The organism is Aquimarina sp. AD1, from assembly GCF_003443695.1.
GTDB classification, from domain to species: Bacteria; Bacteroidota; Bacteroidia; order Flavobacteriales; family Flavobacteriaceae; genus Aquimarina; species Aquimarina latercula.
The window spans coordinates 1-115,343 of record NZ_CP031966.1 but is presented as its reverse complement, the minus strand read 5'-3'; the positions used below and the strand labels follow the sequence as shown (position 1 = coordinate 115,343).

The following is a 115,343-nucleotide window of genomic DNA, read 5'->3' as shown; positions in this document are numbered from 1 at the left end:
CACACATGCAAAAAAAAGAGTTCGAATTCAAAGCTTTCATTTTTCGAAAATATTACCAAGCCGTTTTGGTTTTCCTTACGGGAAGTTTTCTAATAATTGGATTACCTTGGTTTATTATAACTGAGCTACTTTTTACTAGTTTAGGAAAGGTATCACTATTTCCTACACTTATAATTTATACTATTATAATCACTCCGTTTACTTGGGTATTTTTTAAACTTCTATTTCATTTCTTTTATTTGAAAACGTATGCCTTAGTAGGAGATAAAATTCTTATTAAGAGAGGTCATAAAACAATACTAGAATTAGATAGTAAAAAAATAACTCAAACCATTATTCGCAAAAATGATAACACTTCTTTAAAAAATCGTTACCGAACAATTGAATTAATCTGGAGTAAAAAAAAGCGTTTAAAAATTGTTAGTAGGGATAAAAATCAGGAAGGTGTTTTTAATGATTTTATCGAATCATATTTATCTTTTTTTAATATAGATTCTAATTCTTTGAGTAAGCAATTAATAAATAAACAAGGAGATTATAAATTAATATATAATCATTAACTTTTTAGAATTCAACTAAAATGAGCAGTTATTTACCAGAAAAGACTTTTGTAGTTTGCACCATGCAAATGAGTCCAACCAAAGGACAATTACTAGCAGATCCAGATAGAAGAGATATAGACGTTCTTCATTCTAAAAAAGATGTTGCTCTCTTAACAGAAGTTGATTTAATCTTGATGAATGATTTTGGCTGTCAAAATAAATGGCAAGGACCCGCTGTAAAAGCTGGCTTCATTGCCGGTTTTTTTGCAGGATTAGCTATAGCTGCAGCAGTAGCTTTCAGTGTTTGTACATTTGGTGTAGGAGCTATAATTATTGGTGCTGCGGCAATAGCTGCAACTGCTTATACCTATGCTGCGGTCAAATCTAATAGCACAAAATGTACACCACAATTAAAAACTTGGGTCAATCCACATCCTACCGTATCTTTTAATAAGTCGGCAGCCGTTACACAAACCTCATTTATGACTTGTGGTGCCGGCGGAATGTTACAACCCTTTATTAGCCCATCTGCTGCAAATTCTGCTGCAAAGAGAATCGCTTGGTCGAATCGAGGAGAAGTTGGATTATCTGGTCTTATTTCTTTTATGTTTGGAACGTCTGTAGGTTACACTCTAGGAACTTCTGGTTTCATTGCTGCTGGCGCAGAAGCTGGAACAGGAATATTAGGAGCATATCTAGTTTATGCCCCTATTACTTATGGAGAGAAAAAAGGTATGCGTAATTGGTTTAAGAGCGATACAGGAGATACAACATACGATCGTTTGATAGCAAATCAGGAAAGTAATGAACAACCGGAATGGTTTGATTTTACATATGATACCGCTGACGATGATTACAATCCTACTGGGCTAAAGGATGCTTCAGGCAAAGCTTATGATCGTTCTGTAGAATTGTTTAGAATCAATCAAAATGATAGGTACATAGAACGTATGATGAATGTAGAAGGTACTCAAGCAGAACAAAGAGCAGCAAGAGAAGCAATTGCTAAAGAAATGTCAAAAACCAAATCTGGAGCAGAAGCCGTAAGAGAAATGCGAAGAAAAGGTAGTGGAGAAATTTTGCCAAGAACAAAAACGCAAACAAAAGGAAATAGAGCCACTTCAGCTCATAGAAGCAATGCCCGAACAGCGAGATCTCAGGCAATATGGGGAACTAAAAACAAAGGATATTCTAATGGAATAGCTTTTAATGGTGTTGCTTTAATGTTACCCTTATTGGTAACTCCTTTAGATGAATATACAATAAAAGCAGCAGCAGATTTTGCCGAGGAAGATATTGCCAATGGTAGTTCTATATCTTCAACCACTCATTAGATATGTAAATATTTAATTTGATGCCTATTTAATGTTTAGAAAAAACAATCTAAATTTACTTATAAAGATAGGATACGGTTGTAGTATTCTAATAGGAAGTTTATTATTAATACTTGTTCTTATATCCATTTTTTCTAACAGCCTTAACTTTAGCTTTAAACTGCTTTATCTTATAATACCCATGATATTATATATGATATACCTAAAGGCTATCGTCGAAAAACATTATATCAAATTGGTGAGTAAAGAAATCTCTAGTTGGCAAGAAATCTCCTTAAAAATAGATAAAGTAATAACCTCAGAAGTTCTTAAAAAGGTTTTTAACTATTATGGCATGGGTGCAAATGTTTATGAATACTATATCACTTTTTTCAACGAAGAACTTGCCAAACACATAACAATTAGCTCTATAGGCTACAAACCTACATATGACATCATATCCAATTGGAAAAACAGAATGATTACCGTTTTTATGAACACCGAAAATATACATAAGAAATATAATTATAATGAAAAGAAGAAAATAAGCAATGTAAAAATTTTCAGGTTCGTAAAAGACCGCCATAACTTAGAAACAACATATAAACAAAGTGTTCATGAGTTTGTTGCTAATAAAAGACAATTAGAAGGGCTTTTGATAATTTTTATACCGCTGTTTATAAGTTTTTTCTGTATTTATTTAATAATTCAATTATGAAAACTACACAATTACTTTTTTTAGGTTTGGCTTTTTTTATTATCAGTTGCTCAGAATCCATTACTACTACCGTAGCTAAGCAAGCTTGTCAATGTATTGAGAATGATACCGCTAAAGACACTAGAGTTTGTACTAATAAAGCTATTATTGATAACAAAGAGGTTTTAGAAAATGAGTATAAAGAACAAGGCATTTCTTTACTAAATGAAAACAATGAGGTAAATCCATTTTATTTTCAATTAATATACATGACAATGTTACAAAGTGAATGTCCTGAATTAACTACAGGTAAATAGATTGGAATGATAAATTAAAAATGTGACTTTGATTCTCATTTATTCTTTATTTGATAGAATTATTAATGATGCTGAATTAACCATTATAGAGGATATAGAACATAACATTCAGAGTATGTGTAAATATAGTGTAAGAAAGTTGTAGATTAAAAAAGGGATGCTAGTATTAGCTGTTTTATTGATCATATTTTTTATTAGCAAAGATTTATTGTTTATTGTTAAGCCATATAAAAAGCATTCAATTTCGTCACTTTTAAAGGATAAAATAATAAAAGACTCTCTTTCATATGAATTTACAACTGTAACAATTAATTCTGTAAGTGAAATATATGGATTTAAGAGTCAACCAAACAATGTAGTCTTTGGCGTAAAATATTTCAACGCAGATAAATCCTGTTGGGTTAAAACTTTAGTGGATGCACCTTATCTTTTATTTATAGGAACCAATAAAAAGGAAGGTGAAGTTATTGAAGTTCTTTATGATAAAAGTGCGGATTGTAATACTAATAAAAATGCTATTTACGTACCGAATCAAAAAGATACCAGAGAAGTAAAGTATATTAAATTGATAAAAATAGGTGTATTATCATTATTTATTATTTTTTTAATTCGAGATATTTTTTTTAAAGCAAAAAATAGAACAGAAAAATAGTACTATAACGCATTACCAATAGGTTATTTATCTAGAATATATTGAATGAAAAAAGATATTTAAAAAATTAGTAGTAGGGATAAAAATCAGGAAGGTATTTTTAGTGATTTTACCGAATAATATTTATCTTTTTTTGATATAGATTCTAATTCTTTAAGTAAGTAAATAAGGAGATTAATAAATTAATATATAATCATTGGTTTTTCAGAATTCAACTACAATGAGTAGTTATTTACCATAAAAGCAGCTGCAGATTTTGCCGAGGAAGATATATCAAACTTAGCTTACTCCTTAAAATAGGTTACAGTTATGGAGTTCTATTTGTTGGTTTATTACTAGTGCTATTATTAATTTCCATATTCTCAGATAGCTTTAACTTTAGTTTTAAACTCCTATACCTTATCATTCCAGTAATGGTATATCTAGTATCTATAAGAGTTTTTTGTTGAAAGATAGGAATAGCAATTGATCTTATAAATTTGTTAAGGAGCAGTAGTCAATGATACCTTTTACTTAAATTAGGCGATCAAATTAATACACATGAAGACAATTTTCACCTCAACACTCTTTTTATTTTCTATTATTTTAACTGCTCAAACCGATCAAAGAATATATGATATTATTGATGCTGTTTCTTCGGAAAGAATTGAAACAGATATAAAAAAATTAGCTGGATTTGGCACCAGACATACCTTAAGTGATACGATATCCGAAACTAGAGGAATTGGTGCTGCAAGAAGATGGATCAAATCAGAGTTTGATAATATCTCTAAAAGTTGTAACAATTGCTTAGAAGTATTTTATCAAAAAGATTTGGTAAAAAAAGGAGCTAACCAACGTATCGTTAAAGATGTGATGGTAGTCAATGTAGTAGCAATACAGCGTGGTACAAAATACCCTAATCGGTTTATTATGATGAGTGGTGATATCGATTCACGTATTACTGATCCTACTAATTTTACTGATGATGCTCCTGGAGCTAATGATAATGCAACTGGAATGGCCGGAGCTATAGAAGCCGCCAGAGTTTTATCCAAATATAAATTCGAAAATAGCATTATCTATGTTGGTTTATCTGGCGAAGAGCAAGGTCTCTTTGGAGGAAAAGGATTAGCAAACTTTGCAAAAACAAAAAATTGGGAAATCATTGGAGTAATGAACAATGATATGATTGGAAATATCAAAGGAGTAGATGGTGTTATCGACAATAGAACATTTAGGATTTTTTCAGAGCCTACGAATCTCACTGATGATCAAAAAACAGTAGAAAGAAGACGTTTTTATGGAGGTGAAGTAGATGGAATATCCCGTCAGTTAGCTCGGTATATTCATAAAACTACTAAAACATATATGCCAGAAATGAATCCTATGATGGTTTATCGTTTAGATCGTTTTGGTCGTGGTGGCCATCATCGTCCATTTAATGATGCTGGTTTTGCTGGAATCCGTATTATGGAAGCGCACGAAAATTATACGCAACAACATCAAGATATAAGAGAAGAAGACGGTATTAAATATGGAGATGTAGTTGAACATGTTAATTTTGAATATGCCGCAAAACTCACAGCTGTAAATGTAATTAATATGGCGAGTATCGGTTGGGCGCCTCCCGCTCCTACTGAAGTTAAAATCGGAGGGATTGTAGAACCATCAGTTAAATTTAGATGGAAAAAATCAGATGACCCTAATATCAAAGGATATAAAATTTACTGGAGAGATACTACTTCTCCTACTTGGGATCATAGCCGATTTGTTGGCAGTGTAGACAACTTTACGTTAAATGGTATTGTTATTGACAATTACTTTTTTGGTATATCTGCAGTAGGAAAAAATGGTCATGAAAGTCCAGTAGTATTTCCATCTGGGATATTTAGAAAATAAACTATTTCTAAGTATATTAACCTTGCTAATTTAACCACACAATTCATGAAAACCTTAAAGATTATAGCTGTTTTTGCACTTCTTTGTATAATTTCTTGCAAACAAGAATCTTTCAAAGAGAAAACATTCATATCCAATGATATTGCCTCATTATTCCCTTCTGAAACAAAAGGAAAGGTTATAATACATGAAAATTTTAAATCAGAACACGTAATCCCAAGAAATGTAGAAGTATTTCTTCCGGATGGATATGATGCTAATTCCAAAAAGAAATACAATGTATTATATATGCATGATGGACAAAATGTTTTTAACTCAAAAACATCATATACAGGCATTGATTGGGGTGTTGATGAAGCTGTTGATAGTTTGATTAAGATCTCAAAGATTAAAAACACGATCGTTGTTGCTCCTTGGAATACGGTAAAAAAACGGTTTTCTGAATATATGCCTAAAGCTCCTTCTGAAGCAACCAGTAGTGCAGAAGTGAAAGCTGCTTTAAAACAAAATACGGGTTTTGATGATTTGTATTCTGATCAATATCTGAAATTTTTAGTAGAAGAATTAAAGCCTTTTATCGACAAAACATATAATGTTTATACTAAGATGGAAAACACTAGTATAATGGGATCATCTATGGGAGGATTAATTTCATTGTATGCGATCTGCAAATATCCCGAAGTCTTTAGTGCAGCAGGATGTGTATCAACGCATTGGCCGGTTCCTGTTTTAGGAGAAGCATATATAAAAACCCTACCTTCTACCCTTCCAGATCCTACAACTCATAAAATATATTTTGATTTTGGAACAGAAACGTTAGATGCCCAATATGAACCCTATCAAAAACAGGTAGATCAAATGATGATAGATAAAGGATATACCAAAGGTGAAAATTGGATTACTAAAAAATTTGAAGGTGCTGCGCATGATGAAAGGAGTTGGAATAACAGAATACATATTCCACTAGAATTTTTATTACAATAAATTAAACAAAATGAATAAGTTTTTCTTTACGGTCTATATTGTTTGCGGACTATCACCAATATTCTCGCAAACCTCACTTTTTGATGAGCATCAAAAATTTACAAGACAAGATTCTTTAAGAGGTTCTATTACTCCAGAACGCGCTTGGTGGGACCTCACCTATTATCATTTGGACATATCAGTAAATCCTGATAAAAAATTAATAAAAGGAAAAAATACAATTCATTATAAAGTATTAAAAAATCATAATGTACTACAAGTGGATCTTCAACCACCATTAGTTATAGAAAAGGTAATACAAGATGGAAAAGAACTAAAAGTAACCTCTGAAGAGAATGCCCATTTCGTTACGCTTTCCAAAAAACAAATAAAAGGAAGCATCAATTCGATAGATGTTTATTACAGTGGTAATCCAAAGGAAGCCGTTCGTGCACCTTGGGATGGAGGAATTTCGTGGAAAAAAGACAGTAACGGAAAACACTTTGTTGCTTCCTCTTGTCAAGGATTAGGAGCGAGTGTCTGGTGGCCTAATAAAGATCACATGTATGATGAAGTAGATAGTATGTTAGTAAGTGTTACCGTTCCAAAAGGGTTAATGAATGTGGGTAATGGAAGACTTCGTAAAGTAGAAGAGCGCACGCTCAATACTAAAACATTTCATTGGTTTGTGCAAAACCCTATCAATAATTACGGTGTAAATATCAATATTGGTGATTACGTACATTTTGGAGAACAATATGATGGAGAAAAAGGCAATCTTGACATGGATTACTACGTATTAAGGGATAATCTTGAAGATGCCAAAAAACAATTTAAAGATGCTCCAAAAATGATGAAATCTTTTGAGCATTGGTTTGGACCTTACCCTTTTTATGAAGATAGTTTTAAATTAGTAGAAGCTCCATATTTAGGTATGGAACATCAGAGTTCTGTAACCTACGGAAATAAGTACGTAAATGGCTACTTAGGCAATGATTTATCTGGTACTGGTTGGGGATTAAAATTTGATTTCATTATTATACACGAATCCGGTCATGAATGGTTTGCTAATAATATTACCTATAAAGATATCGCCGATATGTGGATTCATGAAAGTTTTACTGCGTATTCAGAAAACCTATTTTTGGATTATCACTATGGTAAACAAGCTTCTTCCGAATATGTAATAGGTACACGTCAAGGAATTAGAAATGATAAGCCAATTATTGGAAGATATCACGTAAATAACGAAGGATCTAGTGATATGTATTATAAAGGAGCTAATATGTTGCACACCTTACGTCAACTAATAGAAGATGATGAAAAATGGAGATCTATTTTAAGAGGATTAAATAAAGATTTTTACCATCAAACCGTTACTACGAAACAAATTGAAGATTATCTAAGTAAAAAAACCAATATTGACCTAACAGCTTTTTTTAATCAATATTTAAGAGATACAAGAATACCTACTTTAGAATATAGTTTTGACGATAATGGATTAAAATACAGATATATTGATATTGTTGAAGATTTTGATATGCCCGTACGTTTAAAAATAAACGGAAAAGATCAATGGGTACAGCCAAATACAAAGTGGCAAACGCTAAAAGTAAAAACAAATGAAATTGTAATCGATCCTAATTTTTATATAAATACCAAATCTATATAATGAAAATTTATTTTCCTCAATGGCAAGGATCTGGAACCGGTAAAAATATAGAAGATGGAGCCAAAGCCATCTTAGAGTATCTTAATGATCCAGAATTTGTTCATATCCCATTATCAAAAATAGCAGCTGGAAAAAATGGAGAAAGAAAACATCATATTAATAATTATGATGCAATCACAGATCAATTGACTTGTCTAAAAACACAAATTGACCAAACACAACCAAACACAATCAAAACCATTGGTGGGGATTGTGGATTAGAAATTGTTCCTGTCTCTTACCTTAATCAAAAATATCCTAATCTAGGTGTAATTTGGTTTGATGCACATGCCGATATAAATAAACCTTGTGACTCCCCTAGCTGTAACTTTCATGGTATGCCATTAAGAACATTATTAGGAGAAGGATCTGATCATATGAACCCTTTATTGTTCTCTACAATTAAAGCGTCGCAAATACATTATGTCGGCTTAAGAGATATTGATGATACAGAACAAAGTAGAATTGATAAGGGAGAAATTTATGCCCCAAAAAATATAAATATTACAAATTTGATCGAAACTTTACAATCAAAAAATATTACAAAACTATATATACACTTTGATTTTGATTGTCTAGAACCCAATGATTATAGTAAAACATATTATCAGGTAGCTGATGGTGTTACCATTTCAGAATCTGAAACTTGCATAAAAGCATTACAAGAAAATTTCACTATCGTTGGTAGTAGTGTTCTAGAATCAATTACCACAGATATTTCTGAATTACACCCTATTGAAAAAATTATTAATTTATTAATGAATACCTAAAAACTATGTCAGGAGGTAATTGGAAAGATATGCTATTAGCATCGCAAACAGGTGATCTAGAATTGGTGAAATACTACGTCAAAATAGGAGTTGATATTAATTACCAACATCCGGAAGCTATGACAACACCACTTATCGAAAGTCTTAGGTTTGGAAATCTTGACATTGCTAGGTTTTTATTAAAAAATAACGCAGATGTACATGCTAAAGAAGGGTTTAGTGGAGATACTGCATTGTCAGTAGCAACCGAAAAGCAAGATCAAAAGGCTATAAACTTATTACAACCTTATCTAAAGCCATAAATTAACACCTAAAAGTCAATTCTTAATAAATGACCGCATATATTATATCATTTATAGCTGCCATTATACTCGGGATGTCTAAATCTGGATTAAAAGGAATGGGAGTTCTTATTGTTACATTAATGGTATTAGTTCACGGAGCTAAAGCTTCAACCGGTATTGTGTTACCTCTTTTAATTTTTGCGGATATACTCGCTGTTATATATTATAATAGACACGCTCAATGGAAATACCTTATCAAATTTCTTCCTTGGATGATCGCTGGCGTATTGGTTGCTGTGTTTGTTGGAAAAGATCTTAGCGAAGATGTTTTTAAAAAAGGAATGGCAATTATCATAATCATAAGTGTTATTATTATGTTTCTTTGGGAACGTTATGAAAAGAAAAATATCCCAACCGCTATTTGGTTCGCTGGATCAACTGGTTTCTTAGCTGGATTTACTACAATGATTGGGAATTTGGCAGGTGCATTTGCGAACATATTTTTTCTTGCCATGCGCATTCCAAAAAATGAATTTATCGGAACCGCTGCGTGGTTATTCTTTATAATCAATTTAATCAAGTTACCTTTTCATATTTTTAGTTGGAAAACGATTACCTACCAATCAATATTTACTGATTTATATTTAATCCCAGGAGTTATACTAGGGTTTATAATTGGGCTAAAAGTGGTGAAACTTTTTAAAGATCATCAGTATCGAAAGTTTATTTTGATCATGACAGCTATCGGAGGAATCGTAATTCTATTTCGATAATTTAAATCCCATATCCATGTTATTTAAGATAACTTTCTCATATGTTTAAAGCCTTATGCATTACCTTTATAAGAAAAGGTTAGCTATGTTTACATTATTTAAGAAAAAATCAGAGAAAGAACAACTTCAAAAAAAGTACCGCTTGTTAATGGAAGAATCCTATAAGCTTTCCCACACGAATCGTAAGGCAAGTGATAACAAACAAGCTGAAGCCGAGGAAATTTTAAAACGAATAGAACAACTTTCTGAGTAATACAAACGTTTTAAAGCAAAAATGATCAGTCATATAACATCATATATATTTACTCTTTTAATGACATCTTCCTTACTTATTTTTGATTTTAATAAAAATAGCGATTTATCAAATTGGACCATAGTAAATGATGTCATTATGGGTGGTGTATCTAATAGTACTCTAGAAATTAATCCTGATGGAAATGCTGTTTTTTCTGGTACTGTTTCTTTAGAAAACAATGGTGGATTTTCATTGGTTCGGTATCGTTTTGAAACTTTAAAAGTACAAGGATATACTAAGGCCATAATCAGACTAAAAGGAGATCCAACTACATATCAGTTTAGAGCTAAAACTAATTCTAATGATCGATATTCTTACATAGCAATTTTTGAGACTACCGGTGAATGGCAAACTATTGAAATCTCATTATCCGAAATGTATCCGGCATTTAGAGGAAGAAAATTAGATCTTCCTAATTATCAAACTGAACAAATGCAAGAAGTTGCTTTTCTGATTGGCAACAAAAAAGAAGAAAAATTCGAACTAGTAATTGATATAATAGAATTAAAATAAACAACCACTAACTCTTCTATTCATTTCACTTTCAACAACTTCATCTGTAATGATATCACTTTTTATTCGACTAATTGAGAAAAAATATGAATAAAGGCTTTGGGATTCTTTTTTTTAACATTCTAGTATTTTTTAGCTGTTCTACAGATGACCAAATTCTATATGACCCAAATGCCGAAAGAAATCCTCCAGTAATTGCGCACAATGGTATTTTCGCTGACGCTGATTTATGTCAAGAAGCAAAGGATTTATATACTAGATTAATTTCTTCTACACAAAAAGGAATTGCTTTTGGAAGGCAAGAAGCTTTCGGAACAGGCAACAATTTTCCCATGCCTGATAAACTTGATAATGATTTTTTTGAAGTTGCTAATGATCATCCAGCGATTGCTGGTTTTGACTTAGAACTTATATCGCTTCAAAACACCTTAGTGATTGATAATTTTATAGAAAAATTTACTAATGCGGTAGTAGAGGCGCATGAAAATGGAAGTATTATCACCATGAGTTGGCACGCAGTAAATCCAAGCCATATCCAAGGTTTTGATCGAAGAGATACTGTAGTCCAAGACATGCTAGAAGGTGGAGAATTTAGAGACCTTTTTTTAGAGTCTTTAAGAAAAGCAGCTACTCTTTTTAAAAATTTAAAAGATTCAGAAGGAAAACCAATACCGGTATTATTTAGACCTTGGCATGAAATGAATGGTGATTTCTTTTATTGGGGCGAAGGCTTTAGAACTACACAAGAGTATATTCAACTATTTAGAGATACAGTTACCATTCTGTCAGAAGACTTAAACGTTCATAATTTGATTTATATATATTCTCCCAATTGGGTCTCAGACGCTTCAGAGTATATGAGAAACTATCCTGGTGATGCCTATGTAGATATGTTTGGTGTTGACGTATATGACTTTATGAATGGGAGATTTTTACAAAACTCACTAAATAATTTGCAAATAGTAGAAAGTATCGCAACTGACAAAAATCGTCTTTTTGCACTTACGGAAACCGGATTAACTAATATAACTCAAGATACTTGGTGGACAGAAAGTCTTTATAAAGCAATTCGCAGTAGCAGTATTTCGTATGCTATGGTATGGCGTAATGATACACCTTCCTTTTTTCACGTTCCTTTTTTAACGCACCCCTCAGTTAATAATTTTAGAGATTTTGTAGAAAAAGAGACCATTTTATTAAGTAGCGAAACCAAATAAAAAAATATCATTTTATATTGATTCTAAGAAGTTATGCTTTTAAATCTATTTCTTTTAAACTCTCCATTCTATTTCTTTCTAAGAAAGCATCAATAGTTTCGAAATGCTCAATTACTCTTTTATTTTTAAATTCAAACACCTTATTAGATAATCCTCTTAAAAAATCTCGATCATGCGATACCAATATCAATGTCCCATCAAAATTTAACAGTGCTTCCTTAAGAACATCTTTGGATCGTATATCTAAATGATTCGTTGGCTCATCTAAAATAAGAACATTTACAGGTTCTAAAAGTAATTTAACCATTGCCAATCTAGTTCTTTCTCCTCCAGAGAGTACATCCACCTTTTTATCAATATGATCGCCACTAAACATAAACTGACCTAATATATTCTTAATTTGTGTTCTTACATCTCCTTTTGCAACTTCATCGACAGTCTGAAAAACAGTAAGGTTTGGATCCAATAATGATGCCTGGTTTTGAGCAAAATATCCAACTTTAGCATTATGTCCTAGATCACACTGACCTTCAAAATCAATTTCTCCCATAATTGCTTTGATCATAGTAGATTTTCCTTCACCATTTCTACCTACGAAAGAAACTTTTTCTCCTCTCGCAATAGACATACTGGCATCTTTAAAAACTACATGATCATCATATTTCTTGGATAGTTCTTTAGCTATAACAGGATAGTCTCCAGAACGTGCAGATGGTGGAAATCTTAGTTTCAATGAAGAAGTGTCTATTTCATCTATTTCTATAATATCAAGTTTCTCCAGCATACGTTCTCTAGAATTTACCTGATTTGTTTTAGAATACGTTCCTTTAAACCTTTCTATAAATTGTTTTGTATCAGCTATAAATTTTTGTTGTTCCTGATATGCCTTTAATTGGTGAGAACGTCTTTCTTCTCTTAACTGAAGATAATGCGTATAATTAGCCTTATAATCATAGATTCTTCCCATAGTAACCTCTATTGTTCTATTGGTTATATTATCTATAAATGCCTTATCATGAGAAATCACAATAACTGCCTTCGCCTTATTGAGTAAGAAATCTTCTAACCATATCACAGATTCTATATCCACGTGATTCGTAGGTTCATCTAATAATATAAGATCTGGTTTTTGCAATAATATTTTAGCAAGCTCAATTCGCATTCTCCATCCGCCGCTAAATTCACTAGTTGGCCTTGTAAAATCTTCTCTCCTAAAACCTAGTCCTTGTAATGCCTTTTCTACTTCTGCATCATAATTTACCTCTTCTATTGCATAAAATTTTTCTCCAAGATCTGTAACTTTTTGGATGATTCCCATATATTCATCCGAATCATAATCTGTACGAGTTTCTAATTCTTTGTTCAATTGATCCATTTGATGCTGCATATCATGAATTTGACCAAACGCTTTAGACGCTTCTTCAAACACTGTACAATCATCATCTGTTAACAAATGCTGTGGTAAATAAGCTATCACAGCTTCTTTGGGACAACGTACATTTCCTCTGGTAGCTTTCTGTACACCTGCAATAATCTTCATCATAGTAGATTTACCTGCTCCATTTTTACCCATTAGGGCAATCTTATCATTTTCATTAATCACAAAAGAAACATTACTAAATAATGTCTCACCACTAAACTCTACAGCAATTCCATCAACAGAAATCATATTATCATATTTTTAAAGGTGCAAAACTATAAAAAAGCAGGTCACTACAAAGAAATTATATGAATATCAATTTCTACTACCTACTTTATCATTATTACAAATTGAAAAAAAAGATAGAACTATAGAAATCCATATAACCTTAATAATTAGGCATATTAATTAATATTAATGGAAATCTAACTATAAACCACCGGCCAACAAGGGAAAATAACCCTAAAAATATCGGGGTAACAACTACTCATAAATAGCTATTTACTCATTTTAAAACAACCACTTACATACTAATTTTGTTTTCAGAAAGACAATTCCGGAAGCCTTTCATTAATTAAATACTTTTAAAACCAATAATTATGAAAAAATCAATTTTTAAAACACTTGCCATTGCATGTACCTTTGGTATTGTGTTTGTAGCTTGTGAAAACAAAGAAGATGAGTTACAAGATGAACAATTACAGGAGTTACAGGAAACTCCTACCAAAAATGCTGCATACTTAGATGAATTAAGTGAAACTTCTTATGAGGTAGCAAAAATTCAAAAAGATGGGCACGAATATCATTTTATTGCATTAGGTGATAAAGATGAAATGATTGTAGCAGAGACATTATACGGAAATGCTTCTAAAAATGCTGAAGAAAGTCTGCATAGCATAGAACAATCTCCTTTTAATCTTTTTATTGCATTGACATCTAATTCTGTGTCCGTACCAGAACGCGTAGCAAAAACAGCGAAAGGTTTAGAATTAGAACAATCTGGTAGAAATATTGAAAAAAATGGTGCTTTATTAGAGATCAAAGATCCAAATTACGCAGAAGCTATAGACCAAAAAGCTTGCTATGATATAGGAGCTACTGATTTTAGAAATATTTATTGTGGTGGAGTTCCTGTTGTATCAACACCAACAGATATACGCTTCTGCGATAATGGATTATGGACTTCATTAACACGTAATTCTTATTATGGTGGTGATTGGAAAGAATTAGATGATACGTATACGCGTACTAACGTAGTTTGTGGGTTAACCAGATTACAATTTTATGCTTGGGAAAACACAGCTTCTTGGCCTTTTAGCGATTGGAAATGGGTATTAAAATATCAGGTAGACTTACCGAATGGATACTGGTATTACTATTACTATACTTCTACAAATACTGAGAGACAAGTAAAAAGAACACGACCAACTAGTAGTGGGTCTTTTAGAGCCTACACTAGATTCTATTAGACGAACATATTACACAAAATAGTGAGACCCATTATACATTTATGTTAATGTATAATGGGTCTTTTATTTCACTAAAATTAGTAACTTTCCGTTTAAAATTAAAACCCTACCAATCTCATGATTACCAAACCAGAACTATACTTTAAAAATGATCAAGAATGGCGTCGTTGGCTTCATGAAAATCATACAAGTTCTGAAGGAATATATTTGATTTTTTATAAAGTAGAAAGCAAACAACCAAGTATGCGTTGGGAAGAAGCTGTAAAAGTAGCACTCTGCTATGGATGGATTGATTCTACGGTAAAAAAACTCGATAATGAAAAAAGAAGACAGTATTTCTGTCCTAGAAAACCTAAAAGTGTTTGGAGTAAAGTAAACAAAACATATATCATGGAATTGATCAAAAACAATTTAATGCAGGATAGTGGTCTAAAATCTATTAGTATTGCAAAAGAAAATGGATCTTGGACAGCATTAGATAATGTAGAAAATGGAGTCATCCCAGAGGATTTACAAAAAGCATTTAATACTAATAAAATAGCATACACCAACTATTCTAACTTTGCCCGAAGTTATCGAAAAAGTTACCTTTACTGGCTAAATCAAGCCAAACGTCAAGAAACTAGAGATAAAAGGATTTTGGAAATTATCAAATTTTGTAAAGCTAATATCAAAACTAGAGATGGTGGTAGATAAACCAAATACTAAGAAATACCACTTTTGATCCCATGATTCCCTACATTCCATTAACAACACTTTAAGACATTTTGTTGTCTAATTCATTATTTTCGATTCAGATAAATCAAATACCATGCACAAACACATCATAACTACCCTATTCTTAGGGCTGTTTCTAATATTTAATACCCAAGCACAAAAAGACAAAAAAGAAGATAAATGGGATGTTTCTAATCCTAATGGTCAGTTTAATTATAAAGATCATAGTTTTACGACTGATGAGGGTACCTGGATGAATCTAGATGTAAGTCCCGACGGAAAAACTATTGTTTTTGACCTTATGGGAGATATTTATAGCATTCCTATAACGGGAGGAAAAGCCGAAACCTTACGTACAGGAATTCCTTTTGAAGTACAGCCTCGTTTTAGTCCAGATGGATCAAAAATATCTTTTACTAGTGATGCAGGTGGTGGAGATAATATTTGGACAATGAATTTGGATGGAAGCAATCCCAAGCAAATAACTAAAGAAAAATTCCGATTACTAAATAATGCCTATTGGATGCCAGATGGTAATTATATCGTTGCTAGAAAACACTTTACATCACAACGGTCTTTAGGAGCTGGAGAAATGTGGCAATATCATATTACGGGAGGATCTGGAGTACAACTAACGAAAAGAAAGAATGATCAACAAGACGTAAACGAACCTAGTATTTCATCTGATGGAAAATATATGTACTATAGTGAAGATGTTTATCCCGGCGGTTTTTTTCAATACAACAAGGATCCAAATAAACAGATTTATGTAATCAAACGATACGATTTTGAAACTGGAAAAACCACAAGAATAACTGGTGGTCCTGGAGGAGCTGCAAGACCACAAATTTCAAGAGATGGAAAAAAATTAGCATTTGTAAAACGAGTACGAACTAAGACAGTATTATATATCCATGATTTAGAAACTGGTGAAGAATGGCCCATTTATGATCAATTAAATAAAGATCAACAAGAAGCTTGGGCAATTTTTGGGGTTTACCCCAATTTTAGTTGGATGCCAAATAACCAAGAGATTATATTTTGGTCAGCAGGAAAAATTCATAAAATAAATGTGGAGAACTCTAATGTAACTAATATCCCTTTTACTGTAGATGCTACTCTAAAAATAGCCGAAACTGTACATTTTAATTCCCCAGTATCTCCAAAAGAATTTACCGCTAAAGTTATTCGTCATGCTGTTACCTCTCCTGATAAAAAAACATTAATATTTAGTGCTTTGGGGCATCTATGGAGTAAAAAATTACCTAAAGGAAAACCACAGCGATTAACAACGCAGAATACTGATTTTGAGTTCGAGCCAAGTTTTTCTCCTGATGGTAGAAACATAGTATTTGTAACCTGGAATGATGAAACATTAGGTGCTATTTGTAAAATTCCAATTACTGGAGGAACTCCTATAAAACTAACATCCGGAAAAGGTATCTACAGAACTCCTTCATATAACCCTTCTGGTAGTTTAATTACATATCGAAAAGAAGGAGGAAATAATGACCAAGGAAGAAGTTTTAGTAAAAAAACTGGTATTTATACCATGTCTTCTTCCGGAAGTAATTCGAAATTGGTTTTAAGAGAAGGAGAATATCCAACTTTTACGAAAGATGGAAAACGTATTTTCTATCAAACAGGAGGAACTTACTTTGGAAGTCTAACGAAAGAATTGAAATCAGTAGATCTTAATGGACAAGATAAAAAATCGCATATAAAATCAAAATACGCCAACCGATTAGTTCCGAGTCCTGATAATAAATGGATCGCATTTACGCATTTGCATAAAGCCTATATAGCTCCTCTAATTATTAATGGAAAAACAATTGACTTAGACAATAAATCAACCTTAGTACCCGTGTCACAAATTTCTAAAGACGCTGGTATCAACTTACATTGGTCTAAAGACAGTAAACAAATATTCTGGACACTAGGAGATGAATATTTTTCAAATAATATTAAAGATAGGTTTATCTTCTTACCAAACTCTCCAGAAAAAGTAGGAGAAATAACCAGCAATGGGACTCCTATTGGTTTAATTACAAAAACAGATGCTCCAACCGGAAAAATTGCCTTCACTAATGCACATATCATCACTATGGAAGGTGACAATGTAATTGAGGAAGGAACTATTATCATAAATGGAAATACGATAGAAAAGATTGGAAAAACAAGTAATATTAGCATTCCACAAAATGCAAAAGTATTCGACGTTAGAGGAAAAACAATTATGCCTGGTATCGTAGATGCACACGCACACGTTGGAGCATTTAGGTATGGATTAACGACGCAGAAGCATTGGCAACTATATGCTAATTTAGCTTTTGGGGTAACAACTGCTCATGACCCTTCTGCAAATACGGAAACTGTTTTCAGTATTTCGGAACTACTAAAAAGTGGAAAAATGGTGGGACCTAGACTCTACTCTACTGGTTTTATATTATATGGTGCGGACGGGGATTTTAAAGCAGTTGTAAATAATCTCGAAGATGCCAGATCTTCCATTCGTCGAACAAAAGCTTTTGGAGCTAAATCCGTAAAAAGTTATAATCAACCTAGAAGGGATCAGAGGCAGCAGGTTATGCAAGCCGCTCGTGAATTAGAAATTAATGTCGTTCCCGAAGGAGGTTCTACTTTTTACCACAATATGAGTATGATCATGGATGGACATACAGGTGTAGAGCATAATATACCAGTAGCGCCAGTTTATAAGGATGTATATGAATTATGGAAAACTAGTAAAACTGGATATACACCCACATTAATTGTAAACTACGGAGGAATGAATGGAGAATATTTCTTCTACCAAAAAGGTAATATTTGGGAAAATGAAAAATTATTAAAATACACACCAAGATCTATCGTAGATGCTAGATCTCGTCATAGAACAATGGTTCCCGATGAAGAATATGAAAATGGACATATTTTGGTTTCTAAAACTGCGACAAAATTGACCAATGAAGGTGTCAAAGTTAATTTAGGAGCTCACGGTCAATTACAAGGTCTTGGAGCTCATTGGGAACTATGGATGCTTCAACAAGGTGGTATGACCAATATGCAAGCATTGCAAGCTGCAACCATAAATGGTGCTAATTATATCGGTGCAGGTAATGATATAGGATCGCTTAAAGAAGGAAAACTAGCGGATTTAATCGTTCTAGATAAAAACCCTTTAGAAAATATTCGAAATACAGAAACAGTAAAATATACTATGGTTAATGGAAGATTATATGACACAGAAACCATGAATGAAATTGGAAATACAACAAAAGAAAGAACGAAATTTTGGTGGGAAAATTCTAAATCTAACAAAGCTTTTCCTTGGCACGAAACGGCTCAGAGTTTTATGAAACCAGGTTGCGGGTGTCATCTAGGTCATAATTAAAAAGAAAATAGACAATCAAAAACAAAAAATATGCAATTAGCACAGGTAAATATTGCTGAAATGTTAGCCCCTATTAATGACCCTATTATGGCTGATTTTGTAAATAATTTAGATCGCATCAATGAATTAGCCGAACAAAGTGATGGTTTTGTATGGAGATTAAAGGGTGACGAAGGAAATGCGACTGCATTAACAGTTTTTGACAATCTTTTTTTGATCATCAATATGTCCGTTTGGGAAAGCATGGACGCACTATTTAGCTTTACGTATAAATCAGATCATGTAGCAATATTAAAAAGGAAAAAAGAGTGGTTTCATAAAATGCCTAGAATGCATATGGCATTTTGGTACATAGAAAATGGTCACGAGCCTTCTCCAGAAGAAGCTAAAGAAAGACTATACTATTTACAAGAGCACGGAGAAACTCCGTATGCATTCTCATTTAAAAGTAAATTCACAAAAGATGATGCTATCAATTATCAAAAACTATAAAATAGCCTTATGTGTAATTACACTTCTAAGCACTTTAAGTTGCTCTAAAAAGGAAAAAAAACATTACGATATTGTAATTTCTAATATAAATCTGGTAGAGATTGAAAATGGAAATATTACAACTAAAACTGTATTTATCAATAATGGAAAAATAATAAAAATAACGTTATTAGATAGTGTTGACACCTATAGAGCAAAAAACAAAGTAGACGGAACGAATAAATACCTTCTACCTGGATTTTGGGATAATCATATTCACCTTAGAGGAGGAGATTCTTTGGTAGAAGAAAACAGGAATTTACTTCCTCTATTTATTGCTAATGGAATAACAACTGTAAGAGATGCAGGTGGAGACTTAACATTAGAAATTTTAAAATGGAGAAAAGAAATAAGTGATAACACATTGGTTGGACCAACTATCTATACTTCTGGTCCTAAGCTAGATGGATCAAATGCCACTTGGGCAGGTTCTTTACCTATAGAATCATCAGAAGATATTACCAAAGCATTGGATTCTTTAGAAAAAATCCCTTCAGATTTTGTAAAAATATACGACAGCAGAATTTCTAGGGAAAATTATTTAGAAATATTAAAACAAGCCTCGGCTAGAGGCATCATATCTTCAGGTCACATGCCGTTTACAGTAGAGCTTAATGAAGCTGTAAATTCTGGTATCGGAGCAATTGAACATTTATATTATGTCTTAAAAGGGTGCTCTTCTCAAGAATCCGAAATCACTCAGGCCATTATTCGTAAAGAATTAAGTTTTTGGGATGCTATGGATGATTTAATCATAAGTTATAATGATTCAATTGCTCAACAAACATTTAAAGATCTAAAGAAAGCGAACACTTATGTTGTTCCGACATTACACATCGGAGACATCCTAAGTTATCTGGATGAAGTAGATCATAGTAATGATCCTTATCTAAAAATTATAGGGAAAGGAATTATTAAAACCTATGAAGGTAGAATCAAACGTGCATTAACGGCATCTGATGAATCTAAAAAATCAAGAAAAGAATTAAATACCTTTTTTAAAGGTTTAACTAAATCCCTGCAAGATGCTGATGTAAAACTTTTGGCAGGTTCGGATAGTGGTGCTTTTAACTCCTACACATATTCTGGAATTTCATTACATAAAGAACTAGAAGCAATGGTATCAGCCGGTTTAACCCCTTTAGAAGCAATACAGACCTCAGCATATCACGGATCTCATTATCTTAAAAAAAATGAAGTTTCTGGTACAATTAAAATTGGAAAAGTTTCTGATTTAGTTATTCTTAATAGTAACCCGATACAAAATATTAAGAATACTAAAGATATTTATAAGGTTATTAAAGGAAATAAAGTTTATGATCCTAAAAACATGTAACTTGATTAACTTATAATAATATATCTGATTTTTTTTAGGTCCAGAAAAACAACTATTTATGGATGCAATCAAAAAAATAAAACCATTAGGATTTACCTGGGAAACTCCAGATCCATTTTTATTCTGTGCTTATCATGAAGATCAATACCCTAAAGGAAATGAAGAATTAGGTCCAAATGCTTCTCTAGAAGGAAGAAATATTGGGCAAGATTTTATTATCAAAGATGGTTGGAGAATGTATCACGGTAGTAAAGTACCTGGTTTTCCTGCGCACCCACATCGCGGATTTGAAACTATAACAATTGTGCAAAAAGGACTCGTTGACCACTCCGATTCTTTAGGAGCAGCTGGACGTTTCGGTAATGGCGATGTGCAATGGATGACTGCTGGTAGAGGTGTGCAACATTCTGAAATGTTCCCTCTATTAAATTCCGAAGAGGAAAACCCCTTTTTACTATTCCAAATTTGGCTTAATCTTCCTAAAAGTAAAAAAATGGTAGCCCCACATTTTAAAATGCTTTGGAGTGAAGAAATACCCAAATTAAATATCGCTGATGAACATGAAAGGACAACAGAAATAACCTTAATTTCTGGAAAAATAGAAAATCAAAATGCTGCAGATCCAGCTCCGAATTCTTGGGCATCCAATTCAGAAAACGAAGTTTTAATAGCTACTATAAAAATGGCACCGAATGCCCAATACACATTTAAGAAGGCATCAGAAGGAATAAATCGTTCTATTTTCTTTTTTAAAGGAAATGAAATTGAAAGTGATGGATATAAAATCCCAGTAAATCATGAACTTGTTACCATCGCAAATAAAGATTTGACAATAAATAATGGAAATAAAGAATCTCATTTATTACTTCTTCAAGGAAAACCAATTAGTGAACCTGTTGTTAAACAAGGTCCTTTCGTAATGAATAGTCAGCAAGAAATTAGAGAAGCCATTATAGAATACCAACAAACTCAATTTGGTAAATGGCCTTGGCCTAGCTATGATCATGTACATAATAGGTCTAAAGGACGTTTTGCCTTGTATCCTGATGGAAGTCAAATTATTAAAGACTCTTAAGTACTCAAAAGCAATACTTTACACCTTTACAACTATAGTTTTAAAAGTAGTATCCTTTTAAAACTACTATTAAAATACTATCTTTATTAAAGGGAAAGAAAAAAGTTAAGTATTTAAACTGTAAATTCATATGCTAAAAAAAGTACTGTATTTCTTCCCAATCTTCCTTTTATTTTTATCTACATTATCATGTTCGAAAGAGACAGTTATCAATGACTTAGAAAAAGAATGGTTAGAGAAAAATGATAGTATTATTGTTGCCATATATCCATATTACCCGCCATATCAGTTTGTAAATGAACAAAATGAAATTGATGGTATTTTCATCGATTATTTAAAACTGATTGAGCAGAAAATTGATTACAAATTTCAAAAAAAACGTTATGATCATTGGCCCAAATTAATACACGATGTAAAAAACAATACCGTTCAATGTATATTAGAAATCCAAGAAACTAAGGAACGAAAATCATATTTAAACTTTTATGCCCCATTATTTAAGTCCCCTCATGTAATTGTAACTAGAAGGGATGCTAATTTTGGAATTAATATTAATAGTTTAACGGATAAAACTATTGTATTACCTGAAGATTATGCCATTACAGAAATTTTAAAGCGTACTTATCCAAATTTTAATATTGTAACTGAAAAAGATGAACAAACCTGTTTAATTAAATTAAACTCTGGAGTCTATGATGCTTACATAGGACCTAAAGCTTTGGTTAATTATTATATAAGGATAAAGAAATTAAATGATATCGAAATAACTTCGGACACTAACTTAGATTATGAACCCGGTTTTGCCGTTAATAAAACTAACACAACACTACATAACATTTTTTCTAAAGTACTATCCAATATAACAAAAGAAGAAAAAGAATCAATCTTAAATAATTGGTACTATAGTAATGTTACCCCTTTTTATCAAACTCCTACTTTCTGGATAATGGTATTCTTAATTACATTATTATTGTTCATTTTAGGAGCTTCTTTCAATGCGTATCTAAAATATAAAATTAAACAGAAAACCGAAGAATTAATAATTGCAAAAGATATTGCTGAAGAAAGCAATCGCCTAAAAACAAATTTTATCTATAATATTCCGCAAGAAATAAGAACTCCTATGAATGGAATTATAGGACTTTCAGAATTTTTAAATGATAACAATTTAAGTGCAAAAGAGCGACAAAAATATACACAAATGATTATTGGAAATAGTAAAGAATTACTATCAATTATCGATAATATTTTAGAAATTTCTCAATTACAAACTAAAAGATTTACTCTTAGGCTAATCGAAATCGATCTTCGAGATGTATTTCATACATTAACTTCTCAATATCAAGTAAAAGTAGAAGAAAAAAATATTAAAATTAATATTAAAAGTAAACTTACAAATTCAGAAAATTTAGTTTTAATGGATCGTCCAAAACTAAACAAGGTTCTGAACGTTTTTATGGATAATGCAATTAAATATACCGATAATGGATCTATTGATATTATGTACTCCATAATAGATGATTTTTTATCTATTTCTATTAAAGATTCTGGTATTGGGATTGAAGAAAAAAAGAAAAATAAAATAATTAATAGCCTAGATCCAACAAAAAACTCTATAAATCTAATCGAAAAAAATATTGGATTAGGGTTAGGACTTACTATTGCTAAAAAAAATGCTGATTTTATTGGTGGTCAAATTACAGTAATAAGTAAGGAGCATGAAGGAACCACGTTTTTATTAAAAGTTCCATATAATCAAGTCAAAAAGAATAGTTCAAATACAAAGAGGACGGATGATAAAAACTCCATTAAGAAAGAAAAGAATATCATATTAATCGCCGAAGATGGTGAAACTAACTTTTTATTCCTTAAAACAATTCTTACCAAAATGAACGATTATGATTTTACAATCTATAGAGCAAAAAATGGTCAAGAAGCTGTAACCATTTGTGAAGAAAATGAGAATATTGATTTAGTTCTTATGGATATTAAAATGCCGATTATGAATGGATATGATGCTACCGCCTATATCAAAAAAATGAGACCCAATTTGCCTATCATCGCTCAAACTGCTTATTCCATAGAAGACGATGTACAAAAAGCTTTGGATGCTGGATGTGATGATTTTGTTTCTAAGCCTGTAGATAAAAAAATATTAAGACCGATGTTAAATAAGTATTTCCCATTATTTAAAAGTAGAAATAAGACTTCTAACACTCCATAATATATGCTAAAAAAGATAACTAATATTTTTGTTTTCTTCTGTTTAATTATCGGAATAACATCTTGTTCTAATCAAGATATTCTCGACAAAAATGAAAGAGAGTGGCTGTTACAACAAGATACTATTTCCGTTGCAGTATATGCGTACTATCCTCCTTATCAATTTATAAATAAAAAAGATAGTATCGATGGTATTTTAGTAGATCACTTCGGTCTTATTGAAAACAAAATTGGTTATCGTTTTCGAAAAAAATATTATACAAATTGGTCAAACTTAATCGAAGATGCTCAAAATAAAAAAATTGATATAGTATTGGAAATGCAGGAAACTGCTGGACGAGAAAAATATCTAAATTTTTACACTAAATTTTTCGAAACTCCTTTCGTTTTAGTGGTTAAAGAAGAGGTCGATAGCACATTAAAGCTTAATGATTTTCTAGATAAAAGGATTACAGTCCCAAAAGGGTACTCTATAGACGACTATCTTAAGCAAAATTATCCCGATTTAAATATTAAGAATTATCCTGATGATATTACCTGTTTACTTAAATTACAATCAGGAGAAGCGGATGCATATATTGGCGGAAAGGCATTGGTCAATTATTTAATAAAGTCTGAAGGTATTACTGGGTTAAAAGTTATTACAGAAATTGATTACAGTTACATCCCCAGCATAGCTGTTACTAAAGACAATAAAATATTAAACGAAATAATCGCTAAAGCCACACGTACTATTACTGATGAAGAAAAACAAGAAATACTCGACAATTGGCTTTTTGATGTTGTAAAACCATTTTACAAAAAACCAAAGTTTTGGATCATTTCATCAATTACATTCTTCGCCGCTCTGGCAAGTATTATTTTAATACATTTTTATTTAAAGTTTAAAATCAAACAAAGGACCAAAGAACTTCAAATTGCTAAGGATAAGGCCGAAGAGAGTAATAGAATTAAAACTAATTTTATTCAGAATATCTCGCATGAAATTAGAACTCCTATGAATGGGATTATGGGCTTTTCAGAATTATTGAAATCTGGAACAATAACAGAGGAAGAAAGGCAAGAGTATACTAAAATTATTATTGAAAGTGGTAAAGATTTAATTCACTCCGTTGACAATATTTTGGAAATTTCTGTATTAGAGACTAAACAAAGTAAAATTAGATTTACACCAACGAATTTGGAAGAATTACTTCTAGAATTAATTTCCGAGTATTCATCTAAAGCTAATGAAAAGAACTTAAGTATTGAGTTAGATCACAAAATTCCAAAAGAAAAAAGCACAATTATTACAGATCAACCAAAACTATATAAAATATTGAGTGGCTTAATTGATAATGGTATTAAATTCACCCATACTGGTTCAATAATAATCTTTTCTTATCTTGTACAAGATTATGTTGCTATATCCATAAAAGATACCGGAATAGGAATAAAACCAAAAGATCAAGATATTATTTTTAAGAGTTTCTCACAATCAGAAAAAGAAATCTCTAAAAATTTTGGAGGTCTTGGGTTGGGCCTAGCGATTGCTAAACAATATACCGACTTAATCGGAGGAAATATTTCCTTTATAAGTAAAGAAAACGAAGGAAGTTCCTTCTTACTAAAAATTCCATATACCCCAATGCAGAATAACGCAGAACTAGCTACTAAAAAAAAGGAGAAATAATTCCAGAAAAACATGTCATACTAATTGCTGAAGATGGCGAAATCAACTTCTTATTTTTAAAAACAGTTTTAACTAAGATGATTGATTTCGAATTTGTTATTTATCGTGCTAAAAACGGAAAAGAAGCTGTAGAAATATGTGAAGGAAACGAAAAGATTAATTTGGTTTTAATGGATATCAAAATGCCTATTATGGATGGTTATGATGCGACAAAGCGTATAAAAAAAATGCGCCCAGATCTTCCAGTTGTAGCTCAAACAGCATATTCCACCGAAGAAGATATAGAAAAAGCATTAGCAGCAGGATGTGATGACTTTCTTGCTAAACCAGTAGATCAAAAAATATTGAGACCAATATTAGATAAGTACATTTCTATATTTAGAAATAAACAATAGTATAAATAATGTCTTTTGAACATCAGTATGCTGGTTTTATAAACAGCAACCTATTATGGAAAGATAACAGTCTTTTTGAACTTTCTCAGTTTGATTTACGCAACTCAAATAGTAATTCTTTCGAAGAATTTTCTATTAACATTGCACCTAATGAAGTATTAGGAAAAAGAATTGAACACTTTTTTGAACATTACATCCATAGTACTAATGATTATAAATTGATATTAAAAGGTCTACAGATATTCAAAAACAAGATAACTATTGGAGAATTAGATTTTATAATAGAAGATTTACGTAAAAAAAACATTTTACACATTGAATTGGTTTATAAATTCTATCTATACAACCCTAAAAAAAGTTCTATTATCTTAGAAAGATGGATTGGTCCTAATCAAAAAGATAGTTTATTAGAAAAAGTAACCAAATTAAAAGAAAAACAATTACCGCTACTCTATCGTTCTGAAACTGTATTAAAACTTCGAGAACTAAATATTGATCCAAACAGAGTACTACAAAAAGTGTGTTTTTTTGGAAATTTATTTGTTCCTCTATCCTATCTAAACAAGAAACTTACTGATCTAAATAATAGTTGTATACAAGGATTTTGGATACATGAAAAAGATTTTACATCAGATAATTATGGCTCTCGACAGTATTTCATTCCAGAAAAGAAAGATTGGATCACACACCCAAAACATCATAAAGTTTGGTACTCTCATACGGCAATACTAGAAGTACTTCGAATCCAACTTCTTAAAAAAAAATCCCCATTACTTTGGATAAAAAGTAATGAAGATTCTTTTGCCAAGTGTTTCATTGTTTGGTGGTAATAATTTTATGATTATAAGTCATTTATATAACTACCGTATAAATCCTTAAACCTAAAACCTTCAGACAGTCGATATTTGCTTAATTTTTTATGTTCCACTAACCCCCATAACAAGAATTCTTTCATAAAATAGCTGTCTTTTTCATCTATATCATCTTGATATTTTTTAATGAGATTGTTTAACGGAACAATTTCATCTAATTTTTTCTTGTAATCTTCTTCAGAAATTTCATCCAAAAGCTCAAAACCGCTTTGTTCAAAAAACCAGTCAATCAACTCTTGATATGGGCTTCTCTCACTCTCTCTTTCTAACTTCTCAATTTTTGGAAAAAAATCGGCGAATAATGTTTTAATAGAATCAGAGATTAAAGTATGAGCTACAGATGCTGCTCCTTCTTGCTCACCTTCATATACTAACTCTACTTTACCTGTTATTGCCGGAACTACTCCCATAAAATCACTAAGTCTTAAAAAAGTGTATTCGTCTCCAGATTTAAGAGCTCTATACTCTGCAGTACTTAATAAATTTTCGTATGCAGTAATACTCATTCTAGCACTTACACCACTTTTAGCATCGATGAATTCACTTTCTCTAGCCTGAAAACTAATTTGCTCTAATAAATCCTTTGCTAAATCAGGCACATAAACTAATGTACTTTGTCTAGAATCTAACTTTGCTTCTTGCTGGGTAATTGTTTTGGCAATCTCTATACTTTCGGGATAATGTGTTAGTATCTGAGAGCCAATTCTATCTTTTAGAGGAGTTACAATACTACCTCTATTGGTATAATCCTCTGGATTTGCAGTAAATACAAACTGCATATCTAACGGCAATCTAAGTTTAAATCCTCTTATTTGAATATCTCCTTCTTGCAAAATATTAAACAATGCCACCTGAATACGAGCTTGTAAATCAGGCAACTCATTAATTACAAAAATACAACGATTGGCTCTTGGGATCATCCCAAAATGAATAACTCTATCATCTGCGTAACTTAACTTTAGATTCGCAGCTTTTATTGGATCTACATCACCAATAATATCAGCTACAGTAACATCAGGAGTAGCTAATTTTTCAGCAAACCGATCATTTCTATGCATCCAAGAAATAGGGGTATCATCACCTTTTTCTTCAATCAACGTAACCGCATATCTTGATATCGGGTTAAACGGATCATCATTAATCTCAGATCCAGTTACCACTGGAATCCATTCATCTAATAAATTAATCATTTGTCTTGCTAAACGAGTCTTTGCTTGACCTCGCAAACCTAATAAATTAATATTGTGCCTGGATAATATTGCTCGTTCTAACTCAGGAATAACAGTGTTTTCATATCCATGAATTCCTGTAAAAGTATCCTCGTTATTACCAATCTTAGTTCTTAAATTTTCTCTAAGTTCATCTTTTATACTTCTACTATTATATCCCGACGCTTTTAGTTCTCCAAATGTTTTTATATTCTTAAAATCCATATTTTCTTTTCCGAAATATTCTTTATTTATAATCTTTTTTATCCTTTAATTCTTTTTTTTCTATTCGCTTCGTAATCTTCAAAAATCATCTCACCGAGTCCTTTTAAACCAGTATAAAAAGCTTTACCTTGATTCGCATGGGTAAACTCTCTAACAAACTGCATTAAATAAGGATCTTGCGCAATCATAAACGTAGTAATAGGTATATGTAATTTTCTAGCTTGCTGTGCCATCATATAACACTTATTCACAATATTGCGATCCAACCCATTACTATTTTTATAATACTGTCCATCTGGCATTCTTAAACAACTAGGTTTCCCATCGGTAATCATAAAAATTTGCTTATTTGTATTACGCTTTCTTCTTAACATATCCATAGCCAACTGCAATCCTGCAACAGTATTCGTATGATAAGGTCCAACTTGTAAATATGGTAAATCTTTAATTGCAATTGGCCAAGCATCATTTCCAAACACCAAAATATCTAAGGTATCTTTCGGGTATCTTGTAGTAATAAGTTCTGCTAATGCCATTGCCACCTTTTTAGCAGGAGTAATTCTATCCTCGCCATACAATATCATACTATGACTGATATCAATCATCAATACAGTACTCATCTGCGCCTTATACTGTGTTTCTTCTACAACAAGGTCATCCTCAGTAAGATGTAAATCTCCCATACCATGGTTAATCTGAGCATTTTTAAAACTTTCTGTAATTGATATTCTTTCTAATCCATCACCATATTGATAATTCCTATATTCTCCGGCGTGTTCGTCTCCTCTTCCTGTATATTTAGTTCTATGATTTCCTGATCCACTACGCTTTAAATTACCAAAAATTTGATCTAATGCTCTTTTACGAATTGCTCTTTCTGTCTTAGCTGTAATAGACATTCCACCTTTTCCATCAGGTTTGATTTCCTCTCGGATATATCCTTTTTTCTTTAAATCCTCAATAAAATCATCTAATGTGTATTCTTCTGTGGTAAGTTTGTACTCTTTATCCAATTCTCTCATCCAATCCAAAGCCTCATCTAGGTCGCCAGAAGTGTGAGTAATAATCTCCTGAAAAATATCAAAAAGCTTATCAAATGGAGATTGCTCAGGTGCTTCATAGTTTTTAAAAGCGAACCCTTTTTTTAAAAATCCCTTTTTCTCTTTCATTATATAAATTTAGCATATTTTGTAAAAGATATATACTGAACTCAATGCTAATAATAGATAATTAACAAATGTTTTGGAATTGTTCTGGCTTAAAGACACTTTTATCTAAAAACAATAAACACTAAACAATTCTTATCTTTGAGACATCAAGTATATTTTTAAGAATATATTCTTATAATAATCAAAAATCATCTTACTCAGTTTATGAAGAATTCATTCCTATTATTACTCTTTCTTTTTCCATTTATAAATTATAGCCAAAATGATATCGAAAAAGTAAAAGCTACAATTTCAAAAAGTGAAATTGAAGGGCACATTTATTTTTTGGCATCTGATGAACTAAAAGGTAGACAAACTGGAACTGCTGAGAATAAAATAGCTGCTCAATATCTAGCTAATATGCTACGTTCTTATGGAGTAAAACCCGTTACAGAAGATAAAAGTTATCTTCAGAAAGTCGTACTTAATTCAGTATCTCAATTTGATAAAGCAGAACTGAAAATAAAAAATTTTAGTACTTCAAAAATCGTAACAATAAATAAAACGAATACATCCTATTCTGGTTCATTGGCATTTGTTAATTATGGTTTCGAAAAAGACTATGCTAATGTAGATGTAAAGGGTAAAATAGTTGTTTCATATTCTGGAACAAAAGAAAATAGTAACCTAAGATTTGCCTTTTCTAAAACACAAGAGAAAATCAAAATTGCAAAAGAAAAAGGTGCCATTGGCATTATTGAGCTTAATAATATAGATAATAGAACTTGGTCTCAATTAGATCATAGTTTTAATGGAGAAAAAATGTATGTTTCTGAAGAAGACACATCTAATAATTTCACTTATTTATGGGTAAATGACCAAAAAGAAGAAATTAGTAAATTCTTTACAGACAAAAATGAGGTGAATGGATCAATTAATATTCAAGGTATCAAGAAAGGTAACATAACTACTCAAAATGTTGTTGGAATGGTTGAAGGAACGGATCCAAAACTTAAAGATGAATACATTATTTATTCTGCTCATTATGACCATGTGGGTATAGGGAAAGCTGTCGATAATGACTCTATTTATAACGGAGCAAGAGATAATGCAGTTGGAACTGTTACAGTATTGTCTGCAGCGAAAAATATTGCTAAGTATCCAACTAAAAGGTCGGCTTTATTTATATTGTTTACCGGAGAAGAAAAAGGATTACTAGGTAGCAAATGGTATGTAGAAAACCCCTTGATTCCTTTAAATAAAATGGTATACTGTTTTAATAGTGATAATGGTGGATATAATGATACTAGTATAGCCACAATTGTTGGTCTAGAACGAACTACTGCGTCGGATGATATAAAGAAGGCTGCAACTCCTTTTGGACTCAAAGCAATTGATGACCCAGCTCCTGAACAAGGGTTATTCGACAGATCAGATAATGTACATTTTGCTGCTAAAGGAATTCCTGCTCCAACATTTAGTATGGGGTTTACTGCTTTTGACGAAGAAATAACAAAATATTATCATCAGGTAACCGACAATCCCGACACCTTGGATTATGATTATCTTTTAAAATTCTTCCAATCCTATGTGTTGGCGTGCCGAAATATTGCTAATAACCCTAAAACACCTTTCTGGGTAGAAGGTGATAAATACTATGATGCTGGTATAAAATTATATAACAAAAAATAAATTGTCATTTTATAATCGGTTCATATGAAATCAATTGTTTTAATTAGTTTTATAAGTCTACTTATGATATCCTGTAGTCAGCAAGATCCTTTAGAGAAAATCTTAAACTCGGATACACCACAAATAGCAAACGTAAGTAAGAATATAGAGAAATACGAAGTTCAGATTTTATATAGTCAAATCAACCGAAATAAAAAAGGTCAGGTAACATTTACGGATTACGAATTTAATGTTTCAGATAGCACCTATTTTTATCCAGCAAGCTCAGTTAAATTCCCAATTGCTTTACTTGCTTTAGAAAAATTAAACACGTTACAAAAAAATGATATCCCTATTTCTAAAGAAACTAATTTTATTACAGAACAAGATTCTGCATACTCCTCTATAGATAAAGAAATCATTAAAATTTTTGCAGTAAGTGATAATCAAGCCTACAATCGATTATTTGAATTTCTTGGACAAGATTATATCAATCAAAAGCTAAACTCTAAAAATATCAATAGTAGAATATCTCATCGGTTATCGACTAATAATGCTTCTAATACTAAATCTCAATCATTAATTTTTAAAAAAAACATACAAGATAGTATTCCATTATATAAACAATCAGGTATAGAAAATTTACCTAGTGCCGAATTAGCATTAAAAGATGTACTAAAAGGTAAAGGTTATATTCTTAATGATTCACTAATCTCAACTCCAAAAGATTTTTCACAGAAAAATTATCTTCCGTTAAGATCATTACACGGGCTAATGAAACGTATTCAATTTCCTGATACATTTACTCCAAAAGAACGTTTTAAAATCTCAGAAAGGGATCGTGATTTTATAATTAAAGCGATGAAGACACTTCCATATGAAGCTGGTTACGATAAAAAAGAATACTACGATGGATATGTTAAGTTTTTTATGTTTGGTGATACAAAAAAAGATATTCCTAAACATATAGAAATCTACAATAAAGTAGGATATGCTTATGGTTATCTTACCGATTGCGCGTATATTAAAGACACAAAAAACAATGTAGAATTTATATTATCGGCTACAATACATGTAAACGAAAATGAAATCTATAACGATGATAATTATGAATATGATAAAATCGGAATTCCATTTCTAGCGCAATTAGGAAGAATGATCCACAACTTAGAAAAACAAAAAAGTAAATAATTTCGTTTCTAAAACGACTTTTCTTTAACAATTTCTCAAAATAAACCCTTAATCACCCGATAAAATCTCAAACTTTAAGAAATATTGATCTTTTTTTAACAAAATTATATATTCAAAAGACATCTAATGAACTAATTTTATAATCCCTTAGTTTTAAGAACGCTTAAGTTTAGTACAAATAACAACAAAATATGGTTACACATTTTATAATTAAGTAACTATATACAATACAATAAGTATAGTATATAGTTTTAAAAACAAGAACATATGAAACAATATATACTATTCTTATTATTATTTACCTTCGGCTTATTATACCCTAATAATCTTTTTATAACATCAAATTCTTCAATGATAATTCAAAATCAGATTGATAGAAAACTATCTGAAGATGAAGAAAAAAAACGTGGATTAGATTTATTAGCCACTGAAATTATTGAACAAATTGATGAAATTGATTTAAGAAAAATGGCTCGATCTGCCATTTTTGAAACTTCTTATGGATTTAGATGGAAAATGGTCAATCTTCATACAGGAAATATTATTATCATAAAAGTTGATAAGAATTTTAAATTAATTTCCGCCAGAAATAGTAAGAAAAAGAAAATAATGACCCCCTAAAATATAGATCGCTAGGCTAACATTGTTTTTAAATTTTCATAATCTTCTAAATACTCCCAATAGATAATTCTATCAAATGCATATTTGATCAAAATATACTTCTCGCTTACAGACAATATTCGATCTACCGAAACCAATTTTTTAGACGGAGATTTTACCTCAACTTCTTCTATTATTTCTTGATTTCTTGCATCAAATCCATGCACGATAGTATGATTATGCAAAGTAAGTTCTATAAATTTCATATTATTAGTATTTAACCTCTTCAAATGTAGGTATTTTCTAACTTAACACCCCTTTAAGAGTTTCGCATTTTCATTTTCTTAACTTTAGCTTTTTAATTAGATAATCAATCAAAAATGTTAAAAAGATTTTTCCTTTTAAGTCTTATAATTTTTAGTGTTTCTGGTTTTTCTCAAAAAAAAATATCGGTCATCTATACAGGGAATATGGGTGTTTATATTTCTAATGGAGAATCTTCCGTATTAATCGATGGATTACATTCTAAATATGGAGATGATTATCTTTTTCCTCCAACCTCCTTGATTAATAAAATACATACAGATTTACAACCAGATGTTATACTATTTACACATCATCATGGAGATCACTTTAGTACATTACTTTCTAATGATTATTTAAATTTTAATAAAAAAGCTGTTTTATTTGGGCCTAATCAAATAACAGAAAAAATAACTCCTTTTAATAATCGATTATTTACAATTGCTACTTCAGATTACAAAAAACAGACCATAAAAATCAAAAAACTTGATATCACAGGTGTAAAAATCAATCATGCAGGAAAAAGACATACAACCGTAGAAAATATAGGTTACATTATTGATTTTAAGTCAAAAAAAGTTCTACACGTTGGTGATACCAATTGGATGAATGATATTAATTTATTTAACCGATTAAAATTGGTAAATGATGGTATTGACATTGCAATTCTTCCTTATTGGATGTTATTAGATAATAATGCAAGTCAACTGATCAAAAATCATATTAACGCCAAACAGATTATCGCTACACACATTTCACCTAAAATAAAGAAACAAGAATTACAGGATTTAAAGAAAAAATATCCTGAGGTACATTTTTTAACAATACTAGAAGAACAAATTCAATTATAATTAACTCACTCTATAAAATGAAAAGATTACTATTTCTATTATCTCTTACCCTAATATCCTCTATTTCTGCACAAGAATTTTCTATGGATTATGTAAAAAAAATACATCCACGTAATATTGGTCCGGGTGGAATGAGCGGACGTGTTACCTCTATTGATGTTGTTACCTCTAATCCGGATATTATGTATGCAGGAACAGCCTCTGGAGGGTTGTGGAAATCTACATCTGGTGGAATTAAATGGAAACCTATTTTTGACAAGGAAGTTACCGCTTCTATTGGTGCAGTTGCAATTCAACAATCAAACCCTTCTGTAGTTTGGGCAGGAACAGGAGAAGGTAATCCTAGAAATAGTCTTAATGGAGGTTACGGAATTTATAAATCTTTAGATGGTGGTAAGAACTGGAAATTGATGGGGTTAGAAAAAACTCGTCATATCCACAGAGTAGTAATAGATCCAACCAATCCTAATATTGTATATGTTGCGGCTATTGGTTCTCCTTGGGGAATACATCCTGAAAGAGGAATTTTTAAAACAACTGATGGAGGAGAAACTTGGAACAAAGTTCTTTCTGCAAATAATAAAACAGGAGCTGCAGATCTAGTAATGGATCCTACCAATCCTAATAAATTAATTGCTGCTTTATGGGAACACAAACGTGACCCTTGGTTTTTTAAATCAGGAGGTGAAGGTTCTGGATTATATATTACTCATGATGGAGGAAAAACTTGGCAAGAAAGAACTGATAAAGATGGATTACCAAAAGGTGATCTAGGACGAATTGGAATTGCTATAGCTAGAAATAAGCCTAATATTGTATATGCATTAATTGAGGCTAAGAAAAATGCCTTATATAAATCCGAAGATGGTGGCTTTAATTGGAAAAAAATTAATGATAAAAACGACATTGGCAATCGCCCTTTCTACTATTCAGAAATATATGTAGATCCTCAGAATGAAAATAGAGTATATTCTGTATTTACCTATGTAAATGTATCTGAAGACGGTGGAAAAAATTTCAAGCAGTTAATGCCAGCTTATGGTGTTGATAATGGAGTGCATCCAGATCATCATGCTTGGTGGATACATCCGCAGGATGGTAATTTTATGATCGATGGTAATGATGGAGGTTTAAATATTACACGAGATGGTGGAAAAACCTGGAGATTTATAGGAAATCTACCTGTTGCGCAATTTTATCATATTAATGTAGATAATGAGTATCCTTATAATGTTTATGGAGGTATGCAGGATAATGGTAGTTGGAGAGGTCCAGCATATGTGTGGAAAGCTCAAGGAATTAGAAATTCTTATTGGCAAGAAATATCTTTTGGAGATGGATTTGATGTAGTACCTGATAAAGATGATTCCAGATATGGATGGTCTATGAGTCAACAAGGTTTTGTTAGCCGTTATGACTGGATGACCGGTAACAATTATACAGTTAAACCTACACATCCAGATCCTGAAGTAAAGCTGCGTTTTAATTGGAATGCTGCTATCAATATTGATCCTTTTGATAATAACACATTATATTTTGGAAGTCAATTTGTACATAAAAGTAAAGACAAAGGGTTAACTTGGGAGGTAATTTCTCCTGATCTATCCACCAATGATCCAGAAAAACTAAAACAAGCAGAAAGCGGTGGTTTAACAATGGATGCTACTGGAGCAGAAAATCATTGTACTATTTTAGTAATAGAACCATCTCCTTTAGAACAAAATATGCTATGGGCGGCAACAGATGATGGACGTGTTCACATTACTCAAAATGGTGGTGCAAATTGGACTGATATTTCTAAAAACATTAAAGGGCTACCTAGTGGTAGTTGGATAGTTCAGATCAAAGCTTCCAATAAGAAAAAAGGAGAAGCTCTTTTAGTAGCAAATGATTATAGAAGGTTTAATTACACTCCGTATGCGTATAGAACCGTAGACTATGGTAAAACTTGGGAGCGCATCGTAGATAATGGTGATGTTCAAAGTTATGTTTTGAGTATTGTAGAAGATCCTATTGAGAAAAATTTACTTTTTCTAGGAACAGATGATGGATTATACATTTCCTTAAATTCAGGTCGCAAATGGACAAAATGGACCTCTGGTTTCCCTACAGTTTCAGTAAAAGACTTAGTAATACAACCTAGAGAACATGATTTGGTGATAGGAACGTTTGGTAGAGCTGCTTGGGTCCTAGATGATATTAGACCCTTACGTGCTCTAGCCAAAAATAAAAACATTCTTACTCAGAAATTACAATTATTTAATCCTCCAACTGCATATCAAGCTGCCTATCAACAACCAACAGGAAGTCGTTTCGGTGCTGATGCCTTATATAACGGTGAGAATCGTGATTTTGGCGCACATATTTCCTTTTTTGTAACCGTAGAACAAAAAGAAGCGTCTAAAAAAGAAAAAGATAAAAAAGATGAAAAAGAAAACAATGAAGAGGAAATAGATGAGAATGAAGAAAAAAAGGTTAAATGGGATTCTATACATCTAAAAATATATGATGGTGATCGACTTATCAGAACGCTTAAACAAAAAACTCCAGATTCTACTGGAATTCATAAAATGCGATGGTTTATGGATGAAAAAGGAGTAGATCGACCATCTAGAAAAATCCAGAAATCTAAGAGAGAACCTGGTGGGGTTACAGTTAAACCAGGGACTTATAAATTACTAATGGAATATGGTGATCAAAAATCAGAATCTAGTATCGAAGTTAAATCTGATCCAAGATTACAGATTTCTCAGCAAAATATAAATGAAATATACGATGCTTCCAAAAACCTAGAATCTATGAGACAAACCGTCGCTGATGCAGTTAAGCAATTGGTAGAAAGTAAAGAAGTAGCTTCTAAATACCAAAAAGAACTTAAGAAGTTAGATAAAAAGAAGTTTAAAGATCAAATTAAGTCTTCTAAAGATATTATTAAAAAAATTGATTCTACCATAGCTATTTATTTAGGCAAAGAAGATAAAAGACAAGGTATTACTCGTAATCCAGAAGTAACTGTGATGCAACGCTTAGGTACTGCAGGATGGTATACAGGAAGCAGACAAAATGGCTTAACAGTTACCGAAAAAACTTTGATAAAACATGCTAATGATGCATTAAAAGAAGCTTTAGATAAAACAAATTCTTTCTTCATAGAAGATTGGAAACCTTATCAGGAAGCTATAGAAAAATTAGAGACTTCTCCGTTTAAGGAGATAAAAACTTTCACAATCAAATAAAAATTCTTAATCATGAAAAAACTCATTATTATAGGAATTGGAGTACTACTACTCCATTCCTGCAAAGAAGAAAAAAAAGAAGAAGTTGTTGCTCCTCCTATTGCAATTGAAGAATATTCAATTGAACAATTTATGGACAATGAAAATGCATTTTCCAACGGTTTTTCTAACGATAAATCCAAAGTTCTTATGACCAGTAACCGCTCTGGTATTTATAATATGTATACCACATCGGTTAAAGGTGGAGAATTAATTCCGGTTACAAAATCTGATAGCTCTTCTGTTTTTGGTATTTCTTATTTCCCAGAAGATGATAGAATACTATTTAGAATGGATGGTAATGGAGATGAAATATATAAAATTTTTCTTAAAGACAGTTCTGGTATTACACGACTGACTCCCGAAAAAAATGTGAGAGCTCTATTTAGAGGTTGGTCAAAGGATGGAAAAAGTTTCTTTTATGGAAGTAATGAAAGAGATCCTAAATACATGGATCATTATGAAATGAATATTGCCGATTTCACTTCTAAAATGATCTATCAGAATAACGATGGAATGGATTTTGGCGGTATGTCTGAAGATAGAAAGTACATTGCACTTACTAAGGCAGTAACCACAAACGATGTTGATTTGTATTTAATGAATACAGAAACCAAAGAAAAAACTAAAGTCAATGAGAATATTAGCGGTAATCAACCTCAAGATTTTTCTCCAGACAACACTTCATTCTATTATACCACCGATGATAATGCAGAATTTAGTTATTTAATGAAATATAATCTTGCAGATGGTACAAAAGAAAAAGTAGCAGAAAAAAATTGGGATATTAATTCATTTTATTTCACTAGAAATGGAAAATATCAAGTAATGTTTACTAATGAGGATGCTAAAACTGTAATGGATGTAAAAGAAGTCGCTACTGGTACAGATGTGGCATTTCCTTCATTTGAAAATAAAGAAATTTCAAGTGCAAGTTTTTCTAGAGATGAGTCCATGGCATTTTTAAATGTTTCAGGTTCAAGTACTCCTAGAAACGTGTACTCTTACGATATGGCATCTAAAGAATATTATCAATTAACAGATGTATTAAACAAGGATATTAACGAAGATCACTTAGTAGCGTCAGAAGTTGTTCGTTTTAAATCTTTTGATGGTTTAGAAATTCCTGCGATATATTATAAGCCAAAACAAGCTACTACAGACAATAAAGTTCCAGCATTGGTATGGGTGCATGGTGGTCCTGGAGGGCAATCTAGACAAGGTTTTAGTTCACAAATTCAATATTATGTAAATCACGGATATGCAATTCTTGCCGTAAATAATAGAGGAAGTAGTGGTTATGGTAAAACGTTCTATAAAATGGACGATCAAAATCACGGAGATAAAGATCTAAAAGATTGTGTAGCCGGAAAAGATTGGTTAGCGCAACAAGATATTATTGATGCCAATAAAATAGGAATTATTGGAGGTTCTTATGGAGGTTACATGACGATGGCAGCCCTAACCTATACTCCTGAAGATTTTAAAGTGGGAGTTAATATATTTGGAGTTACTAACTGGTTAAGAACACTAAAAAGCATTCCACCATGGTGGGAATCTTTTAAAGATGCTTTATATACAGAGATGGGAGATCCTAATACTGCTGATTCAGTAAGATTACGTCAAATTTCACCATTATTTCATACTGAAAAAGTAACAAAACCTTTAATTGTTTTACAAGGAGCTAAAGACCCTAGAGTTCTAAAGGTAGAATCGGATGAAATAGTCGCTGGAGTTAAGAAAAATGGTGTTCCTGTAGAATATGTATTGTTCGAAGATGAAGGACATGGGTTTGTAAAAAAAGAGAATCAGATCGAAGCCTATGGAAGAATCCTAAAATTCTTAGATAAATATCTAAAAGAACCTGGATCAGAAATCATTAATGACGGAAAATCTGAAACTAAAACTGTAGAATCAGAATCCTAGTATTATATTATTGCTACATATATTTATGAAAAAAACAATTGTATTCCTTACAATACTAATGAGTATTAACTATATCAGTGCTCAAGAAACTGGAGAAGACGACTTAGGCGCTTGGTATATGTATTTTGGAACGAATCGAATAACGGATAAATTAAGTATTCACTCAGAAGCTCAATTTCGTTTCTACGAAGTAGCTAATACTTTTAATCAATTATTACTTCGAACCGGTTTAAATTATCATCTTACAGAAAATGCAATAGCAACTATTGGATATGGTTATATCAATACAGATGGTACTTTCTCGGATATTCCTGGTGAAGAAAATAGTAATGAGCATCGAATTTTTGAGCAATTTATTCTTAAAAATGAAGTAGGAAAAATAAAATTCGAACATCGGTATCGATTAGAACAACGATTTATTAGTACGCAAGTTGATGATTTCACCGAACATCGCGCTAGATATAGATTACAACTGACATATCCTTTTAACGAAAAATGGTTCATAAATGTTTATGATGAAGTTTTTATTAATTTACAAGAGCCTATTTTTGGTCAAAATCGTTTGTATGGTGCAGTTGGTTATAATGTAAAATCAAACTTTAGTATTCAGTTTGGGTACTTAAAAAATCATTTTACTGGTATCAACTTTGATCGATTACAGTTAGGTATCATCTATAATACCGACTTCAGAAAGAAAGAATAAAAGATACAGTTAAAAAGTATTGATATCTAATTGGGCCTCTGATCACTTTTATCTTGTTAAAAGATTAAAATTTCCAAAGGCTCAATTAGAAAATAAAAAGCTTCATTTTTTTTAAGCTCTTAAAAAAGAAAACTATGGCACTTACAAAAAAAGATAATCCAGCATTACTACTTATTGATGTACAAAAAGGAATCCACAATCCAGGATATTATGGCACGGAACGTAATAACCCTAACGCTGAAAAAAACATAGAGGCTTTATTAAAAAAATGGAGATTAGAAAGTTTACCAATCTATCACGTAAAACATTGTTCTTCTAACCCAGATTCTCCATTGGCCAAAGGGAAAATTGGTAATGAATTTCAAGATTTTATAGTACCACAACAAAACGAACCGGTTATTGAAAAGGATGTAAACAGTGCATTTATAGGTACAGATCTCAGAACACAATTAGAAGATGCAAATATTAAAAACGTAGTTATTGTAGGATTAACCACAGAACATTGCGTATCTACCAGTACCCGAATGGCCTCTAACTATGGGTTTAATACTTTTCTAATTGAAGACGCTGTAGCGGCTTTTGATAAAATTAGCTTTAGTGGTAAAAGATATAGTGCTCAAATGGTACATGATATTGAAATTGCTAATCTCAAAGATGAATTTGCTACGGTTGTGCTAACGGAAGAAATAGTTAAACTTTCTTAGTTTAATTAATCAAACATAAAAACCTCTCCTATTTCTTTAGTAAATTAATCTTCTATTACTAAAACACTAACGGAGGCCGTTTACAATATAAGTTATCTAAAATTGGGTACTAAAAATTAGAGACATATTTTAATCTTTTAAGAAATACTATAATTTGCTAAAAAAAATGTTTATAAGTTGTTTTATCGACATTATTTGCTTTTTATCGATGAAAATATTATATTTACGGTAAAACCATAATTAACAATTTTACGTAATTTTCCCCATTTTTATTAAAAAATAGTTCTAACGGTATAGCCATAATATGAAAAAGACATATTTATTACTAGCAATAATAACATTATCAAGTTTTATATCTAGTATACACGCACAAAAAAAACATATAGATCATATGGTATGGGATCAACTTCTACTATTAAATGTATCTAATGATGGTAAAGTAGATTATAAAGGGTTTATTAGGGATAAATTTTTATTTGACAAATACTTTACATCTTTATCCACTAACTATCCTTCAGAAAATTCAGAAAACTCTGAGAAATTAGCGTATTGGGTAAATCTATATAATGCTATTGTAATGAAAATGATAATAGATCACTATCCCATTAAATCAATAAATGATCTTAAAAATCCCTGGAAGAAAAAATCAATTGAAATAAATAATATAAAATATAGTCTCGATGATATTGAGCACACAATTTTAAGAAAAATGGATGAACCTAGAATTCACTTCTTACTTAATTGTGCTGCAACTTCTTCTCCAAAACTATGGAATAGAGCTTATACAAATAGAAACATTACTAAAGCCTTAGAAGAAAGGACTATTGAATATATTAATGATCCTTCTAAAAATATCATCACCAATAATGAAGTGAACATTTCAAAAGTATTTGATTGGTACGCTAAAGATTTTGATAATGGAGATATTAAAAGTTATATCAATAGATATTCAAAAGTAAAAATCGATAAGTCATCAAAAATAAATTACTTGGAATATGACTGGAGTTTAAATGAGAGAGAATAACTTTTCTTAACTATAAATAAAAAAAGCCCTTTATTAAAAACAAAGGGCTTTTCTAATTTCTATCTAAAATATTTTAAAACTAAGGAGTACCTACAAAATCAGTAACGACCCAATTAGATCCATTATATATAAGACTTATACTTTCGTTTTGATTCAAGACAGGATTACCCAAAGAAGCGGGTAAAAGAACCTGACTTGGAAATATCGTTATGGTAGTAGTAGGATGAATATTAATCAAATGTACCTTTTGCCCAGTTACTCCTCCAATAAATCCAAAAACAGTAACACTAGAACCATTATTTATAAGTACAATAGATTTATTTGTTAAATCATACCCCGTAAAATTACCAACACTTGTTTCTGTAAATACAGGAGTTTGTACAGCTCCCCCTACAGAGAGAGTTTGCGCAGTCAAATCGGTAAAATTAGCATCTCCATTAATACTCAAAAGATTTGAAGGATCTACGATTCCATTATTTACCGATCCATCACTTTCAATTCTCATTCTGATATTTTGCTCTGTTTCGAAAATAATACTACCATTCGTATCTGCATCATTATCTGCTCCAATAGTAGTACTTCCTATATTAGATGTAGTTGCTGTACCTGTTCCAGTAAGATTAGTAAGGTTTGCTCCACTACCAACAAAAGAAGTAGCTGCAACACTACCGTCTACTTCGATTTTTTCAGTAGGAATCAGATTCCCTACATTAATGTTTCCATTTGCATTTATTTCCAAAGATTTATCTGGTGCTCCCGCCATAACCCTAAAAGGGATTCTATTAGCAGTCGTATCTAAAACAGCGAAATAATTCTCTCCATTATCAGATATATCATTGATTTTTATCACCCAATCATTAGTTGGAAAACTTGCACTAACACTCGTATCTCTAAACCAAATACCAATAGTATCATCTGATAAAATCATATCATTTTCTCCAAAATCCATTCCGGTCATTACATCATCGCCTATGGCTACTCGGTTTTTAACAATAGATTCTTCAATAAAAACATTATTTCTCGTATTAAAAGTAATGTCACCAGTTCCTAAAGATTTTAATGTTCCAGTATTATCATAATAAAACATAAATCCTTTAGCACTTCCTTCATAAAAAAGAGAACCAGGAGTTGCTTGTGCTACTTCATCATTCATATTACTTAAGGTAATCCCATCTTTAACTCCCAAAACAGCATTACCAAAAGCAGTAGCATCGGTAAAACCAATACCAACTTTTGCAGTATCATAATACACATGATCTCCTATTTTTGACCATATAATATCAAATGCTGTTCCCGTAGTAGTTCCAAATCCTGGAAAAGAAGTTTTAGCCGTATTAACAGATACTGTTGTTAAAATCTGATTTAAATCTACAGCGGATGTAATACTTAAAAAATTTACCTTATCGCTTTGTTCTGTGGTTATTGTCGTAGGTGTATTAGTTAAATTATTGTAATCTATACTCAAGGCTCTATCTGTATTCTTACTGGTAAGTCCAAAAGATGTACTTAATAATTGAGACGTACCTACTATGTTATAATTAGTTCCTCCAGCAGGGTCGGTTTCCGTTCTAATAAAGTAAGAGTCACTTCCCCAATCGATTCCATTTAATGATCCGGAAACAACTGTTCCATCCCCTATTAACAAACTCACAACTCCTGTAAAATTAGTCATAGGATTATGAACTTCACTATATACTGTAGTTCCAGTTGCACTGCCTTGCACTATACTAATTTGTACAGATATGCTAGCATTAATAACCAATGCGTCGGAGGCATCTCGTATAATAGCTTGATAACTTAACTTTTCTGGTGCCTGTGCATATATACTTGTCGTAATTATTAGCAAACATAGGCTTATAAATAACTTTTTCATCTTCTTATTAGTTGTTAAGTCCTACACAATACCAATTAGTTCCATCATAGATAAATGTGGCACTACTATTAGCCGTCAATAAAATATTCGCATTTCCTGCCAACTGAAAATTCTGTGAGATAGTTCCTGCATTATGTTCGAATGTTACATCAGAAGTCAAAACGGCAACTATTACAGATTGCCCTGTGATACCGCCCGAAAATGCCTGAATTGAAGAAGCTGCTTGACCATCAAACGTAACAAAACTCTTATCTGTTACATCATAAGTTGTAGGAAAAGTTGTAGCTGATATTTCTGCATTAGGTGTAATCGCAATCCCTTGAACCGAAACATTACCATTAAGTGTCATATTATCTACTTTGGCATCCCCAACTACTTCTAAAGCTACCGAGGGAGTTGTTGTTCCAATACCAATAAATCCAGTATTACTAATTGTCATTCTGGTTGTATTTTGGGTTTGAAAAGCAATTTCTCCAACAGTATCTGCATCATTATCTGCCGCAATAGTAGTATCTCCTGCATTAGTAATACCACCAGTACCTGAAGCTATTCCGGTTATTCCAGAGCCATCTCCTACAAAAGAATCTGCTTTAATTGCTCCTACAATTTCTAATTTATTGGTTGGTAAATTTGTTCCTATTCCAACATTACCATTAGCTGCGACAAACAAAGAATGTTCAGCCGCTCCGGCCATAATTTTAAAAGGCGTTGTTGCTCCTGTAACATCTACAATCGCAAAATGATTCGTACCTCCATTCGAAGATTCATTGATTTCTATTTGCCAATCATTAGCTGGTAATGTCCCAGAGATATCATCACTATCATCAAATAATATTCTTAGATTATTTTCTGTAAGAAGAAGTGTATTAAATCCAAAGTCAACACCAGATGTTGCATCTACACCCACTCCTAAACTATTCTGAATAATTACATCAGTACTAATAGTAGCATCTCCATTCTCAATACTCCATAATCCACCAGTATATGTAACAGCTCCTGTATTGATAGTTACATCTGTATTGGTATTGTCTATATAATGAAAGCTTCCATTACCTGTATTGTCATAATATAAACTTCCAGGAACAGTTCCCGCCGGAGTGCCATCAAACAAAATTGGGCCTCCTACATGTAATTTTGAACCACTAAAACTGCTCGATTCATCCACACCGACACCAACATTCCCTGCATTATAAAAGATATCGTCAGTTACAGATTTTGTCCATATCACATTATCTCCTTCTAAAGCGGTACCAGGAACAGTTCCAAATCCAGGAAATGTAACTTTGGCATTGTTAGCTGTTACGTCTGTTTGTAATTGATCTAAATTTACAGCCGATGTAACAGTGATAAAATCGACCTTTGCAGCTTGCTCTGAAGTTATTATTGTCGGTAGATTTGTTAATGAATTATAATCTGCAGTTGCTGCAACATCTGCACTAGCTGAATGCAAAGCATAGGGAACACTTAACAATTGATTAACTATCGACAATGTATAACTCGTTCCTCCTGTTGGATCTATTTCTACGTTTATGAAATAGGGTCCAGCAGACCAATCAATAGAATCAAAACCAGCAGCATTTCCAATCACTAAATTGGCCAGTCCATTAATATTGGTCGTAACATTCTGATTCTCCGAATAAACAGAAGTACCAGAAGCAGATGTCTGCAGAATATTAATTTGTACTCCTACATTTGTATTCCCTACAACAATATTATCTGCATCTCTAATGACAGTTTGATAGTTAATTCTATATGAATTTTGTGCCGTAATACTTATTGTACACGCAAAAATTAAAAAAGTAATTATTTTATTCATCGGTTTATTTTTTTATGATTTTGAAAGTCTTTAAAGAGGAGTTTAGCTTCTTCACTTTTAAAATATACGCTCCAGAAGCATAGGAACTCATTTCTATTACATTAGTATTACTATCAATAGCTTTACTAATAATTAATCGCCCATGAATATCATGGATTTCGAAACTTGTATTTTCTAAATCAATCTCATCGATGGAAAGAAATAATCTGTCCGTGGTAGGATTCGGATATGTACTAACATTAAGTTGTACTGATTCGAACTCTGGATTGCTCAACGTTTCGATTTCAAAAGCCTGTTGAACTCCTTCGGATAACGATCCACTTGCATTCTGGATGGTTGTATAAAAGGTTTGTCCAACAGAAAAACTTGATGTTCCACTTGTTCCTGAAGCATTTCCGCTACCAGAAACAGTATTCTCTTGTGCGATCATCGAGGTGATCCCAAAAGAAAAAAACATCAAAACCATAAGGGGTATGTAATTATGTTTCATATATAAATGTTTTAATATCTTAAAACTACGTAAATTAAATCCCAATTAGACCAAAAAGAATCATTAGTTACCTAGGTATTTATACCTGTTTTTTTATTTAGTCATCTTAAAAAAAGTATTTTTCCCCGATATTATTACCAAAAAAATCTGTTCTTAACTTTATATAATGGCTGCTTCTTTTTATTATATTAGACCCCTATGAATACTATTGATATTAGGACAGTAGATGTGGTACAATATATACAACCACTACGCGAAGGTGGTTCTCTGCCTGCAATCGTAAAAGCAGATGATGAGTTTCTGTATGTATTAAAGTTTAGAGGAGCTGGTCAAGGTAAAAAGGTTTTAATTTCTGAACTCATCGGTGGCGAACTAGCAAGATCTATCGGGTTAAAAGTTCCGGAATTAGTGTTCATGAATCTAGATGATTCCTTCAGTAAAACTGAACCAGATGAAGAAATTCAGGATTTACTTAAGTTTAGTATTGGACTTAATCTAGGTTTGCATTTCTTATCAGAAGCTATCATGTACGATCCATTAGTCTCTATTGCAGATGGAATGACTGCATCAAAAGTAGTATTATTAGATAGCATCATTAGTAATATTGATAGAACTGCAAAAAACACAAATTTACTTAATTGGAAAAAAGAATTATGGCTTATCGATCACGGTGCTAGTTTTTATTTTCATCACAATTGGAAACAGTGGCGAAATCATCTAGAGAGAACGTTTCCTATTATAAAAGATCACGTATTGCTGGAACGTGCTGATAAACTACCACAAGCAGCCAAAGAGATTACATTACATATGACTCACGAAAAGATCGATGAAATTATTACCAAAATACCGGAAGATTGGTTAATCGATGAGTCTGAGGACTTAAGTCCAAATGATATGAGGGCTGCATATATAGAATTTATTCATAGTAGACTTTCTAAAATTGATGAATTGGTAAAAGAAGCTGAAGATGCAAGATAGATGTACATTTGAATACGCAATTATACGATTCGTTCCCAAAGTGGAACGTGAAGAATTCTTTAATGTAGGGGTCATTCTATTCTCTAAAAGAAAAAAATTTCTTAAAGTCAAATATCATATTGACCCAAATAAATTAAAAGCTTTTTCAAGTGAAGTAACCTTGGAACATTTAGAGGAATATCTTAAATCCTGGGAATTAATTAGTATTGGGGCTCCTTCTGGTGGAGCAATCGGAAAATTAGAACTATCAGATAGATTCCGCTGGTTAACCGCTTGTAGAAGTACAATTATACAAAGTTCTAAAACCCATCCGGGAATATGTCACGATCCTCAAAAAGAACTAGATCTTCTTTTCGATAATTATATTCTATAACTTCTATCCTCTACTAACTATCTCTTTTTAGAAATATTAATGATGAAAATACGGTAACAAAACGGTCTTTTTTAATACTTATACACTATAAAGATCATAATCGTATATGAAAAAAGTAATACTATATATTATTCTAATAGGTATTGTAGCCGTAATTGGTTTTTTTGTTTGGTTCTTTGTCTTTTATCTACAAGTTCCTGCATTAAAAATTCCTAAAGATGCTAGTCAAACAGAAAGAGTTACGCAAATAGATAAATGGTTAGAACAACTTCATACCGACAGAAAATTTAATGGAGGTGTTTTAATTACAAAAGAAGGAATTCCGCTATTAGCAAAAACTTATGGATTCACAAATGTGTCGAGAAACATCAAACTAACCAATAAATCTTCATTTAGATTAGCATCAGTATCTAAACAATTTACTGCTAGCGGTATTATGCTACTAAAAGAGAGAAAACAATTAGATTATGATGATCTTGTAAGTACCTATATCCCAGAATTTCCTTATAAAAGAGTAACTATTCGACACCTATTAAATCAAACTTCAGGAGTTCCAGATGCATATATGAGTCTTGCAGAAAAGAATAAAGATAGTATTGATATTCTCACAAATCAAATAGCTATAAATCTGTTAGTTCAAAATCATCCAAAAGTTAATTTCGAACCTAATGAGAAGTACCAATACTCTAATACAAATTATATTTTACTAGCCAGAATTATAGAAATTATTTCTAATCAATCTTTTGAAGATTTTATGAGTGAACGAATTTTTACTCCATTAGGAATGAAAAACACCAGAGTTTGGAATTTACTATCCAAGGATACAACATTTAAACATAAAACTGATGGTTTTGAAGATATGGCAGGAGAGGTTAGAGAGATTAAACCCACATTTATTGATGGCGTTGCAGGAGATGGTGCTGTTTTTAGTAGTATAGAAGATTTTGTTATTTGGGATCAATTCTGGTATCAAAATGATCTTATCAGTGAAGAAAACTTGAAAGAAGCTTTTAAAAAGCCCACTTTAAATAATGGTAAAAAATCGAACTATGGATTTGGTTGGGTGATTCTAAGCGAAGATACTGTAATGCACAATGGAGTTTGGTTAGCGGCTAATTCTTATTTTGTAAGAAACACTAAAAAGAAAACAAGTTTTGTTCTTCTAGATAATTCTTCAAATTTATTTTTTAATAAAATCATTAAGAATTTAAAATAAAGAACCTCCACTAAAAAATAGCTAAATCAAAAACGTTAACACATTTTTAACCCCTATAGAAAGTTAGAAAAGCTCAAAAAAAACGACATTTAATAAAAACAACAATCACATGAGCCTTTCTAAAATTTCTTTTACTAATGCAGAAGGTCAGACACTTTCTGGTCGTTTAGAATTACCTGCAGATCAACATCCTCATAACTTTGCTTTATTTGCGCATTGTTTTACATGTAATAAAAACTTAGGAGCGGTAAGAAATATTAGCAGAGCTCTTACCTCACAAGGATTTGGCGTATTACGTTTTGATTTCACAGGTTTAGGAGAAAGTGAAGGAGATTTTGCAGATACTAATTTCTCTGGCAATGTAGAAGATTTAATAGCTGCAGCGGATTTTTTAGCAAAAGAATACCAAGCGCCTTCCCTATTAATCGGACATTCTCTTGGTGGTGCTGCCGCAATTTTTGCTGCTGCAAAAATTGATTCTATAAAAGCTGTGGCTACAATAGGTGCTCCTTCTGACCCTACTCACGTACAACATCTATTAAGAAGTGGTCTTGAAGAAATTGAAACAAATGGTAAGGCAATCGTAAACCTAAGTGGAAGAGATTTTACCATTAAAAAGCAATTCCTTGATGATCTTGAAACAAAATCATTACCAGCAGTAGCTAAAAACCTGGATAAAGCTCTGTTAGTAATGCATTCTCCACAAGATACTACCGTAGGAATTAGAAATGCTGAAGAAATATATCATGCTGCCAAACATCCAAAAAGTTTTGTAACCTTAGATGGGGCTGATCATTTATTAATGAGAAAAGAAGATTCTTTATATGCTGGAAAAGTAATAGCAGGTTGGTCTACTAGATATGTTGATATCCCTGAAGAACCTAGACTAAAAAGTCAACACCATGTAGTAGCTAGTCTTGGAAACGACGAGGGATACACTACCCAAATGAAAGTAGGAAATCATTATATGGTTGCCGATGAACCCGAAAGTGTTGGTGGTCATGATTTTGGCCCGTCTCCTTACGAGCTAGTTTCCGCTGGACTATCTGCTTGTACGGCTATGACTATAAAAATGTATGTTGCCAGAAAAGGTTGGGACCTCCAAAATGTAGAAGTACATACAAGTTATGATAAAAAACATATAGAAGATTGTGAAAACTGTGAAGATTCTACTGCCAAGATAGACACTTTTAATAGAGAGATTAAACTAGAAGGAGATTTAGATGAAAAACAAATTGCAAGAATATTACAAATTGCTGATAAATGCCCCGTTCACAAAACATTGCATTCTGAAACGCAGGTGATTACTAAGTTGATTTAATAATCGTAATTAAATTTAAAACAAATAAAAAAGGGAAACTATACAGGACTCGCGTTTCCCTTTTTTCCATTATGAAAGTATAAAACTTTTTAACCTTTTTTTTATTCTGACCAATATCTTAATGTTACTTCAATCCATCCTTCTGGAGTTTCATTTTCTGAACTCACCTCAACAATTGCAGAGGATGCTCCATCAAAATAACCATCACGAGCATCAAACTTATATGTTCCAATTGGAAGACTTTCGAAAAGCCCTACTTCATATCTTGAATCAAAATAAATGACTCCTGTTTCTAAATTAGTAGCTCCATATCCAGGTAAAGTTCCTGCGGGAATTTCCTGACCAGACCATTCATCTACTAACTTGATAATTACATCAAATCTTACTTCACTTTTTTCTTCAGTTATTGATGTGATTTCTTCCATATTATTTGTTTCCATTTCACAAGAAGAAAAGAAACATAATACGACTAGAAATGGCATCACCTTGATCAATTTCATAATACTATTGGTTTAAGAGTTAAAGTTTAAATTTCTAAATAAAAATCAAATATTGGTTTACCTAATGATTATCAAAATGTTATCTAACACTTTCTTAAATTCATATTATTCATTACTTCAAAAAAAACACTAATCCATAATTGGATTAGTGTTTTTTGATCAATTTTATTTTTTTATCAATCGTTTTGTTTTGATAGTCTTACCATTACTATCTTCTATTGACAATAAATATATTCCTGATTTCTGGGTTCCAGATAATGAAATAGTAGTTTTATCAGCACTAGGCTCTACTATTTTATTATACACAACCTTACCTTGCAAACTGTAAATCAAAACTTTATAATTTTCTTTTAACTTTCTAGAAATAGTAACATTCAATTGATCAGTAAAAGGATTGGGATATATATCAAAAGTCAAATCATTCTCTAATTCTTCTAGTGGTGGAGATAGTATTTTAGCAACATCAGTATTAACTCTTACTATTCCGCAAGCCCCCAAGTTAGTCCAATTGGAGGATGTTCTTTCATACAAATAACCTTGATATGTTACTTGATCTCCAACAGCATAGCTAATGCCACTTTGCCAAGGAGAAATACCTAAGCAAATATCTACAGGATCTGTATCCGAATCTGTAGTATAAACAACAACTAAACGCGCTGCTTTATCAGAACCTCCTTCATACGAGTCTGCTACTCTCTTTGCAGAAGTGCTAGTTAAACTTACACCTTTTCCTCTTATAATAAAAGAAGCATTATTACCAGAAACCCAGTTACTTTTATTTACCAGAAGTTGAACTATATTCTTAAGCTCAGGAGTTCGTTGTCCCGAACCGTTCTGACCACTTGACCAAGAATTAGGGCTCCAAATTACTTTATTAGAAAACACCGATCTATTAGAAACACTATAGTTACTTGTGCTAAATGCAGAAGAATTACTACTATCATGTAAAGCTATTTCTAATTCTGCATTGGCACTATTACTTTCATCAGCCGTAAACTGAATATATGCGTTAGTGATTGTTGCATTTTTAGGTAACGCTAGCGACTGAAATCTAAGTCCTATTATTTGATTTCCTGCATTACTATAACTATCATAAACTAATTCTAAATCACTACTATTTGTATACACATCTCCATTTTCTCTTTCTTCTACATCATCATTACCATTGCTAATAGCCACTTCTATTGTGCCACTATCTGGATTAGGATCTACTGTCCCCTTATTAATGGTAACTACACTTCCGTTAGAAGGATTCCATATATCTAAATTCGAAGGAACCTGAAATACATTGCTATTAGATACAGAACCCACTTGCGAAGCATTATCTACTCTTATAGTTCTAGTTTCAATCTTATTTTCATCAATAAAAATCCACTTAAACTGATTAAATCTTGCAGAATTTCTTGTCCAATTTTTATTATCATCATTAGAACGTAGAGGAGCTCCCCAACATCCTTCTCCAGCATATACTGTTCCGTTCTGATCATCTCTTATAAAACCCTCATCACTTCCTGATCCTGTAGATGGTCTCACAGGCCAAGTAGTTTTTACGGTATGTGCATCACACTCTATTACTAGTTTGACTCCTTTATCGTAGAACAATTGGGACCAATTGCTATACTGACTGTTTCCTTCTGATTTATAAGATACGTGTGGACGCATTGGTTTATGATATTGCGCGATTTTCCAAATAACATTGGTATTTGAATTCAAATCATTACGTAACCATGTCGTTTGATTACCTGAAATAGAAATTTCTGTATTTAACGTATATGTCCTAACAAGATTATCACCAAAAGTTAATGCATAATATACACTTGATGATGGCGTATCAAATAAGTTATAAACACTGTTATTACTATCTTCATGATTCCCTCTTGTTGCTACAATTGGAAACATTCTGCCATCGGATGCAGTTGTTAATTGCCAATCATTAAACCAAGTTTGCCATTGACTATTAGTATCATCATCTGTCATATCGCCTCCAAACAATACTGCATGAGGCTTTAACTTAGCAACCAAACGATTTGCATTTTGTCTCGGAGTTCTGTTATTTCTAGAATCACCACCCGCAATAAAGGATAACCTACTTTTATCAGCTGGAGCTGTTTTAAACCAAAAACGCTCACTTGTACCTTGACTATCTCTAATCACAAAATAGTAGGCTGTATTAGGCTGTAAGCCTGTAAGTCTAGCGAAATTATTATTCATTCCTTTGTATGAAACTGTTCTATCTGGTGACTTAGAGTTTGGATAATTATTATAATTAGTGCCATAATCTGTAGTCCCAAAATAAACAGTAGGATTGCTACCAGATGATTGATTCCATCCTACAACTATCGAAGTGGAAGGGTTACCTCTTAGGGTCAGTCGATATTTATCATTAGATGCTTGCAATTGAAGCCCTAATAGTATTAAAGTTAGTGTAATGAATTGTTTCATTTAATATGAAGATTAAGTTAGTTTTCTCAAATTTAGGATATCATGTAATTAAAAAAATCTAATTCTAGATTTTTAATTAATCCTTAATTTTAATAGTTTAAGATTACAAAAAGTATAACCTTGAATTTACAATCTATTAACATCTTACTATGTTACTTTGTGCAATGAAAAGCAATCGAATAGAATTACTTCTTAAAATTAGTGTCTTCTTAATTTTCTTAGGTAGATCATTACAACATTTGTTTTGGGATGCTCCCTATCGTACCTTTTTCTGGGATGAATCGATATTACAACCCATAGTCGAAGGTTTTTTTAATACTCCTTGGCAAGACTATGCCACTAGTCACAAAACAGATAGCGCTATACAAAATGGTATAAAAATCAATGGCCTCATATATCTTATCGCTGCAATCTCCGCTCTTGTAATAAAAAAAACGAATCTAAAATGGTTTCGAATTCCCATCATATTTGGTGGAATTAGTTTGCTATTACTAACACTATTAATGACCAAAGAAAAATTTTATCATTTCGCTCAATTTTTTGAGCACAGTATTCAGTTTGGTTTACCATTTGCTTTATTATATAATTATTCTAAAAAACTGAATCCTCTAAGATTAGTTGTTATACTTAAAATTTTGGTAGCTTTTACCTTTTTCTCCCACGGATTATATGCTTTTGGGTTTTATCCCGTTCCTGGAAAATTTGTAGATATGGTTATACAAATATTTGGATTTTCAGAAGGAACGTCTATTACCTTTTTATATATCGCAGGCATTCTTGATTTTATAATTGCAATTTTAATTTTCATACCTATACCTCGACTTCAATTATATACTTTATGGTATGCAGTACTTTGGGGATTACTTACAGCTTTTGCCAGAATAGTTGCTAATTTTTATTGGGATTTTCCAATTCAATCCATTCATCAAAATTTACATCAAGTATTGTATAGAATTCCACATGGACTAACTCCGCTTTTAGTAATCTTAATAATTAAAAAGTATTATTATGAAATAAAGAAGACCGCCTTTTCGGACGGCCTTCTTAAAAAACTTAAGATTTAAATTAAATCTATTTTATTATAAATCGTTTAGTTTCTCCTTGAACTTTTAATAAGTACATACCAGTTTCAAGATTACCAACACTTATAGTTTTACTATTACTTAAAGTACCTTGTCCAACAACTTGTCCAACCATATTCATAATAGAATATGTATTATTAGTACTCTTAGTATCCTTCATTGCAATCTGTAATACTCCACCTCTTTGTAGTGGGTTTGGTGAAATTGTGAAAATAGAAATTCCTTCTTCATCTTCGGTTCCTATAATAGGAGTTGTTGGTCCGAAATCTGCTACTAAAGCAGCCGATCCATCACAAGATCCTTCATAGATCTTAACATTAGAGAAGATTGAATTATTTCCTGATCCTGCGTCATTATCATTAATGAATACCAATCTATCCATACTTCCTGTATAGAAATTACCTACTGGAATTACGTATGTTGTTGTACCACTAGAATAATTATCAAAATTAGTTACCCCATAATTCTGAGTACCGTGAACTTTAAAGTATCTAGTAGAAGTTAATGTATTATCATCTTCAAAACCAACACCATGAATCTCTCCTTGAGAAGTACTGCTAAAATCAAACTCTATAACCGTATTAGCAGTTACCGTATAACTTAGAGGAATATACTTCCAAGTATTATTAGACATTGATAGTCCTGCTCCGCCATTTACAATAGAGAAATTACCTGCAGAATCTTGATTAGAGAAAGGAGTAATAGAGAAATCATTGAAATTAATTGACTCACAAGTTGGTCCTGGATCAACAGTACCATTAGTAATACTTAAATCATCTATGGTAACATCACCTTGCCAGCTAGATCCTGTAATCGTATTAAGACGTAATTGTACACTAGCATTTCCTGCATATGCAGAAAGATCAACACTTGCAGTGTTCCAATCTGTTCCTTGAGCACCAGATCTACTAAATACACTTGTCCAATCTCCTGTATTATCTGTTCTTGCTTCAACGTCAAAAGTTCCTATTGCACTACCAACCATATGGTACTGGAAACTTAATGTTGGAGAAGTCAATCCACTAAAGTCTAAACAAGGTGAATTTAAAATTGCTCTCTTATTTGGATATCCTGTTCCATTTCCTGAAGCTTCTACATAAATATAAGAAGTACCATCAACCGCACCACTAGGTCCTGTTCCATTAGACGGAGTTCCGTTAGAATCAACAGTCCAATCTAAATCATCTCCAGAATCTTGAGACCAATCTCCAATATTTCCTTCGAAACTTTCGTTATATGGGAATGATGCTATATCACCAGTACACTCATCACCTCCAGGTCCAGGTCCACCGCCATCACAAGGATTAACAAAAGATACTATCTGATCAGAATTTGTATTAGTACCTCCATTACTATTTTCATTTGCATCCTGACCAACTCCTCGATCAGCAAATGCTTTCCAGATAATACATTCGTATTGCCCTCCATATAAATCTTGATCTGCTTGAAGAATACCATCTCTACCAGAAACGAATCCTGGGTTATTAGCTGTATTTTTTAATCCTTCAGTTACTAATGCCAAAGCGATATTATTACCTCCTGTTCCATTGTAAAAATCTGGATCAAATCCTTCTGCGTCGATAAGACCCCAAGTCATATCCCATAATACAGTTGCAAAAGCGTATCCTACTCCATGAGGAACTGCCAATCCATTTATATCTGCATAATCCGTATTGTTTACAGATCTATCTATAGAATATGGAGTTGGACGAATACCATCTCCTGTAGTTGGTTGATTTAAAGCATATGTCCCTATTCCTCGAGCATCTGTACCAGAATCACCAGCTTTCATAGTAAGCATTAATCCAAACCAATCAGACCATCCTTCACCCATTTGCTCAGAACCTCCTAAATTATTAGAAGATGGGCCTCCTACTAATCTAATAGAAATACCATGACCATACTCGTGTGCAATAATTCCATTATCTAAATCTCCATCTCTATCAGGATTTGGACTTGTCCAAAGGAACATTTGCATTCTAGGATTACCTCCATCTCCTGGAGTAGAAAAATTCGCATTATTACTTCCACTTCCATCTTGTGCATCAGCATTTACAGAATCGCTTCCAGCACCACCATTTCCATAATTATTTTCTTGGAAGTTTCCACTAGCTTCATCAAAACCATACTGATAAAACACATCGTGCATAATATTATTCCAGTAGAAAAGATTTGTTATTGCTGCATCATCATATGCTGTAGGTGCTTGGTTAAGATCGATAGGAAAGTTAAAATCTAAACTAGCTCCTCCATCAGGAGAAAAACCTGTACCATTGTTCCCATTTCTATCTTCCTGAGCCCATACATTATTACCTCTAGTAATTGTAAATTCGGCCCCAGCACTACCATTCGTATCATGCCATCCAAATGGAGAAGCATTAAGATCAGCTGGATCGGTTACTATAGAACGATTACCATGACTAGGACTTTCTACAGGCATTGCATATACATTATAAGAGTCAGGAGCAAACGCTGCTGACGCTTCTGACTTAGTTTTAGCTGTAGGAGCAGGAACAATTGGCGTTTCTTTTTCAAATAAAACAGACGCTCCGTGATTGTGATTTTCATGATCAGGAGTACCAAAATTACAAGTTATTACCCAATCCTCCGTATATAAAATTTCACCAGTAGTAGCATCTACATTAGCATTCCACCAATGTTGACCGTCTTTTTGATATAAACTAACACGCCAAGTTAATATCAATTGATCATCTTGCTTGATATAAACTTGTTTTGCCTCTATAGGTTCTAAAGTAATTCCAGAATTTTCATAAACTAATGATCCATCAGATTTACTTTTTGATCTCACCAACTGAGGAGATTGTAAATTGTGAGCTCTAGCAACATTCATAATTGCCGTCTCTGCTGGAAGAGAGGCTTTTGCAGAAGTAACTTTGGACTTAAGATCCGATATAAATTGATTTATCTTCCAAGTTACTTCATTATTCTTTACAGTAAGTTTATATGTAGCATACTGTATTGGAATTCCCTGATAACGCTGTTGTACATATACGTGCTGTATATCGGGATTTAAAGAAGGAACCACATCGGTTACTTCCCACTCTGACACATCGTCTGATGTTAGTGCTGATTTAGCTGTTGTGCTGTTCAGATGGTTTTTAACTATACCATCCATGATGTTTTGTGCAAACATTGCCTGGCCTATCAACATAGTTAATAGGACAAACGAGTACATTTTTCTCATATGTATAAAATTTGAATTTGTGTTAACTAAAATTAACAAAATCAAAAACATCTTAGACACAAATCTAATATCATTGAATAAAGTTTAACAATTTCACATTTTCACTGAATTTTCCCTAAAACAAAAATTCAGGTAGTTATTTAAACTACCAATTGTTAGTTAACCTACATAAATACTAGACTTTTTATTTTTTTTTAACATATCGCTACACATATACTGATAATCAGAATAATAACTATACCTTTTTTTAATTACGGGATACCTGTAGATTTTTTTTTTACTTTTTTTATTAAAACAGCACTTTATAAGTTATTTTAGATCGATTTGATTAACGAAACAAAAAAAACATTAAACAACTTATTCTAATACATAAATATTTTGACTTAAAACATTTATATGTTTTTGGTTAAAACAAAAACATATTACTATAACTTTTCAGATAAAAAAACTATTTGGATAACTGTATTATAGAAGAAAACATAAATATATAAATGAAAAGCCCAGTTTTTATTACCTCCTTACAATCATCACATAGCGTACTAATTCCTTTGGAAATTGCCAAATCATTTATTACTAACAATCAGAAAAGAGTAATTATCGAAATAAGTTTTAAGGATACCCATATTAAATTTCACGCAGCTTTATTAAAAAGAAAGGAACAATTTTATGTTATGTTTAGTCAAAGAAAACAGAAACAACTTGGTGTTCTACCTAATGATTATTTTAATATACAATTACTAGAAGATACTTCTAAATACGGTGTAGAAATGTCCGAAGAACTAGAAGCCGTATTACAAAGTGATCCTGAGGCATCTGATATATTCGAATCACTTACCGCTGGTATGAAAAGAAGTTTAATTTATTATGTACTACAGTTTAAAAACTCTCAGACCAAAATAGACAAGGCTTTGATCATTACTGAGAACCTAAAACTTGGTATAAGAGACAAAAAACAACTTATTAAAAAGCTATAATAGAAAATAATTAGGTTGGAAAAAGGAAACTAAGTTCTTTTAATCGACGCAACCTTTATAAATTCTTTTCATCTTTTAATCAAACAATCAAAAGATGAAAAAAACAAAATTAATTATTTTTGGCTTACTACTCATAAGCCTACAAAGTTGCTGTCCTTTTCTGGTAGATTGCGACAACAACGATGATGATTTCCCAATAGACCCAGCATTTTCGCAATATGAACCTATATTATTAGATAGAAATGATTTCGAAAATTCAGTTTCTTTGAAAGATCCTATTTCAATTAATACTTCGGGTAAAATTTACAGTAAGGATAATTTACTTTTTATCAATGAAGTTCATAAAGGTTTTCATGTCTATGATAACACAGATCCTACATCCCCTACTCCGTTAAAATTTCTTGAAGCTCCAGGATCAACTGATTTAGCGATTCGTGATAATATGATATACATTAATCAAGCTACTGATTTAATTGCAATAGAATATAATAACACTGACGGTATTACACTTACTAAAAGAGTAATCAATGTATTTCCGGAAATGCGGTCCCCAGATGGTTTTTTGCCTTTCGATATACCTGAAAACAATGTTGTAATAGGATGGATATTAATCAACTAACGCCAAATATTATGAAAAAATGTATACTTATGATACTCACTTCCTTTATTATTTTTAGTTGCGATTCCGATTCTTCTAACGACTCTTTATCTCCAATAAATAATGATGGAATTGGTGGATCTTTAGCAACCTTTACGTTAAAAGGAGATTATCTATACACTGTAGATAATACGGATCTTACCGTATTTAATATTACTGATATCAAAGATCCCGTACAAGTTAACACCATACCGATTGGTTTTAATATCGAAACACTTTTTAGTTATAAAGACTATTTATATATAGGATCAAGAAACGGAATGTTTATATATGGATTAACAAATCCAGAATTTCCCGAAAAACTTTCTCAAGTAGAACATTTTACCGCTTGTGACCCTGTTATTGCAAATGATACACATGCATTCGTTACTTTACACTCCGATACATTTTGTGGTAATAATCTTAATGTCTTACAAATCTATGATGTTACCACTATTACAGAACCCATTCTGATCAATTCCAGAAACCTTACTTTCCCAAGAGGATTAGGGCTTTATAACAATTTCTTAATTGTTTGTGATGACGAAATTAAAGTCTTCGATGTTTCTGATCCATCAGAATCAAATCTGGTTACTTCGATTAACAACAATGCATTTGATGTCATTATATCTGGGAATTTATTAATCGCAATTGGTGAGACAGGGTTATATCAATATAGACTTACTCCGGATGTAAATTTAGGTATAAGTATTACTGAATTAAGCACAATTAATATTTAACGAAATCTAAAAACCTCTTAAATCCTTTGCTATAAGCTAAAACAGTCCTATATTAGTTTACTCTAAACGTAACAAATCATTAAATTATGAAAACTCTAAATCTAGTGGTAATTGCTTTTCTTACTATTGTTGTTCTTAGCTGCAAAGGAGATAAGAAGGAAGGAAAGGAATATGATAAAAAAGTAAACGAAGAAATCACAGAAGAAACTACTGAGGAAAAAGAAGATAAGAGCGAGATAAAAACATTAGCGATCTCTTTAACACCAAAAAGTGATAGCAATGTATCTGGTAATATTACTTTTACAGAAGAAAGCGGTATGGTTACTATGGTTGCTTATTTAAATGGATTATCAGAAGGAGAACATGCGATTCATATTCACGAAAAAGCAGACTGTTCTTCTGTAGATGGTAAATCTACCGGAGGCCATTGGAATCCAACTATGGAACCTCATGGAAAATGGGGAGCTTCAAAAGGTTACCACAAAGGAGATATTGGTAACTTTAATGCTGCTACAGATGGTAAAGGATCTATCACCTTCGCTACAAATGAATGGTGTATTGGTTGCGAGGACAAGAAAAAAGATATTGTAGGTAAAGCTATAATAGTACATCAAGGAACAGATGATTACACTTCTCAACCTTCAGGTGCTGCCGGAAGTAGAGTTAGTTGTGGTGGAATTATAGAATAAGAAATAAAACTTTATAAAGTAATTAAATATAAGAAGAGTATATCCATAAGATGTGCTCTTTTTCTTTTTTTAAAGAAAAGCAGTACTTTAGTAATATACGAATGGACTTTGCATGCAGCCAAAAGAATTAATAATTCAGTTACAACAAAAAAACGAAAAGGCATTTCAACGTATATATGAGATGTATTCTGAAAATGTTCTAGGTATTATTTATAGCATTCTAAAAGATGAGACTTTATCTGAAGAAGTATTACAGGATGTATTTATAAAAGTTTGGGATAAAGCAGATACATATTCCGAAAAAAAAGGACGTTTTTTTACTTGGATACTTAATATTGCTCGAAATGCTGCTATTGATAAAACAAGATCTTTAGGGTTTAAAAATTCTCAACAAAACCAAACTGCTGATTCTTTCGTAGATATATTAGAAGATAAAAATAGTTTCTCAAGTAAAGTTGACGCTATAGGTATAAAAAAGTATATAGAAATACTTGAACCTATTTGTAAAAAAGTTATTGATTTATTGTTTTTTAAAGGGTTCACACAAAAAGAGGCTTCAGAAGAATTAAACATTCCAATTGGAACGATTAAAACTCGGAACAGAATTTGCATTAATAAATTAAGAGAAGTCTTGGCTGTATAATTATGGATATAGAACAATACATATCATCTGGAATATTAGAGCTTTATGTATACGGCGCATTATCCGAAAAAGAGAATGCCGAAGTATACAAAGCTTTAAAAGAACATCCAGAAATTGAACAAGAAGTAAGAGAGATTGAAAAATCTCTTATGCAACTTTCTGTATCAGCAGCTCCTTATAACCCAGAATCTGTTTTTAATCGTATTAAGGAAAAACTAAATCTTACGGATAAAGAAACAGATGTGATCCCTATTACTCCTAAACGAACAAATTGGACTACGTATATTGGTTGGGCTGCTTCTATCGCTTTGTTAATTGGATTATTTATTCAGTTTAACAAAAACAAAACACTACGTCAACAAGTTGTTCAATCACAAATAGAGCAACAGCTACTCGAAGGAAAAATTAATATCGCAGAAGAAGACCTATCTAAAGTCAAATCACTTTTAAGTGTATTACGTGATAAAGATGTATTACAGATTCCTTTACAAGCTCAACAAGTGGATCCTACAGCATACGCAGCTGTCTATTGGGATAAGGAAAAACAAACTACTTACATAGATGTTGCTGGATTACCTACTCCACCACCAGGTAAAGTATATCAAGTGTGGTCTCTAAAATTGGATCCACTTACTCCAACTAGTTTAGGTATTTTAAACAAGTTCGCAGAAGATGGAATCAAAATATTCTCTCTTACAAACACTAATGATTCAGAAGCTTTTGGTATCACTCTAGAACCAGAAGGAGGAAGTGAATCTCCTACTATGGAACAACTATACACTCTGGGTATCGTAGAATCATAACATTTATCATTTTCTCAATTACGGGAAACTTATAATTAGCTACTAAAGGTGCTTTTAGCTTTTTCTTATTGCTTTTTTTGAAGTATTTTTTACTAAAAAACACGTATAAATACGCTATTACAGTTATTTTTTTTGGGGTAATTTTAGTCTATTCGATTATAATATTTTGCCTAAGCAAATACTAACTAAATAACTAACAAATGAAAAAATCATCTTTTAGCAATGTAGTACTACTACTTATAATGGTAGCTATAATTATTTCTTGTAATAAAAAAGAAAAAAAAGAATATACTACAGACTCACCAAATGAAAATACCGAGACATTGATCGCAGCAGTAACTCCAGTAAACTCTAAACTTCCCTCTGATGTTTTACAATCTTGTGTAGTAGATGCTTCTAGTTTTGAATCTTGGTTTAAAACTAATAGTGTTTCCAAAAACGGTATTGTAACGCCTGCCAATAGTGTAACCTTTAAACACCTAAACAATTGCGATTTTTATAAATGGTCTGAACGAATGTTTCTTTGGATGACATCTCCAGTAAAACAAGGTGATTATAGCAATGGTACTGTAATAGAAACACCTGCTTTTTATACAGTTTCTCCAGTTGTAGATAAAGAAAGAACATTAATTCCTCATGTACCAGGACAATTGATTAGTGCAGTTGCAAACACTCAAAAAAATGATCCTTTAATTGATACTGAAGAAGGTCAAGCGACTGATGATGTGTTATTAGCACAAAATGGATCTCTTTTATATTATATTACTATGGTTAATGATGTATATGCTCAATTTTTGACAGGTGCCAAAACAGGAAAGCTTTATGACAATGAGTTTCCCACAACCCAAACTACCTTAGATAGTATTACAGCATTTGCTAAAAGTCAAGGAGTAACATTAAAAGATCCTGAAACCCTGGCCATCGAAATCAAAACATCTTGGGTAGAGGCTGATAGTATTTCTAAATCAGATATTGGTACGTATATCACTATGGATGCTATCATCCCAACATATACTAAAACAGATACAAAATGGACACCAAATGGAACTAAAACAGCAAAACTTGCTCTTGTAGGAATACATATTGTAGGTAGTACCTCAGGGCACCCAGAAATGGTTTGGGCAACTTTCGAGCATGTTAGTAATGCTCCAAATTTAACCTATGAATACGTAAACAATGCTACTCCACCAGCCACTATTGCCGTTGCAGCCGATACTGGAAATGATTGGTTACTAAATAGTAATAGTGCGAGTGGTACCTACAATAAATCTCATATGACTTATGATAAAGGAGATATCATTGCAAACACAAAAACAAGTCCAACACAAACCATTACTCCTAGTAATACTAAGATGACAAAACCTTGGGGAGTTGCAAATACTGGCGTTCCAAATCCTGAAAATAAATCAGTCGCAGCCTCTAATAGTCAAATCATATCTACCAATAATAGCGTTCTAGGACAATTAACGAGTGGAGATATGCGTAAAAATTATATCTTTATTGGCGCTACTTGGACAAATGATGGTGCTGCACCAACCGGAAAAAGTTATTCCGAAACCTTAACAACTAATGGAGTTGCTATTGGAACAAGTCAATTAGCTAATAGTACAATGGAAACCTATGCCCAAAACGGAGCTGCATACAGTGAATATGGTAGTTGTTTTTCCTGTCATTCTAATTCTAAAACACCTGGATTAAAACCAACAGACCTGAGTCACGTATATCAAGCTATACAGGCCTTAAATGAAACTAAAACAGTGAATACACCATAAAAATTCAATAACATACTATATCCTATCATTCTCAGTATGAATCATAGGATATAGTATATATTCTATGACTTTATCTCCTATAAGCTAAGTTTTAATCATCAAAATCTCCACCTCCACCCGTAGGAAGCGTGTTTAGAAACTCATCAAAATCTGAAATTTCATCAAAATCTCCAGATGGTATAGAAATATCTATTTTTGATAATGCTCTAATAGAAAACTCTGAAACATCTGTAGTTATATGAATGTTCAGATCTACTCCTTTTTTAAGAATTTGTAGTCCCATATTGAGCCATTTATTTTTAGATAATTTTTCTAAATCTGTTTCTTTTTTAATCGTAGAATCTTTTTTACGTAATATGTTTCTTGCTAACTGATCAATAGCCTTCGTTTGTTTTCCTTTTATTATCGAATCATTACTAATTTCAGAAAAGGTGGTTTTTACATCTGATTTTAAAGGGAAATTAATCTCATCAGGAAGATTTAAAAAAACCATATCTAATAATTCCCGTTTTACCTTTATTTCTTTAGAATCGAATATATCTTGTTTTAGAAAATCCGTATCATCATGATATCGTGTAAAATCACAACTAAACTCCTTAATTATCGTAGAATCTTTTATTTGCTCAATCAATCTGTAAGCCGGTAATAGTTTAAAAGTATGATCCACAGGAGATGGTATACCACTTGGCATCACTTTATTTTCTAGCTGCGATTTATAATCTTTAATACTAAGTGTATGTTTATTTCTTTTGTCACTGAATTTATCAGCATAATACATTACTACACTGTCTTTTTTTAAATCAATAATGATGCCTGCATAATTATCCAATACACTATAAACACCTCCCCATCTTTGCTCTCTTTTTATCTTATACTCTGATATAAAATAAGTAGTATGTACTTTTGTTAAATCGCCGTAAAGTCCTCTAGATTCTGATAGTTTAATTTCACCTTCAAAATAAGGTCTATTATCTTCTTCCGTATTATCTATGTTCTCGGAATTACCTTCCTTATTACTACTTAAAAAATTACACGAATTAAGTGCCAAGGATAAAAAGATAAAACTATAGATGATTATTGTAGGTCTCTTCATTAGATAGTTTTGATTGTCTGATTTATGGAAACATTACAACCAAAGATATGCTTAATTGTAAACGCGCTTCCCATTTTCAATAAATTAATTAGATAAGATCTAAACATGATATTCTTATTATCATCTCTTTACTTATTCTTTATCCATTCCGTTTTTTTAATTTTATACCAATTATGAGATACTCCTTCATAATCAAATCTGTCGACAAATGTTAAACCGATTTTCTTTAATATACTATTAGATGCTAGATGATTTATATCTGCAGCAGCACCAATCTCTTTTAAGTCAAGTCTTTCGAATCCATATTTGAGCGATTCTATTGCTGTTTCCGTTGCAATTCCAATTCCCCAGTATTTTTTTCTAAGTCTATAACCTAAATCATAATAATTAAATTCTTTTCGTAAATCTTGTTCATATTTTAATCCAGTCCAACCAATAAAATCTTCAGTTTCCTTATCAATAATTGCCCAACGTCCAATTCCATTTTCTTTATATTGAGTTCTTATAAATTTTATTACTTGTCTTGCTTCTTCAATTGTTTTTATAGGTTTTTTTCCTAAAAACTCATGGACTTCAGGGTCCGAATCAAGTTCAAAAATTCCTTGTACATCATATTCCTCTAGATCTCTTATAATTAATCGTTCTGTTTCTATATGTACTTTCATTATTATATCAGTTTTTTAAATAATTCGTAACCATTTTTATATAAGTAATATTAAGAATATTTCACCAATATATCCATACTAAGAAGAAAGAGCCTGTTCCCCCTATAAACAAGCTCTTACTAACAACATCAAAAAACAAAACCAATTAACTCAATTATCTTTTCGATACTTTATTCTATTCATCATTATATTCTAAAACCTATATGTTATTCCTGCTTTTGCAAAAAATGGTGTGCCAGGTGTAAAGTGAATTTCTTCTTCTGATTGAGTTTCGTTTGCTAACCTAGATTCTGTAGCAAATTGTGTTTCGTTCCATTCTGTATCAAATAAATTCTCAACACTTAATGAAAAATCAAATTGCTTCCATCTGTAATTCAATGACATATCAATCACCATATATCCTTTTGCTTGGATATTATTATCTTCTGTTGCCGGGCGATCTCCTAAATACCTGAAACGTATCCCGCCAGAGAAATTATGTAAACTCTCTATTCTTATTCCTCCTGCAGCAGTAAATTTTGGAGCTAAAGGAATATAATCATTACCATTTTGCTCTTCTATACTTCTGGCATATGTGTAGGTCGCATCCGAGTCTAAAAACAACCAATCATTTACTTGATATCTTCCACTAATATCAATTCCGGTTCTTCTAGTTTTCCCACTAGGTTCAACTACTCCTTCATCTCCCACATATACAAACTCTTGTTGCAATCCTAAATACCAAAGTGTCGTATTCAAAAATACTTTTGAGAAAGGTTTCCAATTCATTCCAAAATCTATACCATATGAATTAGGTAAAATTTCTTCTCCATTTCGGGCAGTTACTACTCTAGTGTCATTACCGTGAAATCCAATTCCTGATTTTGCAAAAAAATGTAAGTTATCACTTGGATCGTAAGAAATTCTCAATTTAGGTGATATAATAGATTTTGTCTCAGATAGAACAGTAAAAGGAGCCAATAATGCATCCTCGTAGACATATTTAAAATAATCCAAACGAACAGCAGGTGTTATTTTTAGCTTCCCTAAATCAAAAGTTACATCTGCAAAAGCATATGCATTTGTTTCATTTACATCTCCTAAACTTACACGTTCGAGGGTTTCATTCCTATTAACTGTTCTGGATAATTCATTATCATCAATCGTATCATTCCGCAATCCGATTCCACCATTTAATTCTAACTCTACTTGATCCCAATATTTTCTAGAACTAAAAACACTATTAAAACCAAACAATTTTCTGCTTTCTTTTTGTCTAATTTGATCTCCATTTACAGGATCATTAAGGAAAAAAGTGAAATTAGAATATAATTCGAAGTCATACATTGTATAAAACACATTGGTTCTAAACGTCGAGTTTTCTGCAATAAAAGTATCGTATGCCAGATTAAAGTTCGTTCTAGATGTGATTCCACCTTCTGTATCATCAATAGCTCCAAATCTCGAGATAACACCTTGCGCTACTGCCCTATTTGGTATTTGTCCAGAAGCATCCCAACGACTTGTAAAATGTGAAGCTGTGGCTGATATTTTTTTATTATCTGATAACTCCTTAGTATATTTCCCAACTACATTAATTCTATTAAAATTCTGAGGCGAATCAAAAGGACCATCACTCTCTAGATATTCTAATGCTAATGTGGCATTTTCTTTAGGAGAAGTACCTAAAAGATTAAATAAGCCAACTGTACGTATAGTATTGAAATCTCCTGCTTCTACTTTAATTTTATTATTAGTAAAACTTTCTTTTGTTTTAAATGCTACATATCCAGCTGTATTAAAGTTTCCCTGATCAGCCGTGTAAGATCCTTTTCCAAAACGTATTTTATCAATAGTTTCAGGAATAATAAAATGTAAATCTGCATATCCTTGTCCATGGGCATGAGATACCATATTTACTGGCATACCATCTACAGAAATTGAAATATCTGTCCCATGATCAACGTCAAACCCTCTTAAGAAAATCTGTTCTGCCTTACCACCACCTGCATGTTGACCTATAAATAGGCCTGGGACTTTTTGTAACAATTCTTGAGAAGAGCTTACCGGATTTACTTTCATATCTATTTTATTAATCAGCTGTAATGGATTAATCTCCTGTTTTAAGACCAACTCATCCAACTGAAAAATTTTACTTTCTAACATTATTTCAATCCCGTTATCAAAATCGACTTGTTTAATAATTAAGTTTTTCGTTTCAAAACCTAATAAGCGTATGGTTAATGTATCATCAATTGCTACTTTAGGAAGTAAAAAAGTTCCATTTTCTAAAGTGTGGGTATGGCTCTCAGCATGATTATTATATACATACGCTTCGGAAAGAGCCGTATCAAATGCATCAACAACTTTTCCTTTTAAAGTTTGATTTTGAGCGTAAGTGTGTAAGCCGAATATCAGCGAGAATATCACAAGTATATTTTTCATGGTATTTTTTAATAATTTAAAAGAAAGTAATTTTTACAGATTCATTAATTCCTTAGAAATAACAGGTCCTAACTCATAACTACTTTCCATCAATTCTTCAATTATTGGACTTACTTTTTCTGATAAATTATTTGCTTTATAAATCTGAGCAATATGAAGATTCGCTACAGGTTCAAATGTCTTATTAACTATATAATTCTCAGCAATCGACAATGCTTCTTTATGATCTCCTTTTAAATTTAATATATATGCCTTTAAATCATAAGATTGTGGTGTTGGACGGTTCTGTATTTCTTCTTCAGCTATAGCTAATGCTTTATCATACTCACCATATTCTTCTGCAAGGAACAATGCCGTATGCGTATTATACATAGCACCGTATTTATTATCTTTAACTGAATTATAATATTTTATTAGATTGATTTTTTTGACAGTATCATTTTTATGAAATTCTGCTATCTCTGCTTTTAATAAAAAATAGTCCGGGCTTTGATAATCAGACATAACCGCATCAAGAATTTTTAACGCTTCTTCTGGTTTATGCTCATAAGAATATATAATCCACGCAATACCTTTTTTTGCATATGCATTAGAAGGATCAATTGCTAAAGCTTTTAAATAATGATCATAAGACTCTTCTATTCTACCAGCATGACCATAATAATCAGCTAAATTGGTATAGGACCATAATTGCAACCCTTTGTTTTTACTACTCTCTGCAATTTTCAATGCCTTTTCCATATTCCTAATAGTGGCATCCAAATTACCTTTATAATCATTCCATTTAGCTAAACGAATTAGAAAATTATAATCACTTTGATTTGTTATTTTTTGTAAATACTTCTCCGCATTTTCATATTCTCCTAGCTCCATAGATATATCAAACAGGACCATTTCTGTCGCCTTACTATTTGTTTTTAAAAGATAAGCACCTTGTGCTGCTTCTTTTGCTTCAATAAATCTATGTTGGGATATATAATTATGCGCTAATGCTAAAAGATACCCTGATTTTCCAATTGCTGCTACATCTACAGATTTTGTTAATGCTTTCTCAGCTAATTTAAGATAAGCTATATCTCCAGTAGAATGAAATAGTTCTGTATATGCAGTTGCAGCTGGTGCTAAAGCTGTAATCTGAAGACTGTCTGCTTTTATTCTAGAATTCCAAAATTGAAGCTTTTCTTTAGTTTCTTTTGTTGTTTGATTATTCTGTTCAGCAAAATATACCGCATAATCTTCTGGATTCGTAATAGTTGCTTCTTCTTTTTTACAGGAAACAATAAGTATTCCTATTAAGAGAACTATGATGCTATTTGATATTTTCATTTGTTTTGTTTTTTGAGTTTAAACCATCATTCTGAGCCTACTATATTGACCTTTATTAAGGTATACAAAATCATTTGAGGGCTGATTTAGCTACAGACAGGCTCAGCTTGACAGCAAAGAATGTGGTTTTACTTACGAACCGTGTGGTGACTCTAAGTATGGGAATGTATCTGAAGGTGTCTCCCCTGAATTACTAACTCCATCAGTAACAAGTATTGGTAAATCTGGAGTTCCATCATTATCTAAATCTTGTCCATTAAATCGATCTCCTGTTTGTCCACCAAATAATAAGATTAACGATACATCAATCACATCATCTGTAAGATTTCTTCCAGTTAATACGTTAGTCCCATCAAAATAAGTTGTTGGTACTCCTGGAGCGACTTGTAATACATCTGATGCTAAAACCATAGTTAAGGTTGTAATGTCTAATCCTAAAATATTGTTCTCATAAGTTGCTCCAAATGCATTATGCAGCCCTGCTAATTGAGTTTCGAATAATGATTGAAAGTTTGCTCCTTGTTCTGAAGGGATCGTTACATTAAAGCTATTCTCTATATCAGATGTTGCACTAAAAACCGTATTGATACCAGGACGTCCCATTTGATCTTCTTGCGCAAAGGTTCCGGAGAAATCCAAAACTATAGGTGGATTAACTACGACCACATCGTCATCATTACTACAGCTTGCTAATCCAACTAGTATGATTAAAGCAACCGATATATTTTTTAATTTATTTAGTTTCATAATATCTATTATTTTAAAATTCTTGATTATTGTTTTCTTTTTGCTTCTGCCCAAGTATTAAATACTTCAACTCCTGTTCCTGCTGGGTGGCTAAATGTCCCTCCTAAAAGTGAGTTAGGCACTTCTACGACTATCGATAATATATTAGTTCCATCAAAATCATCATTACCAGGGTTATTAAATCCTCCAGAAGCCATTCCACCAATAATGGCATTGAACTGATTGGAGTCAAAAAAGAAAGGATCTTCTCTTAAACCTGCGAAATAAGAAATTCCATTTGCTTCTGATGTAGTGGAATTAGACCCTGTACTTATTGCAACTTGACCTAAGTATTGTGTATCATCATCAATAGTACTATTCAAACCAGTCTGTGAAGGTTGATAAGGGCCAAAAAAATACATCACACCATCTCTAGGTATAGCTTGTATCACTAGATCTTCTAACAGATCGCCATTATTGTCGATGTTAATTTCTACTAGAACGTTTTCATCAAAAGTTGCCGAGCTTCCTGGAGCTAACAACCCTTGAACATTTGCTACAAACACCGTATTATCTGGATTTGCTCCTTCAAAAGCATACAGATCCGTAATGTCAGCGGTACTTCCTACAACTGCTGGAGCATCTATATGATCTGCTGCCATAAAAACTGCTCCTAGGCTAAAGAGACCTCCTAGAATAAATAAATTTGTTTTTCTAATCTTGTTCATTTTATTTAATTTTAAATGTTTACGCTATTACATACGAGGATAAAAAGAACACGGTTTTCTCAAGTGTGTTAAAAATTTGTTAACTATCAATTTATAGATCTAGATTATCGTTGAATGCCGTTAGATGAAAAATAAATTTACCTTTGTGCTAAACCTACAAACCTATGAACCCATCAACAGCTGGTTGGATAGATAAATTTCTGAGAGATTTTGATATAGATTCTCTTTCTTTATCATCACTAGATGAATTATATCCAGAACTAAGGAAGGTAGGTTTTATATATGGTACTTCTGTAGAAATAGCTTTGTCATATGATTCAGAAATCATATACTCAGAAGAAGAGAAAACCAAGATAAATCTTTTTACTGCTTTGGTAGTTACGTATTATGATACTATCGATAATGGAGATTCTAAAGACTGTATTAAAGCTTTAATAGAGTTTTATGAATACTTAGATACCAAAAAATCTTTTTTCTCCTTTGTCAATGCATTGACAACTAGTAAAAGTGAGAAACTAGAAAAAATAATTAATACTAGGATTCAGACGAATGAATCTATTTTCAAAAAGAATTTTAGTCATTTACTAACAAATGCCTTATTGTTTATTGATGTTCTAGCTTTTGAGCATTTTTTGATTCATGATATAAACCCCATTGAGTACGCTGCTTCTCTAGAAGAAACATTAACAAATATTGTTTTTCTTGCTCTAAATTCGAAAATAGAAAAAGATGATTACTATGAGTTACTAGTTAAGCTTTTTGCTTCTTCTGTACGATATACCAAGGTAAATACTGATGAAGATGCTAGTTTTGATCAAATAGATTTAGATACGTACACTGATGAATTAGAGAAAAGATATATTCTAGATCTAACAAGTTTGGCTGTTTGGAATGATAAAGAAATTGATTTAGGAGAACAAGATTTTATGCGTGCATTAGGAGCAGAACTTATATTACCAAATCAATGGGTTAGAGAATCCCTACATTCTGTGCAATCATTTGTAAAAGAGCATAAAGAAGAAATATCTTTTTTTAATTATTCTAATCCGGCACACCACTTTTATAAGCAAACCTCGAGGACTGTAAGTATCTTAATCCTTAGAAATAAGAAAAGGTTAATTAAGGAAATTTCTGAAAGTAAGGATTTAATGATTTTATTAGGTCAATCTGCGGTTAGAGATTTATCTAAAGAGGAAAAACAACAAATGAAGCAGCAATTACTAGATGTATGCAAAACGATTCCTTCTCTTGCAATTTTTATTCTTCCTGGCGGTAGTTTATTATTACCACTATTAATAAAATTTATTCCTCAGTTATTACCTTCTGCATTTAACGAAAACAAATAAAAAATCCTGATTTAATCAGGATTTTTTATTTGTTGTTTATACTTCTAATTTCTGAAGTTCTTTATAATTCTTTTTTAACCTTCTAGTCAGTATACCATAAATCAATCGATATAACAGTGCTAAGAGTCCTATAAAAATAGCCAATACTATCACAGAAGTCACTATAACCAGATAAATTGGAACTTCTTGATCTGCTGACTTGCTAGTATAAGCATCTGTATAAAATGCCATATATGTGATTACAACCAATGTCGTTATCGCAAGAAAGCTTATATTAATCCATACATACTGTTTTACTGTCTTTCTTGTATTTAGAATATTTTTCATCAAAACAGCTGCTGAATCTGTTGTCTGGATATTTTTATAATTTAGATAAAACCTGATCATAAAGTATAGTAATATCCCATATGACAATATCGTTGTAAACATTGAAAAGCCTTCTAAACCAAGAACCTCTAATTCTTCGTATTGACCAGTTAATCTAACTATAATATCTATTGATGACCATACAATAAATTCTAAAACACTTATGATAAAAATCCATTTTACCATCGAAGATGATTTTTTCAATATCATCTTGTAGATTTCATTATATGATAACTTCGGAAGCGCTTCGTCTTGATTCTTCCAGTCTTTTTTTAATAATTCTAATTCATCCATGCTTATGGGTTTAATATTTTTTTCAACTTCGTTTTCACCCTATTCATTTTCACTCTTGCATTTACTTCAGAGATTCCCATAGTCTCTGCAATTTCTTTATATGATTTGTCTTCCAGATATAGAAAAACTAACGCTTTTTCAATATCATTTAATTGTTTTACTGCTGCATACATTAACTTAAGCTGTTGTTCTATTTCATCATCATACTCTTCTGCCTTAATTTTGAAATCCATGGCGTCAAAATCAGAAGTCTTAATACTTCTTTTTGATTTACGATATAATGTAATAGCCGTGTTCAAAGAAACTCTATACATCCAAGTACTGAATTTAGAATCTCCTCTAAATTTTGGATACGCCTTCCATAACTGGATAGTAATCTCCTGAAACAAATCATTATGTGATTCTGCATCATTCGTATATATCCTACAGACCTTGTGCACAATATTTTGATTTTGCTCAAGATTAGTTACAAAACTATGTTCTAATTCTTTATTCACTTCAGTTAGTTACACCTAATAAGTAGGTAATAAAACAAATACGTTACACATTAAAAACTAAAATTTACACATATTATAAATATCCTTTAATAAAAACAAACAATAAAAAACTAATAATCAGGTAGTTTATCACATAAAAACAACAAAAATAAATATTCTGTAGGGTATATGATATTATCATTTTATCTTTGTAGAACAACACTTTATTTATGAACATTCCTTATACTAATTTACCAAGATTAGTGATTATCGGAGGTGGTTTTGCAGGAGTTGCATTGGCCAGAAAAATGGTCAAAGAAGATGTACAACTCGTACTATTAGATAGACACAATTATCACACATTTCAGCCTTTATTATATCAAGTTTCTACCTCATCTTTAGAGCCTGATTCTATTGCGTATCCTTTAAGAAAAATTGTAAAGCGTGGAAAAAACACGTTTTTTAGAATGACCGAGGTAAGCTCTATAGATCCTAACGAAAAAAAAGTACATACAAACATAGGTAGTATTACTTATGATTATTTAGTTATTGCCACTGGAGCACGAACTAATTTCTTTGGCAATGAAACTATCGAAAAAAATGCGATGCGAATGAAAAATCTTCCACAAGCGTTGAATTTACGAAGCTTATTGTTAGAAAATCTAGAACAGGCAGTTATTACTACAGATCCAGAAAAGAGAAAAGAATTATTACGTTTTGTATTAGCCGGTGCAGGACCCACTGGTGTAGAATTAGCAGGAGGAATTGCAGAATTACAGCTCAATGTACTTCCGCGTGATTACCCTGATATGGATTTTAGTGAAATGGAAATTCATTTAATAGAAGGAGCGGATCGCGTTTTGCCTCCTATGAGTACAAACGCATCGGAAAAAGCCTCTAAATTTCTTACAAAAATGGGGGTTCGTATTCATACCAATACACAAGTAACTAATTATGAATCAAACTTGGTATCTACCAATACTGATCTTTCTTTAAAAACTGCAACTTTTATATGGTCAGCTGGAGTTACTGGTGCTCCGGTAGAAGGATTGCAAGCAGATACTCTTATACCAAGAGCAAATAGATATAAGGTAAATGAATATAATCAAATCGAAGGTTATAATGATGTATATGCTATTGGAGATATTGCTTTGATGCAAACAGATGAATATCCAAAAGGACATCCTATGGTAGCCCAACCAGCAATACAACAAGGAAATCATCTAGTAAAGAACCTTAAAAGGCAATTAAAAGGAATGCCAATGATTCCTTTTAAGTATTTTGATAAGGGATCTATGGCTACTATTGGTCGTAATAAAGCTGTTGTAGATTTAGGCAAATTCCGTTTTGGAGGATTTTTCGCCTGGTTTGTTTGGATGTTTATACACTTATGGTTTTTAGTCGGTTTTAGAAATCGTTTTGTTACGTTTTTTAATTGGACGTATAACTATATTAATTATGATAAAGCTGCAAGACTTATAGTAAGACCTTTTAAGAATAAAAAAGAAAATGAAGTAGAACGAGTGTAATTCTATTTAAGATCATATTCTAATATTGATTAAATAGCTTAGAAGGTAAATCTTTAAGTTCTTCTCTAGTAATTTTTTCTCCTTCGGTTGGTGGTTTAATATCTATAGTATCCGAAGAAAGTAACTGAATTTTGTGAAAACGGACTGTTTTCTTTCCTTCTTTTAATTCTAGAATAAGTCCAGGTAATCCATAATATCCTTTTGGACCATGATTAGCTATAATCTCTTTAGTATACCAAGCTTCTACCCTTTTATCAAAGTTGTTTAGTACAGCTTTATAACATACATATTGATCAATTTTTTTGGTCTCTTTTGTTAGTGTCCATTCTTGCTTATCCAATACCTCTTCAATCAAAAATTCTCTTCCTCTAAAATCAAACTCATGTACTTTTAAATAGCTTGTTTTCTTATTTTGTGATTGGTCTATGTAAATTACTTCAGAGTCATAATAGTTAATTCGTACATTTTTAAAATTATCTCCTTTTTCATTAGTTCCTTCCTGGGAAACTGTATCATTACCCGCCTTATTCTGTGGATAATACAATGTCTTTTTATTCTCTAATTTCAATACGGTAATATAATCGTACTTGGGTATTTTTAATGATTTTTGTTTATTTCTCACAGTATGGACCTTTAATTTCGATAAAAGATCTTGCATTTTTTGCTCATGTACTTGAATAGAGTCTTTATTTTTTTCTGCTTTCATTGCAGCTTTTAATTGTATTATCTCAATAGCAAGCAATTCAATTTCTTTCTCACCAGAATGATCATATCTGGTATTCACCTGAGACGGTATACGTTTCTCTTTATAAAACACAGTCATCTGCTGAGATTGCGTAGTAATAGAAAATAAAACAATGATTAGTAATAATAGTTTTTTCATTTTTCATTTTTGATGGGCTTAGAGATCAATTAATCAATTTTTTCTCCCAAAGCTGTAATGATTTTCTTTTTATGATTATGATAAAGTAAGATGTGTTCCTAAATTCAAAGAAAATACAACCATAGCATCTATTTAATATTCATTAAACAACTTAGAAGGTAAATCTTTAAGTTCTTCTCTAGTAATTTTTTCTCCTTCGATTGGTGGTTTAATATCTGTAGTATCCGAAGAAAGTAAATGAATTTTGTGAAAACGGACTGTTTTCTTTCCTTCTTTTAATTCTAGAATAAGTCCAGGTAATCCATAATATCCTTTTGGACCATGATTAGCTATAATCTCTTTAGTGTACCAAGCTTCTACCTTTTTATCAGAGTTGTTTAGTACAGCTTTATAACATACATATTGCTTAACTTTTTTTGTCTCTTTCGTTAATGTCCAACGTAAATCTATTAGCTTTTCCTCTATCAAAAACTTTCTACCTCTTTGATCAAATTCATAAATCTTTAACGAACTGATTTTTTGATCTTTCTTATGATTTATATAAATAATTTCTGAATTATTATAATTAACCCGTTCATCTACAAATTCACGGCCTGTTTTATTTGTTCTGGTATAGGATACAGTATCATTACTAACCTTTTCTTGTGGATAGTACAATGAATTTTCATTCTTAACCTTTAGAACAGTAACAAAGTCATATGCTGGAATATCCAAAGATTTCTTCTTAGTTTCTTTAAAAATTTTCATAGAATGAGCAGACATTTTATTCGCTTGCTCCTGTATCATTTGGCGAAATATATCAGTAGAATCTTTATCCTTATCAGCTATACTAGCCGCTTTGATTCTCTTTATTTCATCCATATAAATCTTAAAGTGTTCTGTATCCATCGGTGCATGACGTCTCGAAACCTGAGCGGGTTTTCTTTTCTCTTTATAAAACACAGTAATTTCCTGACTTTTTCCTAAAAAGGAAATAAATAAAATGATTAAGAGTAGTTTAATTTTCATCCGTTTCTAATTTCTATTATAACTATAGTATATATCTAAGTGTTATATTCATTAAAAATGTTACCCTTTAATTCTTATAAATTCCCTGTAACATCTATTTTATATTTTAACAATTCATCAATGTTCATTAAAAAGTAACATTGGAATATCTTCTAATTCTTCTCTAGTAATTTTTTCTCCTGTATTCGGTGGTTTTACTTTAAAGCCATCTAGTGTATAAAGTATTCTATCTATAACGATAACTGCATCGTCCTCCACCACTTTTACTATTAATCCCGGTAAGCCCCAATATCCAGCTGGACCAAATGAACTATCTATATCTTCTGTATACCATACTTCTACAGGTTTTTGGTTTTTAGTAGTATATACCCCGTAAGATCCGGTAAATTCTTTTTTTAACGATTTAAACAATAATGCTTTTTTACAAGTATACCCAAACATTTTTTTGGTTTCATTGGTTTTTTTCCAATTTAATTTAGATAACTTTTCTTCAATTAAATATTCTTTTCCATACGCATATTCAACACTTGATTTTTTCTTTTTACGCTTGTTGACATACACAACTTTATACTCTTTTTCTGATGTTTCTCTACTTATAAAAACTCGCTTACCTCCTTTCCCATAAGTAACTGAATTATTTATTGTGTCATTATATTGTCGTTCTATAGGATAATAGATTGACTTACTACCATCTATTCTTAGTACGCTGTTGTATTCATAACGCTTCAATTCGTTACTATGGTCTTTGGCTTTATCTCTTATCAATGACATATCATCCTCTGTCCTTGGAATAATATCTAACATAGAAGATCTTAACTGCCTATAATTCGCTTTTCTGACTTCGTTATAGAAAACGGTAAATTCTTGCGCATAATTCCCTACACACATAAATAGAAAAATTGATAATAGAAGTGTAATTTTCATAAAGATATTTGTGTACAAAAAGCAAAACTAAGAAATTAGTTGAATGATTCAACTAATTCCTTAGTTTATTTTATTATTATCATTTTTCCCGCAAACAACATTCCATCCTATTATTTCAACAGTTGAGTTATATTCAATTTTATCATCTGCTTTTTTGCTTCAATTTTGGGGTATCAATTAAAAACAACAAAAGAACAGATGAAATCATTACTAACCATAATTTTATTACTCACCATATCATTTTTACATGCGCAAACTACCATTTCAGGAACCGTTACAGAACCATCTGGCGCTCCTATTCCTGGGGCTAATATTTATTTAGAAGGCACCTACGACGGGGCATCAACAACAGATGATGGCACATTCACTTTTACAACCTCCGAAACGGGAGAACAAATGTTGATTGTATCTTTTCTTTCTTTCGAAACTTATGTATTCAGTGCCTCTGTAAACAAAATGAAAGATCTAAAAATAGTACTAAAAGAAGATGTAAATTCTTTGGGAAGCGTTATTCTTAACGCAGGTACTTTTTCTGCAGGAGACAATAGTAAAGCATCAGTATTGACTCCCTTGGATATTGTTACTACCGCAGGAGCAGCCGGAGATTATATTGGTGCCTTCCAAACCTTACCAGGAACATCTACTGTGGCAGAAGATGGTCGACTATTTGTAAGAGGTGGTGATGCTAATGAAGCTAATGTTTACATTGATGGTTTAAGAGTCTTTCAACCTTTTTCAGCAACAGCTAATAACATTCCTACTCGTGGTCGTTTCTCTCCTTTTCTATTTAAAGGCACCAACTTTTCTACAGGTGGGTATTCTGCAGAATATGGAGATGCTTTATCTAGTGTATTACTTTTAAATACCATTAATGAACCAGAACAAGAAAAAACAGATTTATCTTTTATAACAGTTGGTCTTGGTGTAGGAAACACACAAAAATGGGAGAAAAACTCCTTAAGTATCAACGCATTTTACCTTAATCTAAAACCATATCAGGAAATCATTTCTCAACGTGTAGATTGGATTAAACCTTTCGAGTCACTGTCAGGTGAAGCTGTTTATAGACATCAATTTAATAATGGTTTATTCAAATTATACGGAGGCATAAATTACGCTGATTTCCAATTAATTCAGGAAGATATTAACAGACCCGAAGGAATCAATTTTGGACTTACTAATAGAAATCTATATCTAAATGCCTCTTATAAAGGTGATCTAAGAAATGATTGGACATTAGCTACTGGAGCAAGTTTTGCCAATGATTACAATGACATAAAAATTGAAGAAACTAATGTTGATAATGATGATAATAGCGCACATCTAAAAATAAAACTAAGAAAAAGATTTAGTAATCGATTTAAACTAAGTTTTGGAGCAGAACAATTCTTAGGTAATTTTAAAGAAGAAGCAAATGCTCAATCCTTTGGGAATTTTCGGAGTAGTTTTAGAAATAACAGTACTGCTGCTTTTTCTGAAGCTAATGTATTTTTCAATAAAAAATTAGCAATGCAAGTTGGATTACGAGCTACTCACAATGCTTTACTTGATGTTACGAAGATATCTCCTAGGGCTTCTTTAGCGTATAAAATTGCAGATAAATCTCAAATTTCTTTAGCATATGGAGATTTTTACCAAACGCCTCAGCAAGATGTCCTTAAATATAATAGTTCATTAGACCCAGAAAAGTCATCACATTATATTCTTAACTACTTGTACCAAAATGATGGAAGAACCTTACGAGCAGAAGGGTATTATAAAAGCTATAACAGTTTAGTCAAATTCGATACTGACTTACCAGAATTTGACAGTTTTTACAACAACAATGGAGATGGATATGCAGCTGGATTAGACCTTTATTGGAGAGACAATAAATCTATTAAGAATTTCGAATATTGGGCGAGTTACTCCTATTTGGATACAAAGAGAAATTATAGAAATTACCCAGAACGTGCTACTCCAAATTTTGCCGCAAAACATAATCTATCTGTAGTTGGAAAATATTGGGCTAAAGATTGGAAATCTTTAATCAGTGCTACCTATAATTTTGCTTCTGGACGTCCATACACAGATCCAAATACTATTAACTTTTTAGGTGAAAAGACAAGAACATTTAATTCTTTAAATATGAGTTGGGCTTATCTAATTAGTCAACAAAAGATTTTATTTGTATCAGTATCTAATGTGTTAGGTTTTGACAATGTATTTAACTATCAATACGCCAATACTCCTAACATTAATGGTGATTTTGCTAGACGTGCTATTAGACCAACTGCTGATCGTTTCTTTATAGTCGGTTTCTTTTGGACAATCAGTGATAATAAAAACGATAATCAATTGGATAATCTGTAATACAATTCATCTCAAAAAAACTACAGTTCGGTATTATTTAATTCCAAAACACACCCTATTAAAGGATCTTTACAATGTAAAACAACCAATACTATGAAAACATTAATTATTATACTTACCATTTTTACAATTACAACTACCACTGCTCAATCGGCCTACGAAAAAGGAATGGGAAAAGCTTTTGAACTTTGGGGACAACAAAAAAATGATGAAGCTGCCAACTTATTCGAAAGAATTGGTAAAGCAGAAAAAGACAACTGGCTTCCATTTTACTATGCTGCTCAGATCCATATTGTAAAGACGTTTGGAACTAAAAATGCAGAAGAAGTAGAATCTCGTCTTACAAAAGCCCAAGATTACCTTAATCAAGCCAAAACTTTTTCTAAGAATAACGCAGAAATCCTAATTATGGAAGCAATGTTAAATACTGCATATGTAGTATATGATGGAGCAAAATATGGAATGACACATTCTGCTAAAGTGGAAGAATTATATCAAAAAGCAAAGATTATTGAACCTAAAAACCCAAGAGCAATATTATATCACGCAGAATGGCAAATGGGAGCAGCAAAATTCTGGGGTAAAGACCCAAAAGCCTTTTGTTCTGAGATAGAAAAAGCTATCTTGTACTTTGATACGACGTCTTCTGCCATACCTTTTTATCCAAGTTGGGGAAAAGATCAGATAGCAAGAATACAAGAAAATTGTAAGTCATAAACAAAACAATATTTAGCATATATGAATACCCGAAAAGACATAAAGTTTATTGTAATTGTTTCTCTAGTAATTTCATTAGTAGTTGCTGTATTAAATTTATTAACTAATGGTTTTAAATTCGAAGAGGTTTTTACGGTCTCTTGGTTTGGAATTAACTTTATGTATAGTTTCTTTTTATGCTATATAAACACATTATATTTTCGATTCATCAATTATAAATTCGAATGGAAAAATAAAGGAGTTAAAAGAATAGTAATTGGTGCAGGAGGTTCCATTATTATCACTATGATAGGGTTTGCAATTTGTGAATTTATAGCAGCGGTTATTATTCTAGAAAGACAAACTGTCGAGGAGTTTTTAGCTGACCAATCATTTAAAGATTATATTTTCCCTTTATTATTTACTACAGTAATTTCCTTATTCTTTCATGCAATGTATTTCTACAAAGCACTACAAGAAAAAAAGGTAACTGAACAAAAAATAATCGCAGGAACAGCGTCAGCAAAGTTTGATGCACTAAAAAATCAGCTTGATCCGCATTTTTTATTCAACAGTTTAAATGTGCTAACATCTTTGATAGATGAAAACCCAAGAATGGCTCAGAAGTTTACCACTTCCTTATCTAAGGTGTATCGATATGTTTTAGAACAAAAAGATAAAGAACTAGTAACTGTAGATGAAGAATTAAAATTTGCAAAAACATATATGACCTTACTAAAATTAAGGTTTGAGGATAGTATCATTTTTGAAATGCCAGAATCTGCAGGTAATTCTGAAGCAAAGGTAGTACCACTATCATTACAGATTTTATTAGAAAATACGATCAAACATAATGTGGTTATGCCAGATAGACCTCTACATATAAAAATTTATGAGGACGATGGTTTTCTAATTGTAGAAAACAACTTACAACCTAAAGAAGTTATAAAGCAAAGTAGCGGAGTAGGTTTAGGAAATGTGCAACAACGATACGGATTACTAACTAAAAGAGAGTTTTCGGTATTCAAGACAGAAACGGCTTTCATTGCAAAGCTTCCAATATTAACAAAAAAAATAACATCAATCGATATGACAGCATCACAGAATATAGAAATCGTTAAAGATTTAAAATATAAAAGAGCGAAAGACAGAGTTAAAAAAATGAAAGAATTCTACGGAAGTCTAACAGCATATTGCATCGTAATTCCTTTTTTAATATTTATAAATTATAGAACTACAGGTTTTGGCCTTCCTTGGTTTATTTTTCCGATGGCCGGATGGGGATTAGGATTACTTTTCCATTATGCAGAGGCTTTTGACCATCATCCAATATTTGGTAAAGATTGGGAGAAGAAAAAAATTAGAAAATATATGGACGAATCTAATCGAAGAAATTATGAATGATAATGATAAAAGAAAAGCATATAACAGTGCTAAAAAAAGAGTTAAGGAGGAACGAAGTTTTTTTTCACACGTCGCAGTGTATGTGGTAATGAATATAATAATCATAATTTTTAAAATAAAAATTGGAGATTATGTAAATAGTGAAAATTATGACAATTACCTGCCATGGAATCTATTTAGTGCTCCGATATTATGGGGAATTGGTTTACTGGCACACGGATTATGGACATTCAGAGGAAAAAATGGATTAGGAAAATTATTTAGTAAATCCATCTTTGGTAAAGAATGGGAAGAACAAAAGATTGAAGAATTTATGAACAAGAAGAATGACATCTAAACAAATGGAAAATTCTGAATTACATAAAAGATATTCTAAAGCAAAAAAGAGAGTTCAAGACGAACGATCTTTCTTTACACACCTTGCCTTGTATATAGTAATTAATATGGTGATTACTTATATAATTTTACAACTAAAACACCATATATATGACGGATATTTATTTTTAAACCTAATTAGTTCTCCTGTCATTTGGGGAATATTCTTACTTGGACACGGGCTATGGGTTTTTGGAAATAAAGATGTATTAAGAAAAGCATCAAAACCATCTTTTTTAAGCAAGAAATGGGAAGAAAAAAAGATTGAAGAACTAATGCAAGAAAATAACTAATTCTAAAAAATATAACATGGAAAACTTAGAACGACAAACAAAATATAGAAGAGCAAAAAAGAGAGTCCAAGAAGAAAAAGGTTTTTATAGCCATTTTACAGCGTATGTAATTGTAAATGTTTTTCTACTTCTGATCAACTCAGATTTCATAGATGAAGGATTTAATAATTGGCTAAATTGGAATTTATACATTACTCCATTTTTCTGGGGAATTGGTTTATTCTTTCACTGGGTGAAGGTTTTTAATCCAAATATAATTTTTAGTAAGCAATGGGAAAAACGAAAAATCAAAGAACTAATGAATGAAGATAACACTATAGATTATCTATAGTGATCAAAATCATTAATCAAAAAACAACAACAATCTAAAACTATTCATTATGCAAGACTATGAAGAAAAAGACAGATATGAACTAGCTAAAAAAAGAGTGGATGATGAACGAGGTTTTTATACACACCTAACGTTTTATATTGTTATTAACATAGTTATATTAATCATCAACACTAATTCGGACAATCAAGGATTTAAAAGCTGGTCACAATGGCACTTATACATTACTCCTGCACTCTGGGGAATAGGGTTATTGTTTCACGGATTAAAGGTTTTTAAACATAATTTCATTTTTGGAAAGAACTGGGAAGAACGAAAAATCAAGGAACTAATGGACGAAGAAGATACACCAGATGTATCATAACATCAATCAAAACTAACACTAAAAAACTAATCATCATGAAAGATTTCGAAGAACAAAAAAGATACGAACGCGCAAAAGAACGAGTAGACGAATTAAAGAAATTTTACAATAACCTATTTTCCTATGTTATTGTTATAGGCTTCTTAGCTGGTCTAAATTACTATCAAAATGAATGGCGTTATGCCTGGTTCTTATGGGCTGCATTTGGTTGGGGAATCGGTTTAGCTTTCCATGCTGTTAAAGCATATAGAATTAATCCTATGTTTGATAAAGATTGGGAAGAACGTAGAATCAGAAAATATATGGATGAAGAAGATAAAGAAAAGCAACTTTGGGAGTAAATTATGCTCTTTCTATATTGTTTATATAATCCAATTTTGATAATGAAATTAAAGTAGGTAAAAATGAAAACACTCATCCATCTTATTATTATATTTTTTATAGGTTTACTTAATGCTCAAGAATCTTTTATCATTAGAGATGTAACTATTTTTGATGGTGATAAAGTGATCCCAAAAACATCCATTCTTGTAGAAAATGGAACTATCTCTAAAGTTGCCAAATCAATAAATCACAAGACTACTGTTATTGATGGAAATGGTAAATTTTTAATGCCTGCAATGACTAATTGCCACGTACACGCTTGGGGAGTTCCTATTTTACAACAAGCGGCAGGAGCTGGTGTATTTAATCTATTGGATATGCATGGTGTTGAGCCATACCAAGGAATGATGAAGACCTATAGAGATTCTACAAATTATGCTCGTTTTTTTGTAGCTGGATATGCTGCTACCGCTCCAGAAGGACACGGTACGCAATATGGTTTCCCTGTTCCTACCCTAAATAGACCAGAGGATGCAATTAAATATATAGCTGATAGAGTAAAAGCAGGTGTAGACCACATTAAAATAATCGTTGAACCATGGAAACCTTCATTATCGCACGAAACCGTTAAAGCGATTATTGATGAAGGTCATAAAAACAAAAAAAAGGTAGTAGTGCATGTTTCTAAAATGAATGACGGATATCAAGTGCTAACTAATAATGCCGATGGATTGGTACATATCTGGAGAGATACTCCAATGCCAGAAGAGCAGTTACAACAATTAGCAAAAGAAAAAGATTTTTTTGTGATCCCAACACTTCTTGTATCAATAGAAGTCCAAAAGAAACGAAGAAAAAAAACCGCAGAAGAAATTGAACAAATAGAAGCATTTTTAAAAAAAGAAGTAAAACGATTATACGATGCAGGAATCCCTATTTTAGCAGGAACCGATCCTCCGAATGTAGATATTAACTATGGAACCGATCTTTATAAAGAGTTAATCCTGATGTCAGAAGCAGGTATTCCAAATAAAGAAGTCTTAAAAGGAGCTACCTCCTTACCAGCAGATAAATTCGAATTAGGAAAAATAGGATATATAAAAGAAGGGTATATTGCTGATCTTTTATTATTAGATAAAAACCCAATAGAAGATATTAAACATATAAATACGATGGTATCTATGTGGAAAGCTGGAAAAAAAGTACAAACAAAAAAGTAATTTTAATTAAACATATGAACGTAATAATAATCGAAGACGAAAAACCTGCTGCTAGAAGACTCGGACGTATGCTAGATGATCTAGGTATTAAGATCAATACAATGCTTCATTCTGTTAGTGAATCTATTGAATGGTTTAGTAATAATGAACATCCTGATTTGATATTTTTAGATATCCAATTAAGTGATGGGTTATCGTTCGAGATTTTTGACGCTATTACAATTAAAAGCTCGATTATTTTTACAACTGCCTATGATGAATATGCATTAAAAGCCTTTAAGTTAAATAGCATCGATTACCTACTAAAGCCAATTGATGATGAAGAATTAGAAGCTGCTGTAAAAAAGTACAAGGATCAGATATCACCAGGTCAATCTATCCAAGTAGATTTTGAAGACATTAAGAAGCTGCTAGTCAACCCAATAGATCGAGTATATAAAAAACGTTTTACTGCTCGCGTCGGTCAGCATCTTAAAATCTTTTCTGTAGAGGATATTGAATGTTTTTATTCAGAAAACAAAGGAACATACCTTCATACGAAAGAAAACAGAAACTATCTTATCGATACCACGTTAGAATCTCTAGAAGATGAATTGAACCCACAACAATTTTATAGAGTGAATCGCAAATTCTATGTAAATATAAATGCGATAAAAGACATTATCTCTTATACCAATTCTAGATTACAAATCAAGTTGAATCATTTTAGTGAGCAAGAAATCATTGTAGCACGTGAACGTGTAAAAGATTTTAAGGATTGGTTGGAGTAGACAAAAAAAACCTTAAGATTTAAAAATCTTAAGGCTTTTAGGAAAAATAATAATAAATAAAACTACAATTATTCTTCTATATCGCTACAATTCCTTGTGTATTTGTATCTGGAAGATTCCCTGACTCCTCTCCTATTGGGCTAAGCGTTTGTCCATTAACTCCAAAGATTCCAATAGTACCATCTAATCCATATAACTGGTATAAGAAAGCTCCATCATCAGAAATCCACATATCAATCCATCCTTCTGTAGTTCCGAATGCAGCTCCTGGATCTGTAGTATTACCTGTAGCTCCCACACCTTGAGCAGCTGTTTGATCTAACAAGGTTACTACACCATTATTAAAGCTAAAGGATGCCAATCCAGCTTCTATAGCATTTGATACAAAAAATGTATTTTCATCTGACGTAAAATCTAACCAACAAGCGGTTCTTCCTGTGTTTCCTTCACCTGATCTAACATCTAAGTTAACATCTACAAGTTGATCTCCATCAATTCTCCACGTAGAAACAGAACCATCTTGTAAAGCTGGAAATGCTGGCGGTGCTCCATTATATTGAAATTCTCTAGCCTCAGTAACAACTGCATATAATTCTCCATCTGTTCCTCTAACAATTTGAGATCCAATTGCCGAAGGAAGGTTCCTTTGCTCTGCATTTCCTCGTAAAGTAGAAGTAGCACCATCTAATCTAGTAAGTGAACCTCCATTAATACCAAATAAAACTACTTCGTCTTGATTACCCACTGCAGTACTTCCTGTTCCTAAATTATCTGTAGCACCTACATCTAAACCAGCAGCTCCTGCATTAATAGAAGCAACGATCGCATACGCTCCACCAGGAGCAATATACACACAAGACGGTCTGTTATCTAGATTAACAGAAGCTCCAGCAGATTGAAAAGTTCCATCATCTAATAACCAAAAAGAATCTAAAGTACCTCTATGCATTGGCTCTCCTCCATCCAAAAACTCTGAGCGCGTAATATTGGTTACTAAAACCAAACTATTTACTCCTGTCATACTTTCTGGAGCAGGATAAGAATCTATACTATTTGGACCTTGGGCGGAAGTTGTCTGAAGGACAGGATTTCCTAAAGAGAAATCATCGTTTACTGGCAATGCAGAAATTGTATTACTACCTGCATTTACTGCTAAAACAAATGCATTATCTCTTGTTTTGGTAATTGCATATGCTGAGATTAAAGGATCTAATCCTTCTCCTCCATCAAAATCACCACCATTTCCTCCTGTAGCAACGGGTCCTATCGGCGTAAGTGTCCCATCTACATTTCTGCCATAAGTTACAATAGTATTAGGTCCCTGTTCTACCCCATCTACCTGTCCTTCACCATTTGTCATTGCGTATACCGCTCCTACAAAATTATTAGTTTCTTCTCCCCCATCTGGAACGAAATTATCATCATCGTTACACGAAGTGAATATTAATGTTGAGGCCAATAGTATATATAAGCTAAATTTTAGATTTTTCATTTTGTTTCTTTTTTTGAGTTTTGAGTTTTGAGTTTATGTTTACGTCAAACTTTGCACATTGCCTTTTCATAAAACAAGACAATGATTAATTGCTTTTACACACTTTTATTCGGCCGAATACAATGCAAAATCAAGAAATGAAGTATTTTAATTTTTAAGTTTCTTGACTGATATTTGGTACGTTTTATACTTTCTGTACTTACAAGTCTAAAAGAGTCTATCGAACATAAAAAGAAAATAAAAAGGTAACAACAAAACTCGTAAAACATTAAAAATCAAATATTTAATTAAAAATAAAATATTTACACAGGAATTGTAAAACCTATAGCTTTTAAAATAACATTAACATTTATGTTAGATATCTTTAACAAATAAGTTTTCTTAGGAATGTTAGCTAGCTAACATAAGTCACTATCAATTCATCGTCAAAACATACTAAAACTAGAATAAAAAAGATTTTAATACAATCAGGTATAGGCAACCCTCTTTAAATATTAAAGTTCTAAGTAGTTCTATAATTTTGCGCAACCATTTCAATTTTTCACATCTTATAAAAAAGCAAAAGACAATGAACAAACCATTCAAATTAATCGTTATCCTAATATCTTTATTATTTACAAGTGCACAGATATCTTGTGATGACACTAATAATTGTGAAGATGCTATCTGTACATTAGTACTGATTAGAATTTCGGTATCAATAACTGATCAGGATCAAAAGCCTGTTATTTTAGACTCCTATGAAGTGATTAATCTAGAGAATGGAGAAAATATTACCGTTTCATTGTCCCCAGCCGAACAAGAATTGCAACTTGGACAATACCTATTAGTCGAGGATGATGTGCTTGGAGTAAATCAAGAGCAACAAATTCAATTTAGAGGATTTATTAATGATCAGCAAGTTATTAGTAGTGACTATACAGTAAGTACTGATTGTTGTCACGTAAGCTTAGTATCAGGGGATTTAGAACTTACACTTTAAATAAAAATGAAAACAGCTATAGTCTCAACCAATTTTGGCACTTTAGTTATTGATTCTGAACATTCAATAAATCGGAAATATTAAAATATTCTAATATTCCCATTGTCTTTTCTTGTTCAATTCTTCTTCTGCATCTAACTCTTCTTGCGGAATTACTTTAAGAAAAGAGGAATGTTGTTCAATAGCAAATTCTAATTTGCTGACAATATCGTCTACAGTATCATTTTCGTAATCAAATTTTAATGGTTCTTTAATAACCATTGACTGAAGAATTCCTCTTTTTTTGATTCTAATACCTTTTTTATCAAATGATCTTCTAAAACCATCAATTACTATTGGAATTACTATAGGCTTATATTGCCTAATAATATGTGCAGTCCCTTTACGAATTGGTTTAAATGGTTTAGTAGTTCCCTGCGGAAATGTAATCACCCATCCATCTTCTAAGGCTCTTTTGATATTAGTAATATCACTCATCTTTACCTGGCGATTGACATCCTGGCCTTTTTCCCTCCAAGTTCTTTCTACCGTAATAGCACCTGCATATGCTAATATCCTTGCAAGTAAACCGGCATTCATGGTTTCCTTAGCGGCTACATAATAAAGATTAAGTTTAGGTTTCCATAAATATCCAATATTTTTTATTGAATCTGTACGACCACTTAAACTAGCATTAAAAACATGGAACATGGCAACCACATCAGCGAAATAAGTCTGATGGTTAGAAACAAATAATACATTATTATCAGGAAGCTCTTTAAAAATCTCACTTCCTTCTATTTGTAACTCATTAAAGCCTCTATAACGACGATGCGTCATAGATCCCATAATTCTAATAAGCCATTTTTTTAGGAATAATATATGTCCAAAAGGATTTCTTTTAAATAATCCCATAAATAATTTTAGTTTATTAGCATCTATTATTTTCAAGCAAAAAAATTATCACTTCTGATTATTAGTTAGTTATACTTAAAACTAAATACAATTAATTAAATAATAGATAACAATTCAGTTAAATTCTTCTAAATATTAAGAAGAAAATGGGAGCCAAATATACAAAATCATCCCTCTAACGCAGATTTTATAAACATTTTAAGTTCACTAAGCATCATAGCTGTGGCACCCCAAACGATGTAACCATTTAATTCAAAGGAAGGTACTTCGATATTTTCTGCATAAGAAGTAGACAATTTTTTAGAAATTACATTGCTTTCATCTAACAATTGGGATATAGGTACTTCTATTATCTCAGCTACTTCTTCTTCTTGTTTTACGAAATTAGGTAATCCATTAGAAACTCCCATGAATGGATGCACCCAAAAATTAGATGGAGGTATATACACTTTGGTTAATTGTTTCAATACCTTGATTACATCAGAATTTACCCCTATTTCTTCTCTAGTCTCACGTAACGCAGCTTCTTCATAATTTTTATCATATTCTTCTACCTTACCACCAGGTAATGCTACCTGTCCCGAATGTACTCCTTCATACGTTGGTCGTAAAATTAATGCTAAATGTGTAATATTCCCTTTAGGATAAAAGAGCATCATAACGGCTGCATCTCTAGGATTTTTCTCCTCTATCTTAATTTTATAAAGCTCCTGTTTTCTAATTTCTGGAGCCATAATAAAATGAGAAGATTCTCCAGGCACCGACATTTTCTGTATTTTTGGTATTAATTTTTTAAATGTTTCGAATGTCATTAACCCGATTGATTTTAGTATTTGGTTTCGTTAGTCTTTTTATATTCTATAGTTGTGAAGATACACAATCTAAAAAAACTAAACAGACAGTTGTAAAAAATGAAAAAGACAATTCTGAGCAAAACACTATGAATCAGAAAGATTTACTAAAAACTACAAAAAAAGAAAAAAACAATATTTCCAAAACTATAGATAAAGAGCCATTTAAACTGACCAATACTAACATGAAAGAGTTTTTATTAAAATATGGTAAAGAAAACCCAGAAACTCTTGTTCGTATTAGCACCAAATTTGGAGATATTGATATTAAACTTTATAAAGAATCCCCTATGCATCGTGCTAACTTTATTTATCTAGTTAAACAAAAATATTTTGATGAGACTTTCTTTTATCGTGTTGCCAAAGGTTTTGTTATTCAGGGTGGAAATAGTGACCGTACTCAAATGGCTCAAAAGCGTCATGATATTGGAGATTATACATTACCTCAAGAACCAATAAAAGGTCTTAAACATAACAGAGGATCAGTGGCTTTATCCAAGCAATGGGTAAACAATCCTTCTAATCGCTCTACACCTTATGAGTTTTTTATTGTAATCGCTAAAGAAGGAGCTCCTCATCTAAATGGAGAACATACAATCTTTGGGAAAGTTATAAAAGGTATGAGCGTGGCTGATAAAATCTCTAATGTTCCTGTTGATGGCAGTGAATGGCCTAAAGAAAACATATTTATCAAGGCAGAAGTAATTAAATAAATAGCTGTCTAAAAAATATATCATCTTATAGACAGCCATCATTAATAGTTTAGCAAGGATCGGCTATTGTTTCGCACTGACAAGTATTACGAGTACCTACTGCGTGTTTTACACGCTCCTTATATGGCCCCATAGGATGTGCCAACCCTCCTTTTAGCTTTGAAATAGTTTCTTTACGCAATTCTAAGTGTTTAAAACTCTTTGCTTTCATGATATTTGATTTTATGATTTATATCAATATATCAATCATCATAAAAATTTGTTACCCTAAAAAAATAGATTGATACTTCAGTTCTATTTCTGCGTATAATAATTATAATCCTCTAATACTTTAGATAAAAACTGTATTGGTTTTTCTTGCGGTGTAACCTGCATAATGCTACTCACTTTGTTAGATAATTGCAAAATAACATTATGATTTCCATTTCTTTTTGCATCTTGGTAGATGCCTTTAATTTTACGCATCTCACTATCGTCAAACACCGTTACTTGTGGATACACAGGTTTATAATCATCTGGAATATCTACTAAAATAGTTTGATGAAATCTTACCTTTTGTTTTTCACTAATTACTGTTGTTCCTGCCGCCATATCTCCTAGTCTCTGGCCAGTTCCTTTAAATAATATTGCAACTACCGCAATTCCTCCTGACGCTAATGTAATATCAATCAATCTAAGTAACCATCTTATTAAATATCCAGAAAAAGCAGGTCGAGATCCGTCTAATCTTACAACTCGTATCTTCATTGTTGCTTTTCCGGGAGTTCTCCCATCCCAAAAAGTTTCCCATAATAAAAAGTAAAGAAAGGGAGGTAAACCTATTACCATCCAGAATGCCCACTCATCAGCCATTCCCAAATCCAAAGCTGCTACAATTAAAATTACAACAATAAAATACGCGATGATTATCAACAAGTCTACTAAATATGCTAAGATTCGTTCCCCTATTCCAGCAGTATTTTGCTGTATACTCACATTTTGAGCTGTTTCTATTTGAAAATTATCCATTAATTATGTTTCTTTGAAGCTCCTAATTTTTGATCCATGCGTGAGGCGGCTTTTGTGAAGCAAAATAAAGATAAATGGTTAAAATTTGAAAGTGTTCTGCTTAATAATGCGCAAATTACTCCAGATGAACTCTCTAGTTTATATATTGAGATCACGGATCACTTAAGTTACGCAGGAACCTTTTATCCTAAAAGTCAGACATTTAACTACTTAAACGGATTAGCTTCTAACGCTCATCAAAAAATTTATAAAACTAAAAAAGAAAAAAAGAATCGATTTTATTCTTTTTGGGTTAAAGAGTTCCCTTTGGAGTTTTATAAATACCAACGACAACTGCTTATTGCCTTTTTGATTTCGGCGCTTTTTACTGCTATAGGAGTCTATTCTTCTGCAACTGATGGGGCATTTGTAAGATCAATATTAGGTGATGGTTATGTAAATATGACCCTAGAGAATATTGAAAATGGCGATCCAATGGCTGTGTATAAAAAAATGGAAGAAACCGATATGTTCCTAGGTATCACCATAAATAACATAAGAGTAGCTCTAAACTGTTTTATACTTGGTATTCTTTTCGGAATTGGAACGATCTACATGTTGATGCAAAACTTCATTATGTTAGGCTCTTTTCAATACTTTTTCTATGAAAAAGGACTTCTTTGGGAGAGTGCACGCACCATTTGGATACACGGTACTATTGAGATTTCTGTTATTATTATAGCAGGATGTGCAGGGTTGGTAGTCGGTAATTCTATTTTATTCCCAAAAACCTATACCAGATTAACCTCTTTTGTAAGAGGTATTAAAGCAGGGTTAAAAATTGTAATTAGTACAGTTCCGTTTTTTATTATCGCAGGTTTTTTAGAAGGTTTTGTAACTCGACATACCGAAATGCCAGATTGGTTGGCGATTTTTATTATTGCTTTATCTTTATCATTAATTTTATTCTATTACGTAATATACCCAAGACAATTATATAAAAAATCAATTTCTACAGATGAATAATAATTACATTGAATTTAAAAAGAAAAGAGAATTAGGCGATATTCTTACAGATGTTTTTGTGTTTTTAAGAACTAATTTTAAACCTTTATTTACGGTCTTATTTAAGACAACTGGAATCGTTTTGGTTATCCTTCTTTTATCTATTGCATATTACACCCATGCAACTTCTAATTTTATGGATCCTTTTGCTCTTGGTGGAGGCGCTGGTAATTTAAACATGTTTAATTCTGGCTCTTTTTTGATATCAGCATTTGTGATGATAATAAGTATTTTAATCTTTTACGGATTAGTTTTTGGTACCGTTCTACATTACATAAAAGAATACTCGGATAATCAAGGGGTAGTATTACAACAATCGGTTATCAATGGAGTAAAAAAAGATTTAGGAAGTATCATAGGGCTTTCAATTCTTTCTAGTATTATGCTAGTAGTAGGATTTATGCTATGTGTTATTCCAGGAATATACTTGTATGTGCCTTTAAGTCTTATTTTTCCTATTTTGGTTTTTAGAAAATCTGCAGTCTTCGATACGATCAGTGAGAGTTTCGAATTAGTGAAAAATGAATGGTGGATAACATTCGCAACACTTCTTGTTATTGGATTATTATCTTATGTGATAAGTATGGTATTTTCTATTCCTGCAATTATGTACACATTTTTTAAAACCTTTACTGCTGCATCAGAAGGTAGTTTTTCTGATCCATCCAGTATGTTTGATTGGGTTTTCATTCTACTAAATACGATAGCTTCTGTTCTTCAATATATTATTATCTATCTCTTTACAGCAATTTCCACTGCTTTCATTTACTTTAATCTAAATGAAAGAAAACATCACACGGGAACATTAGAACAAATTGATTCTTTAGGTAAAACCGAATAATTTGAAACAACTAAGCTACTTTCTTCTTTTAATTTTAATTATACCTTTTTCTATTTCTGCTAAGATTCAGGACAGTATATCTGTAAAACAATCTGAAGAAATCGTATACGATTTAGACTCTAGTAAAGAAATTAGAGAGTTTAGTTCCGATAAAATTAAAGAGTATCGCAATGAAGAAGATTTTAACTACACCGAGTATGAAGAACCCGATAATATTTGGACACAATTTAAACGATGGGTTGGACAATTATGGGGTAAATTTCTTCAGTGGATATTTGGAGTAGGAGAAGTAACTGGTTTCTGGGCTGTTTTATTCAAACTTTTACCTTATTTAGTCATAATAGGTGTATTGTTTTTATTAGGATGGCTATTTATGAGAGTAAACCCAAGAGATATGCTTTTTGAAAAACAAGAGGCACCTCAAATCATACTTACAGAGGATGAAGATATCATCCAAAACCAAAATATAGAACAATTAATCCAACAAGCTTTGAAAGCTAATAACTATAGATTGGCTATCCGGTATTATTATTTATCTGTACTTAAACAATTATCCGAAAACGAATTCATAAACTGGGAGTCTCAAAAAACGAATACTGATTATTTAAAGGAACTAACTGATAATTCATTAAAAAATAAATTTCAGAATATCACAAGACTATATGACTTTATTTGGTACGGAAGTTTTGATATTAACCAAACATCGTTTGAACAAGCAGAACAAAAATTTAAATCGATTACTAATAGTATAAGATCCTAATTTGCTAACTAAAAAGACTAAAATATTCATTATTGTAATTATTGCCTTAATAGGTCTTCTTACCTTTTTAGAAGCAAGTGAACCAGAACCCATTAATTGGTTTCCTAGCTATGCCAAAACAGATAAAATTCCGCTAGGCACCTTCGTTTCTTACAATATGATTAAAGAAACTTTTGATAAGAGTACATTAAAAGATATTAATAAACCGCCTTATGAATTCTTATTAGACAATGATACGATTAGTGGAACATACTTTTTTGTAAATGGTTCTATAGATTTTGATAGCGCTGAATTGGATCGAATACTAAACTGGGTAGAAAAAGGAAATACGCTATTTGTATCTTCAAAATCTATTAGTAGTAAATTATTAGATACACTATCTATTGAATTAGATAACCTAGTATCCTTAGATGATATTTCTACGCAACCGATGGTCGAACTAGTAAATAAGAACTTAAAAGTAGAAAAACCATATCATTATGATCGCGACACCTACAATCCATATTTTAGTGAGATAGATACTACAAGCACTACGGTTCTTGGACTTACTCAATTATACAATGACACATTACAAATTAAAAACCCTAAGCTGAACTATATTAAGCAACCTTTTGGTCAAGGTGAGATACTACTACACTCTTTTCCAGAAGCTTTCGGAAACTACTTTATGTTAACTGATAACAATTATGAATATACCCAAAATTTATTGAGCTATATTGACTTTAAAAAAAATATTCTTTGGGACAATCATTACAAATCAGGAAAAACATTCTATAGCTCTCCTTTGTTTTTCTTATTACAAAATAGATACTTAAAATGGGCTTATTACATCTTACTGATTGGAGTGTTACTTTTTGTGATTTTTGAAGGAAAAAGAAAACAAAGAAGTATCCCGATTATAACACCTCTAAAAAATCAAACATTAGCTTTTACTAGAACGATTAGTGCAATGTATTTTGAGAAGGAAAAGCATAAAGAAATTGTAGAAAAACAAAATCTTCTTTTCTTAGATTATGTTCATCATGATCTAAGAATACCTACAAATACTTTGGATGAAAAAACTTTGTTAGACATTTCTGCAAGAAGTAATAATGATTTTGAAGATACCAAAGCATTGTTTACATACTTTGAGGAACTTAGTAGAAAAAGAATAATAACTAAAGAAGAATTAATTCGACTATATAATATGATTAGCGAATTTAAAAACAAATCATAACGGAAACGATATAAAACATACTCTTAAAAAGAGAAAAAACGAAATCATATGGAAAACGAAGAGTTACAAAATGATGCTCAAAAAGCTCCCGATAACACTACTCCTTCTGAGGCTACTCAAGAAAGTATTATTCCAACAGAAAAAACTTCAGAAAATATAAATTTTGAGAATCGTATTGATCTTAGCGAATTACAACAAGCAGTAGAAAGACTAAAATCAGAACTAGCTAAAGTTATTATCGGACAGCAGGATTTTATTGAATTACTAATTGTATCTCTATTATCCAATGGACATGTTCTTATAGAAGGGGTCCCTGGAATTGCCAAAACAGTAACCGCTAAGTTGTTTGCAAAAACCTTAGAAACCAACTTTAATAGAATTCAATTTACTCCAGATTTAATGCCAAGTGACGTATTAGGAACTTCTGTTTTAAACATGAAAACTAGTGATTTCGAATTCAAAAAAGGGCCAATATTTTCTAACATGGTTTTAATTGATGAGATCAACCGTGCTCCTGCAAAAACTCAGGCCGCTCTATTTGAAGTAATGGAAGAACGACAAGTTACTATAGACGGTATTAGGTATATAATGGAACCACCTTTTATGGTACTAGCAACACAGAATCCAATCGAGCAAGAAGGAACATATGCTTTACCAGAGGCGCAACTAGATCGTTTTTTGTTTAAAATCAAAGTGGATTATCCGTCGTTAGAAGAAGAAGTAAATATTCTAAAAACGCATCACGAAAGAAAGACATTAAAACCATTAGAACTAGTAAATTCTGTAATGACTCCTGAAAAACTTGCAGAATACAAGAAAAAAACTCAAGAAGTTATTATCGAAGAAAAAATTATAGGATATATCGCAGAAATTGTTACCAAGACTAGAACACATCCTCATCTATACCTTGGAGGTTCGCCACGTGCTTCTATAGCGGTAATGAATGCTTCCAAAGCTTTTGCTGCAATTAATGGTAGAGATTTTGTAACTCCAGAGGATATTAAAAAATCCTTGTACCCAGTTTTACGACACCGTATTATATTATCACCAGAACGTGAAATGGAGGGAATGACTACAGAAGATGTTATTGAAATGATTATCCAATCAGTAGAAATACCTCGTTAACTGTGATCAAATTTTACAAATCCTTATATCTAAGTTCACGAGTATTTTATATACTCGCTATACTATCGGTGCTTTTTTTAACATCTTATTGGTTCAATGTATTGTATCCAATAGCTTGGTTATTATTATGGGGATTAGTAGTTACCTTTTTATTTGATATTGTTATTTTATTTAATACAAAAAAAGGTATTGAAGCAAGTAGGTTGTTGCCTGAAAAATTTTCTAATAGTGATCTTAATGCAATACCTGTGCGAGTTAAAAGTAACTATGCGTTTACAACATTTACAGAAATAATAGATGAGATCCCTATCCAATTTCAAAAAAGAGACTTTCTAAAGACTGGAGTAATACCTCCAAAGTCAACTTTAGATTTTGAGTATTCATTAAGACCGGTTAAAAGAGGTGAATATGTTTTTGGCCATCTACATGTCTACACTATGACCAAAATCAATTTGGTCAAAAAAAGATATAGCTTTGACAAATCAGCTATGGTAAAGGTGTATCCATCCTTTATACAAATGAAGAAGTATGATTTTTTAGCTATTGATAATAAATTAACTCAATTTGGGCTTAAAAAAATAAGACGTATTGGCCACACAATGGAGTTTGAACAGATTAAAGAATATGTAATTGGCGATGATGTACGAACAATAAACTGGAAAGCAACTGCCAAGCATGGAAACCTAATGATCAATCAATTTCAGGATGAAAAATCACAACCAATATATTCTATAATTGATGAGAGTCGAGTAATGAAAATGCCTTTTAAAGAGTTAAGTTTATTAGATTATGCTGTAAATAGCACACTAGCTTTTTCTAATATCGCTCTCAAAAAGAATGATAAAGTAGGAATGCTTACTTTCTCTAATTCTGTCAATAATTTTTTACCTGCCAGCAGAAAGAAAACCTACATAAATAATGTGTCAGAAACATTATACAACGTTAAAACCCAGTTTTTAGATTCGGATTTTGGATTGTTATACACCCATGTAAAAAGACAAATTAATCATCGTAGCTTACTTTTATTATACACTAACTTTGAGCATATCTCCGCGTTAAAAAGACAACTTCCTTATTTACAAGCATTAGCTAAGAAACATTTATTAGTAGTTATATTCTTTGAGAACACAGAATTACATCAATTGATACATCAGAATGCGGAGGATCTCCAAGCTATCTATGATCAAACTATTGCACAACAATTTGCCTACGATAAAAAAATCATGGTAAAAGAGCTACAAAGACATGGTATACAAACGGTTCTAACATCCCCAGAAGACTTAACTGTAAACACCATTAATAAATATTTAGAGATCAAAGCTAGAGGGCTTTTATAATTCCTCAATCAAACACTATTTACATTTCATCCATTAAATTCTACAATTGGGTGATATACTTTATAAGAGTATCCAAGTTTTATAGACTTTTGAATCATCAAAACGAAATAATAAAAATCAAAAAACTAAACTCTTATGAAAACTCTAGTATTATTTTTAGCAATGACAGCCATACACTTTGTAACTAATGCACAAGACACCAAAGGGATTACTATCACAGTAACAGTACCTAATGTATCGAGTTCTGATGGCGCCGTACTTTTTGGATTATATGATGAAGCTACTTTTATGAAAGCTGCTCCTATTAAATCAACAAAAGGAGAAATAAAAAATGGTATCGCTAAAATAACTTTTAAAGATATTCCTACTGGAGAGTATGGTATCTCTTGTGTGCACGATGCCAATAATAATGAAAGAATGGATTTTGAAGAAAACGGAATGCCAAAAGAAAGTTATGGAGTATCTAACAACAATATGAGCTATGGACCACCAATGTGGAGTGATGCAAAATTTGAAGTAGGTAACGAAGATCTAGAATTAGAAATTAGGTTCTAATATAGAATAACATATTCATCAATCAAGAAAAAAGGGTTTTACTTTATAATATAAGTAAAACCCTTTTATATAATAACTACTAAATATTAATCTTCACAATTCGTTTCACTAGCATCCCTTAGTGCTTCTTCCAAATCAGCATCTTCAATAAGTGGACAATCGTCCAATGCACTCAAATATGCTATCGATGCAGCTTTTAAAGATTCACAATTTTCTACACTAGGGTCATTTCCATATCGCTCTAGTGCAGCACTATAATTTTCAATTGCATTAATGGCGATACAACCTCCTGTAAGATCTTCTAAAATTTCCTCTTCTGAACAAGAAGTTAATAACGCACCAATACTTAATCCCAATATCACTAAAGATTTACTTACTATTTTCATTTGTTAAATTTTTAATTATTATAAGTTTTATTGTTTAGTATGGTTAAATAGAGAGAGGTCAACATTTTCTTGAAAAAATTTCAATAGAAAAAACAAATTTTTAGTATATCATTAATAAGTTTTATCAATAGCTTTCCTATTTTTGTCATCCAAAATTAACAACATGACCATTACACAGCTACGATATGTATTAGCAGTTGCTGAACATCAAAATTTCACAAAAGCAGCAGAAAAAACGTTTGTTACTCAACCTACATTGAGTATGCAAATTCAAAAATTAGAAGAAGAACTAGCTATCCTAATATTTGACCGAAGTAAAAAGCCAATTGAGCTTACAGAAGTGGGTAAAAAACTAGTACAACAGGCTAGGAATATAGTTAATGAAAGTGAACGAATACAAGATATAGTTGATCAACAAAAAGGGTTTATTGGAGGAGAATTTAAATTAGGAGTTATACCAACGGTAATGCCTACTTTATTACCTATGTTCTTACATAATTTCATAAAAAAATATCCAAAAGTAAAACTAAAAATTGAGGAGCTAACAACTGAGGCTATTATGGAACGTTTGCAAGACGGACATCTTGATGCTGCAATTGCTGCAACTCCTTTACAGAATGAAAGTATTAAGGAGCGTGTGTTATACTATGAGCCTTTTGTTGGCTATATACCTCCTAGTCATCGATTAAATAAAAAGAATAAAATAGACATATCTGATCTAGATATAGACGACATGTTATTGTTAGAAGATGGGCATTGCTTTAGAGATGGAATTGTAAACTTATGCAAAACCCAAAAGAGCTATGACGAAGATCATTTTCAGTTAGAAAGCGGAAGTTTCGAAACATTGGTTAAACTATCTAATGAAGGATTAGGAATGACACTATTACCTTACCTACATACATTGGATATCAATGATAAGGAAAAAGGAAATCTACATTTTTTTAACGAACCTTCTCCAGCTCGAGAAGTAAGCCTTATTTTTCACAAAAGTGAGTTAAAAATGCAAATTATAGAAGCACTACACAGTACAATCGCTGGTGTAGTAAAAGGAGCAATTACTTTTCAGAATGTTCAGATTATAAGCCCTATATCAAAAATAAAAAGCGACTAAAAAGTCGCTTTTATAATTTTATGATTTTAAATAAATTAAACAAGGTTCTAACTCTGGTTTGTTAAGTGCCAAAGATTGAATCCAAAGTTTTAATTCTTCAATCTCGTGCGGTAGTAATCTGTTTAGTGCTTTAATTACTTCCTTTGTAAATAGATTTACATCAAAACTAACCTTTTTCAGTACAGTCTTGGTATAATCAAACATTGCTCTCGCCATAAATTAATAGGGGTTTAAATGTTAGGTTTAATACAAGTAATTGTAGGATAATACTTACAGTTTTTAAAGTTGTTACAACTAATATAGTCAAATAAAACTAAAAAACCGTCTTTTAACCCTTATTTAACTTTACTAAAAATTGTTATCGCCATCTAAAAGATCACCTAAACCACCTAAAATACTACCTTCTCCTCTACTTTTGCCTCCTCCTCTAGGAGCTAATGCTAGCACTCTATTTGCTAACCTACTAAATGGTAAAGATTGTATATAAACCACTCCTGGGCCTGTTAAGTTCGCAAAAAACAATCCTTCGCCTCCAAAAATCGTGTTCTTAATACCCTTTACCATTTCTATATCGTAATTAACACCTTTAGAAAAACCTATAATACATCCAGTGTCTATTTTCAATGTTTCTCCTACTTTTAATTCTTTTCGAGCAGTAGTTCCTCCTGCATGTACAAAAGCCATTCCATCTCCTTCTAGCTTTTGCATAATAAACCCTTCTCCTCCAAATAAGCCTCTTCCTAATTTTCTTGAAAACTCGATCCCAACAGAAACTCCCTTAGCTGCACAAAGAAATGCATCTTTCTGACAAACAAACTTACCACCATATTCTGTAAGATCTATAGGAATAATTTTTCCTGGATACGGAGAAGCAAAACTCACTTTCTTCTTCCCCACAACTTCATTATAAAAAGCAGTCATAAAAAGACTTTCGCCAGTAAGTAAGCGTTTTCCTGCTCCAAAAATCTTTCCCATAAACCCTTCATTTTTCTGGGAACCATCTCCAAAAATAGTATCCATCTTGATACCATCTTCCATCATCATAAAACTACCTGCCTCTGCAATCACTCCTTCTTGAGGATCTAGTTCTATTTCCACATATTGCATTTCTTCTCCATAGATGGCGTAGTCAATTTCGTGTGCTGTCATATTTAATTATTTATTTTATTGATTAATGAATAGTCTCAATATATAAGTTACAGATTAACACAAAGTGTTACAGAATTTAGTATCTAATAAATAAAAATTAATAACCTTTTACACTTAAACCTACTTGGTTTTTAATCTAATTGTCCATTCAAAATTAAATGTAGAAACTTCAACACCTTGTTTATTTGTCCCTATAGATTTCATCCATACAGTTTGTCCTTCTCCAGTTTTAATAGTTTCTTGGATAGCTTCTTTAATCAAATGACCGTCATTACAAATAAATGTGATCCTACCTGTGGCTTTTTTTGTAAAAGTTGCATTATTATTTGCTACCAACATGGATATTTTTTTGCCACTTTCTCTAATTTGACCAGAAACCATGGCACCTGTACTCATCTCTGCAGCCATACCTTGTACCGCCCAAAACATGGAATTAAAAGGGTTTTGATTCATCCATCTATGCTTAACGCTTACAGTGCAACTAGATTCACTAATTTGTTTTACACGAACACCACAGAGCCAAGCAGAGGGTAACTTAAACATTGTGAAGGTGTTAATTTTTCCTGGTGTAATCTTCATAATATGATATTTAATTGTTCTAAAATATTGAAAAAGAATGGACATACAAAATCGCTTTAAATCATAAAATTATGTTAAAATATGGTACTATGTTTTGCATAATACCTTCTTTTAACCATATATTTGTATAAGAAACTATTATATACTTTAAAAAAATGTCAACTAACAACCACAATAACATCGCTACATTTATGCACTTAGGAGTGTTTACTAAGTACTTTATTCCATTCGGTAATTTTATTGTTCCCATACTTCTATGGACTACCAATAAAGAAAAATCCGATTTTATAGACGAACACGGAAAAGAAGCAATCAATTTTCAGTTAAGTATTTTATTATACACTGTTATTTTAGGAATGATATCCTTTCCATTTTTTATGTTCAACATACTTGGAGATGCTTCTTTGTTCGATATTTTTAATCATAATGGATTAGATCTTCACTTTTCTAGTGATGGTGGATTTAGAACATTAATAGGCGCTTCTTTTGTAGGAGTTATTGCTTTAATTGGTTTCTTTTTAGAAATCATTTTTATCATCTCTGCTGCGATTAAAGGAAATAAAGGTGAGCGATATAAATATCCATTAACAATACGCTTTATAAAGTAATTTTAACATGAACTCATCAATCAATATAAAATATGTTTTAATTACAGCTATAGCTGTGGTATCCTCCTTCTTTTTTCATGAGTTGGCCCACTTCATCACTGGGAAAATTTTAGGATATGAAATGGGAATGACACTTAACTCTGCATTCCTGAAGGAAGGAGAATATCAATATAGTTGGCATCAACAATTAGTAAGTGCTGCAGGTCCATTATTTACAATAATTCAGGCTTTTGTCATTTTCTATTTTATAAAAAAAACAAATAATGAGTATTGGTATCCATTTTTATTCTTTGCTTTTTACTCTAGAGTATTAGCTATGATAATATCTATTTTTAATCCTAATGATGAAGCTAGAATTAGTGCTTGGTTAGGTCTAGGATATTGGATTTTACCATTATTAGTAAGTTTTACATTACTCATATTAGTAATTAAAACATCAAAAGAGCAGAGATACAATTTAAAATTTAACTTAATCAATTATCTTTTATCAACTGTATTTATTGCAGGGGTTGTATTCTCTGATCAATATTTATTTAAATAATAATCATCAATCAATTATTAATCAAAAAATGAACAGTTTAACTTTTTAAAAATCAGTTTTATGAAGATCGAAAACACAAAAGCGCAAATGCGCAAAGGTGTTCTGGAATATTGCATACTTTCAATTCTTAAGGACGATGATGCTTATGTGGCAGAGATTTTAGAGACCCTTAAAGATGCAAAGATGTTAGTTGTAGAAGGCACAATATATCCCCTACTAACCAGACTTAAAAATGCAGGCTTACTAAGCTATCGCTGGGAGGAGTCAACATCAGGACCACCACGTAAATATTATGGACTTACAGAAACAGGAAAACTTTTTCTTAAAGAATTAAACACTACTTGGGACGAATTACAAAATGCAGTAACCATAGTTACTAAACAAAAAAAGAAACAAAAATGAACAAGACAGTCAATATAAATTTAGCAGGCATATTTTTTCATATCGATGAAGACGCTTACTTAAAGCTGCAGCGCTATATTCAGGCGATAAAACGTTCGTTTACCGACTCTCAAGGTAGAGATGAAATTATCGCTGATATCGAAGCTAGAATAGCAGAACTTTTCAGTGAAAAAATAAAAGATGAAAGACAAGTAATAGGCATCAAAGAAGTTGATGAAGTAATCGAAGTAATGGGGCAACCCGAAGATTATAGATTGGATGAAGAAATTTTTGAAGATGAACCAAAATCATCATACCAAAGAACTACCAAGTCTAAACAATTATTCAGAGATACTTCTAACTCGTATGTAGGAGGTGTAAGTTCCGGGTTAAGTCATTACCTAGGTATAGATCCTATTTGGTTAAGAATCGCATGGATATTATTTACTGTATTCTCTAGTGGTGCATTTATTCTTATATATATAGCATTTTGGATTTTTGTACCAGAAGCAAAAAGTACTGCAGATTACCTAGCTATGAAAGGTGAGGCAGTAAATATCAGTAACATTGAAAAAAAAATCAAGGAAGGATTTAATGATGTTGCAGATAAAGTTAAAGACGTAGATTATCAAAAATATAGTGATAAAGTAAAAAGTGGATCTACTAGTTTCTTTGACGCCCTTGGAGATGTACTATTAGTAGTATTAAAAATATTCGTAAAATTTATAGGTGTATTACTTATAATAGTTGCAGGTATTACTTTAATAAGTCTTTTTATTAGCTTATTTACTGTTGGTACTTTTGGATTTATAGAAACACCATTTACTGAATATATTGATGTTGTCAATCATCCTAATATTCCTTTATGGTTGGTATCATTACTTACATTATTTGCAGTAGGTATTCCATTTTTCTTTTTATTCATTTTAGGATTAAAAATTGTAATCAATAATCTAAAATCAATAGGTACACCAGCCAAGTTAGCTCTTTTAGCTGTTTGGATTCTATCTGTAATAGGATTAACCGTAGTAGGGATTCGTCAAGCTACTCAAGAAGCTTATGATGCTGAAGTAATCGAAGATTCGAGAAACTTAAACATACAATCAAACGACACTTTAACTATAAAAATGGTTGGAAACAACAGATATGTAAGAGGTTTATATCACAGAAATGATTTTAAAATAAAAAGAGATGAAAATGATAATAAGGTGATTGTAATTCAGGATGTAGAAGTTTTGATTAAAGAAAACAGAGAGGATTCAACACCAAAATTAATTATTAGAAAAAATGCAGAAGGAAGTAGTTATGATGGAGCAAAAGAAAGAGCTGCTGCAATCAAGTATAATTATGACATAAAAGGGAACACCTTATTATTAGACGGGTATGCTATCACTGATTACACAAATAAGTACAATGATCAAGAAGTTGAAATCATAATTTCTATACCCGAAGGGATGACAATATATGCAGATGATAATACCTCTGGTTTTAATAACTCTTGGAAATATAACGATTATCTAACTATTGATGGTAAAGAAGGTAAATATCTAAAACTAATAGATGGAAAACTTAGTTGTCTAGACTGTCCAAAGGATGAATGGGAATACAATGAATGGGAAGAAGATGATAAGGATTCTGATGACGGAGTAAAAATTAATATCAACTCTGATGATGACAATGCAAATCTTAAGATTGACGAAGATGGAGTACAAATCAAAAGTGAAGAAGTAGATATAAAAATTGACGAGAACGGAATAAAAATCAAAACCGATAATTAGTAACAATCAAAAAACGAACAGTTTAACAAATTAAATCACTTAAATTATGACAACACTAGCTAAAATAATAGTAACCATATGCTTATCTGCATTATGTTGTTCTTGTAACATAGCCTTTAATGGAGTTAGAGGTCAGGGAGATGTAATTAAAAAAGAAAAGACCATTAACGAAAACTTTGATACTATCAAATCAAGTCGAGGTTTAGATGTAGTTTTAACGAATAAAAAAGATAGAAAAGTAATCATTGAAGCTAATGAAAATTTACATCAGCATATAGAGGTATATGTAGAAGGCGAGACACTATATATCACTTCTGACAAAAACATTTATCAAGCAGACGAGAAAACAGTATATGTATCATATGATAAACTAGGAAAAATATCTGCTACTAGTGGTTCTAAAGTAACATCTCAAGGAGCAGTTGTACAAAAAGACCTTGCAATTAGTGCAACAAGTGGTGCAGATATTGAACTAAAAGTAAAAGCGGAAACGCTTACTACATCTGTAACCAGTGGAGCAATGATGGATCTATCCGGAAAAGTAAACAACCATAATGCAAGCGCAACTAGTGGTGCTGATATTAGAGCTAGTGAATTATTAAGTTTAGTATCAGAAGCAAAAGCTACTAGTGGTGCAATGATTAGAATCCATGCTAAAGATCAATTTACAGGAAAAGCAACTAGTGGTGCTAATATTAATTACTATGGAGAACCTGGAAAAGTTGATGAAGTAGAAAATTCTGGAGGAAACGTAAAAAGAAATTAAACAAATATATAACCAATAAATTCAACCACAGACCAACCACCAACCAACCAAAAATCGAACCACCTGAAAAGCTTCCATTGTTGACAGACAAGTTATTTAGATATTTATGCTTTTTGGGTGGTTTTTTCTTTTCATCATTTTAAAAATCAAAAAATGATCACACAAAAAGTAATTCAGAACAAATTACCATTCATTATTCTTGTTACATCATTAGTTGGGCTTCATATCTTTTGGGAATATCATTATAATAATGGGGTAACGACACATCATCTATTAGCCCGAGAAGATTTACCTGGAATATCAAATTGGTGGGGATTATTATCAATCCCCTTACTAAGTTGGATTTTGATTTCCTTAAGTAAGTGGCTACATAATAAAAACTCAATTACCTACAGCTTATCAAAAATCGCAAAGGGTTTTATTGGAGGATTAGTTTTCGGAATATTAATAGCTTTATTATGGGAATTAAGGTTAGAAAACATTTTACAATATGCTATTTGGACGCCAATTATTCTAGCTTTTTTCATTCCAATATATCTTCCAGGAAATTTACTGGGTTTTATACTTGGACTTACCTATACTTTTGGAGGGATCTTACCAATAGGTATCGGTTTAGTTCTCATAATAATATCATTTATGATATGGACCATTTTTAGAAAATGGATCCCAATTATACTCCAAAAAATCAATCAAAAAAATTAATCAATCAAAAACGAACTATCATGTTAAAAACAATTTTAAGTAAAACTCATAAACTTTTATTTATAGCGTTAATTCCTTCACTTCTAACCGCACAAAATAATTCTTCATTAGAAGAAACAATTCTAGAGCTAGATAAAAAATTCTGGAAATCATATAACACTTGTGACATTACTACATTTAAAACTTTTTTTGTAGAAGATTTTGAGTTTTATCACGATAAAGGAGGGCTTACTTCTGGACTTACTAAAATGATGTCCAGTGTAGAAAATGGATTATGCAATCCAGAAAACCCAAGAGTTCGCAGAGAAGTTGTAGAAGGTAGTGTACAGGTATATCCTCTAAATAATTATGGTGCAATTATTACTGGAGAACACGTTTTTTATGTTTCAGAAAAAGATAAAAAAGAAAAACTTGTTGAAATAGCTAAATTCACTCACGTTTGGCAACATAAAAATGAACAATGGAAAATGACTAGAGTTCTTAGTTACGATCACCAACCAGCGCCACAAAATACAGACAAAAAAGAAATTTCCTTATCAGATAATATCTTAAATAAATATATAGGAACCTACCAAGCGCCACAAACGGGAACAGTAATTATTACCAAAGAAGAGCAACATTTAGAAGTAAATGCTGGCAAAATGAACGCAATAGTATACCCGCAAACAGAAAATTTATTTTTTCATAAACAAAGCCCTCTCACCTTTGAGTTTATACAAGACAAGAACAGTGTAGTCTCAAAAATGATTGTACGCGAAAATGGTAAAATAGTAGAAGAAGCGAAAAAAGTAAAATAATACCTTAAATAACATTGCCTTGTTAAACGTTTTTTTTGCATTTGGTAGAAAAAAAAAGCCTCTAATCCCATAGAGGTTATTTTTTTGGTACGCCTTTTGGAATATGTCCATTTGTAAAATTATCTTTATAGTACAAATATGATTTGCACGGATAATTTTAGCAAATTAATTATACTGAAATGAAAAAATTAAAGTTTAAAAATAAAAACTTTCACACTATGAGAACTTGGATGCTTATTGCATTATTTATTATTAGCTTAGGAAATATACATGCTCAGAAAGAAAAAATAAAAGGGAACAAAATTGTTGTTACGGAGCAAAAATCGGTAGATGCCTTTCATACCATACAACTCAATGATAATTTTGAAGTAACATTACAAGAAGACAGTGATAATATAATATCTATTGAGGCAGATAGTAATTTACAGGAAGTAATCAATATAACTGTACAAGATAGCATCTTAAATATTAAGTCTGATAAAAGGATCAAACGCTCAAAAGCACTTAATATTAAAATCAGTTATGCTCAAGATTTAAAAAAGATAGTATCTTTTAATAAAGTACAACTTAAATCTACTTCTTTAATAAAAGCTTCAAACATAAGAATCGAAAGTAATGATGATTCTGAGATGTTTCTAAGTATTGAAGCTGATAAAACAAGTAGTATTACAAATGGCAAATCTAATGTTGATTTACATATAAATGCAAATGAAGCTTTTTATCAAGTAAATGATGACTCTGAACTTAAAGGTATCGTAGAAGCAGATAGCCTAAAAATAGACTTATATCAAAAAGGATATGCAAAATTAGAAGGGAAAGTAACTTCGATGCTATTAAGAGCCGATGGAAATACTGATTTCTATGGTGAAAAATTAATCACAGAAAAAACTTCAATAATTGCTGAAGGTTCTACCGATTGTTATTTAATAGCCAATGAAGAAATTACTATTGAAGCCAAGGATGATTCAGAGATTTACCTTCTTGGAGAACCAAAAATCAATATCCCTGTATTTACTAATGAAGCTATATTGTACAAGAAAAAAATAGATTATAGTCCTGGTTTACTAAAACTATAATAAAAAAACACCTGATATGTATTTAATACATATCAGGTGTTTTTTATCGTATCGATATACTATTATTTACGCAGAAACTTCTTCACTAGTTTCTATTGTAGCAAGATACCTTTCTGCATCCAATGCTGCCATACAACCAGTACCTGCAGCAGTAACCGCTTGTCTATATTCTTTATCCTGAACATCTCCAGAAGCAAATACTCCAGGAATATTCGTTTTTGTAGACTTACCTTCTGTAATAATATATCCAGTATCATCCATATCAATCTGATCTTTAAAAATATCAGTATTAGGTTTATGACCAATAGCTATAAACAATCCTGTTATTGAAATTTCAGACTTATCTCCAGTTTGATTGTTTACCATACGCAGACCATCTACTACCTGATCTCCTATCACCTCATCAACTTCTGTATTATAAAGCACTTTAAGATTTGGAGTATTATTTACACGATGTTGCATAGCTTTCGAAGCTCTCATATAATCTTTACGCACAAGCATCGTAACACTAGAGCAAATATTAGCCAAATAAGTAGCCTCTTCTGCTGCAGTATCACCAGCTCCTACAATAGCAACATCTTGTCCTTTATAAAAGAATCCATCACAAACTGCACAGGCAGAAACTCCACCTCCACGTAATTTCTGTTCGCTAGGCAAACCTAAATATTTAGCAGTGGCACCAGTAGATATTATTACAGCTTCTGCTTCGATCTCTTTCGTATTATCAACTGTAACTTTATGAATACCTCCTACTTCTTTACTAAATTCGACAGAAGTAACCATCCCTATTCGGACTTCAGTTCCAAAACGCTCGGCTTGTTGCTGTAATTGCACCATCATTGTAGGTCCATCGATTCCCTCAGGATATCCCGGAAAATTATCTACCTCAGTCGTAGTAGTTAACTGACCTCCTGGTTCCATACCAGTGTACATAATTGGTTTTAAATCTGCTCTGGCTGCATATATTGCTGCAGTATAACCTGCAGGTCCTGAACCTATAATAAGGCATTTTATTCTTTCTATAGTATCTGACATAATCTTTTCTATTTAACTGATGTAAAAGTAGCAATTTGATGATAAACCTTACACTAAAGTTATTAAGAATTGTTATTCATATATAGATATCCTAGATAATCATCAGAAAGATGAATCCGAAAAATCATAATTTCAATTAGATACCCTACTTTTATTCCAAAATAAAAGAAAATGACACTTTTCGATACTTTGGATATTTTAGGAACTATTGCTTTTGCTATTTCTGGAGCTTTAAGTGCGATGAATAGAAGATTCGATCTGTTTGGAATCTTTATTATTGCATTTGTCACCGCTATTGGTGGTGGAACTCTAAGGGATGTGTTAATTAGTGCAACACCTGTATCCTGGATGCAAAACACTGTAAACTTGTATTTAATTGGAGGAGTAACTATGCTCTCTATTATATTTAGAAATAAATTAAATTATTTAAAAAAATCCCTCTTCTTATTTGATACCATAGGATTAGGTATTTTCACAATCATCGGTGTAGAAACAGGGATACAGACCAATTTAGCTCCTATTATTTCTATAGCTTTAGGAGCCATGACAGGATGTTTTGGAGGTGTTATCAGAGATATACTATGTAATGAAATACCGGTGATTTTTAGAAAGGAAATTTATGCAACTGCATCTATTGCCGGAGGAATATGTTTTATGATTTTATATACACTGAACACTCCAATTAATCTTACATATATAATTACAACCTTATTAATTATTATTATTCGACTAATTGTAGTAAAATACCAAGTTGCATTACCAATGTTTACGGTAAAAAACCATAAAAGCTAATATCATTAAAAATGAAGACGCATTTTGATTTAGATGATTTAGAATTTATACGATTATTCAAAGAAGGCACTCTGAACCCTTCTTTATTCAATCATGAAGCACACCTAAGACTAGCTTGGATATACATAAGTTTTAGTGATGCAGATACAGCCTGTAAAAAAATTTCTAATCATATTTTATCATATGTGACTAAATTAAATGCAACCGATAAGTTTAATAGAACATTGACGATTGCAGCAGTTAACATTGTAAACCACTACATACAAAAATCTAAATCGAATAATTTTAAAGGATTCATTACGGAATTTCCCGATTTATAGAACAACTTTAAAGAATTAGTAAATGCTCATTATAGTTTCGATATTTTCAACTCTAAAGAGGATAAAATGAATTATTTACCACCTGATTCACTACCTTTTTCGTAAATATTAACACATATTTTTCAACTATGTATCAATATACATTTTTAAAAATACTTTCATGGATTTTACTGGATAGTTATTGAATTTCAAAAATTATTCAATCTCCTGTTCTTTTACTTGGAAATCGACTCTTTTTAGGCTATGTTCGTACACTCAGAAAAGACATTACACAATGATTATCGAACCAAGAACTCGCGGTTTTATCTGCTTGACAGCACATCCTAAAGGATGTGAACAAAATGTACTAAATCAAATCAATTATATTAAATCTAAAGGATCTATTGAAGGTCCAAAAAATGTACTAGTTATAGGAGCATCTACCGGGTTTGGTCTTGCTTCAAGAATTACTAGTGCTTTTGGTTCTAACGCTGCTACAATAGGAGTTTTTTTAGAAAAACCACCTAAAACAAATAGACCAGCCTCTCCAGGATGGTATAATACTGCTGCATTCGAGACACAAGCGCATGAAGCCGGATTATATGCCAAAAGTATTAATGGAGATGCATTTTCTAATGAGATAAAAGAGCAAACCATCGCTCTTATCAAGAAAGATCTAGGCCAAATTGATTTAGTAATTTATAGTTTAGCTTCTCCTGTAAGAGTACATCCAGAAACTGGAGTAAAACATAAATCCTCTTTAAAACCTATTGGAGATTCTTACACAAATAAAACTGTAGATTTCCATACCGGAAATATATCTCAAGTATCCATAGAACCTGCTACTGAAGAAGACATAGAAAATACAGTGACAGTTATGGGGGGAGAAGATTGGAAGTTCTGGATTGATGCTTTGCAAAAAGAAAATTTATTAGCTCCAGAAGCTAAAACAATTGCCTATTCTTATATTGGTCCTAAGTTAACTGAACCTGTATATAGAAAAGGAACTATTGGTCGAGCCAAAGATCATTTAGAAGCAACAGCATTTGATATTACTGATTCTCTTGCTGATATAAACGGAAAAGCATATGTTTCTGTAAATAAAGCGCTAGTAACACAAGCTAGTTCAGCTATTCCTGTTATTCCTCTATACATTTCTTTATTATACAAAATAATGAAAGAAAATAATGTTCATGAAGGATGTATAGAGCAAATGCAACGTTTGTTTGCAGATCGATTATATAACAACAATGAAATCGCTACCGATGACAAAGGCAGAATACGAGTCGATGATTGGGAAATGCGCGAAGATATTCAAGCAAAGATAAAAGAGCTTTGGGATAGTGCCACCACAGAAACGTTATCAACTATTGGTGATTTAGAAGGATACAGTAATGATTTCTTTAACTTATTTGGGTTTAAAGTAGCTGGAATCGATTATACCAAAGATGTAAATGAAGTTGTTGAAATTCCAGGATTACAATCTTAATTTAACTTTATTCTTAGTAAAGTATAGATCCCTTGTTACGTGCGGTAATAAGGGATTTTTCGTTTATAGTATTAAAAGGCTAATAACTTCTGTTTTGCGAAAATCCTTTTCTCTAAATTATACTCTAGTTAAACTTAATAACCATTAGCAGAAAATTATAATGATTCATTGATTTTAGATCAAAAATGCAACAAAACTTCATTGCTTAAGTATTTATGCATGAACGGATACAATCATTACATACAATTTTCGTTATTTTGCAGACAAATTACAGATACTTGAAAAATACATTTTTCTATATAACTTTTACACTTCTTTTTTGCACTATCTCGTTTGCTCAAGAAGGTAAAAAAATCAAGGTTCAATCAGATCGTACCATTAAAAACGAAGAACGTTTTCCCGGTGCAACGATTCTTGCCAAAGTAAAAAAACAAGTTTATATTGAACACGAAGGCATTGAAATATGGTGTGATCAAGCCGTTCATTATGGAGAAGATAAGTTTGTAAGAGCTTTTGGTAATGTAAAAATGAAGCAAGGAGATACGCTTACTATGACAAGTGCTTATGCTGAATATAATGGTAATAGTAAATTTGCATATGCGAGAGAAAAAGTCTTTTTAGAAACCCCATCGAATACATTAACAACAGATACACTATTTTTTGATCGATTACGTCAGCAAGCTTATTACAGAAGTGGTGGAACAGTAAAAGATTCTTCTAACACACTTACTAGTAAAATAGGAAGGTATTTTATGGACAGAAAACAATATTCATTTAATACAAAAGTAAAAATTGTTAACCCAGAAAATACGGTAGATTCTGATCGTTTGGATTATTATACAGATAACGGTCATGCATATTTATACGGACCATCAACAGTAAAAGGAGAAGAAAGTACACTCTATTGTGAGCGCGGTTTTTATGATACTAAAATAAAGACTGGATATGCGATAAAAAATGCTCGTATTGATTATGATAATCGAACTGTTTTTGGTGATAGTATATTTTATAATAGTGCCATCCAATTTGCATCAGCCACCAATAACATTAAAGTATTAGACACTGCCAATAATTCTATTATTACAGGTCATTATGCGGAAGTTTTTAAGGACAAAGATTCTGTTTTTATCACAAAAAGAGCATTAGCATCCACCTTACAGGAAAAAGACTCGATCTACATTCACAGTGACACGTTAATGGTTACAGGGAAACCAGAACGTAGAATTATGAATGGTTTTTATGATGTTCGAATTTTTAAAAGTAATATGAGTGGTAAGAGTGATTCTATTAATGTAGATCAAACCACTGGATATACTAAAATGGTAGGTAAACCTATTATTTGGTCTCAGCGAAATCAAATGACCGGTGATACTATAAAGATTATATCAAATACTGAAACTGAAAAGCTTGATTCACTGGTTGTGTATCAAAATGCATTTTTAGTCCAAGAAGACACCCTAAAAGCGGGTTATAATCAGGTGAAAGGTCAAACGTTATATGGATTATTTAAAGACAATGAAATTTATCAAGTAGATATTGATAAGAATACAGAAACTATATTTTATCAAAGAGAAAGTGAAGGAGAACTTAAACTGATTGGTATTAATAAAGTATTATCGAGCTCGATAAAATTACTACTAGAACAACGAGAAATTGTAGATGTCTACTATTATCAAAATGTAGACGGAACATTGTATAGAGAAATTGATTTGCCTGAAAATGCTAGGGAACTATCTGGTTTTAAATGGAGAGGAGAAGAACAAATACTTAGTAAGAAGGATCTTTTTAGAGGAGAAACACCTCCCAAGTTGACAAAAATAACAGGGATACCACTTCCTGTAGAAGATGATGACTTCTTTGATGAAGAAACTATAAAGCGTCTAGAAGAAAACAAATCCGAAGGTTCTCGACTATTAGAGCAAAAACTTGAAGACGCAGAATTAAAGGAAACTAATGAAGAGTTGGATGAAATTCTAAAACCCAAGAAAAAGACTAAGGAAAACACAAAAGCCAAAAAGAAAAATGATACAACTTCTAAAAAAGAATTACCAAAAAAGGTAGCTTTTGTGGACCATGATCTTAATCGTACGGCAAGACAACGAGATAGCATTACAGTAACAACGTTAAAAAACAAAAAGACTTTAGATAGTATTCAAGAAAAGAAATAAACAAGATTCTTTTTAAATCTTTTCTTTTTTTAAACATTAAAATAAGCTATCGAAAACTTCATATTGACTTAACTTTACGAATGTGAAAAAAGATTTCTTTACTTATCAAGCGCAAACTACTCCACATCCCTTGGCAATGGAAATTTCGCATGCAGAAGGGAGTCATATTTTTTCAACTGAAAACAAAAAGTATTTAGATTTTGTAGCAGGTGTATCTGCCTGTAGTCTTGGTCACAAACATCCTAGAGTTGTGAACGCTATAAAAGAGCAACTTGACAAGTATTTACATGTAATGGTTTATGGAGAATATATTCAAAAACCGGCAGTGGAACTTACCAAATTACTAGCTTCTCTTCTACCCGATCCTTTAGAAAAAACATATTTAACAAACTCAGGAACAGAAGCAATAGAAGGATCCTTAAAATTAGCACGAAGAACTACTGGAAGAAGTGAAATCATAGCTGCTAAATTAGCGTATCATGGTAATACTATGGGATCAATGAGTGTTATGGGTTTTGAAGAACGAAAACAAGCTTTTAGACCTCTTATTCCGGATGTTTCGTTTATTAATTTCAACAAGGAAGCTGATATACAAAGCATTACAAATAAAACTGCAGGTGTCATTCTAGAAACCATACAAGGAGGAGCTGGATTCATTGAGCCTATTAATGATTATCTTAAAAAAGTTAGAAAACGCTGTAGTGAAGTTGGCGCTTTGCTAATTCTAGATGAAATTCAACCTGGATTTGGTCGTACCGGAAAACTGTTTGGATTTCAAAATTATGATATCATTCCGGATATAATTGTTATGGGAAAAGGAATGGGTGGTGGATTACCAATAGGAGCTTTTACAGCTTCTTCTTCAATGATGGATCAATTACAAGACAATCCAAAACTTGGTCATATTACCACATTTGGAGGCAATCCTGTCATCGCGGCTGCCGCTTTGGCAACTTTGCAGGAAATTACAGAAAGTGACTTAATGGCAGCAACATTAAAAAAAGAAAAATTATTTAGATCGTTCTTAGTACACCCTTTGATAAAAGAAATAAGAGGTGTCGGGTTAATGTTAGCTTTAATAACACCTTCTGCTGAAATAACAAATGAAATTGTTTTAAGATGTCAAGATAAAGGATTAATACTTTTTTGGCTTCTTTTTGAACCAAAAGCAGTACGTATTACGCCTCCTTTAACGATCTCGGAAGAAGAAATTAGTATCGGTTGCCAAATAATCATCGACATATTGGATGAACTTGTAAATCATAAAAACTCAAACATCGATATTGATTAATTCATATAAATTCCTTATATTTAGTAAGCTATCTTACCATATCACACATCCAGTAGCATCCAAAGGCTTTTATTTTTTAAAACTGTAATCCATTCATTTATAAATGGTACGCATTTTGTTAATTAGTTTGTTAACAAACAAATGATTTCCGAAGCAGTATTATACCAATTCATTTGTAATTTTAATACAGAGGAAATCAATAATGCCAATATAAATTAAGTAAGGTGTTTTGTATTACTCTTAAT

Annotated in this window: 111 protein-coding genes; 80 read left to right on the top strand and 31 right to left on the bottom strand. The window is 31.8% G+C overall.

Annotated elements, in window-relative coordinates; translation table 11 throughout:
- The first annotated feature begins 5 nt into the window (after window positions 1–5).
- The 14 genes from D1815_RS00550 (at window position 6) to D1815_RS00485 (ending at window position 11,928) form a co-directional block, all read left to right on the top strand.
- Window positions 6–560 carry a hypothetical protein gene (locus tag D1815_RS00550; protein WP_118385513.1) on the top strand — a complete coding sequence of 185 codons (555 nt, stop codon included), beginning with the start codon at window positions 6–8 and terminating at the stop codon, window positions 558–560.
- A gap of 20 nt (window positions 561–580) precedes the next feature.
- Window positions 581–1,876: a hypothetical protein gene (locus D1815_RS00545; protein WP_147404417.1), complete on the top strand. Its 1,296-nt coding sequence runs from the start codon at window positions 581–583 to the stop codon at window positions 1,874–1,876.
- Window positions 1,877–2,114: 238 nt separating this feature from the next.
- Window positions 2,115–2,573 carry a hypothetical protein gene (locus D1815_RS00540; protein WP_162897315.1) on the top strand — a complete coding sequence of 153 codons (459 nt, stop codon included), beginning with the start codon at window positions 2,115–2,117 and terminating at the stop codon, window positions 2,571–2,573.
- Entirely contained in the window at window positions 2,570–2,869 is a 300-nt protein-coding gene (locus D1815_RS00535; RefSeq protein ID WP_118385511.1) for a hypothetical protein, read from the top strand. The genes D1815_RS00540 and D1815_RS00535 overlap by 4 nt, the downstream gene beginning before the upstream one ends.
- Window positions 2,870–3,026: 157 nt before the next feature.
- Complete coding sequence (locus tag D1815_RS00530; RefSeq protein ID WP_118385510.1) at window positions 3,027–3,521, top strand: hypothetical protein; 495 nt, start codon at window positions 3,027–3,029, stop codon at window positions 3,519–3,521.
- A gap of 540 nt (window positions 3,522–4,061) precedes the next feature.
- Window positions 4,062–5,402 carry a M28 family peptidase gene (locus D1815_RS00525; RefSeq protein ID WP_118385509.1) on the top strand — a complete coding sequence of 447 codons (1,341 nt, stop codon included), beginning with the start codon at window positions 4,062–4,064 and terminating at the stop codon, window positions 5,400–5,402.
- A 45-nt stretch (window positions 5,403–5,447) separates the two neighbouring features.
- Complete coding sequence (locus D1815_RS00520) at window positions 5,448–6,386, top strand: alpha/beta hydrolase (protein WP_118385508.1); 939 nt, start codon at window positions 5,448–5,450, stop codon at window positions 6,384–6,386.
- 10 nt (window positions 6,387–6,396) lie between these two features.
- The gene (locus D1815_RS00515; RefSeq protein ID WP_118385507.1) at window positions 6,397–8,037 is read left to right on the top strand and encodes a M1 family metallopeptidase; all 1,641 of its coding nucleotides are present in this window, start codon (window positions 6,397–6,399) and stop codon (window positions 8,035–8,037) included.
- Window positions 8,037–8,846 carry an arginase family protein gene (locus tag D1815_RS00510; RefSeq protein ID WP_118385506.1) on the top strand — a complete coding sequence of 270 codons (810 nt, stop codon included), beginning with the start codon at window positions 8,037–8,039 and terminating at the stop codon, window positions 8,844–8,846. The genes D1815_RS00515 and D1815_RS00510 overlap by 1 nt, the downstream gene beginning before the upstream one ends.
- Before the next feature lie 5 nt (window positions 8,847–8,851).
- The gene (locus D1815_RS00505; RefSeq protein ID WP_035084572.1) at window positions 8,852–9,148 is read left to right on the top strand and encodes an ankyrin repeat domain-containing protein; all 297 of its coding nucleotides are present in this window, start codon (window positions 8,852–8,854) and stop codon (window positions 9,146–9,148) included.
- 29 nt (window positions 9,149–9,177) lie between these two features.
- The gene (locus D1815_RS00500; RefSeq protein WP_027392116.1) at window positions 9,178–9,903 is read left to right on the top strand and encodes a sulfite exporter TauE/SafE family protein; all 726 of its coding nucleotides are present in this window, start codon (window positions 9,178–9,180) and stop codon (window positions 9,901–9,903) included.
- A 55-nt stretch (window positions 9,904–9,958) separates the two neighbouring features.
- Window positions 9,959–10,156 (top strand): Lacal_2735 family protein, encoded by a 198-nt coding sequence (locus tag D1815_RS00495; RefSeq protein ID WP_369899343.1) that lies wholly within the window; start codon window positions 9,959–9,961, stop codon window positions 10,154–10,156.
- 21 nt (window positions 10,157–10,177) lie between these two features.
- Complete coding sequence (locus D1815_RS00490) at window positions 10,178–10,711, top strand: CIA30 family protein (protein WP_051335999.1); 534 nt, start codon at window positions 10,178–10,180, stop codon at window positions 10,709–10,711.
- Window positions 10,712–10,797: 86 nt separating this feature from the next.
- A complete protein-coding gene (locus tag D1815_RS00485) occupies window positions 10,798–11,928 on the top strand; it encodes a glycoside hydrolase family 26 protein (protein WP_051336000.1) in 1,131 nt (376 codons plus the stop codon).
- Between the two features lie 31 nt (window positions 11,929–11,959).
- Here D1815_RS00485 and D1815_RS00480 read toward each other — a convergent pair whose 3' ends face one another.
- Window positions 11,960–13,597, bottom strand: a complete 1,638-nt coding sequence (locus tag D1815_RS00480; RefSeq protein WP_118385505.1) for an ABC-F family ATP-binding cassette domain-containing protein — start codon at window positions 13,595–13,597, stop codon at window positions 11,960–11,962.
- A 350-nt stretch (window positions 13,598–13,947) separates the two neighbouring features.
- On the opposite strand from D1815_RS00480, the gene D1815_RS00475 reads away from it, so the two are divergent.
- The 10 genes from D1815_RS00475 to D1815_RS00430 all read left to right on the top strand — a co-directional run bounded on the left by D1815_RS00475 (window position 13,948) and on the right by D1815_RS00430 (window position 26,987).
- A complete protein-coding gene (locus tag D1815_RS00475; RefSeq protein ID WP_118385504.1) occupies window positions 13,948–14,817 on the top strand; it encodes a hypothetical protein in 870 nt (289 codons plus the stop codon).
- Between the two features lie 117 nt (window positions 14,818–14,934).
- Window positions 14,935–15,513 (top strand): YdeI family protein, encoded by a 579-nt coding sequence (locus tag D1815_RS00470; RefSeq protein WP_027392120.1) that lies wholly within the window; start codon window positions 14,935–14,937, stop codon window positions 15,511–15,513.
- Window positions 15,514–15,628: 115 nt separating this feature from the next.
- The gene (locus tag D1815_RS00465; RefSeq protein WP_118385503.1) at window positions 15,629–18,925 is read left to right on the top strand and encodes an amidohydrolase family protein; all 3,297 of its coding nucleotides are present in this window, start codon (window positions 15,629–15,631) and stop codon (window positions 18,923–18,925) included.
- Window positions 18,926–18,955: 30 nt separating this feature from the next.
- Window positions 18,956–19,417 (top strand): DUF3291 domain-containing protein, encoded by a 462-nt coding sequence (locus D1815_RS00460; RefSeq protein WP_118385502.1) that lies wholly within the window; start codon window positions 18,956–18,958, stop codon window positions 19,415–19,417.
- Window positions 19,389–20,792 carry an amidohydrolase family protein gene (locus tag D1815_RS00455; protein WP_233557563.1) on the top strand — a complete coding sequence of 468 codons (1,404 nt, stop codon included), beginning with the start codon at window positions 19,389–19,391 and terminating at the stop codon, window positions 20,790–20,792. The genes D1815_RS00460 and D1815_RS00455 overlap by 29 nt, the downstream gene beginning before the upstream one ends.
- 58 nt (window positions 20,793–20,850) lie before the next feature.
- Window positions 20,851–21,867 carry a pirin family protein gene (locus D1815_RS00450; protein ID WP_027392124.1) on the top strand — a complete coding sequence of 339 codons (1,017 nt, stop codon included), beginning with the start codon at window positions 20,851–20,853 and terminating at the stop codon, window positions 21,865–21,867.
- Window positions 21,868–21,997: 130 nt separating this feature from the next.
- Window positions 21,998–24,091: a transporter substrate-binding domain-containing protein gene (locus D1815_RS00445; RefSeq protein ID WP_118385500.1), complete on the top strand. Its 2,094-nt coding sequence runs from the start codon at window positions 21,998–22,000 to the stop codon at window positions 24,089–24,091.
- A 3-nt stretch (window positions 24,092–24,094) separates the two neighbouring features.
- Window positions 24,095–25,762: a transporter substrate-binding domain-containing protein gene (locus D1815_RS00440; protein WP_118385499.1), complete on the top strand. Its 1,668-nt coding sequence runs from the start codon at window positions 24,095–24,097 to the stop codon at window positions 25,760–25,762.
- Window positions 25,759–26,157 (top strand): response regulator, encoded by a 399-nt coding sequence (locus tag D1815_RS00435; RefSeq protein WP_118385498.1) that lies wholly within the window; start codon window positions 25,759–25,761, stop codon window positions 26,155–26,157. The genes D1815_RS00440 and D1815_RS00435 overlap by 4 nt, the downstream gene beginning before the upstream one ends.
- An 8-nt stretch (window positions 26,158–26,165) precedes the next feature.
- Entirely contained in the window at window positions 26,166–26,987 is an 822-nt protein-coding gene (locus tag D1815_RS00430; protein ID WP_118385497.1) for a DUF1853 family protein, read from the top strand.
- A gap of 11 nt (window positions 26,988–26,998) precedes the next feature.
- On the opposite strand, the gene D1815_RS00425 is transcribed toward D1815_RS00430, so the two are convergent.
- Together D1815_RS00425 and D1815_RS00420 are read right to left on the bottom strand one after the other, a co-directional pair.
- Entirely contained in the window at window positions 26,999–28,462 is a 1,464-nt protein-coding gene (locus D1815_RS00425) for a magnesium chelatase (RefSeq protein WP_118385496.1), read from the bottom strand.
- Window positions 28,463–28,500: 38 nt separating this feature from the next.
- Complete coding sequence (locus D1815_RS00420; protein ID WP_118385495.1) at window positions 28,501–29,631, bottom strand: VWA domain-containing protein; 1,131 nt, start codon at window positions 29,629–29,631, stop codon at window positions 28,501–28,503.
- Between the two features lie 204 nt (window positions 29,632–29,835).
- Between D1815_RS00420 and D1815_RS00415 the strand changes: the two genes are divergently transcribed.
- From D1815_RS00415 to D1815_RS00405, 3 genes are all read left to right on the top strand, one after another.
- Window positions 29,836–31,302: a M28 family peptidase gene (locus D1815_RS00415; RefSeq protein WP_118385494.1), complete on the top strand. Its 1,467-nt coding sequence runs from the start codon at window positions 29,836–29,838 to the stop codon at window positions 31,300–31,302.
- A gap of 24 nt (window positions 31,303–31,326) precedes the next feature.
- Window positions 31,327–32,472: a serine hydrolase gene (locus tag D1815_RS00410; RefSeq protein ID WP_118385493.1), complete on the top strand. Its 1,146-nt coding sequence runs from the start codon at window positions 31,327–31,329 to the stop codon at window positions 32,470–32,472.
- Window positions 32,473–32,739: 267 nt separating this feature from the next.
- On the top strand, window positions 32,740–33,093 hold the full coding sequence (locus D1815_RS00405; RefSeq protein ID WP_035084578.1) for a hypothetical protein: 354 nt from the start codon (window positions 32,740–32,742) through the stop codon (window positions 33,091–33,093).
- Between the two features lie 11 nt (window positions 33,094–33,104).
- Here D1815_RS00405 and D1815_RS00400 read toward each other — a convergent pair whose 3' ends face one another.
- Window positions 33,105–33,338, bottom strand: coding sequence for a hypothetical protein (locus D1815_RS00400; RefSeq protein ID WP_027392132.1), 234 nt, complete (start codon window positions 33,336–33,338; stop codon window positions 33,105–33,107).
- Window positions 33,339–33,452: 114 nt separating this feature from the next.
- Between D1815_RS00400 and D1815_RS00395 the strand changes: the two genes are divergently transcribed.
- The 6 genes from D1815_RS00395 (at window position 33,453) to D1815_RS00370 (ending at window position 41,858) form a co-directional block, all read left to right on the top strand.
- A complete protein-coding gene (locus D1815_RS00395) occupies window positions 33,453–34,226 on the top strand; it encodes an MBL fold metallo-hydrolase (RefSeq protein ID WP_118385492.1) in 774 nt (257 codons plus the stop codon).
- A gap of 17 nt (window positions 34,227–34,243) precedes the next feature.
- Window positions 34,244–37,462 carry a hypothetical protein gene (locus D1815_RS00390; protein ID WP_118385491.1) on the top strand — a complete coding sequence of 1,073 codons (3,219 nt, stop codon included), beginning with the start codon at window positions 34,244–34,246 and terminating at the stop codon, window positions 37,460–37,462.
- A 12-nt stretch (window positions 37,463–37,474) separates the two neighbouring features.
- Window positions 37,475–39,427 (top strand): S9 family peptidase, encoded by a 1,953-nt coding sequence (locus D1815_RS00385; protein ID WP_118385490.1) that lies wholly within the window; start codon window positions 37,475–37,477, stop codon window positions 39,425–39,427.
- 25 nt (window positions 39,428–39,452) lie between these two features.
- Entirely contained in the window at window positions 39,453–40,130 is a 678-nt protein-coding gene (locus tag D1815_RS00380; protein WP_027392136.1) for a DUF2490 domain-containing protein, read from the top strand.
- Between the two features lie 134 nt (window positions 40,131–40,264).
- Window positions 40,265–40,834 carry a cysteine hydrolase family protein gene (locus tag D1815_RS00375; RefSeq protein ID WP_118385489.1) on the top strand — a complete coding sequence of 190 codons (570 nt, stop codon included), beginning with the start codon at window positions 40,265–40,267 and terminating at the stop codon, window positions 40,832–40,834.
- Window positions 40,835–41,138: 304 nt separating this feature from the next.
- Complete coding sequence (locus D1815_RS00370) at window positions 41,139–41,858, top strand: DUF547 domain-containing protein (protein WP_027392138.1); 720 nt, start codon at window positions 41,139–41,141, stop codon at window positions 41,856–41,858.
- A 79-nt stretch (window positions 41,859–41,937) separates the two neighbouring features.
- On the opposite strand, the gene D1815_RS00365 is transcribed toward D1815_RS00370, so the two are convergent.
- From D1815_RS00365 to D1815_RS00355, 3 genes are read right to left on the bottom strand one after another with little or no spacing between them, the layout of a single operon-like run.
- Window positions 41,938–43,731, bottom strand: a complete 1,794-nt coding sequence (locus D1815_RS00365; protein WP_118385488.1) for a hypothetical protein — start codon at window positions 43,729–43,731, stop codon at window positions 41,938–41,940.
- Between the two features lie 7 nt (window positions 43,732–43,738).
- Window positions 43,739–45,547, bottom strand: coding sequence for a hypothetical protein (locus tag D1815_RS00360; protein WP_118385487.1), 1,809 nt, complete (start codon window positions 45,545–45,547; stop codon window positions 43,739–43,741).
- Window positions 45,548–45,551: 4 nt separating this feature from the next.
- On the bottom strand, window positions 45,552–46,037 hold the full coding sequence (locus D1815_RS00355; protein WP_027392139.1) for a T9SS type A sorting domain-containing protein: 486 nt from the start codon (window positions 46,035–46,037) through the stop codon (window positions 45,552–45,554).
- Between the two features lie 198 nt (window positions 46,038–46,235).
- Here D1815_RS00355 and D1815_RS00350 point away from each other — a divergent pair, with 198 nt between their 5' ends.
- From D1815_RS00350 to D1815_RS00335, 4 genes are all read left to right on the top strand, one after another.
- A complete protein-coding gene (locus D1815_RS00350; RefSeq protein ID WP_118385486.1) occupies window positions 46,236–47,015 on the top strand; it encodes a HipA family kinase in 780 nt (259 codons plus the stop codon).
- Entirely contained in the window at window positions 47,005–47,388 is a 384-nt protein-coding gene (locus D1815_RS00345) for a DUF3037 domain-containing protein (RefSeq protein ID WP_118385485.1), read from the top strand. Before D1815_RS00350 ends, D1815_RS00345 begins: the two co-directional genes overlap by 11 nt.
- Before the next feature lie 106 nt (window positions 47,389–47,494).
- Window positions 47,495–48,604: a serine hydrolase gene (locus D1815_RS00340; protein WP_118385484.1), complete on the top strand. Its 1,110-nt coding sequence runs from the start codon at window positions 47,495–47,497 to the stop codon at window positions 48,602–48,604.
- A gap of 109 nt (window positions 48,605–48,713) precedes the next feature.
- On the top strand, window positions 48,714–49,925 hold the full coding sequence (locus tag D1815_RS00335) for a bifunctional alpha/beta hydrolase/OsmC family protein (protein ID WP_118385483.1): 1,212 nt from the start codon (window positions 48,714–48,716) through the stop codon (window positions 49,923–49,925).
- A 101-nt stretch (window positions 49,926–50,026) separates the two neighbouring features.
- Here D1815_RS00335 and D1815_RS00330 read toward each other — a convergent pair whose 3' ends face one another.
- Together D1815_RS00330 and D1815_RS00325 are read right to left on the bottom strand one after the other, a co-directional pair.
- Complete coding sequence (locus D1815_RS00330) at window positions 50,027–50,425, bottom strand: hypothetical protein (RefSeq protein WP_118385482.1); 399 nt, start codon at window positions 50,423–50,425, stop codon at window positions 50,027–50,029.
- Window positions 50,426–50,590: 165 nt separating this feature from the next.
- Complete coding sequence (locus D1815_RS00325; protein ID WP_118385481.1) at window positions 50,591–52,867, bottom strand: fibronectin type III domain-containing protein; 2,277 nt, start codon at window positions 52,865–52,867, stop codon at window positions 50,591–50,593.
- A gap of 149 nt (window positions 52,868–53,016) precedes the next feature.
- Here D1815_RS00325 and D1815_RS00320 point away from each other — a divergent pair, with 149 nt between their 5' ends.
- A complete protein-coding gene (locus D1815_RS00320; RefSeq protein WP_118385480.1) occupies window positions 53,017–53,931 on the top strand; it encodes a hypothetical protein in 915 nt (304 codons plus the stop codon).
- Window positions 53,932–53,938: 7 nt separating this feature from the next.
- On the opposite strand, the gene D1815_RS00315 is transcribed toward D1815_RS00320, so the two are convergent.
- The gene (locus D1815_RS00315) at window positions 53,939–57,154 is read right to left on the bottom strand and encodes a M36 family metallopeptidase (protein WP_162897314.1); all 3,216 of its coding nucleotides are present in this window, start codon (window positions 57,152–57,154) and stop codon (window positions 53,939–53,941) included.
- A 491-nt stretch (window positions 57,155–57,645) separates the two neighbouring features.
- Here D1815_RS00315 and D1815_RS00310 point away from each other — a divergent pair, with 491 nt between their 5' ends.
- The 7 genes from D1815_RS00310 to D1815_RS00280 all read left to right on the top strand — a co-directional run bounded on the left by D1815_RS00310 (window position 57,646) and on the right by D1815_RS00280 (window position 63,412).
- Window positions 57,646–58,128, top strand: a complete 483-nt coding sequence (locus D1815_RS00310; RefSeq protein ID WP_118385478.1) for a YdeI/OmpD-associated family protein — start codon at window positions 57,646–57,648, stop codon at window positions 58,126–58,128.
- A gap of 94 nt (window positions 58,129–58,222) precedes the next feature.
- Window positions 58,223–58,747: a hypothetical protein gene (locus D1815_RS00305; protein ID WP_118385477.1), complete on the top strand. Its 525-nt coding sequence runs from the start codon at window positions 58,223–58,225 to the stop codon at window positions 58,745–58,747.
- 11 nt (window positions 58,748–58,758) lie between these two features.
- Complete coding sequence (locus D1815_RS00300; RefSeq protein ID WP_205486650.1) at window positions 58,759–59,505, top strand: LVIVD repeat-containing protein; 747 nt, start codon at window positions 58,759–58,761, stop codon at window positions 59,503–59,505.
- 86 nt (window positions 59,506–59,591) lie between these two features.
- Entirely contained in the window at window positions 59,592–60,194 is a 603-nt protein-coding gene (locus tag D1815_RS00295) for a superoxide dismutase family protein (RefSeq protein WP_118385476.1), read from the top strand.
- A 112-nt stretch (window positions 60,195–60,306) separates the two neighbouring features.
- A complete protein-coding gene (locus tag D1815_RS00290; protein ID WP_118385475.1) occupies window positions 60,307–60,837 on the top strand; it encodes an RNA polymerase sigma factor in 531 nt (176 codons plus the stop codon).
- 2 nt (window positions 60,838–60,839) lie between these two features.
- Window positions 60,840–61,640, top strand: coding sequence for an anti-sigma factor domain-containing protein (locus tag D1815_RS00285; RefSeq protein ID WP_118385474.1), 801 nt, complete (start codon window positions 60,840–60,842; stop codon window positions 61,638–61,640).
- A gap of 200 nt (window positions 61,641–61,840) precedes the next feature.
- Window positions 61,841–63,412, top strand: coding sequence for a hypothetical protein (locus tag D1815_RS00280; protein WP_120650240.1), 1,572 nt, complete (start codon window positions 61,841–61,843; stop codon window positions 63,410–63,412).
- Window positions 63,413–63,503: 91 nt separating this feature from the next.
- On the opposite strand, the gene D1815_RS00275 is transcribed toward D1815_RS00280, so the two are convergent.
- The 6 genes from D1815_RS00275 to D1815_RS23985 all read right to left on the bottom strand — a co-directional run bounded on the left by D1815_RS00275 (window position 63,504) and on the right by D1815_RS23985 (window position 70,365).
- Complete coding sequence (locus D1815_RS00275; protein ID WP_118385472.1) at window positions 63,504–64,505, bottom strand: hypothetical protein; 1,002 nt, start codon at window positions 64,503–64,505, stop codon at window positions 63,504–63,506.
- A 128-nt stretch (window positions 64,506–64,633) separates the two neighbouring features.
- A complete protein-coding gene (locus tag D1815_RS00270) occupies window positions 64,634–65,170 on the bottom strand; it encodes a GNAT family N-acetyltransferase (RefSeq protein ID WP_118385471.1) in 537 nt (178 codons plus the stop codon).
- Between the two features lie 192 nt (window positions 65,171–65,362).
- Complete coding sequence (locus D1815_RS00265) at window positions 65,363–67,594, bottom strand: TonB-dependent receptor plug domain-containing protein (RefSeq protein WP_118385470.1); 2,232 nt, start codon at window positions 67,592–67,594, stop codon at window positions 65,363–65,365.
- Window positions 67,595–67,627: 33 nt separating this feature from the next.
- Window positions 67,628–68,920, bottom strand: coding sequence for a tetratricopeptide repeat protein (locus D1815_RS00260; protein WP_027392155.1), 1,293 nt, complete (start codon window positions 68,918–68,920; stop codon window positions 67,628–67,630).
- 132 nt (window positions 68,921–69,052) lie between these two features.
- Window positions 69,053–69,667 (bottom strand): DUF4331 family protein, encoded by a 615-nt coding sequence (locus D1815_RS23990; protein WP_118385469.1) that lies wholly within the window; start codon window positions 69,665–69,667, stop codon window positions 69,053–69,055.
- Between the two features lie 26 nt (window positions 69,668–69,693).
- Window positions 69,694–70,365, bottom strand: a complete 672-nt coding sequence (locus D1815_RS23985; protein WP_118389809.1) for a DUF4331 family protein — start codon at window positions 70,363–70,365, stop codon at window positions 69,694–69,696.
- Window positions 70,366–70,538: 173 nt separating this feature from the next.
- Here D1815_RS23985 and D1815_RS00245 point away from each other — a divergent pair, with 173 nt between their 5' ends.
- Window positions 70,539–71,720, top strand: a complete 1,182-nt coding sequence (locus D1815_RS00245; protein WP_118385468.1) for an LETM1-related biofilm-associated protein — start codon at window positions 70,539–70,541, stop codon at window positions 71,718–71,720.
- 36 nt (window positions 71,721–71,756) lie between these two features.
- Here the strand turns inward: D1815_RS00245 and D1815_RS00240 are convergent, their stop codons facing one another.
- Together D1815_RS00240 and D1815_RS00235 are read right to left on the bottom strand one after the other, a co-directional pair.
- Complete coding sequence (locus D1815_RS00240; protein ID WP_118385467.1) at window positions 71,757–72,380, bottom strand: hypothetical protein; 624 nt, start codon at window positions 72,378–72,380, stop codon at window positions 71,757–71,759.
- A 2-nt stretch (window positions 72,381–72,382) separates the two neighbouring features.
- Complete coding sequence (locus tag D1815_RS00235; RefSeq protein WP_091408586.1) at window positions 72,383–72,877, bottom strand: RNA polymerase sigma factor; 495 nt, start codon at window positions 72,875–72,877, stop codon at window positions 72,383–72,385.
- 209 nt (window positions 72,878–73,086) lie between these two features.
- Between D1815_RS00235 and D1815_RS00230 the strand changes: the two genes are divergently transcribed.
- Window positions 73,087–74,385, top strand: a complete 1,299-nt coding sequence (locus tag D1815_RS00230) for an NAD(P)/FAD-dependent oxidoreductase (RefSeq protein WP_118385466.1) — start codon at window positions 73,087–73,089, stop codon at window positions 74,383–74,385.
- A 19-nt stretch (window positions 74,386–74,404) separates the two neighbouring features.
- Here the strand turns inward: D1815_RS00230 and D1815_RS00225 are convergent, their stop codons facing one another.
- The 3 genes from D1815_RS00225 to D1815_RS00215 all read right to left on the bottom strand — a co-directional run bounded on the left by D1815_RS00225 (window position 74,405) and on the right by D1815_RS00215 (window position 77,200).
- Window positions 74,405–75,268, bottom strand: a complete 864-nt coding sequence (locus D1815_RS00225) for a GLPGLI family protein (RefSeq protein WP_118385465.1) — start codon at window positions 75,266–75,268, stop codon at window positions 74,405–74,407.
- Between the two features lie 132 nt (window positions 75,269–75,400).
- Entirely contained in the window at window positions 75,401–76,276 is an 876-nt protein-coding gene (locus tag D1815_RS00220) for a GLPGLI family protein (RefSeq protein WP_118385464.1), read from the bottom strand.
- Window positions 76,277–76,393: 117 nt separating this feature from the next.
- Window positions 76,394–77,200, bottom strand: a complete 807-nt coding sequence (locus D1815_RS00215) for a GLPGLI family protein (RefSeq protein ID WP_118385463.1) — start codon at window positions 77,198–77,200, stop codon at window positions 76,394–76,396.
- 198 nt (window positions 77,201–77,398) lie between these two features.
- On the opposite strand from D1815_RS00215, the gene D1815_RS00210 reads away from it, so the two are divergent.
- From D1815_RS00210 to D1815_RS00165, 10 genes are all read left to right on the top strand, one after another.
- Window positions 77,399–79,552, top strand: coding sequence for a TonB-dependent receptor domain-containing protein (locus D1815_RS00210; protein WP_118385462.1), 2,154 nt, complete (start codon window positions 77,399–77,401; stop codon window positions 79,550–79,552).
- Window positions 79,553–79,645: 93 nt separating this feature from the next.
- The gene (locus tag D1815_RS00205) at window positions 79,646–80,269 is read left to right on the top strand and encodes a hypothetical protein (RefSeq protein ID WP_118385461.1); all 624 of its coding nucleotides are present in this window, start codon (window positions 79,646–79,648) and stop codon (window positions 80,267–80,269) included.
- 21 nt (window positions 80,270–80,290) lie between these two features.
- Window positions 80,291–81,652: a 2TM domain-containing protein gene (locus tag D1815_RS00200; RefSeq protein ID WP_118385460.1), complete on the top strand. Its 1,362-nt coding sequence runs from the start codon at window positions 80,291–80,293 to the stop codon at window positions 81,650–81,652.
- Entirely contained in the window at window positions 81,645–81,989 is a 345-nt protein-coding gene (locus tag D1815_RS00195) for a 2TM domain-containing protein (RefSeq protein ID WP_108803668.1), read from the top strand. The genes D1815_RS00200 and D1815_RS00195 overlap by 8 nt, the downstream gene beginning before the upstream one ends.
- On the top strand, window positions 81,979–82,320 hold the full coding sequence (locus D1815_RS00190) for a 2TM domain-containing protein (protein ID WP_108803667.1): 342 nt from the start codon (window positions 81,979–81,981) through the stop codon (window positions 82,318–82,320). The genes D1815_RS00195 and D1815_RS00190 overlap by 11 nt, the downstream gene beginning before the upstream one ends.
- A 16-nt stretch (window positions 82,321–82,336) precedes the next feature.
- Window positions 82,337–82,651 carry a 2TM domain-containing protein gene (locus D1815_RS00185; RefSeq protein ID WP_027392169.1) on the top strand — a complete coding sequence of 105 codons (315 nt, stop codon included), beginning with the start codon at window positions 82,337–82,339 and terminating at the stop codon, window positions 82,649–82,651.
- A 49-nt stretch (window positions 82,652–82,700) separates the two neighbouring features.
- Window positions 82,701–83,015, top strand: coding sequence for a 2TM domain-containing protein (locus D1815_RS00180; protein ID WP_118385459.1), 315 nt, complete (start codon window positions 82,701–82,703; stop codon window positions 83,013–83,015).
- 35 nt (window positions 83,016–83,050) lie between these two features.
- Window positions 83,051–83,356, top strand: a complete 306-nt coding sequence (locus tag D1815_RS00175; protein ID WP_035084596.1) for a 2TM domain-containing protein — start codon at window positions 83,051–83,053, stop codon at window positions 83,354–83,356.
- A gap of 63 nt (window positions 83,357–83,419) precedes the next feature.
- Entirely contained in the window at window positions 83,420–84,559 is a 1,140-nt protein-coding gene (locus D1815_RS00170; protein WP_118385458.1) for an amidohydrolase family protein, read from the top strand.
- Window positions 84,560–84,573: 14 nt separating this feature from the next.
- Complete coding sequence (locus tag D1815_RS00165) at window positions 84,574–85,329, top strand: LytTR family DNA-binding domain-containing protein (protein WP_118389807.1); 756 nt, start codon at window positions 84,574–84,576, stop codon at window positions 85,327–85,329.
- 76 nt (window positions 85,330–85,405) lie between these two features.
- On the opposite strand, the gene D1815_RS00160 is transcribed toward D1815_RS00165, so the two are convergent.
- Window positions 85,406–86,821 (bottom strand): hypothetical protein, encoded by a 1,416-nt coding sequence (locus D1815_RS00160; protein ID WP_035084600.1) that lies wholly within the window; start codon window positions 86,819–86,821, stop codon window positions 85,406–85,408.
- Window positions 86,822–87,389: 568 nt separating this feature from the next.
- Here D1815_RS00160 and D1815_RS00155 point away from each other — a divergent pair.
- Window positions 87,390–87,803: a hypothetical protein gene (locus tag D1815_RS00155; RefSeq protein ID WP_118385457.1), complete on the top strand. Its 414-nt coding sequence runs from the start codon at window positions 87,390–87,392 to the stop codon at window positions 87,801–87,803.
- 90 nt (window positions 87,804–87,893) lie between these two features.
- On the opposite strand, the gene D1815_RS00150 is transcribed toward D1815_RS00155, so the two are convergent.
- Together D1815_RS00150 and D1815_RS00145 are read right to left on the bottom strand one after the other, a co-directional pair.
- Window positions 87,894–88,697, bottom strand: a complete 804-nt coding sequence (locus tag D1815_RS00150; RefSeq protein ID WP_027392179.1) for a 1-acyl-sn-glycerol-3-phosphate acyltransferase — start codon at window positions 88,695–88,697, stop codon at window positions 87,894–87,896.
- Window positions 88,698–88,864: 167 nt separating this feature from the next.
- Window positions 88,865–89,509 carry a CoA pyrophosphatase gene (locus D1815_RS00145; protein WP_027392180.1) on the bottom strand — a complete coding sequence of 215 codons (645 nt, stop codon included), beginning with the start codon at window positions 89,507–89,509 and terminating at the stop codon, window positions 88,865–88,867.
- Between D1815_RS00145 and D1815_RS00140 the strand changes: the two genes are divergently transcribed.
- Window positions 89,503–90,261, top strand: coding sequence for a peptidylprolyl isomerase (locus tag D1815_RS00140; protein ID WP_118385456.1), 759 nt, complete (start codon window positions 89,503–89,505; stop codon window positions 90,259–90,261). The genes D1815_RS00145 and D1815_RS00140 overlap by 7 nt on opposite strands.
- Before the next feature lie 49 nt (window positions 90,262–90,310).
- Here the strand turns inward: D1815_RS00140 and D1815_RS23510 are convergent, their stop codons facing one another.
- Window positions 90,311–90,472, bottom strand: a complete 162-nt coding sequence (locus D1815_RS23510; protein WP_155839632.1) for a hypothetical protein — start codon at window positions 90,470–90,472, stop codon at window positions 90,311–90,313.
- 83 nt (window positions 90,473–90,555) lie between these two features.
- Window positions 90,556–91,269 (bottom strand): RDD family protein, encoded by a 714-nt coding sequence (locus tag D1815_RS00135; RefSeq protein WP_027392182.1) that lies wholly within the window; start codon window positions 91,267–91,269, stop codon window positions 90,556–90,558.
- A gap of 36 nt (window positions 91,270–91,305) precedes the next feature.
- Here D1815_RS00135 and D1815_RS00130 point away from each other — a divergent pair, with 36 nt between their 5' ends.
- The 7 genes from D1815_RS00130 to D1815_RS00100 all read left to right on the top strand — a co-directional run bounded on the left by D1815_RS00130 (window position 91,306) and on the right by D1815_RS00100 (window position 98,147).
- Window positions 91,306–92,274 carry a stage II sporulation protein M gene (locus D1815_RS00130; RefSeq protein ID WP_118385455.1) on the top strand — a complete coding sequence of 323 codons (969 nt, stop codon included), beginning with the start codon at window positions 91,306–91,308 and terminating at the stop codon, window positions 92,272–92,274.
- Window positions 92,267–93,154, top strand: a complete 888-nt coding sequence (locus D1815_RS00125) for a hypothetical protein (RefSeq protein WP_027392184.1) — start codon at window positions 92,267–92,269, stop codon at window positions 93,152–93,154. Before D1815_RS00130 ends, D1815_RS00125 begins: the two co-directional genes overlap by 8 nt.
- Window position 93,155: 1 nt before the next feature.
- A complete protein-coding gene (locus D1815_RS00120; protein ID WP_118385454.1) occupies window positions 93,156–93,914 on the top strand; it encodes a DUF4129 domain-containing protein in 759 nt (252 codons plus the stop codon).
- A gap of 1 nt (window position 93,915) precedes the next feature.
- On the top strand, window positions 93,916–95,130 hold the full coding sequence (locus D1815_RS00115; protein ID WP_027392186.1) for a DUF4350 domain-containing protein: 1,215 nt from the start codon (window positions 93,916–93,918) through the stop codon (window positions 95,128–95,130).
- A gap of 48 nt (window positions 95,131–95,178) precedes the next feature.
- Window positions 95,179–96,255, top strand: coding sequence for a MoxR family ATPase (locus D1815_RS00110; protein ID WP_118385453.1), 1,077 nt, complete (start codon window positions 95,179–95,181; stop codon window positions 96,253–96,255).
- A gap of 5 nt (window positions 96,256–96,260) precedes the next feature.
- A complete protein-coding gene (locus D1815_RS00105) occupies window positions 96,261–97,592 on the top strand; it encodes a DUF58 domain-containing protein (RefSeq protein WP_118389805.1) in 1,332 nt (443 codons plus the stop codon).
- 135 nt (window positions 97,593–97,727) lie between these two features.
- Window positions 97,728–98,147 (top strand): DUF2141 domain-containing protein, encoded by a 420-nt coding sequence (locus D1815_RS00100; protein ID WP_118385452.1) that lies wholly within the window; start codon window positions 97,728–97,730, stop codon window positions 98,145–98,147.
- Window positions 98,148–98,233: 86 nt separating this feature from the next.
- On the opposite strand, the gene D1815_RS00095 is transcribed toward D1815_RS00100, so the two are convergent.
- Window positions 98,234–98,533, bottom strand: a complete 300-nt coding sequence (locus tag D1815_RS00095; protein WP_091408518.1) for a hypothetical protein — start codon at window positions 98,531–98,533, stop codon at window positions 98,234–98,236.
- Between the two features lie 163 nt (window positions 98,534–98,696).
- Between D1815_RS00095 and D1815_RS00090 the strand changes: the two genes are divergently transcribed.
- Window positions 98,697–99,647: a LysR family transcriptional regulator gene (locus D1815_RS00090; protein ID WP_027392191.1), complete on the top strand. Its 951-nt coding sequence runs from the start codon at window positions 98,697–98,699 to the stop codon at window positions 99,645–99,647.
- A gap of 18 nt (window positions 99,648–99,665) precedes the next feature.
- On the opposite strand, the gene D1815_RS00085 is transcribed toward D1815_RS00090, so the two are convergent.
- The 3 genes from D1815_RS00085 to D1815_RS00075 form a co-directional block, all read right to left on the bottom strand.
- Complete coding sequence (locus D1815_RS00085) at window positions 99,666–99,863, bottom strand: hypothetical protein (protein WP_027392192.1); 198 nt, start codon at window positions 99,861–99,863, stop codon at window positions 99,666–99,668.
- A gap of 132 nt (window positions 99,864–99,995) precedes the next feature.
- Window positions 99,996–100,796, bottom strand: coding sequence for a TIGR00266 family protein (locus D1815_RS00080; protein WP_118385451.1), 801 nt, complete (start codon window positions 100,794–100,796; stop codon window positions 99,996–99,998).
- A gap of 120 nt (window positions 100,797–100,916) precedes the next feature.
- Entirely contained in the window at window positions 100,917–101,375 is a 459-nt protein-coding gene (locus tag D1815_RS00075) for a DUF4442 domain-containing protein (RefSeq protein ID WP_118385450.1), read from the bottom strand.
- 155 nt (window positions 101,376–101,530) lie between these two features.
- Here D1815_RS00075 and D1815_RS00070 point away from each other — a divergent pair, with 155 nt between their 5' ends.
- The 8 genes from D1815_RS00070 to D1815_RS00035 all read left to right on the top strand — a co-directional run bounded on the left by D1815_RS00070 (window position 101,531) and on the right by D1815_RS00035 (window position 108,024).
- On the top strand, window positions 101,531–101,983 hold the full coding sequence (locus D1815_RS00070) for a DUF4870 domain-containing protein (protein ID WP_027392195.1): 453 nt from the start codon (window positions 101,531–101,533) through the stop codon (window positions 101,981–101,983).
- 7 nt (window positions 101,984–101,990) lie between these two features.
- Window positions 101,991–102,524, top strand: a complete 534-nt coding sequence (locus D1815_RS00065) for a hypothetical protein (protein WP_118385449.1) — start codon at window positions 101,991–101,993, stop codon at window positions 102,522–102,524.
- A gap of 60 nt (window positions 102,525–102,584) precedes the next feature.
- Window positions 102,585–102,926: a PadR family transcriptional regulator gene (locus D1815_RS00060; RefSeq protein ID WP_027392197.1), complete on the top strand. Its 342-nt coding sequence runs from the start codon at window positions 102,585–102,587 to the stop codon at window positions 102,924–102,926.
- Window positions 102,923–104,683, top strand: coding sequence for a PspC domain-containing protein (locus D1815_RS00055; protein WP_027392198.1), 1,761 nt, complete (start codon window positions 102,923–102,925; stop codon window positions 104,681–104,683). Before D1815_RS00060 ends, D1815_RS00055 begins: the two co-directional genes overlap by 4 nt.
- Before the next feature lie 46 nt (window positions 104,684–104,729).
- Window positions 104,730–105,449: a head GIN domain-containing protein gene (locus tag D1815_RS00050; protein ID WP_118385448.1), complete on the top strand. Its 720-nt coding sequence runs from the start codon at window positions 104,730–104,732 to the stop codon at window positions 105,447–105,449.
- A 153-nt stretch (window positions 105,450–105,602) separates the two neighbouring features.
- Window positions 105,603–106,151 carry a hypothetical protein gene (locus D1815_RS00045; protein ID WP_118385447.1) on the top strand — a complete coding sequence of 183 codons (549 nt, stop codon included), beginning with the start codon at window positions 105,603–105,605 and terminating at the stop codon, window positions 106,149–106,151.
- Between the two features lie 20 nt (window positions 106,152–106,171).
- Complete coding sequence (locus D1815_RS00040; protein ID WP_158594422.1) at window positions 106,172–106,948, top strand: DUF4440 domain-containing protein; 777 nt, start codon at window positions 106,172–106,174, stop codon at window positions 106,946–106,948.
- Window positions 106,949–107,166: 218 nt separating this feature from the next.
- Entirely contained in the window at window positions 107,167–108,024 is an 858-nt protein-coding gene (locus tag D1815_RS00035) for a GIN domain-containing protein (protein ID WP_162897313.1), read from the top strand.
- Between the two features lie 66 nt (window positions 108,025–108,090).
- Here the strand turns inward: D1815_RS00035 and trxB are convergent, their stop codons facing one another.
- On the bottom strand, window positions 108,091–109,059 hold the full coding sequence (gene trxB, locus D1815_RS00030; RefSeq protein WP_118385444.1) for a thioredoxin-disulfide reductase: 969 nt from the start codon (window positions 109,057–109,059) through the stop codon (window positions 108,091–108,093).
- A gap of 171 nt (window positions 109,060–109,230) precedes the next feature.
- Here trxB and D1815_RS00025 point away from each other — a divergent pair, with 171 nt between their 5' ends.
- From D1815_RS00025 to D1815_RS00005, 5 genes are all read left to right on the top strand, one after another.
- Window positions 109,231–109,851, top strand: a complete 621-nt coding sequence (locus D1815_RS00025; RefSeq protein ID WP_118385443.1) for a trimeric intracellular cation channel family protein — start codon at window positions 109,231–109,233, stop codon at window positions 109,849–109,851.
- A gap of 11 nt (window positions 109,852–109,862) precedes the next feature.
- Complete coding sequence (locus D1815_RS00020) at window positions 109,863–110,171, top strand: hypothetical protein (protein ID WP_233557527.1); 309 nt, start codon at window positions 109,863–109,865, stop codon at window positions 110,169–110,171.
- 274 nt (window positions 110,172–110,445) lie between these two features.
- Window positions 110,446–111,639, top strand: a complete 1,194-nt coding sequence (fabV, locus tag D1815_RS00015) for an enoyl-ACP reductase FabV (RefSeq protein WP_118385442.1) — start codon at window positions 110,446–110,448, stop codon at window positions 111,637–111,639.
- A 278-nt stretch (window positions 111,640–111,917) separates the two neighbouring features.
- Complete coding sequence (locus D1815_RS00010; RefSeq protein ID WP_233557529.1) at window positions 111,918–113,807, top strand: OstA-like protein; 1,890 nt, start codon at window positions 111,918–111,920, stop codon at window positions 113,805–113,807.
- Window positions 113,808–113,889: 82 nt separating this feature from the next.
- Window positions 113,890–115,098 carry an aspartate aminotransferase family protein gene (locus D1815_RS00005; protein WP_118385440.1) on the top strand — a complete coding sequence of 403 codons (1,209 nt, stop codon included), beginning with the start codon at window positions 113,890–113,892 and terminating at the stop codon, window positions 115,096–115,098.
- Window positions 115,099–115,343 lie beyond the last annotated feature (245 nt).

Bases quoted from the DNA above. Each gene is read 5' to 3' on its own strand.
- D1815_RS23510 (WP_155839632.1), bottom strand. From the start codon at position 90,472: ATGAAAGCAAAGAGTTTTAAACACTTAGAATTGCGTAAAGAAACTATT.
- D1815_RS00230 (WP_118385466.1), top strand. From the start codon at position 73,087: ATGAACATTCCTTATACTAATTTACCAAGATTAGTGATTATCGGAGGT.
- D1815_RS00270 (WP_118385471.1), bottom strand. From the start codon at position 65,170: ATGAAAGTACATATAGAAACAGAACGATTAATTATAAGAGATCTAGAG.
- D1815_RS00545 (WP_147404417.1), top strand. From the start codon at position 581: ATGAGCAGTTATTTACCAGAAAAGACTTTTGTAGTTTGCACCATGCAA.
- D1815_RS00405 (WP_035084578.1), top strand. From the start codon at position 32,740: ATGAAACAATATATACTATTCTTATTATTATTTACCTTCGGCTTATTA.
- D1815_RS00055 (WP_027392198.1), top strand. From the start codon at position 102,923: ATGAACAAGACAGTCAATATAAATTTAGCAGGCATATTTTTTCATATC.
- D1815_RS00200 (WP_118385460.1), top strand. From the start codon at position 80,291: ATGAATACCCGAAAAGACATAAAGTTTATTGTAATTGTTTCTCTAGTA.
- D1815_RS00065 (WP_118385449.1), top strand. From the start codon at position 101,991: ATGAACTCATCAATCAATATAAAATATGTTTTAATTACAGCTATAGCT.
- D1815_RS00165 (WP_118389807.1), top strand. From the start codon at position 84,574: ATGAACGTAATAATAATCGAAGACGAAAAACCTGCTGCTAGAAGACTC.
- D1815_RS00410 (WP_118385493.1), top strand. From the start codon at position 31,327: ATGAAATCAATTGTTTTAATTAGTTTTATAAGTCTACTTATGATATCC.
- D1815_RS00320 (WP_118385480.1), top strand. From the start codon at position 53,017: ATGTTACTTTGTGCAATGAAAAGCAATCGAATAGAATTACTTCTTAAA.
- D1815_RS00305 (WP_118385477.1), top strand. From the start codon at position 58,223: ATGAAAAAAACAAAATTAATTATTTTTGGCTTACTACTCATAAGCCTA.
- D1815_RS00425 (WP_118385496.1), bottom strand. From the start codon at position 28,462: ATGGATTTTAAGAATATAAAAACATTTGGAGAACTAAAAGCGTCGGGA.
- D1815_RS00130 (WP_118385455.1), top strand. From the start codon at position 91,306: ATGCGTGAGGCGGCTTTTGTGAAGCAAAATAAAGATAAATGGTTAAAA.
- D1815_RS00145 (WP_027392180.1), bottom strand. From the start codon at position 89,509: ATGACATTCGAAACATTTAAAAAATTAATACCAAAAATACAGAAAATG.
- D1815_RS00265 (WP_118385470.1), bottom strand. From the start codon at position 67,594: ATGAAAAATATACTTGTGATATTCTCGCTGATATTCGGCTTACACACT.
- D1815_RS00315 (WP_162897314.1), bottom strand. From the start codon at position 57,154: ATGAGAAAAATGTACTCGTTTGTCCTATTAACTATGTTGATAGGCCAG.
- D1815_RS00185 (WP_027392169.1), top strand. From the start codon at position 82,337: ATGGAAAACTTAGAACGACAAACAAAATATAGAAGAGCAAAAAAGAGA.
- D1815_RS00310 (WP_118385478.1), top strand. From the start codon at position 57,646: ATGAAAAGCCCAGTTTTTATTACCTCCTTACAATCATCACATAGCGTA.
- D1815_RS00075 (WP_118385450.1), bottom strand. From the start codon at position 101,375: ATGAAGATTACACCAGGAAAAATTAACACCTTCACAATGTTTAAGTTA.
- D1815_RS00385 (WP_118385490.1), top strand. From the start codon at position 37,475: ATGAAAAAACTCATTATTATAGGAATTGGAGTACTACTACTCCATTCC.
- D1815_RS00450 (WP_027392124.1), top strand. From the start codon at position 20,851: ATGGATGCAATCAAAAAAATAAAACCATTAGGATTTACCTGGGAAACT.
- D1815_RS00370 (WP_027392138.1), top strand. From the start codon at position 41,139: ATGAAAAAGACATATTTATTACTAGCAATAATAACATTATCAAGTTTT.
- D1815_RS00420 (WP_118385495.1), bottom strand. From the start codon at position 29,631: ATGAAAGAGAAAAAGGGATTTTTAAAAAAAGGGTTCGCTTTTAAAAAC.
- D1815_RS00260 (WP_027392155.1), bottom strand. From the start codon at position 68,920: ATGAAAATATCAAATAGCATCATAGTTCTCTTAATAGGAATACTTATT.
- D1815_RS00505 (WP_035084572.1), top strand. From the start codon at position 8,852: ATGTCAGGAGGTAATTGGAAAGATATGCTATTAGCATCGCAAACAGGT.
- D1815_RS00280 (WP_120650240.1), top strand. From the start codon at position 61,841: ATGAAAAAATCATCTTTTAGCAATGTAGTACTACTACTTATAATGGTA.
- D1815_RS00430 (WP_118385497.1), top strand. From the start codon at position 26,166: ATGTCTTTTGAACATCAGTATGCTGGTTTTATAAACAGCAACCTATTA.
- D1815_RS00180 (WP_118385459.1), top strand. From the start codon at position 82,701: ATGCAAGACTATGAAGAAAAAGACAGATATGAACTAGCTAAAAAAAGA.
- D1815_RS00100 (WP_118385452.1), top strand. From the start codon at position 97,728: ATGAAAACTCTAGTATTATTTTTAGCAATGACAGCCATACACTTTGTA.
- D1815_RS00485 (WP_051336000.1), top strand. From the start codon at position 10,798: ATGAATAAAGGCTTTGGGATTCTTTTTTTTAACATTCTAGTATTTTTT.
- D1815_RS00020 (WP_233557527.1), top strand. From the start codon at position 109,863: ATGAAGACGCATTTTGATTTAGATGATTTAGAATTTATACGATTATTC.
- D1815_RS00290 (WP_118385475.1), top strand. From the start codon at position 60,307: ATGCAGCCAAAAGAATTAATAATTCAGTTACAACAAAAAAACGAAAAG.
- D1815_RS00175 (WP_035084596.1), top strand. From the start codon at position 83,051: ATGAAAGATTTCGAAGAACAAAAAAGATACGAACGCGCAAAAGAACGA.
- D1815_RS00080 (WP_118385451.1), bottom strand. From the start codon at position 100,796: ATGACAGCACACGAAATTGACTACGCCATCTATGGAGAAGAAATGCAA.
- D1815_RS00155 (WP_118385457.1), top strand. From the start codon at position 87,390: ATGAACAAACCATTCAAATTAATCGTTATCCTAATATCTTTATTATTT.
- D1815_RS00535 (WP_118385511.1), top strand. From the start codon at position 2,570: ATGAAAACTACACAATTACTTTTTTTAGGTTTGGCTTTTTTTATTATC.
- D1815_RS00355 (WP_027392139.1), bottom strand. From the start codon at position 46,037: ATGAAACATAATTACATACCCCTTATGGTTTTGATGTTTTTTTCTTTT.
- D1815_RS00480 (WP_118385505.1), bottom strand. From the start codon at position 13,597: ATGATTTCTGTTGATGGAATTGCTGTAGAGTTTAGTGGTGAGACATTA.
- D1815_RS00190 (WP_108803667.1), top strand. From the start codon at position 81,979: ATGACATCTAAACAAATGGAAAATTCTGAATTACATAAAAGATATTCT.
- D1815_RS00070 (WP_027392195.1), top strand. From the start codon at position 101,531: ATGTCAACTAACAACCACAATAACATCGCTACATTTATGCACTTAGGA.
- D1815_RS00520 (WP_118385508.1), top strand. From the start codon at position 5,448: ATGAAAACCTTAAAGATTATAGCTGTTTTTGCACTTCTTTGTATAATT.
- D1815_RS00490 (WP_051335999.1), top strand. From the start codon at position 10,178: ATGATCAGTCATATAACATCATATATATTTACTCTTTTAATGACATCT.
- D1815_RS00050 (WP_118385448.1), top strand. From the start codon at position 104,730: ATGACAACACTAGCTAAAATAATAGTAACCATATGCTTATCTGCATTA.
- D1815_RS00445 (WP_118385500.1), top strand. From the start codon at position 21,998: ATGCTAAAAAAAGTACTGTATTTCTTCCCAATCTTCCTTTTATTTTTA.
- D1815_RS00470 (WP_027392120.1), top strand. From the start codon at position 14,935: ATGATTACCAAACCAGAACTATACTTTAAAAATGATCAAGAATGGCGT.
- D1815_RS00510 (WP_118385506.1), top strand. From the start codon at position 8,037: ATGAAAATTTATTTTCCTCAATGGCAAGGATCTGGAACCGGTAAAAAT.
- D1815_RS00060 (WP_027392197.1), top strand. From the start codon at position 102,585: ATGAAGATCGAAAACACAAAAGCGCAAATGCGCAAAGGTGTTCTGGAA.
- D1815_RS00085 (WP_027392192.1), bottom strand. From the start codon at position 99,863: ATGGCGAGAGCAATGTTTGATTATACCAAGACTGTACTGAAAAAGGTT.
- D1815_RS00515 (WP_118385507.1), top strand. From the start codon at position 6,397: ATGAATAAGTTTTTCTTTACGGTCTATATTGTTTGCGGACTATCACCA.
- D1815_RS00275 (WP_118385472.1), bottom strand. From the start codon at position 64,505: ATGAAGAGACCTACAATAATCATCTATAGTTTTATCTTTTTATCCTTG.
- D1815_RS00330 (WP_118385482.1), bottom strand. From the start codon at position 50,425: ATGAAATTGATCAAGGTGATGCCATTTCTAGTCGTATTATGTTTCTTT.
- D1815_RS00035 (WP_162897313.1), top strand. From the start codon at position 107,167: ATGAGAACTTGGATGCTTATTGCATTATTTATTATTAGCTTAGGAAAT.
- D1815_RS00495 (WP_369899343.1), top strand. From the start codon at position 9,959: ATGCATTACCTTTATAAGAAAAGGTTAGCTATGTTTACATTATTTAAG.
- D1815_RS00285 (WP_118385474.1), top strand. From the start codon at position 60,840: ATGGATATAGAACAATACATATCATCTGGAATATTAGAGCTTTATGTA.
- D1815_RS00400 (WP_027392132.1), bottom strand. From the start codon at position 33,338: ATGAAATTTATAGAACTTACTTTGCATAATCATACTATCGTGCATGGA.
- D1815_RS00110 (WP_118385453.1), top strand. From the start codon at position 95,179: ATGGAAAACGAAGAGTTACAAAATGATGCTCAAAAAGCTCCCGATAAC.
- D1815_RS00335 (WP_118385483.1), top strand. From the start codon at position 48,714: ATGAGCCTTTCTAAAATTTCTTTTACTAATGCAGAAGGTCAGACACTT.
- D1815_RS00195 (WP_108803668.1), top strand. From the start codon at position 81,645: ATGAATGATAATGATAAAAGAAAAGCATATAACAGTGCTAAAAAAAGA.
- D1815_RS00530 (WP_118385510.1), top strand. From the start codon at position 3,027: ATGCTAGTATTAGCTGTTTTATTGATCATATTTTTTATTAGCAAAGAT.
- D1815_RS00045 (WP_118385447.1), top strand. From the start codon at position 105,603: ATGATCACACAAAAAGTAATTCAGAACAAATTACCATTCATTATTCTT.
- trxB (WP_118385444.1), bottom strand. From the start codon at position 109,059: ATGTCAGATACTATAGAAAGAATAAAATGCCTTATTATAGGTTCAGGA.
- D1815_RS00135 (WP_027392182.1), bottom strand. From the start codon at position 91,269: ATGGATAATTTTCAAATAGAAACAGCTCAAAATGTGAGTATACAGCAA.
- D1815_RS00090 (WP_027392191.1), top strand. From the start codon at position 98,697: ATGACCATTACACAGCTACGATATGTATTAGCAGTTGCTGAACATCAA.
- D1815_RS00095 (WP_091408518.1), bottom strand. From the start codon at position 98,533: ATGAAAATAGTAAGTAAATCTTTAGTGATATTGGGATTAAGTATTGGT.
- D1815_RS00210 (WP_118385462.1), top strand. From the start codon at position 77,399: ATGAAATCATTACTAACCATAATTTTATTACTCACCATATCATTTTTA.
- D1815_RS00460 (WP_118385502.1), top strand. From the start codon at position 18,956: ATGCAATTAGCACAGGTAAATATTGCTGAAATGTTAGCCCCTATTAAT.
- D1815_RS00295 (WP_118385476.1), top strand. From the start codon at position 59,592: ATGAAAACTCTAAATCTAGTGGTAATTGCTTTTCTTACTATTGTTGTT.
- D1815_RS00465 (WP_118385503.1), top strand. From the start codon at position 15,629: ATGCACAAACACATCATAACTACCCTATTCTTAGGGCTGTTTCTAATA.
- D1815_RS00150 (WP_027392179.1), bottom strand. From the start codon at position 88,697: ATGGGATTATTTAAAAGAAATCCTTTTGGACATATATTATTCCTAAAA.
- D1815_RS00205 (WP_118385461.1), top strand. From the start codon at position 79,646: ATGAAAACATTAATTATTATACTTACCATTTTTACAATTACAACTACC.
- D1815_RS00215 (WP_118385463.1), bottom strand. From the start codon at position 77,200: ATGAAAATTACACTTCTATTATCAATTTTTCTATTTATGTGTGTAGGG.
- D1815_RS00365 (WP_118385488.1), bottom strand. From the start codon at position 43,731: ATGAAAAAGTTATTTATAAGCCTATGTTTGCTAATAATTACGACAAGT.
- D1815_RS00140 (WP_118385456.1), top strand. From the start codon at position 89,503: ATGTCATTAACCCGATTGATTTTAGTATTTGGTTTCGTTAGTCTTTTT.
- D1815_RS00375 (WP_118385489.1), top strand. From the start codon at position 40,265: ATGGCACTTACAAAAAAAGATAATCCAGCATTACTACTTATTGATGTA.
- D1815_RS00245 (WP_118385468.1), top strand. From the start codon at position 70,539: ATGAACCCATCAACAGCTGGTTGGATAGATAAATTTCTGAGAGATTTT.
- D1815_RS00040 (WP_158594422.1), top strand. From the start codon at position 106,172: ATGTTAAAAACAATTTTAAGTAAAACTCATAAACTTTTATTTATAGCG.
- D1815_RS00345 (WP_118385485.1), top strand. From the start codon at position 47,005: ATGCAAGATAGATGTACATTTGAATACGCAATTATACGATTCGTTCCC.
- D1815_RS00340 (WP_118385484.1), top strand. From the start codon at position 47,495: ATGAAAAAAGTAATACTATATATTATTCTAATAGGTATTGTAGCCGTA.
- D1815_RS00395 (WP_118385492.1), top strand. From the start codon at position 33,453: ATGTTAAAAAGATTTTTCCTTTTAAGTCTTATAATTTTTAGTGTTTCT.
- D1815_RS00325 (WP_118385481.1), bottom strand. From the start codon at position 52,867: ATGAAACAATTCATTACACTAACTTTAATACTATTAGGGCTTCAATTG.
- D1815_RS00380 (WP_027392136.1), top strand. From the start codon at position 39,453: ATGAAAAAAACAATTGTATTCCTTACAATACTAATGAGTATTAACTAT.
- D1815_RS23990 (WP_118385469.1), bottom strand. From the start codon at position 69,667: ATGAAACTAAATAAATTAAAAAATATATCGGTTGCTTTAATCATACTA.
- D1815_RS00225 (WP_118385465.1), bottom strand. From the start codon at position 75,268: ATGAAAAAACTATTATTACTAATCATTGTTTTATTTTCTATTACTACG.
- D1815_RS00240 (WP_118385467.1), bottom strand. From the start codon at position 72,380: ATGGATGAATTAGAATTATTAAAAAAAGACTGGAAGAATCAAGACGAA.
- D1815_RS00125 (WP_027392184.1), top strand. From the start codon at position 92,267: ATGAATAATAATTACATTGAATTTAAAAAGAAAAGAGAATTAGGCGAT.
- D1815_RS00550 (WP_118385513.1), top strand. From the start codon at position 6: ATGCAAAAAAAAGAGTTCGAATTCAAAGCTTTCATTTTTCGAAAATAT.
- D1815_RS00525 (WP_118385509.1), top strand. From the start codon at position 4,062: ATGAAGACAATTTTCACCTCAACACTCTTTTTATTTTCTATTATTTTA.
- D1815_RS00475 (WP_118385504.1), top strand. From the start codon at position 13,948: ATGAAAAAATCAATTTTTAAAACACTTGCCATTGCATGTACCTTTGGT.
- D1815_RS00170 (WP_118385458.1), top strand. From the start codon at position 83,420: ATGAAAACACTCATCCATCTTATTATTATATTTTTTATAGGTTTACTT.
- D1815_RS00440 (WP_118385499.1), top strand. From the start codon at position 24,095: ATGCTAAAAAAGATAACTAATATTTTTGTTTTCTTCTGTTTAATTATC.
- D1815_RS00455 (WP_233557563.1), top strand. From the start codon at position 19,389: ATGATGCTATCAATTATCAAAAACTATAAAATAGCCTTATGTGTAATT.
- D1815_RS00220 (WP_118385464.1), bottom strand. From the start codon at position 76,276: ATGAAAATTAAACTACTCTTAATCATTTTATTTATTTCCTTTTTAGGA.
- D1815_RS00160 (WP_035084600.1), bottom strand. From the start codon at position 86,821: ATGAAAAATCTAAAATTTAGCTTATATATACTATTGGCCTCAACATTA.
- fabV (WP_118385442.1), top strand. From the start codon at position 110,446: ATGATTATCGAACCAAGAACTCGCGGTTTTATCTGCTTGACAGCACAT.
- D1815_RS00300 (WP_205486650.1), top strand. From the start codon at position 58,759: ATGAAAAAATGTATACTTATGATACTCACTTCCTTTATTATTTTTAGT.
- D1815_RS00415 (WP_118385494.1), top strand. From the start codon at position 29,836: ATGAAGAATTCATTCCTATTATTACTCTTTCTTTTTCCATTTATAAAT.
- D1815_RS00350 (WP_118385486.1), top strand. From the start codon at position 46,236: ATGAATACTATTGATATTAGGACAGTAGATGTGGTACAATATATACAA.
- D1815_RS00025 (WP_118385443.1), top strand. From the start codon at position 109,231: ATGACACTTTTCGATACTTTGGATATTTTAGGAACTATTGCTTTTGCT.
- D1815_RS00500 (WP_027392116.1), top strand. From the start codon at position 9,178: ATGACCGCATATATTATATCATTTATAGCTGCCATTATACTCGGGATG.
- D1815_RS00390 (WP_118385491.1), top strand. From the start codon at position 34,244: ATGAAAAGATTACTATTTCTATTATCTCTTACCCTAATATCCTCTATT.
- D1815_RS00360 (WP_118385487.1), bottom strand. From the start codon at position 45,547: ATGAATAAAATAATTACTTTTTTAATTTTTGCGTGTACAATAAGTATT.